Annotated in this window: 114 protein-coding genes, 1 rRNA gene and 1 riboswitch (1 of these 116 running past the window's edge); of the genes, 43 read left to right on the top strand and 72 right to left on the bottom strand. The window is 41.3% G+C overall.

The window, feature by feature from the left end; all coding sequences use genetic code 11:
• The 3 genes in view from barA to QL229_RS06840 are tightly spaced (at most 40 nt apart) and all read left to right on the top strand, a layout consistent with a single transcriptional unit that may run on beyond the window.
• Window positions 1-1,253 carry the end of a two-component sensor histidine kinase BarA gene (barA, locus tag QL229_RS06850; RefSeq protein ID WP_281546665.1) on the top strand. The gene continues 1,510 nt to the left of window position 1, outside the view, so the window shows 1,253 of its 2,763 coding nt (coding positions 1,511-2,763); the start codon falls outside the window, past its left edge; it ends in the stop codon at window positions 1,251-1,253.
• A gap of 40 nt (window positions 1,254-1,293) precedes the next feature.
• Window positions 1,294-1,770 (top strand): energy transducer TonB, encoded by a 477-nt coding sequence (locus QL229_RS06845; protein WP_281546637.1) that lies wholly within the window; start codon window positions 1,294-1,296, stop codon window positions 1,768-1,770.
• A 12-nt stretch (window positions 1,771-1,782) separates the two neighbouring features.
• Window positions 1,783-2,109 carry a hypothetical protein gene (locus QL229_RS06840; RefSeq protein WP_235382532.1) on the top strand — a complete coding sequence of 109 codons (327 nt, stop codon included), beginning with the start codon at window positions 1,783-1,785 and terminating at the stop codon, window positions 2,107-2,109.
• Between the two features lie 69 nt (window positions 2,110-2,178).
• Here the strand turns inward: QL229_RS06840 and pdxJ are convergent, their stop codons facing one another.
• The 10 genes from pdxJ to rpoE form a co-directional block, all read right to left on the bottom strand.
• Window positions 2,179-2,910 carry a pyridoxine 5'-phosphate synthase gene (pdxJ, locus tag QL229_RS06835; protein ID WP_054554340.1) on the bottom strand — a complete coding sequence of 244 codons (732 nt, stop codon included), beginning with the start codon at window positions 2,908-2,910 and terminating at the stop codon, window positions 2,179-2,181.
• Window positions 2,911-2,953: 43 nt separating this feature from the next.
• On the bottom strand, window positions 2,954-3,640 hold the full coding sequence (gene recO / locus QL229_RS06830) for a DNA repair protein RecO (RefSeq protein WP_135923793.1): 687 nt from the start codon (window positions 3,638-3,640) through the stop codon (window positions 2,954-2,956).
• Window positions 3,641-3,656: 16 nt separating this feature from the next.
• Entirely contained in the window at window positions 3,657-4,589 is a 933-nt protein-coding gene (gene era / locus QL229_RS06825; RefSeq protein ID WP_135923792.1) for a GTPase Era, read from the bottom strand.
• The gene (gene rnc / locus QL229_RS06820; RefSeq protein WP_135923791.1) at window positions 4,579-5,256 is read right to left on the bottom strand and encodes a ribonuclease III; all 678 of its coding nucleotides are present in this window, start codon (window positions 5,254-5,256) and stop codon (window positions 4,579-4,581) included. The genes era and rnc overlap by 11 nt, the downstream gene beginning before the upstream one ends.
• Window positions 5,257-5,258: 2 nt before the next feature.
• Window positions 5,259-6,194: a signal peptidase I gene (gene lepB, locus QL229_RS06815; RefSeq protein WP_135923790.1), complete on the bottom strand. Its 936-nt coding sequence runs from the start codon at window positions 6,192-6,194 to the stop codon at window positions 5,259-5,261.
• A gap of 26 nt (window positions 6,195-6,220) precedes the next feature.
• Window positions 6,221-8,008: a translation elongation factor 4 gene (gene lepA, locus QL229_RS06810; protein ID WP_135923789.1), complete on the bottom strand. Its 1,788-nt coding sequence runs from the start codon at window positions 8,006-8,008 to the stop codon at window positions 6,221-6,223.
• Window positions 8,009-8,077: 69 nt separating this feature from the next.
• A complete protein-coding gene (locus tag QL229_RS06805) occupies window positions 8,078-8,527 on the bottom strand; it encodes a SoxR reducing system RseC family protein (protein WP_135923788.1) in 450 nt (149 codons plus the stop codon).
• Between the two features lie 3 nt (window positions 8,528-8,530).
• The gene (locus tag QL229_RS06800) at window positions 8,531-9,484 is read right to left on the bottom strand and encodes a MucB/RseB C-terminal domain-containing protein (RefSeq protein WP_135923787.1); all 954 of its coding nucleotides are present in this window, start codon (window positions 9,482-9,484) and stop codon (window positions 8,531-8,533) included.
• A 4-nt stretch (window positions 9,485-9,488) separates the two neighbouring features.
• Window positions 9,489-10,115 carry an RseA family anti-sigma factor gene (locus QL229_RS06795; protein ID WP_281546636.1) on the bottom strand — a complete coding sequence of 209 codons (627 nt, stop codon included), beginning with the start codon at window positions 10,113-10,115 and terminating at the stop codon, window positions 9,489-9,491.
• A 1-nt stretch (window position 10,116) separates the two neighbouring features.
• Entirely contained in the window at window positions 10,117-10,698 is a 582-nt protein-coding gene (gene rpoE, locus QL229_RS06790; protein ID WP_036969086.1) for an RNA polymerase sigma factor RpoE, read from the bottom strand.
• Between the two features lie 404 nt (window positions 10,699-11,102).
• Here rpoE and nadB point away from each other — a divergent pair, with 404 nt between their 5' ends.
• Window positions 11,103-12,725: an L-aspartate oxidase gene (gene nadB / locus QL229_RS06785; RefSeq protein WP_135923785.1), complete on the top strand. Its 1,623-nt coding sequence runs from the start codon at window positions 11,103-11,105 to the stop codon at window positions 12,723-12,725.
• Here the strand turns inward: nadB and QL229_RS06780 are convergent.
• The gene (locus tag QL229_RS06780; RefSeq protein WP_281546635.1) at window positions 12,700-13,008 is read right to left on the bottom strand and encodes a hypothetical protein; all 309 of its coding nucleotides are present in this window, start codon (window positions 13,006-13,008) and stop codon (window positions 12,700-12,702) included. The genes nadB and QL229_RS06780 overlap by 26 nt on opposite strands.
• Before the next feature lie 91 nt (window positions 13,009-13,099).
• The gene (locus QL229_RS06775) at window positions 13,100-13,351 is read right to left on the bottom strand and encodes a succinate dehydrogenase assembly factor 2 (protein ID WP_135923783.1); all 252 of its coding nucleotides are present in this window, start codon (window positions 13,349-13,351) and stop codon (window positions 13,100-13,102) included.
• 120 nt (window positions 13,352-13,471) lie between these two features.
• On the opposite strand from QL229_RS06775, the gene ygfZ reads away from it, so the two are divergent.
• Together ygfZ and QL229_RS06765 are read left to right on the top strand one after the other, a co-directional pair.
• Window positions 13,472-14,383: a tRNA-modifying protein YgfZ gene (gene ygfZ / locus QL229_RS06770; RefSeq protein ID WP_135923782.1), complete on the top strand. Its 912-nt coding sequence runs from the start codon at window positions 13,472-13,474 to the stop codon at window positions 14,381-14,383.
• 12 nt (window positions 14,384-14,395) lie between these two features.
• Window positions 14,396-14,881: a peptidylprolyl isomerase gene (locus tag QL229_RS06765; protein ID WP_135923781.1), complete on the top strand. Its 486-nt coding sequence runs from the start codon at window positions 14,396-14,398 to the stop codon at window positions 14,879-14,881.
• A gap of 49 nt (window positions 14,882-14,930) precedes the next feature.
• Here QL229_RS06765 and QL229_RS06760 read toward each other — a convergent pair whose 3' ends face one another.
• The 5 genes from QL229_RS06760 to QL229_RS06740 all read right to left on the bottom strand — a co-directional run bounded on the left by QL229_RS06760 (window position 14,931) and on the right by QL229_RS06740 (window position 21,026).
• A complete protein-coding gene (locus QL229_RS06760; protein WP_235382529.1) occupies window positions 14,931-15,395 on the bottom strand; it encodes a hypothetical protein in 465 nt (154 codons plus the stop codon).
• A gap of 14 nt (window positions 15,396-15,409) precedes the next feature.
• On the bottom strand, window positions 15,410-16,195 hold the full coding sequence (locus QL229_RS06755; protein ID WP_135926247.1) for a DUF481 domain-containing protein: 786 nt from the start codon (window positions 16,193-16,195) through the stop codon (window positions 15,410-15,412).
• Window positions 16,196-16,263: 68 nt separating this feature from the next.
• Window positions 16,264-16,584 carry an HI1450 family dsDNA-mimic protein gene (locus QL229_RS06750; protein WP_135923779.1) on the bottom strand — a complete coding sequence of 107 codons (321 nt, stop codon included), beginning with the start codon at window positions 16,582-16,584 and terminating at the stop codon, window positions 16,264-16,266.
• Between the two features lie 119 nt (window positions 16,585-16,703).
• Window positions 16,704-19,817, bottom strand: a complete 3,114-nt coding sequence (locus QL229_RS06745) for a multidrug efflux RND transporter permease subunit (RefSeq protein ID WP_281546634.1) — start codon at window positions 19,815-19,817, stop codon at window positions 16,704-16,706.
• 9 nt (window positions 19,818-19,826) lie between these two features.
• On the bottom strand, window positions 19,827-21,026 hold the full coding sequence (locus QL229_RS06740; protein ID WP_281546633.1) for an efflux RND transporter periplasmic adaptor subunit: 1,200 nt from the start codon (window positions 21,024-21,026) through the stop codon (window positions 19,827-19,829).
• Between the two features lie 258 nt (window positions 21,027-21,284).
• On the opposite strand from QL229_RS06740, the gene QL229_RS06735 reads away from it, so the two are divergent.
• The 7 genes from QL229_RS06735 to QL229_RS06705 all read left to right on the top strand — a co-directional run bounded on the left by QL229_RS06735 (window position 21,285) and on the right by QL229_RS06705 (window position 27,462).
• Window positions 21,285-22,076 (top strand): crotonase/enoyl-CoA hydratase family protein, encoded by a 792-nt coding sequence (locus QL229_RS06735; protein ID WP_281546632.1) that lies wholly within the window; start codon window positions 21,285-21,287, stop codon window positions 22,074-22,076.
• 69 nt (window positions 22,077-22,145) lie between these two features.
• Window positions 22,146-22,499, top strand: a complete 354-nt coding sequence (locus QL229_RS06730; protein ID WP_235382526.1) for a CidA/LrgA family protein — start codon at window positions 22,146-22,148, stop codon at window positions 22,497-22,499.
• Entirely contained in the window at window positions 22,489-23,199 is a 711-nt protein-coding gene (locus QL229_RS06725) for an LrgB family protein (RefSeq protein ID WP_281546631.1), read from the top strand. Before QL229_RS06730 ends, QL229_RS06725 begins: the two co-directional genes overlap by 11 nt.
• 33 nt (window positions 23,200-23,232) lie before the next feature.
• The gene (locus tag QL229_RS06720) at window positions 23,233-24,072 is read left to right on the top strand and encodes a mechanosensitive ion channel family protein (RefSeq protein ID WP_135923774.1); all 840 of its coding nucleotides are present in this window, start codon (window positions 23,233-23,235) and stop codon (window positions 24,070-24,072) included.
• A 101-nt stretch (window positions 24,073-24,173) separates the two neighbouring features.
• Window positions 24,174-25,325 (top strand): PepSY-associated TM helix domain-containing protein, encoded by a 1,152-nt coding sequence (locus tag QL229_RS06715; protein WP_281546664.1) that lies wholly within the window; start codon window positions 24,174-24,176, stop codon window positions 25,323-25,325.
• Window positions 25,325-25,795, top strand: a complete 471-nt coding sequence (locus tag QL229_RS06710; RefSeq protein WP_281546630.1) for a hypothetical protein — start codon at window positions 25,325-25,327, stop codon at window positions 25,793-25,795. The genes QL229_RS06715 and QL229_RS06710 overlap by 1 nt, the downstream gene beginning before the upstream one ends.
• A gap of 254 nt (window positions 25,796-26,049) precedes the next feature.
• Window positions 26,050-27,462 (top strand): family 43 glycosylhydrolase, encoded by a 1,413-nt coding sequence (locus QL229_RS06705; protein WP_281546629.1) that lies wholly within the window; start codon window positions 26,050-26,052, stop codon window positions 27,460-27,462.
• Window positions 27,463-27,494: 32 nt separating this feature from the next.
• On the opposite strand, the gene QL229_RS06700 is transcribed toward QL229_RS06705, so the two are convergent.
• On the bottom strand, window positions 27,495-28,244 hold the full coding sequence (locus tag QL229_RS06700) for an RIO1 family regulatory kinase/ATPase (RefSeq protein WP_281546628.1): 750 nt from the start codon (window positions 28,242-28,244) through the stop codon (window positions 27,495-27,497).
• A gap of 86 nt (window positions 28,245-28,330) precedes the next feature.
• On the bottom strand, window positions 28,331-28,795 hold the full coding sequence (locus QL229_RS06695) for a MarR family transcriptional regulator (protein ID WP_281546627.1): 465 nt from the start codon (window positions 28,793-28,795) through the stop codon (window positions 28,331-28,333).
• A 127-nt stretch (window positions 28,796-28,922) separates the two neighbouring features.
• Here QL229_RS06695 and QL229_RS06690 point away from each other — a divergent pair, with 127 nt between their 5' ends.
• From QL229_RS06690 to QL229_RS06680, 3 genes are read left to right on the top strand one after another with little or no spacing between them, the layout of a single operon-like run.
• Window positions 28,923-30,074 carry a hypothetical protein gene (locus tag QL229_RS06690; RefSeq protein ID WP_281546626.1) on the top strand — a complete coding sequence of 384 codons (1,152 nt, stop codon included), beginning with the start codon at window positions 28,923-28,925 and terminating at the stop codon, window positions 30,072-30,074.
• 48 nt (window positions 30,075-30,122) lie between these two features.
• Complete coding sequence (locus tag QL229_RS06685; protein WP_281546625.1) at window positions 30,123-31,013, top strand: dienelactone hydrolase family protein; 891 nt, start codon at window positions 30,123-30,125, stop codon at window positions 31,011-31,013.
• A gap of 48 nt (window positions 31,014-31,061) precedes the next feature.
• Entirely contained in the window at window positions 31,062-31,277 is a 216-nt protein-coding gene (locus QL229_RS06680; protein WP_054562273.1) for a hypothetical protein, read from the top strand.
• 65 nt (window positions 31,278-31,342) lie between these two features.
• Here the strand turns inward: QL229_RS06680 and QL229_RS06675 are convergent, their stop codons facing one another.
• From QL229_RS06675 to QL229_RS06645, 7 genes are all read right to left on the bottom strand, one after another.
• Complete coding sequence (locus QL229_RS06675) at window positions 31,343-32,050, bottom strand: TorF family putative porin (RefSeq protein WP_135923766.1); 708 nt, start codon at window positions 32,048-32,050, stop codon at window positions 31,343-31,345.
• A gap of 11 nt (window positions 32,051-32,061) precedes the next feature.
• A complete protein-coding gene (locus QL229_RS06670; RefSeq protein ID WP_135923765.1) occupies window positions 32,062-33,279 on the bottom strand; it encodes a BCCT family transporter in 1,218 nt (405 codons plus the stop codon).
• A 129-nt stretch (window positions 33,280-33,408) separates the two neighbouring features.
• Window positions 33,409-35,079, bottom strand: a complete 1,671-nt coding sequence (gene betA, locus QL229_RS06665; protein ID WP_281546624.1) for a choline dehydrogenase — start codon at window positions 35,077-35,079, stop codon at window positions 33,409-33,411.
• Window positions 35,079-36,542 carry a betaine-aldehyde dehydrogenase gene (betB, locus tag QL229_RS06660; RefSeq protein WP_054554308.1) on the bottom strand — a complete coding sequence of 488 codons (1,464 nt, stop codon included), beginning with the start codon at window positions 36,540-36,542 and terminating at the stop codon, window positions 35,079-35,081. The genes betA and betB overlap by 1 nt, the downstream gene beginning before the upstream one ends.
• A gap of 1 nt (window position 36,543) precedes the next feature.
• Entirely contained in the window at window positions 36,544-37,134 is a 591-nt protein-coding gene (betI, locus tag QL229_RS06655) for a transcriptional regulator BetI (protein ID WP_199527253.1), read from the bottom strand.
• Window positions 37,135-37,416: 282 nt separating this feature from the next.
• A complete protein-coding gene (locus QL229_RS06650) occupies window positions 37,417-37,884 on the bottom strand; it encodes a nuclear transport factor 2 family protein (protein ID WP_281546623.1) in 468 nt (155 codons plus the stop codon).
• Between the two features lie 88 nt (window positions 37,885-37,972).
• The gene (locus QL229_RS06645) at window positions 37,973-39,154 is read right to left on the bottom strand and encodes an MFS transporter (protein WP_281546622.1); all 1,182 of its coding nucleotides are present in this window, start codon (window positions 39,152-39,154) and stop codon (window positions 37,973-37,975) included.
• Between the two features lie 110 nt (window positions 39,155-39,264).
• Here QL229_RS06645 and QL229_RS06640 point away from each other — a divergent pair, with 110 nt between their 5' ends.
• Entirely contained in the window at window positions 39,265-40,152 is an 888-nt protein-coding gene (locus tag QL229_RS06640) for a LysR substrate-binding domain-containing protein (RefSeq protein WP_281546621.1), read from the top strand.
• A gap of 99 nt (window positions 40,153-40,251) precedes the next feature.
• A complete protein-coding gene (locus tag QL229_RS06635) occupies window positions 40,252-41,343 on the top strand; it encodes an alkene reductase (RefSeq protein ID WP_281546620.1) in 1,092 nt (363 codons plus the stop codon).
• Window positions 41,344-41,347: 4 nt separating this feature from the next.
• Here the strand turns inward: QL229_RS06635 and QL229_RS06630 are convergent, their stop codons facing one another.
• Window positions 41,348-41,785 (bottom strand): acyltransferase, encoded by a 438-nt coding sequence (locus QL229_RS06630; RefSeq protein WP_281546619.1) that lies wholly within the window; start codon window positions 41,783-41,785, stop codon window positions 41,348-41,350.
• Between the two features lie 240 nt (window positions 41,786-42,025).
• Between QL229_RS06630 and QL229_RS06625 the strand changes: the two genes are divergently transcribed.
• Window positions 42,026-42,400 carry a type II toxin-antitoxin system RelE/ParE family toxin gene (locus tag QL229_RS06625; protein ID WP_281546618.1) on the top strand — a complete coding sequence of 125 codons (375 nt, stop codon included), beginning with the start codon at window positions 42,026-42,028 and terminating at the stop codon, window positions 42,398-42,400.
• A complete protein-coding gene (locus QL229_RS06620; RefSeq protein WP_281546617.1) occupies window positions 42,393-42,695 on the top strand; it encodes a DNA-binding transcriptional regulator in 303 nt (100 codons plus the stop codon). The genes QL229_RS06625 and QL229_RS06620 overlap by 8 nt, the downstream gene beginning before the upstream one ends.
• 45 nt (window positions 42,696-42,740) lie before the next feature.
• Here QL229_RS06620 and hrpB read toward each other — a convergent pair whose 3' ends face one another.
• The gene (hrpB, locus tag QL229_RS06615; protein WP_281546616.1) at window positions 42,741-45,161 is read right to left on the bottom strand and encodes an ATP-dependent helicase HrpB; all 2,421 of its coding nucleotides are present in this window, start codon (window positions 45,159-45,161) and stop codon (window positions 42,741-42,743) included.
• Window positions 45,162-45,408: 247 nt separating this feature from the next.
• Between hrpB and QL229_RS06610 the strand changes: the two genes are divergently transcribed.
• Window positions 45,409-45,606: a CsbD family protein gene (locus QL229_RS06610; RefSeq protein WP_135926245.1), complete on the top strand. Its 198-nt coding sequence runs from the start codon at window positions 45,409-45,411 to the stop codon at window positions 45,604-45,606.
• A gap of 40 nt (window positions 45,607-45,646) precedes the next feature.
• On the opposite strand, the gene QL229_RS06605 is transcribed toward QL229_RS06610, so the two are convergent.
• The 4 genes from QL229_RS06605 to metA all read right to left on the bottom strand — a co-directional run bounded on the left by QL229_RS06605 (window position 45,647) and on the right by metA (window position 51,497).
• The gene (locus QL229_RS06605; protein WP_281546615.1) at window positions 45,647-46,687 is read right to left on the bottom strand and encodes a GGDEF domain-containing protein; all 1,041 of its coding nucleotides are present in this window, start codon (window positions 46,685-46,687) and stop codon (window positions 45,647-45,649) included.
• A 165-nt stretch (window positions 46,688-46,852) separates the two neighbouring features.
• Window positions 46,853-49,483 carry a methionine synthase gene (metH, locus tag QL229_RS06600; RefSeq protein WP_138557291.1) on the bottom strand — a complete coding sequence of 877 codons (2,631 nt, stop codon included), beginning with the start codon at window positions 49,481-49,483 and terminating at the stop codon, window positions 46,853-46,855.
• A gap of 9 nt (window positions 49,484-49,492) precedes the next feature.
• Window positions 49,493-50,560 (bottom strand): homocysteine S-methyltransferase family protein, encoded by a 1,068-nt coding sequence (locus QL229_RS06595; protein WP_138557290.1) that lies wholly within the window; start codon window positions 50,558-50,560, stop codon window positions 49,493-49,495.
• Window positions 50,550-51,497, bottom strand: a complete 948-nt coding sequence (metA, locus tag QL229_RS06590) for a homoserine O-succinyltransferase (RefSeq protein WP_199527260.1) — start codon at window positions 51,495-51,497, stop codon at window positions 50,550-50,552. Before metA ends, QL229_RS06595 begins: the two co-directional genes overlap by 11 nt.
• Window positions 51,498-51,743: 246 nt before the next feature.
• Here metA and ettA point away from each other — a divergent pair, with 246 nt between their 5' ends.
• The 3 genes from ettA (at window position 51,744) to QL229_RS06575 (ending at window position 54,883) form a co-directional block, all read left to right on the top strand.
• Complete coding sequence (gene ettA, locus QL229_RS06585) at window positions 51,744-53,417, top strand: energy-dependent translational throttle protein EttA (RefSeq protein WP_135923751.1); 1,674 nt, start codon at window positions 51,744-51,746, stop codon at window positions 53,415-53,417.
• 138 nt (window positions 53,418-53,555) lie between these two features.
• Window positions 53,556-53,921 carry a PilZ domain-containing protein gene (locus QL229_RS06580; RefSeq protein WP_135923750.1) on the top strand — a complete coding sequence of 122 codons (366 nt, stop codon included), beginning with the start codon at window positions 53,556-53,558 and terminating at the stop codon, window positions 53,919-53,921.
• A 53-nt stretch (window positions 53,922-53,974) separates the two neighbouring features.
• On the top strand, window positions 53,975-54,883 hold the full coding sequence (locus tag QL229_RS06575) for a histone deacetylase (RefSeq protein ID WP_235403574.1): 909 nt from the start codon (window positions 53,975-53,977) through the stop codon (window positions 54,881-54,883).
• An 80-nt stretch (window positions 54,884-54,963) separates the two neighbouring features.
• Here the strand turns inward: QL229_RS06575 and cyoE are convergent, their stop codons facing one another.
• The 6 genes from cyoE to QL229_RS06545 all read right to left on the bottom strand — a co-directional run bounded on the left by cyoE (window position 54,964) and on the right by QL229_RS06545 (window position 60,543).
• A complete protein-coding gene (gene cyoE, locus QL229_RS06570) occupies window positions 54,964-55,848 on the bottom strand; it encodes a heme o synthase (RefSeq protein ID WP_054554292.1) in 885 nt (294 codons plus the stop codon).
• 142 nt (window positions 55,849-55,990) lie between these two features.
• Window positions 55,991-56,350, bottom strand: a complete 360-nt coding sequence (gene cyoD, locus QL229_RS06565) for a cytochrome o ubiquinol oxidase subunit IV (RefSeq protein ID WP_199527262.1) — start codon at window positions 56,348-56,350, stop codon at window positions 55,991-55,993.
• Window positions 56,350-56,985: a cytochrome o ubiquinol oxidase subunit III gene (gene cyoC / locus QL229_RS06560; protein WP_281546614.1), complete on the bottom strand. Its 636-nt coding sequence runs from the start codon at window positions 56,983-56,985 to the stop codon at window positions 56,350-56,352. The genes cyoD and cyoC overlap by 1 nt, the downstream gene beginning before the upstream one ends.
• Window positions 56,982-58,970, bottom strand: coding sequence for a cytochrome o ubiquinol oxidase subunit I (gene cyoB / locus QL229_RS06555; RefSeq protein ID WP_054554289.1), 1,989 nt, complete (start codon window positions 58,968-58,970; stop codon window positions 56,982-56,984). Before cyoB ends, cyoC begins: the two co-directional genes overlap by 4 nt.
• A 2-nt stretch (window positions 58,971-58,972) precedes the next feature.
• The gene (cyoA, locus tag QL229_RS06550) at window positions 58,973-59,887 is read right to left on the bottom strand and encodes a ubiquinol oxidase subunit II (protein WP_054562298.1); all 915 of its coding nucleotides are present in this window, start codon (window positions 59,885-59,887) and stop codon (window positions 58,973-58,975) included.
• 236 nt (window positions 59,888-60,123) lie between these two features.
• On the bottom strand, window positions 60,124-60,543 hold the full coding sequence (locus QL229_RS06545) for a hypothetical protein (protein ID WP_135923745.1): 420 nt from the start codon (window positions 60,541-60,543) through the stop codon (window positions 60,124-60,126).
• Window positions 60,544-60,958: 415 nt separating this feature from the next.
• Here QL229_RS06545 and QL229_RS06540 point away from each other — a divergent pair, with 415 nt between their 5' ends.
• On the top strand, window positions 60,959-62,314 hold the full coding sequence (locus QL229_RS06540; protein WP_281546613.1) for a M14 family zinc carboxypeptidase: 1,356 nt from the start codon (window positions 60,959-60,961) through the stop codon (window positions 62,312-62,314).
• Between the two features lie 214 nt (window positions 62,315-62,528).
• On the opposite strand, the gene QL229_RS06535 is transcribed toward QL229_RS06540, so the two are convergent.
• Window positions 62,529-63,506 (bottom strand): transposase, encoded by a 978-nt coding sequence (locus QL229_RS06535; protein WP_281546612.1) that lies wholly within the window; start codon window positions 63,504-63,506, stop codon window positions 62,529-62,531.
• 300 nt (window positions 63,507-63,806) lie between these two features.
• On the opposite strand from QL229_RS06535, the gene QL229_RS06530 reads away from it, so the two are divergent.
• Complete coding sequence (locus tag QL229_RS06530; protein ID WP_281546611.1) at window positions 63,807-65,150, top strand: alpha-L-fucosidase; 1,344 nt, start codon at window positions 63,807-63,809, stop codon at window positions 65,148-65,150.
• Window positions 65,151-65,267: 117 nt separating this feature from the next.
• Here the strand turns inward: QL229_RS06530 and nqrM are convergent, their stop codons facing one another.
• The 11 genes from nqrM to QL229_RS06475 all read right to left on the bottom strand — a co-directional run bounded on the left by nqrM (window position 65,268) and on the right by QL229_RS06475 (window position 75,512).
• Window positions 65,268-65,480 carry a (Na+)-NQR maturation NqrM gene (gene nqrM, locus QL229_RS06525; RefSeq protein ID WP_036966498.1) on the bottom strand — a complete coding sequence of 71 codons (213 nt, stop codon included), beginning with the start codon at window positions 65,478-65,480 and terminating at the stop codon, window positions 65,268-65,270.
• Window positions 65,481-65,821: 341 nt separating this feature from the next.
• On the bottom strand, window positions 65,822-66,853 hold the full coding sequence (locus tag QL229_RS06520) for an FAD:protein FMN transferase (RefSeq protein WP_281546610.1): 1,032 nt from the start codon (window positions 66,851-66,853) through the stop codon (window positions 65,822-65,824).
• Between the two features lie 113 nt (window positions 66,854-66,966).
• Window positions 66,967-68,193, bottom strand: a complete 1,227-nt coding sequence (gene nqrF / locus QL229_RS06515; RefSeq protein WP_135923740.1) for an NADH:ubiquinone reductase (Na(+)-transporting) subunit F — start codon at window positions 68,191-68,193, stop codon at window positions 66,967-66,969.
• Window positions 68,194-68,212: 19 nt separating this feature from the next.
• Entirely contained in the window at window positions 68,213-68,821 is a 609-nt protein-coding gene (gene nqrE, locus QL229_RS06510) for an NADH:ubiquinone reductase (Na(+)-transporting) subunit E (RefSeq protein WP_016708692.1), read from the bottom strand.
• 10 nt (window positions 68,822-68,831) lie between these two features.
• The gene (locus QL229_RS06505) at window positions 68,832-69,464 is read right to left on the bottom strand and encodes an NADH:ubiquinone reductase (Na(+)-transporting) subunit D (protein ID WP_054554281.1); all 633 of its coding nucleotides are present in this window, start codon (window positions 69,462-69,464) and stop codon (window positions 68,832-68,834) included.
• Window positions 69,464-70,216 carry a Na(+)-translocating NADH-quinone reductase subunit C gene (locus QL229_RS06500; RefSeq protein ID WP_135923739.1) on the bottom strand — a complete coding sequence of 251 codons (753 nt, stop codon included), beginning with the start codon at window positions 70,214-70,216 and terminating at the stop codon, window positions 69,464-69,466. Before QL229_RS06500 ends, QL229_RS06505 begins: the two co-directional genes overlap by 1 nt.
• Entirely contained in the window at window positions 70,209-71,411 is a 1,203-nt protein-coding gene (locus QL229_RS06495; RefSeq protein ID WP_135923738.1) for an NADH:ubiquinone reductase (Na(+)-transporting) subunit B, read from the bottom strand. The genes QL229_RS06500 and QL229_RS06495 overlap by 8 nt, the downstream gene beginning before the upstream one ends.
• A gap of 4 nt (window positions 71,412-71,415) precedes the next feature.
• Window positions 71,416-72,759, bottom strand: a complete 1,344-nt coding sequence (locus QL229_RS06490; RefSeq protein WP_135923737.1) for a Na(+)-translocating NADH-quinone reductase subunit A — start codon at window positions 72,757-72,759, stop codon at window positions 71,416-71,418.
• 349 nt (window positions 72,760-73,108) lie between these two features.
• Window positions 73,109-74,302 carry an enoyl-ACP reductase FabV gene (gene fabV, locus QL229_RS06485; protein ID WP_281546609.1) on the bottom strand — a complete coding sequence of 398 codons (1,194 nt, stop codon included), beginning with the start codon at window positions 74,300-74,302 and terminating at the stop codon, window positions 73,109-73,111.
• A gap of 237 nt (window positions 74,303-74,539) precedes the next feature.
• Complete coding sequence (locus QL229_RS06480; protein WP_135923735.1) at window positions 74,540-74,851, bottom strand: BolA/IbaG family iron-sulfur metabolism protein; 312 nt, start codon at window positions 74,849-74,851, stop codon at window positions 74,540-74,542.
• Window positions 74,852-74,924: 73 nt separating this feature from the next.
• Window positions 74,925-75,512, bottom strand: a complete 588-nt coding sequence (locus tag QL229_RS06475; RefSeq protein WP_281546608.1) for an alpha-ketoglutarate-dependent dioxygenase AlkB — start codon at window positions 75,510-75,512, stop codon at window positions 74,925-74,927.
• Window positions 75,513-75,554: 42 nt separating this feature from the next.
• Between QL229_RS06475 and QL229_RS06470 the strand changes: the two genes are divergently transcribed.
• Genes QL229_RS06470 through QL229_RS06455 form a run of 4 tightly spaced genes read left to right on the top strand, consistent with a single transcriptional unit; the run spans window position 75,555 to window position 79,291 of the window.
• Window positions 75,555-76,688, top strand: a complete 1,134-nt coding sequence (locus QL229_RS06470) for a methyltransferase (protein ID WP_199526190.1) — start codon at window positions 75,555-75,557, stop codon at window positions 76,686-76,688.
• Between the two features lie 13 nt (window positions 76,689-76,701).
• Complete coding sequence (locus tag QL229_RS06465) at window positions 76,702-77,253, top strand: YajG family lipoprotein (protein ID WP_138557280.1); 552 nt, start codon at window positions 76,702-76,704, stop codon at window positions 77,251-77,253.
• Window positions 77,254-77,255: 2 nt separating this feature from the next.
• Complete coding sequence (locus QL229_RS06460; RefSeq protein WP_135923732.1) at window positions 77,256-77,873, top strand: peptidylprolyl isomerase; 618 nt, start codon at window positions 77,256-77,258, stop codon at window positions 77,871-77,873.
• Window positions 77,874-77,911: 38 nt separating this feature from the next.
• Window positions 77,912-79,291: an MFS transporter gene (locus QL229_RS06455; RefSeq protein WP_199526176.1), complete on the top strand. Its 1,380-nt coding sequence runs from the start codon at window positions 77,912-77,914 to the stop codon at window positions 79,289-79,291.
• 117 nt (window positions 79,292-79,408) lie between these two features.
• On the opposite strand, the gene QL229_RS06450 is transcribed toward QL229_RS06455, so the two are convergent.
• From QL229_RS06450 to erpA, 3 genes are all read right to left on the bottom strand, one after another.
• On the bottom strand, window positions 79,409-79,648 hold the full coding sequence (locus QL229_RS06450; protein ID WP_054562310.1) for a helix-turn-helix transcriptional regulator: 240 nt from the start codon (window positions 79,646-79,648) through the stop codon (window positions 79,409-79,411).
• Between the two features lie 500 nt (window positions 79,649-80,148).
• A complete protein-coding gene (locus QL229_RS06445; protein WP_281546607.1) occupies window positions 80,149-80,298 on the bottom strand; it encodes a hypothetical protein in 150 nt (49 codons plus the stop codon).
• A gap of 352 nt (window positions 80,299-80,650) precedes the next feature.
• Window positions 80,651-80,989 carry an iron-sulfur cluster insertion protein ErpA gene (gene erpA / locus QL229_RS06440; protein WP_135923730.1) on the bottom strand — a complete coding sequence of 113 codons (339 nt, stop codon included), beginning with the start codon at window positions 80,987-80,989 and terminating at the stop codon, window positions 80,651-80,653.
• 234 nt (window positions 80,990-81,223) lie between these two features.
• Between erpA and QL229_RS06435 the strand changes: the two genes are divergently transcribed.
• From QL229_RS06435 to QL229_RS06410, 6 genes are all read left to right on the top strand, one after another.
• Complete coding sequence (locus QL229_RS06435; protein ID WP_281546606.1) at window positions 81,224-82,564, top strand: hypothetical protein; 1,341 nt, start codon at window positions 81,224-81,226, stop codon at window positions 82,562-82,564.
• An 88-nt stretch (window positions 82,565-82,652) separates the two neighbouring features.
• Window positions 82,653-84,335 (top strand): chloride channel protein, encoded by a 1,683-nt coding sequence (locus QL229_RS06430; protein WP_138557277.1) that lies wholly within the window; start codon window positions 82,653-82,655, stop codon window positions 84,333-84,335.
• 20 nt (window positions 84,336-84,355) lie between these two features.
• The gene (locus QL229_RS06425; protein WP_135923727.1) at window positions 84,356-84,790 is read left to right on the top strand and encodes a CopD family protein; all 435 of its coding nucleotides are present in this window, start codon (window positions 84,356-84,358) and stop codon (window positions 84,788-84,790) included.
• A 104-nt stretch (window positions 84,791-84,894) separates the two neighbouring features.
• Entirely contained in the window at window positions 84,895-85,911 is a 1,017-nt protein-coding gene (locus tag QL229_RS06420; RefSeq protein ID WP_138557276.1) for an aspartate carbamoyltransferase, read from the top strand.
• Between the two features lie 72 nt (window positions 85,912-85,983).
• Window positions 85,984-87,264, top strand: a complete 1,281-nt coding sequence (gene hemL, locus QL229_RS06415) for a glutamate-1-semialdehyde 2,1-aminomutase (protein ID WP_138557275.1) — start codon at window positions 85,984-85,986, stop codon at window positions 87,262-87,264.
• Window positions 87,265-87,765: 501 nt separating this feature from the next.
• Window positions 87,766-90,693 carry a TonB-dependent receptor gene (locus QL229_RS06410; RefSeq protein ID WP_135923725.1) on the top strand — a complete coding sequence of 976 codons (2,928 nt, stop codon included), beginning with the start codon at window positions 87,766-87,768 and terminating at the stop codon, window positions 90,691-90,693.
• Between the two features lie 402 nt (window positions 90,694-91,095).
• Here the strand turns inward: QL229_RS06410 and mrcB are convergent, their stop codons facing one another.
• The 5 genes from mrcB to QL229_RS06385 all read right to left on the bottom strand — a co-directional run bounded on the left by mrcB (window position 91,096) and on the right by QL229_RS06385 (window position 96,814).
• Window positions 91,096-93,420 carry a penicillin-binding protein 1B gene (gene mrcB / locus QL229_RS06405; protein ID WP_281546605.1) on the bottom strand — a complete coding sequence of 775 codons (2,325 nt, stop codon included), beginning with the start codon at window positions 93,418-93,420 and terminating at the stop codon, window positions 91,096-91,098.
• Window positions 93,421-93,503: 83 nt separating this feature from the next.
• Entirely contained in the window at window positions 93,504-93,665 is a 162-nt protein-coding gene (locus QL229_RS06400) for a YqaE/Pmp3 family membrane protein (RefSeq protein WP_135923723.1), read from the bottom strand.
• 160 nt (window positions 93,666-93,825) lie between these two features.
• Window positions 93,826-95,055, bottom strand: a complete 1,230-nt coding sequence (locus QL229_RS06395) for an ammonium transporter (RefSeq protein ID WP_135923722.1) — start codon at window positions 95,053-95,055, stop codon at window positions 93,826-93,828.
• Between the two features lie 9 nt (window positions 95,056-95,064).
• Complete coding sequence (locus QL229_RS06390; RefSeq protein WP_054554260.1) at window positions 95,065-95,403, bottom strand: P-II family nitrogen regulator; 339 nt, start codon at window positions 95,401-95,403, stop codon at window positions 95,065-95,067.
• A 181-nt stretch (window positions 95,404-95,584) separates the two neighbouring features.
• Window positions 95,585-96,814, bottom strand: a complete 1,230-nt coding sequence (locus QL229_RS06385; RefSeq protein ID WP_253038122.1) for a response regulator — start codon at window positions 96,812-96,814, stop codon at window positions 95,585-95,587.
• 244 nt (window positions 96,815-97,058) lie between these two features.
• On the opposite strand from QL229_RS06385, the gene QL229_RS06380 reads away from it, so the two are divergent.
• From QL229_RS06380 to serA, 5 genes are all read left to right on the top strand, one after another.
• Window positions 97,059-98,576, top strand: a complete 1,518-nt coding sequence (locus QL229_RS06380) for a carboxypeptidase (protein ID WP_135923720.1) — start codon at window positions 97,059-97,061, stop codon at window positions 98,574-98,576.
• 118 nt (window positions 98,577-98,694) lie between these two features.
• Window positions 98,695-99,246, top strand: coding sequence for a hypothetical protein (locus QL229_RS06375; protein WP_135923719.1), 552 nt, complete (start codon window positions 98,695-98,697; stop codon window positions 99,244-99,246).
• A gap of 13 nt (window positions 99,247-99,259) precedes the next feature.
• Window positions 99,260-99,856 carry a 5-formyltetrahydrofolate cyclo-ligase gene (locus QL229_RS06370; protein ID WP_235384140.1) on the top strand — a complete coding sequence of 199 codons (597 nt, stop codon included), beginning with the start codon at window positions 99,260-99,262 and terminating at the stop codon, window positions 99,854-99,856.
• A gap of 53 nt (window positions 99,857-99,909) precedes the next feature.
• Entirely contained in the window at window positions 99,910-100,563 is a 654-nt protein-coding gene (rpiA, locus tag QL229_RS06365; RefSeq protein ID WP_135923717.1) for a ribose-5-phosphate isomerase RpiA, read from the top strand.
• 14 nt (window positions 100,564-100,577) lie between these two features.
• Window positions 100,578-101,807 (top strand): phosphoglycerate dehydrogenase, encoded by a 1,230-nt coding sequence (gene serA / locus QL229_RS06360; protein WP_135923716.1) that lies wholly within the window; start codon window positions 100,578-100,580, stop codon window positions 101,805-101,807.
• Window positions 101,808-102,248: 441 nt separating this feature from the next.
• Here serA and QL229_RS06355 read toward each other — a convergent pair whose 3' ends face one another.
• Window positions 102,249-103,184 (bottom strand): mechanosensitive ion channel family protein, encoded by a 936-nt coding sequence (locus QL229_RS06355; RefSeq protein ID WP_281546604.1) that lies wholly within the window; start codon window positions 103,182-103,184, stop codon window positions 102,249-102,251.
• A gap of 128 nt (window positions 103,185-103,312) precedes the next feature.
• Complete coding sequence (gene yaaA / locus QL229_RS06350; protein ID WP_138557269.1) at window positions 103,313-104,092, bottom strand: peroxide stress protein YaaA; 780 nt, start codon at window positions 104,090-104,092, stop codon at window positions 103,313-103,315.
• 221 nt (window positions 104,093-104,313) lie between these two features.
• On the opposite strand from yaaA, the gene tal reads away from it, so the two are divergent.
• Window positions 104,314-105,264: a transaldolase gene (gene tal / locus QL229_RS06345; RefSeq protein WP_138557268.1), complete on the top strand. Its 951-nt coding sequence runs from the start codon at window positions 104,314-104,316 to the stop codon at window positions 105,262-105,264.
• Between the two features lie 186 nt (window positions 105,265-105,450).
• The gene (locus tag QL229_RS06340) at window positions 105,451-105,642 is read left to right on the top strand and encodes a DUF3545 family protein (protein WP_135923711.1); all 192 of its coding nucleotides are present in this window, start codon (window positions 105,451-105,453) and stop codon (window positions 105,640-105,642) included.
• A 36-nt stretch (window positions 105,643-105,678) separates the two neighbouring features.
• On the opposite strand, the gene ung is transcribed toward QL229_RS06340, so the two are convergent.
• The 12 genes from ung to rrf all read right to left on the bottom strand — a co-directional run bounded on the left by ung (window position 105,679) and on the right by rrf (window position 115,216).
• Window positions 105,679-106,353 (bottom strand): uracil-DNA glycosylase, encoded by a 675-nt coding sequence (ung, locus tag QL229_RS06335; protein ID WP_235384137.1) that lies wholly within the window; start codon window positions 106,351-106,353, stop codon window positions 105,679-105,681.
• Entirely contained in the window at window positions 106,350-107,207 is an 858-nt protein-coding gene (locus tag QL229_RS06330; protein WP_281546603.1) for a cobalamin-binding protein, read from the bottom strand. The genes ung and QL229_RS06330 overlap by 4 nt, the downstream gene beginning before the upstream one ends.
• Before the next feature lies 1 nt (window position 107,208).
• Complete coding sequence (gene cobO / locus QL229_RS06325) at window positions 107,209-107,808, bottom strand: cob(I)yrinic acid a,c-diamide adenosyltransferase (protein ID WP_281546602.1); 600 nt, start codon at window positions 107,806-107,808, stop codon at window positions 107,209-107,211.
• A 9-nt stretch (window positions 107,809-107,817) separates the two neighbouring features.
• Window positions 107,818-109,302, bottom strand: a complete 1,485-nt coding sequence (locus QL229_RS06320; RefSeq protein ID WP_281546663.1) for a cobyric acid synthase — start codon at window positions 109,300-109,302, stop codon at window positions 107,818-107,820.
• Window positions 109,302-109,829, bottom strand: coding sequence for a bifunctional adenosylcobinamide kinase/adenosylcobinamide-phosphate guanylyltransferase (cobU, locus tag QL229_RS06315; RefSeq protein ID WP_281546601.1), 528 nt, complete (start codon window positions 109,827-109,829; stop codon window positions 109,302-109,304). The genes QL229_RS06320 and cobU overlap by 1 nt, the downstream gene beginning before the upstream one ends.
• Window positions 109,826-110,632: an adenosylcobinamide-GDP ribazoletransferase gene (locus tag QL229_RS06310; RefSeq protein ID WP_235384133.1), complete on the bottom strand. Its 807-nt coding sequence runs from the start codon at window positions 110,630-110,632 to the stop codon at window positions 109,826-109,828. Before QL229_RS06310 ends, cobU begins: the two co-directional genes overlap by 4 nt.
• Window position 110,633: 1 nt before the next feature.
• Window positions 110,634-111,695, bottom strand: coding sequence for a nicotinate-nucleotide--dimethylbenzimidazole phosphoribosyltransferase (gene cobT, locus QL229_RS06305; protein WP_281546600.1), 1,062 nt, complete (start codon window positions 111,693-111,695; stop codon window positions 110,634-110,636).
• 3 nt (window positions 111,696-111,698) lie between these two features.
• The gene (locus tag QL229_RS06300; RefSeq protein WP_281546599.1) at window positions 111,699-112,688 is read right to left on the bottom strand and encodes an iron ABC transporter permease; all 990 of its coding nucleotides are present in this window, start codon (window positions 112,686-112,688) and stop codon (window positions 111,699-111,701) included.
• Window positions 112,681-113,511 (bottom strand): ABC transporter ATP-binding protein, encoded by an 831-nt coding sequence (locus QL229_RS06295; RefSeq protein ID WP_281546598.1) that lies wholly within the window; start codon window positions 113,509-113,511, stop codon window positions 112,681-112,683. The genes QL229_RS06300 and QL229_RS06295 overlap by 8 nt, the downstream gene beginning before the upstream one ends.
• An 80-nt stretch (window positions 113,512-113,591) precedes the next feature.
• Window positions 113,592-113,730, bottom strand: a riboswitch (cobalamin riboswitch).
• A gap of 12 nt (window positions 113,731-113,742) precedes the next feature.
• Window positions 113,743-114,360 carry a histidine phosphatase family protein gene (locus tag QL229_RS06290; protein WP_135923702.1) on the bottom strand — a complete coding sequence of 206 codons (618 nt, stop codon included), beginning with the start codon at window positions 114,358-114,360 and terminating at the stop codon, window positions 113,743-113,745.
• Between the two features lie 83 nt (window positions 114,361-114,443).
• Complete coding sequence (locus QL229_RS06285; RefSeq protein WP_281546597.1) at window positions 114,444-114,872, bottom strand: FKBP-type peptidyl-prolyl cis-trans isomerase; 429 nt, start codon at window positions 114,870-114,872, stop codon at window positions 114,444-114,446.
• A 229-nt stretch (window positions 114,873-115,101) separates the two neighbouring features.
• Window positions 115,102-115,216 (bottom strand): 5S ribosomal RNA (gene rrf, locus QL229_RS06280).
• Window positions 115,217-115,343: the final 127 nt, after the last annotated feature.

Here is a 115,343-nt window from a genome sequence, read left to right as displayed (position 1 = left end):
ATGGCACCTGCTTTACATTTAATGCGGTATTTAGGACACCAAGCAATATAATTACCAGCGACTTACCTACTCAATCCTTAATTAATAAACGCGTGCTTTATTTAGAGCCGCATGAACACTCTCATCAAGCAACATTGTCGTTATTGAATGAATGGCAAATGCGGGTGACTGCGTGCACAGATGAAGAAAGTTTCTTAAACGAGATCAATAAAGATTTCAGCTATGACATCTGTATTATTGGCCATACCGCCACAATAGATGATATGCAGCAGCTGAAAAGCTACGTGAAAGCAGTTCGCCCTGCGACTGATTATTTATATATTATGCTCAATACAGTGTCGCATAATATGCGTGAGGCATTTATCGGGAGTGGTGCTGATGCATGCCTTAGCAAGCCGCTTAATCACCGTAAACTGTGTGAAATATTGGCTGCACCTTATCGCCTTGACCACCCAGTACATAATATTGAACAGGGTGACGAAAAGCTTTTACCACTTAAAGTGTTGGTCGTTGACGACAATGACGCTAACTTAAAGCTTATTTGTACTCTTCTGGAAGAACAAATTGAGTTAATTGATACCGCCCATAATGGTTCTCAAGCCTACAGCTTAAGCAAAAGCCATAAATACGATTTAATATTTATGGATATTCAAATGCCAATCATGGATGGTATTACCGCTTGTAAACTTATTCGCGAATCATCACTCAATGAAGATACACCTATCATTGCAGTTACAGCGCACGCTTTGGCGGGTGAAAAAGAGCAACTGCTTAAAGATGGCTTTAAAGGTTACTTAACCAAGCCTATCGATGAAGATATGCTAAAACAAATCATCAGCGATCATAGCCCGCAATCACCTATTAATCGTGAGCGAAGTAAAGCAGCTGCCGTTCATTCGGAGCCACCATTTGAAAGCGCTCGTCTTGATTGGCAATTAGCACTACAACGCGCAGGCGGTAAAGAAGAACTAGCACTTGAAATGCTTAACATGCTATTACTGAGCGTGCCGGAGACCTTGCGCCTGCTCAATGAAGCTATAGAAAAAGAAGATTGCGAACATGTACTTAGCATTGTGCACAAGTTCCATGGCGCATGTTGTTATACCGGCGTACCAAAACTAAAATCACTTGCCGAAACTCTCGAAACAGCATTAAAAGGCGATTGCGATTTAAATTACATCGAGCCTGAACTGTTTGAGTTAATTGATGAGCTTAATAACTTGTTAAGCGATGCAGGTATGGTTGAGCAATAACGATAAAAAAACTCAATAAATTATATAAAGGAATATATTAATGAAAAACTATTTAATGCTAGCTAGCAGTTTGTTTGTATTTGGTTGCGCATCAACCGAAGAAAAACCAGTAAAATTAGAGTATGCGGATTTAGCTGTTAGCTATAATGAAATGGAGTCAGCAAAATGGCAACAGCTTGAACGCTTTCCTGCCAGATACCCAAAAAAAGCAGTTATCCAAGCAAAAGAAGGTTGCGCAACTATTGAGTATGTCATTACGCCACAAAATGAGATTAGAGATATTCAGGTAGTTGCCTCAACTAACTCTGTATTTGCCGACGCAGCAAAAGATGTAATCACTAATTGGCACTGGAATGAGCTGGCGAAAAATATTACTGATAAAGCGGTGAAAACCCAAACTCGCTTTGACTTTTGTTTTGACACACCTGAGCAATCTTGCAAAGAGCTAAAACCTAACTATTCATGCCCTAGTTCAGATATTATTTATTCCACGGGTACACGCATAGTGAAGTATTAAAGAGAGCTTGCTTTGTATTTTATCTTACTTATCGTCTTTAGTGCTGTTTCACTCACTTGGTTTTTCTTCCGCTATAAAAAACTAAGTATAGAAGCTAATAATTACGTAAAAACCAATTACACAGAGCAGTGGCAAACATACGAAAGCCAAGCCCGTTTGATGAAGGCAAAACCTAACTCGATGGTTTTTCATTCAGTTAAAAAAGGTGAATTGTCGGCCGTAGATGATGATGTTTTAAAAAGCTTTAAGAAAAAACATCAATATTTAGTGGCCCTACTCTGCCTATCGCCACTGTTATCATCCTACCTCTCAGAATTTATTGTTTACCTGAGTAAATAAAAAACGCGGCGGATATTATCTCCACCGCGTTCAGTATTCAAATTTGCTGGCTCTTATTAAAAGCGTCAGCTAAAGTCTTGCTTCAATCATTAAACGTTTCATATCGCTAACAGCTTTTTCTAAACCATCAATCGCTGCACGAGCAATAATTGCATGACCAATGTTTAACTCATAAATTTCTGGCATTGCCGCAATTGGTTTTACATTGTGATAATGAAGACCATGGCCGGCATTAACGATTAAACCTAGGCTATCAGCATATTGTACGCCGCTACGAATACGTTCAAGCTCAGTGTGAAGCTCTTCGTCATTCTCAGCATCAGCATAAGCACCTGTGTGAATTTCAACGTAAGGAGCATTACACGCTTTTGCAGCATCAAGTTGCGCGTTGTCGGCATCAATAAATAACGAAACCTTTATTCCTGCTGCTGTCAGCTTTTCTGTTGCAGCTTTTACTTTTTCAAAGTTACCTACAACATCAAGGCCACCTTCTGTGGTGAGTTCTTCACGTTTTTCAGGCACTAAACACACATAAGCAGGTTTCACTTCAAGGGCGATGTCGATCATTTCATCAGTGACTGCAATCTCAAGATTCATACGTGTTTGAATCGTTTTTGCCATCACATATACGTCACGATCTTGAATATGACGACGGTCTTCACGCAAATGAATGGTGATACCATCTGCACCAGCATGCTCTGCAACAGCAGCGGCATGCGCAGGATCTGGGTAACTCGTGCCACGCGCTTGGCGTAAAGTGGCAATGTGATCAACGTTTACACCAAGAAGAATATCTTTCATTTTTTTACCTGTTTAAAACAACGATTCAAGGCTGAGTATCAGCCTATTTAATAAATAACTCACGGCTTTTTAATGGCTTTTTACCAAGTAAAGGCTTGAGTAGGTATCGACTTAATTGCTTAGCCATATATAACACATCAGGGGCGCTAAAGTCATGAGCCGCTATGGCATTTAATTGCTTTCCTGAAAAGCCACTATGGGGGTCGTCATGCAACAAAAAACCGTATTCAGCAAAGTACTGATAATTTGCTGCATCGTTTATTTCATCCCCTTGCGCATCAACGCTAAAATCAACACCGTAACCTAGCATCTCTAGCAGTTGAAACTCATATGAGCGCAGCACCGCTTGCAGGCTTTTAGTGGTCGATAACTCGTGTAAATGCTGTTTATAAAGATGATAAACACTTTCCATCGGCTCGTTGATTGGTACGATACGATTGGTTAATTCGTTCAAATAAAAACCACAATATAACTGGGTGCCAGTTAACATACTTTGCCCGCCATGGGGCTCAAAACGAGTGATGTATTTTAAATCAGACTTACCGCTGTATTGTACAAGCAGAGATTGGAAAGGCTGCAGTTGAGCTTTATGTTTAGTGGCCTGGCGACCACTAATACGAGCCAACATTCTCAGTTGACCAACGCCTTCTACCAGCATATCAAGCATAACTTGCGAGTCACTAAAAGGACGTCGATGCAGCAAGTATGCTGTGTAGAATTCGCTATCCATGGCGTGTAAGCTTTACTTAGTCTTCACCATAGCCAAGGCTACGTAGCGCACGTTCATCGTCAGCCCAACCAGATTTGACTTTTACCCAAAGTTCTAAAAATACTTTGTTATCAAGCATTTCTTCAAGGTCTTTACGCGCTTCACGACCGATAACTTTTAGCTTTTCGCCCTTATTACCGATCACCATACGTTTTTGTGTTTCGCGCTCAACCAAGATAAGGCCATTGATTTGCCAAACACCATTATCGAGCCATTTAAACTGTTCTATTTCTACCGTGACAGAATAAGGTAACTCATCACCCATAAAACGCATCAGCTTTTCACGGATAACTTCTGCCGACATGAATCGCATAGAGCGATCTGTCACGTAGTCCTCAGGGAAATAAAACTCGCAAAGAGGAAGACGCTTAGTTACTTCAGCTTTGATTAGTTCAATATTTTTACCCTGCTTAGCAGAAACAGGAATAATACCAACAAAGTCAAACTTTTCGCCCAAGAACTGCATGTGTGGTAGCACTAGATCGCGATCTTTTACTTGGTCGATTTTATTCATTACCAATAACACCGGACGACCACTTTGGCGCACTTTGTTAAGTACCATCTCATCGTCTTCGTTCCAGTGTGTTCCTTCAACCACAAAAATGATCAGTTCTACATCACCAATTGAACTTGATGCTGCTCTGTTCATTAAACGGTTAATGGCACGCTTTTCTTCTACGTGTAAACCCGGAGTGTCGACGTACACAGCTTGGTATTTACCTTCGGTATGAATACCCATAATACGGTGACGTGTAGTTTGCGGTTTACGCGAAGTAATCGACACCTTTTGCTCAACAATGTAGTTAAGTAAGGTCGATTTGCCCACATTTGGACGGCCTACAATGGCAATCATCCCGCAGTGTGTATCTAACTCTGCAGGTGATTTAGAGATTAAATCATCAAGATTCATTTTTAAGTATCTTTAAGGCTTTTTCAGCGGCTTTTTGCTCTGCTTTACGACGCGAGCTACCCACTGAGATAATGCTATCCATCCCTTCAACAATACATTCAACCGTGAATGTTTGATTGTGCGCTTGGCCCTTTGTATCAATAACAGTGTAGCCTGGTAACGATAGTTTGCGCGCTTGTAAGTATTCTTGAAGTAATGTTTTCGGGTCTTTTTGGTTCAAACCTGGCGAAATTGCATCAAGGCGAGACTCATACCAGCTTAAAATAAGCTCTCCACATTGTTCAATGTTTGAGTCTAAGAACACCGCGCCAATAATCGCTTCAACAGCATCGGCAAGGGTTGATTCGCGGCGAAAACCGCCACTTTTCAATTCACCTGGGCCTAAGCGTAAGTAATCGCCCAAGCCAAATTCTAGGCCAAATTCAGCCAAGGTTTGTCCACGCACTAAGGTAGAGCGCATACGGCTTAAATCACCTTCACGTGCTTTTGGAAATTTATTATAAAGCGCATTAGCAATCACAAAACTCAAAATTGAATCGCCCAAAAACTCTAAGCGTTCATTATGTTGACCTTTATGACTGCGATGCGTCATTGCCTGCTCAAGCAACGCTTGATCAGTAAATGTATAACCTATTTTATTGTATAACTCTGTTACGTTTTTTTTCATCGTTACTGAATATTACCTAGGCGTTCAAAACGAACACCAGTTGGAACCCAGCTTGGTAAAAAGTCATCTGGGCCATTTTCAAATTCAAAACTCATCCATATAAAGACGGCTTTACCAACCAAGTTTTCTTTTGGTACAAAGCCCCAAAAGCGACTGTCTTGGCTATTATCACGGTTATCACCCATCATAAAATAATGATCGGCAGGAACCACCCACTCATCTGAGCGAGTACCCGGCTGCTGATAATAGCGGCCTTTCATTTCAGGCGCTTGCGGGTTAATCAAGATATTATGATTGACTGTGCTTAGACCTTCTTCTAAACGCACCAAATTCATTGAACCTTGTTTGAACTCATCGCTATTGAGGATTTCCATATCAATTTTATTGTATTCATTACACAGCAACTCACCCTGTTGCGTAGCACCTTCTTCACATTTTGGCTGAATATAAAGGTGCTTGTTGCGATATACAATTTTATCGCCAGGTAGACCTATTGCTCGTTTAATGTAATCAACACGCTCATCAAGTGGGTATTTAAATACAACAATATCACCACGCTCAGGCTCGTTTACATCAACTAGCTGACTGCGCCAAACTGGGTCTTTAATGCCATATGAGTACTTTTGAACAAGAATAAAGTCACCCACAAGTAAAGTTGGCATCATCGAACCAGATGGAATTTGAAACGGTTCAAAAATAAATGAGCGGAAGATGGTGATTGCCGCAATCATCGGAAAAATTGATTTAGCCGTTTCAGTAATACTTGGCTCAGGCGCAATTAATGCAGCGGTTTCTTCATCTAAATCACCACCTGCGGCATTTTGAGCAAGGGCAATTCGCTGTTGACGCTTCGGCGCAAACATAAAGTGGTCAATTAACCAAATTAAACCTGAGCCAAGTGTTAACAACACTAAGAAAATTGAAAAATAACCCGCCATGCATTAATTCCTATATCTACTTCTTATTATTTACCAACTTTAAGGATAGCTAAGAATGCATCTTGAGGAACTTCAACGTTACCTAATTGCTTCATTCGCTTTTTACCTTCTTTTTGCTTCTGTAGTAGCTTTTTCTTACGGCTCACGTCACCACCGTAACATTTTGCGATTACGTTTTTGCGTAATTGCTTAACTGTTGTACGTGCAATCACATGCTGACCAATCGCTGCTTGAATCGCAATATCAAACTGCTGACGTGGGATCAGATCTTTTAGCGCTTCCGCTAACTGGCGACCACGTGACTGCGCGATATCACGGTGCACAATAATAGCAAGTGCATCAACACGCTCACCATTAATTAGTACATCAACACGCACCATGTCTGAAGCTTGGAAATGCTTAAAGTTATAATCAAGTGATGCAAAACCACGACTTGTTGATTTTAACTTATCAAAGAAGTCCATTACTACTTCAGCCATCGGTAATTCGTACGTCACCGCAACTTGCTTACCATGGTAGCTCATTTTAGTTTGCATACCACGCTTTTCAACACAAAGTGTAATTACGTTACCCAAAAACTCTTGCGGAACTAAGATGTTAGCTTCAACAATTGGTTCACGGATTTCAATAATATTGTTTACCGGTGGTAGGTCAGACGGGTTATCTATTTGTTTAGTTCCGTCTTTTGTTTCTACTTCGTAGATTACTGTTGGCGCAGTAGTAATAAGATCAATGTCGTACTCTCGCTCAAGACGTTCTTGAATGATTTCCATGTGAAGCATACCCAAGAAACCACAACGGAAACCAAAACCAAGTGCTGTTGAGTTTTCTGGTTCGAAGAATAACGACGCATCGTTCAAGCTTAGTTTATCAAGCGCATCACGGAATGATTCATAATCATCTGATGAGATTGGGAACATACCAGCATAAACCTGCGGTTTAATGCGTTGGAAGCCAGGTAAACGCTCAGGAGCAGAATTACGTTGAAGCGTAATAGTATCACCAACTGGTGCACCGTGGATTTCTTTAATACCCGCAATAACAAAACCTACTTCACCGGTTTTTAAGATACCCGTGTTGGTTTGTTTTGGAGTGAAAATACCCACTTTATCTGCGATATGAACTTGCTCATTCGACATGATCTTAATTTTATCGCCAGAGCGTAATTCACCGTGTTTGATACGTACCAATGATACAACGCCTTGATATGGGTCAAACCATGAGTCAATGATTAGCGCTTGTAGTGGCTTATCTTTGTCGCCTACCGGTGGCGGAATATCTTTAACAATAACTTCTAATACTTCTTCAATACCAATACCTGTTTTAGCACTACATTGCACTGCATCTAGAGCATCGATACCGATAATATCTTCAATTTCTTCAGCTACACGAAGAGGGTCGGCTTGCGGTAAGTCGATTTTATTTAGAACTGGAATAACTTCTAAGTCCATTTCGATTGCTGTGTAGCAGTTTGCCAATGTTTGTGCTTCAACACCTTGGCCCGCATCTACAACCAATAATGCACCTTCACAGGCTGCAAGTGAACGCGATACTTCGTATGTAAAGTCAACGTGTCCTGGAGTATCGATGAAGTTTAACTGGTATGTTTCGCCGTCTTTAGCTTTATAATTTAGTGTTACACTTTGCGCTTTGATGGTAATACCACGCTCACGCTCAATGTCCATTGAGTCTAACACCTGCTGCTGCATTTCACGGTCTGTTAAACCACCACAAACTTGGATAAGACGGTCTGAGAGAGTCGATTTACCATGGTCAATATGGGCGATGATCGAAAAATTACGGATATGCTTCATAAACTGGATTCTAAACTTCTATATAAATGGACTAAGTGTATAAAGCGACAATTTTACATTTAATTGGCTTTAATCACCATCTATTTGAGTGAAAGGAATAGTAATTGGGTGAATTTTTATTACTTTTATATCGTGCTTGAGGCTCTTAACCCTTGATTTTGCTATTGCATAGCCCGTTAAGCCACCAATCACGGCTGCTAAAATTTGCCAGCCCTCAGGTAATGAAAAAGCGGCAAAAGCGATTAAAGCAAATCCCAAACTGAGTAAAAGTGGCAACATATACACAGCCATCGCATGTTTAACTAGATGACTATCATCAAGTGCCAAGGTCACTTTTTGACCGACTTTTAACTCAGAATCAAAGGTATAGGGGAAAGTTTTTTTGGCTGTTCCAAACAGTTTAGCGAATACTTGCGAGCCACATCGGCCATTACAGCCGGCACAGGCCTGTTTTTGCTCTGCTTCTAAGTTCGCTGTCGTGCCTTTAACCGACACGACAGTGAGTGTTTGTTCAATCATAATTTAAAGAGGTCGCGCTACCGACTCAGCTATAGCTTTGGCTGTCATAGCAGGAATATTACCAACAACCGATACATCAAAGCCACCGCCATTGTGAACATAAACCGTCGTTGCACCCGATGATAGTGCACCACTGGCTCGTTTGCCTGGTAAAGGTCTTTGAATAAACACAGATACTTCCACAAAACCATCAGAGTATAAGTAATAGTCTGTTAGTTCGTTATTTAAGTCTAATTTGTGGCGATCTGACTTTAACAATTTGAATCCATCTGGCAACCAGCCAATATTCCAATTATTGCCAGCACCTTCAGATGCATTTTCAATCTCAGTGGTTGGCATAGCAGCAGGAAAACTACGGTTTTGCATTTCAAGTAGCATTGGCGCTGGCTGCTCGGTCACACTTATGTGAGTTAACTGTAATTGCTCCAACATTTCGCCTTTATGATCAACATAAGCAGACTTAAGTAGAAGCGATGACTCGGTATCAATCCAAATCCAGTAGTTAAATTTATGCTCATCTTTTGATTCAATACGCACTAACTGCGCTGAGCGACCTGCAATACGTCCTTTACCACCTAGCACAAAATCATAATGTGCACTTACGCGTTCAATATCTTTAAAAAGTACTTCAGGAATAGGCCCGGCAATAGTGTCGGTTTTAATAGTATAAGGCTGTGAGTGAGGCTCAAAATAAGTAACTTGTCCGTTAACTCTTGCCATCTCAAGCCCTGCACCATTAAGCAAGCTCAAATGTTCAAGCTCGATATCACCTTGTTTAGCATGCAACCAACGATAAGGTTCCATGGTTTGGCCTTTAACGACGACAAAAGATGCATCAAAGTTGCGGGTATGAACGGCATCAGCCATATTAAGTAATAATGCTTTGGCGGGGTTTTCATCACTGGCAAAAGCCGGAGCCATTAATGCCAGTGACAAAATAAAAGTAAACACTTTCATTTAATTAGTTTTTTTCCTCTTCTGCGTTTTCTGCAGTTTGTGAACTTTCCAGAGAATAGGCAACACGTGCTTGACGCTGATGCTCAAGAACTAATGCCCCTATACGCTGCTGTTGTAATTCACGTAAACCTTGCTCTGCGTTTTCAAGTGCAGGCTGTTCTGATGAATAGCTAACAGGTGACGCAACCCCCGTTAAAGGTGTTGTTTGTAAAAGTGGAATGTCACTTTCTGGTGATTCGGTGTTCTGCGGCAATGTTTGTACGCCCACAATCGCAAACATAGCAACACTTGCAGCAATTGCCACTTGGGCAAATGGACGACGCCAATTAAATGCTACAACGTTATCTGTGCCTGTTGCCGCCACGATTTCTTCGCTTTTTGGTGCTGTTGTTTTATTCGCGAAATCAGCGAAAACAGGTTCTTGCTCAAGTGATTCTGCCACTGCGTCTGCAATGTCAAAATTAAAAGCGTTATTATTTGCCTCAGCACGCATTACGTCACCGATCATCGCGTAACGACCAAATGTTGCTACATCGTCGTTAGTGATCGCTTGATCAGTTAACTGCTGCTCGCCGTCAAGTAACGCGGACAACTGCTCATTATCCAACTTGTTAACGTCTGCTTTTGTCATACTAAGACTCACCTATTAATGGATTCAATTTATTATCAATCGCCTCACGGGCACGAAATATACGCGAGCGTACCGTTCCCACAGGGCAATCCATAACCACGGCTATTTCTTCATAGCTCATCCCTTCAATTTCACGAAGGGTTATCGCGGTCTTCAGATCTTCAGGCAAACTATCAATCGTATTAAAAATTACAGCACGTACTTCGTCACTTAATAACAGGTTTTCAGGTGATGCGTTAGAACGCATAGCATCTGCACTGTCATAAAATTCGGCTTCTTCAGCATCAACATCGTTTGCGGGGGGCTTTCGGCCCTGCGCAACCAAGTAATTTTTAGCACAATTTACGGCGATACGGTATAACCAAGTATAAAAGGCGCTATCACCTCTAAAGTTAGGTAGAGCTCGATACGCTTTAATAAACGCCTCTTGCGCGACATCAGCGACATCACCTTGGTTCGACACATAACGTGAAATCAAACCCGCAATTTTGTTCTGATATTTTCTAACTAATAGGTTGAAGGCGTTTTTATCTCCTTGCTGGACCCTTTTAACTAACGCTAAATCCAAATCCTGCTCGCTCATTCGAGCCGGTACTCCTCTGTTTGATTCTTGCTTGCTATTCATATACTCGCCATTGTTTACACAAACTCTGACTGCAGCATGAATATAAAAGTTCAGTTTAAAATGATTTTTTTATAAAATAGCATGCAAATAAATTGAGTCATACCGATCTTATTACACAATAAGTTCAAATACTGCTGTTAAATCAACGGGTACATAAGTTCACTGTGAATTAAATAAATTTAAACAAACAGCCTAAAGTAGACTGTTTATGTGACCTAAAACCTAATAAGATTGGTATAACATATTAAAATGACTAATAGTGTTACTGCAAATATGGTACATATACGTATACCACATAAAAAAATATTTGCTCAAACTTTTGGCACTACTAGCCGAGCATTGTAACCGCAAAGACCACAGACATGAACCAAAATAAACATCACATTACTGATGTCGCTATCATTGGCAGCGGCGCCGCTGGCCTTTCTCTTGCTTTATCTCTTGCTAACCATTGCAAGGTCACTGTACTAAGTAAAGGTGCACTGACTGAAGGGTCAACCTTATATGCACAAGGTGGCATTGCCGCGGTATTTGATAAAAAGAATGACAGCATTGAATCTCATGTTGAAGATACACTCGATGCGGGTGGTGGTTTATGTGACCGAGATGCGGTGCATTACACTGCAAGCAATGCTAAGACGTGTTTGAAATGGCTAATCGAACAAGGTGTGCCTTTTGATATGGAGTTTGACTCAAAAGGTAAAGAGCGCTTTCATTTAACTCGTGAGGGTGGCCACAGTCATCGCCGTATTTTACACGCTGCAGATGCCACTGGTCGCGCAGTGCAAACAACTTTAATTAGCCAAGTACAAGCCCATCAAAACATTACCTTGCTAGAAAACTATAATGCGATTGATTTAATCAGTGATAAGAGCCTAGGTAAAAAGGGCAAACATATTCATGGTTTATATGTATGGAACTGTGAAGAGAAAAAAGTCGAAACAATTTCAGCCAAATTCGTTGCACTTGCCACTGGTGGAGCCAGCAAAGTTTATCTATATACTTCTAATCCTGATGTATCAAGTGGCGATGGTATTGCCATGGCATGGCGTGCGGGGTGTCGGGTTGCCAATATGGAATTTAACCAATTCCACCCAACTAGCTTATATCACCCAGAGCTACAAAACTTTTTGATTACCGAAGCAATGCGTGGTGAAGGTGCATATTTAAAACGCCCCGATGGCACCCGTTTTATGAAAGATTTTGATGAGCGTGAAGAGCTTGCTCCTCGCGATATCGTGGCTCGTGCTATCGATTTTGAAATGAAGCGCCTTGGTGCGAACTGTGTCTATCTTGATATTAGCCACAAAGACAAAGACTTTATCATTGAGCACTTCCCTACCATCTATGCAAAATGTTTAAGTGTGGGCTTAGATATTACTAAAGAAGCCATTCCAGTAGTTCCGGCTGCACACTATACCTGTGGTGGTGTGATGACTGACTTTAATGGCCGCACAGATTTAGACAACCTTTATGCTGTTGGCGAAGTCGCTTACACAGGCTTACATGGTGCTAATCGCATGGCGAGTAACTCGTTACTTGAGTGTATTGTGTTTGCCCATGCCGCAGCGAAAGACATCTTAAGTAAAATCGATGCAAGCCCAGCCCTTGAAGCCCTCCCACTATGGGATGAAAGCCGCGTCACTAATTCAGATGAAGAAATCGTCATCACTCATAACTGGCATGAACTAAGATTATTTATGTGGGATTACGTGGGGATTGTACGCTCAACTAAACGCTTAGAGCGTGCCCTTCACCGTGTGGAGTTACTACAACAAGAAATTCACGACTACTACGCTAACTTCAGAGTGTCTAATAACTTATTAGAGCTTAGAAATCTCGTGCAAGTAGCTGAGCTGATAATTCGCAGTGCCCTTGAGCGTAAAGAAAGCCGTGGTTTACACTACACTATTGATTACCCAGAGCAAAACGACAATCCAACACCAACAATACTGACCCCTAAGTCGGTTGCTGCACTGCAATAACAGCACGTTTCAAACGCGAAAAATAAACGTCTTCTACACTGGCTGCTGAAATAATCAGCCAGTGTGACTGATAAAACCCCTCAAGCCTGAGCACTACGTAGTTTGCAAAGATATAACTTTTCGGACTTATCTCGCCTTGCAATTGAATGTTGTCACACACAAATCTTAACTGTGAGTATTCTAAAATAACTGTGCCGTTTTCAGGATGTGCTTGTTTTGCTTTTTTAAAACTAATAATTCCTGCAATCAGGCTAGATGAAATAGCAAATATTTGTGTAATCAAGGAGTGGGCGGTAAGAAAGAACGTGATAGCAAGAAAACAAAAAAAGACCACAAATGGTTTGTGGTCTAATTTATTATTTTTAACGACAAACCTATACACGAACTCGGTCTAAAATTAACGAGACCATAGTGTTTAGTTCTGGATCTTTACACTCTTCATGCCCCATGAACCATGCGAACAAATCAGGATCATCGCTCTCAAGTAAGCGTTGAAATACAGCTTGCTGCTCTTTGCTAAGTGAGTCAAACGCTTCTTCAACGAATGGCATGAATAAAACATCAAGTTCCAACATACCGCGACGGCATGCCCAACGAATACGTTCTTTACTGTGAATTTCAGTCATTTTAAACCTCGTACTTATTTGTCTGCAGTTTAACAAATTGCCATCGAATAAACAGCTATTTAAATTGCTACCCTAACTAAGTTATCATTACCTCTCATTCATATCGTAAAGAAGGTTTTTATGTCGACTGTTTACGCATGTCCTTTATCTTATTCGCTTATCAGCCTAACTGGCAAAGATAAGCTGTCTTACCTTCACGGACAAATTACACAAGATATCAATAAGCTCAACAAAGATAACTTTTTATGGGCTGGACACTGTAATGCCAAAGGCAAACTTTGGGGTGTGTTTAGACTTTTTGAGCATCAAGATAGCTACTACCTTGTGGGCACAAAACCTGAAGTTGAGCAGTCACTGGTAGAGTTAAAAAAATATGCGGTATTTTCCCAAGTAGACATTCAGCAAAGTGAAAAAGCGCTTATTGGCCTAATTGGTGATGACCTTAATAATACACTTAAATCACTCAACATTGAGTTTGATGAGGAACACAGTGCCGTTGACTTTGCTGGCGGTAAAGCATTAAAACTTGCTGATAACCGTGTTCTACTGATGGTCAATAACGACTTTTGTTTACCAGACGAAGTTACGGCCCTTGATGATGATGCACGTTGGCAACAAGCTGCAATTGCAGCTGGTGAGCCATCTTTAAATAGCGACGCCATTGGCGAGTACGTACCACAAATGGTGAACCTACAAGCACTAGGTGGTATCAGCTTTAGAAAAGGTTGTTATACAGGCCAAGAAACAGTCGCTCGCATGAAATATTTGGGCAAAAATAAACGCGCTATGTATATCGTTGCAGGCACAGCCGAAGGTCAACTTGATGAGCTTGAGCTCGAAACCAAGATGGGCGAGAATTGGCGTCGTGCAGGCAAGCTAATTAGCCAAAGTTATAATCAAGATACGCAAACATTAATGGGCCTTGTTGTGCTGCCAAACGACAATGAGGCAGGCCAAGTGTTGCGTGCTAAACACCTCCCTCAGGTTGAGCTATCAATTCAAGCTCTGCCTTACTCTCTCGAAGATGAATAAATAGGAAAGACTATGATCGTAGCAGCAAACAAAGTGGTAAAAATGCATTATTCAGTATTGGATAATAACAAAAACACTATCGACAACTCTTTCGATGGTGAACCACTGGTGTTTATCGTGGGCACTGGCTACCTAATTCCAGGCCTAGAGGATGCGCTACTAGGTAAAGAAGCTGGTGACACATTTAGCGTAACTGTAGAACCAGAGCAAGGCTATGGTGAACGTCATGATGACTTGATGCAAGCTGTGCCTAAGTCGATGTTCGAAGGAATGGAAATCGAAGTTGGTATGCAGTTTCGTGCGACAACTGATGCCGGTGATCAATCAGTAATGATCATCGAAATCCAAGATGAAGATGTGATTGTAGATGGTAACCACCCTCTTTCAGGCATCACTCTACATTTTGATGTTGAAGTACTTGAAGTACGCGATGCAACAGAAGAAGAGTTGGCACATGGTCATGTGCACGGTGAAGGCGGTTGTGGTCACAGCCACTAAACCATGACTATAAAAAAGCGCCATTGGCGCTTTTTTTATATCTCAGTGCTTATTCAGCTGTTTTCTGTGCATCCAGTGCAGGCTCTGGTTCAGCAATATGCTCTCTAAGCGCAGCAAGTAAACCTTCTTGGTCATTGGTCCCTAAGCGATACTTTGTACCGTCTTTCATAGCAAGCTCTACGGCACTGAATCCAGAGACGCTGTAAACCCACCCATCATGTGTAATGCGCAGGCCTATGCCATGTCGAAATGAGTTACTTACTGCCCGAACAGATTCAATCTCATCAAAAGTAACTGTTTTACCAAATACACCCGGACCGAATGCCCAGCTTACGTTTTTATCACTCACCTTGATGGTTAAACCATGAAACAAAAAGGCCACCAGCACTAAGATAGCACTAAACACCATGAGTGGAATATCTGCACCAATTAAATTCCATGCTAAGGCAATAAAGCCGCCAATCCAGCCTAAAATAACAAAAATAAAAATAGCGTACTGCTTATGTTGATACATACTGAGATATTCTCTTAAAAGCTATAAACAAAGGTCGCACTCAGCTCAGAATCGTACTTGAGCTTTTCTTCTTCCGGTTTTGAGTTATAGCGATACATATAAGTAAATTTGAGTGATACATCACCCATAATTTTGCTGATCAATGAGGTTTCTGATTTTAAACGAGAGTTTAATCCCGACAACGATTGTTCATAACTGACGTCTTGATTAAAGCGAGTGCGAGCAGAGACCGTACGCTCCCACTGCAATGCCATTCGAAGTAAGTAACCTGTTTTTGTTTCATCTTCTTCTGTGGCTGTCTCTTGATCTGCCACTGAGCGATACAAACCGGGTCCTACGTCAATATCCACCTTATTTTTACTACCTTGATAAATACGATTTCCGTATCCTGTCGCAACGGTGCTTTTAAACTCTAGACCACTAAATTTGTCTCGTTCGTAATCACTATAAATAAAGAATGATTCGTTTTTGACATTCAGCTTGTAGTTGCCTTGCCCAGATACAAAGATACGATCCGCAGACACTTCTTCAGTTCCGGTTTCATCGTTACGATCACGCTTATACAGGGTGTCGAGCTTAAATTGATTACGCCACTTTTCAAAGTCTTGATAAAGGTTACCTTTAAGTTTGAAGCTGGTTGAATCTGTATTACCACGACTTACCATAAAGCCAAACTCAATATCACCATAAAGCAACTCACCTTTATGAATTTTATGGATCTCTTCTTCTGATAATTGCCCGTATTCATGAAAGTCTTCAAACGGATCAACAGCAAAAGCCTGCCAACTACTAACGAGCATGGCGGCTAAGATAATTCGTTTTAGGGTATTAAAACAATTAAAAGTAGAGTCAAACATCAGCTGGCGCGTTATTCGCTATCTTTCCAAAGTATGTGGCAAAACGGAGCATCTTTATCTCGGCTAATTAAAATCTTGGCGAATAAAATATCTTGGTTTTCAAATTCAAGTCCAACTAAGACTTGTACAAACAGCTCAGGTTCAATTTCTAGTGCAACAAATTCTTGCCACTGCTCATCAGGCTCACCTTCTTCAATAAAACCTAACTCTTCTCTGTGTTCATTAAAGTCAGCAATATCCTGCTCATTCAAATTATCAGGTGCTAACTCTAAAAAGATATCATATGCCTGATGTGTTACTTCTTCTTCACTATATAAACGTGGACCTGCCATTGTTCAAACCCTCTGCGCATTCGGATTGCGTTAATCGGAATATGATAACAAACCTATTTTCTTTTTTGCCAAAAAAAAAGCCAGGTTACCCTGACTTTTTTGTTATTTTTTATCAATTATTAATCGTGAGCTGACTCACCCTTGATTTTTTCGCGCATAGATTGCACTAAAGTATAAAATAGCGGCACTAATAAAGTACCAAAAATTGTGGCGGCAAGCATACCAAACAACACTGTGATACCAAGTGAAATTCGGCTTCCTGCCCCTGCCCCACTGGCAAATACCAGCGGTAGTACACCAAGCACAAACGATAATGCCGTCATCAGTACTGCTCTAAAACGTAACTTGGCTGCATTTAATGCCGCTTCAAATATAGTTTTTCCTGCAGCCCGCTCTTCCATAGCAAATTCAACAATCAAGATGGCAGTTTTGGTTGAAAGACCAATTAGCAGCACTAACCCCACCTGTGCATAAATGTTGTTTTCCATACCAATTACGTACAGCGCAAGCATGGCACCAAATAGCGCCAACGGTACCGCAGCAATAACCGAGAAAGGAATTGTCCAACTTTCGTATTGCGCTACTAAGAATAAGTAAACAAATACCACTGCTAAGCCGAACAAAATCGGAGCCATGTTACCGGCTTCAATTTCTTGTTTCGATTGGCCTGCCCATTCGTATACATAGCCCGTTGGCAATTGTTCAGCCAACTCTTGCATTACTTTAATAGCATCACCACTTGCATAACCCGCCGCTGGTTGTCCGCTAATGCTTGCACTACGATATAAGTTAAAGTGCGTTAAACTTGTAGGGCCAAGAATTGGCTCAAGTTTAGCGAGTGTTGTGAGCGGCACCATGGCACCTTCATCATTTCGTACATAGTAATACTGCAAGTCTGTTGGGTTCTGTCTAAATTGGCTTTCTGCCTGCATGATCACTCGGTAAGTACGGCTAAATTGATTAAAGTCATTAATATATAATGAGCCTAATTGCGCTTGTAGCGTCAAGAAAATATCACTCAATGCGACCCCTTGTGCTTTCGCCTTATTACGGTCTACCTCTAATAAGTACTGTGGCACATTAGCCCTAAAGGTACTGTATACATTAGAAAGTTCTGGTCGCTGGTTTGCTTCATAAACAAGGCCATTTAACACTTGAGCAAGCTCTGCTGGCTCACGCCCTTCACTGTCTTGTAATCTAAACTCAAAGCCTGCACTAGTGCCAAGCCCGGGTATTGAAGGAGGGTTAAATGCCATGATTTGCGCATCTGGCATTGCCCAGAACTGTCCCATCAAGCGGGTTAAAACCGAACGTAAGCCAAGCTCCGGACTCGTTCTCTCTTCCCAATCTTTCAGTACCACGATACCCAAAGCGTTGTTTGAGCCTGCACCACCAAGTAATGAAAAACCAGACACCGCAATAAAATCGGTTGCAGCTGGTTCATTTTTCACAATATCGCCCAACTTGTGCATCACATCTTGGGTACGGGCACTTGCTGCAGCATCTGGAAGTTGCACATCTACAAACAAGAAGCCTTGATCTTCTGCTGGTACAAAGCCCGTAGGAACAGTTTTCACCAACCACCCAGCAGCTGCAAAAATAACCACGGCAAACAGTGCCATTCTTGCTGTACGTTTTAGGATAAAGTTAATAACTTTACTGTAACCATTGGTTGAGCGCGTAATGATGTTTTCAAATGGTGCTAACCATTTAATAGGCTTCATGGCTTTTTCATTAAGCAGTAATGCACATAATGCAGGACTCAGGGTTAATGCATTAACGGAGGAAATAAGCACTGCAAACGAAATCGTGACCGAAAATTGCTTATAAAGCTCACCCGTTATCCCTGGCATAAAACCAACAGGCACAAACACCGCAAGCAGCACTAAGGTCGTTGCTACTATTGGCCCTGATACTTGCTCCATCGCCTTTGTGACCGCTTCTTTTATTGGTAGCTTTTCTTCTTTTAGTATCCGCTCAACGTTTTCTATAACAATGATGGCATCATCAACAACAATACCTATTGCGAGTACCAAGCCAAATAAAGTGATCAGGTTAATGGAATAACCCATCATCATCATAAAAGCAAAAGTGCCCACTAAAGATACTGGAATAGCGACCGTTGGAATAAGCGTTGCGCGCCAGTTTTGTAAGAATAAAAAAACCACTAAAATAACCAAGCCAACAGCTTGAACCAGAGTAACCACCACTTCTTCGATTGAACGGTTAATAAATTCTGTGGTGTCATAAGGAATCGAATACTTCACACCATCGGGCAATTGTTTTGCAAGCTCTTCCATTCGTGCTTTAACATCGTTAGCTACTTGCGTCGCATTCGCTTCAGTCAATTGGTAAATTACAATAAACGCGGTGTCTTGCTGGTTTAATTTTGCGGTGGTGCTATAACTTGCCGCCCCCAGTTCAATGCGCGCAATATCGTTCAAGCGCACAAAGTTACCGTCTTTATTTGAGCGAATTATGGTTTGACCAAACTCTTCTGGGGTTTTTAAGCGCCCTCTTGCTTGAATCGAGTATTCAAATTGCTGACTAGGAGCCGATGGCGCAGCACCCAATTTACCTGCGGCTACAATAGTATTTTGTTCTTGCAATGCAGCCCGCACTTCAGCCACAGTTAAACCAAGCGAAGCCATACGATCTGGGCGTAACCACAAGCGCATTGAATAGGTTTGCTCCCCCATAACTTCAGCAGAAGCAACCCCGTTAATACGCCCTAACGGTTCAGTTAAGTAGTTAGTTGCGTAATTGCTCAAGAAGATTGCGTCAATATTTTCCTTATCAGAGTAAAGGTTAATACCGAGCAACATTGAACTAGACTTTTTCTTAACCGATACACCTTGGCGCTTCACTTCCTCAGGTAAACCTGACTCCGCCAGTGCAACTCGGTTTTGAACATTAACTTGAGCAATATCAGTATCTGTACCGACCTTGAAGTACACCGTAATATTCGCGGTGCCATTGTTCGATGAGGTGGATTCTATGTACATCATATCTTCAACCCCATTGACTTGCTCTTCAATGGGCCGCACAACAGACTCTTCAACGATCTGCGCACTTGCGCCTGGGTAGCTGGCAGATATCTGCACTTGTGGTGGTGTTATTTGCGGGTACATATTCACTGGCAATAATGACATTGAAATTAACCCCGCGATGGTAATAACAATCGATATTACCAAGGCAAACTTAGGACGAGATATAAATGTTTTACTGATCATATCCCACTCCTAAGAGTTAGCTTTGCTAGTGATGGTGCCCGTTGTCGGATCGACTTGCTTTTCTACCGGTTTAACCTCAGCGCCTTGACGCACTTTTTGTAAACCTTCAATAATGACTTTTTCACCAGCCTCTAAGCCTGACTCAACAACCCACATAGCATTAATGCGTCGACCTAATTGAACAATGCGCATAGCAACTTTGTTTTGATCATCAACAACAAGTACAAATTTCCCTTGTTGATTTTCCTGCACAGCGACTTGTGGGATCAGCGCTAATTCTTTTTTATTTGTGCTTTCAACAATTAAGGTTACAAATAAGCCTGGCATCACGATCCCCTCAGGGTTATCGAACGCAGCTCTTAGCTCTACAGTGCCGGTGTTTTGATTAATTTTTGTATCAGCAAAATCAAGCACACCTTTATTTGGGAATGTTGAATTGTTAGGAAGTTTAAGAGTTAAATCGATAGGTACATCTTGCGGGTTGCTCTCACTAGTTTGATGCTCTTGACGATAACTAATGTAGTCTCCCTCTTCCACCTGAAAACTAACATAGATAGGGTCAACATCTGTCAATTCAGCAAGCTCATTTGATGATGGGCCAACAATATTCCCTACATCGTAATTTACTTTACCAATGCGCCCTGTAAATGGAGCATGTATTTCGGTGTAGCTTAAATTTAATTCTGCTTTTTCAAGTTCAGCTTCAGTTGCCTTTACAGCTGCTGTTGCTTGTTCGAAATTAGTGGTTAATTTATCTAGATCAGACTGAGAGATAAACCCATCAGAGGCGACTTCTCGGCCGCGCTTTAAATCGCGTTCAGCTGAACTCGCTGCTGCAATTTTACTTTTTAGATCGGCTTTTACTTTAGCCACTGTCGAGCGGTATTCAGACGGGTCAATACGCAGCAGTAACTGGTCTTTCTCAACAGTAGATCCTTCATCGAAGTGTCGTTCTATTAACTCACCTTCTACACGAGCTCTAATTTTTACTTCTTGAAACGCTTCGGTTCGTGCTACAAATTCACGATAGTTGCCGATTTCTTTTGTAGAGACATTAAACACAGAAACAGCCGGAGGCGGCGTAGCTTGTTGTTTTGCTTTATCATCTGAACAGCCAAGCAATGTGGTTGTTAATGCTACAGAAATTGCAGCAAAAGCCAAAGAACGAGATGATTGTTTAGTTATGCGAGCTGTTTTGCGCATCAGCATATATATACTCCTTGTAGCGCGACTTAAAGCTAAGTCTAGTCGTGTCATGGGATTTTGCGAAAGTATCTAACTAATCACAAAATCAAACTAGCGATGAACTAGCATCTTTGTTTTAAAAATATACACCAATTTGTAACTAAATATATGACAAGGTTACCCATTTTTGGAAAATATAATGATTCCTTGCGACACATCAGCAATTCTTTACTTAGTTGTAATTAGCTCGTAAGCTCTAACAAACAGGTCAGAGGAGTTACCATGATAAAACTAGAAATAAAACAACAGGTCGCATGGGTAAGCCTTGCTCGTCCCGAGAAACAAAATGCACTCAGTTTTGCCATGTTTGTCGAACTTGCAAACGTAATCAAAAAAATTAAACGCGATCGCAGTTTACGCGCTGTGGTTATCTCTGGCGAAGGCGACCATTTTTGCTCTGGTCTTGATGTTGCTGCGGTGATGAAAAAGCCGAGTAATATCATCAAGCTGTTATTCAAGTGGTTACCAGGAAACCAAAACTTAGCGCAAAAAGTGGTGTTAGGGTGGCAAGACTTAAGTATTCCGGTGATTGCAAAAGTGACCGGACATTGCTTTGGTGGCGGTATGCAAATCGCACTCGGTGCTGATTACCGCATCGTCGATAAAAACGCTAAATTAGCGATTATGGAAGCGCGTTGGGGCCTGTGTCCTGATATGGGGGCAAACGTAGTACTTGCAGGCTTAATGAAGCGCGACCAAGCACTTTGGTTAGCAAGTCATGCAGAGCCTATATCAGCTGAAGACGCTAAAGAATATGGCTTGGTTACGCAACTGACTGATGATGTCGATAAACAAACCGATGCTGTCCTTGAAACCTTAATGGCCCGCTCGCCAGATACGCTTGCTGCAATTAAGCGAATTACTCAGCAAAGCTACCGCTCACAGCAGCGTAAAATCCTCGCTAAAGAAACCTGGAGTCAAATTCGCTTACTGATGAATCCTAATACCAAAAAGGCGATTGCGAAGGCAAAAGGTGCAGAGGATATCCAGTATAATAATGCCAAATCATGGTAAGCTAAAGTCGCATAGTACAACTGACAAGGGTATGATGTAGTTGTACTTTATTCGCAATTATTCACAATCATGAAATACCTTATCAGTAGTGCCATCATCCTTGCTTGTTTAGCCATTGCTAAATATTTAACGGCTTTGTTTGCAAGCACATTCCCTGCACCATTACTTGGCATGGTTTTATTACTCATTCTTCTTTTAACAGGCTTAGTTAAAGAGCAAGATTTAAAACCCTCAGCTACCCCATTACTGAACTTTATGCCGCTGTTTTTTATTCCTGCAGGCGTCGGTATTATTGAGCATTTAGGAGTTATTAACGAACACTGGTTACTCCTTCTTGCCGTGTTTATTATTGTTCCCCTGACGAGCATTATTCTCATTGGCTCACTATTCGCCTACTTTAAGGGGCGCGAAAATGACAGTTAGTTTATGGTGGTTCAGCATTCCTTTAACTGTTTGCCTTTTCTTGGTTTTACGTTTTTTGAACGCTAAAACGCAACATGCGATCAGCAAAGCTTTAACTAACCCAGTGTGCTGGGCAATCGTGTTAGTTTCTGCACTGTTAGTGGCACTAAAACTCCCATATGAGCCTTTTGCCAAGCACAGTAAAGTTTTAAGTTGGTTTTTAGAGCCTGCTATCGTAGCTTTAGCATTACCGCTTTATCAGCAATTTATACATGTCAAAAAAAACCTGTTATTGATTCTTATTAGTTGTAGCTTAGGTGTGATCAATGCAACAGTGGTTGCTTCATTTATTTGTTATTTATTCGATGCGCCTGCGCAGCTAAGCGCCTCACTCGCTAGTCTATCGGTCACTACGCCAATAACGTTACTTGTTACAGATGCTCTTGGTGGTATTCCCTCTTTGGCAGCAGCTATGGTGATATTCATTGGTGTGCTGGGAGCCATATTTGGTAATTTGATTTTCTCGCTGATAAATATCCGCAATGCGCAAGCAAAAGGTGTCGCAATCGGCACAGCTTGTCATGCAATAGGCACTGCATCATTAATTGTAGAGCAACCTAAAGCGGGGGCATTTGCCTCAGTGGCAATGGCATTAAGTGCACTACTGAGCGCTATAATAGTGCCGCTACTCTATCCTGTTATGCAATATGTTCTGGTATAGTCAGCATTAGCAGTAACCTTGTTAGGAAAACATATGATTGAGTCTGAAATACAACAAGTCGAGAAATACTACAATCTGATCATGGAATATTTGGTCACCTACAGCATGCAAATTTTAGGTGCCATATTAATTCTCTTCATTGGCTTATGGATAGCGCAAAAAGTGTCGAATATGGTTGCAGGTCTAATGCAACGTCACAATATCGATATTACACTGACTAACTTTGTCAGTAATGTCATCAAAGTATTACTGATCATCATGTTCTTGGTTATTGCCCTTGGCAAAATTGGCATTAGCGTAACCCCTTTTGTCGCAGCGATTGGTGCCGCATCATTAGGTGCTGGTTTGGCGCTACAAGGCATGCTGTCAAACTATGGTGCAGGACTTGCGATTATTGCAACAAGGCCTTTTGTTGTGGGTGATACTATCGAAGTAAAAGGTGTCAGTGGGCAAGTTAAAACCATTGAGCTTGGTCACACAATTCTAATAAACGAAGAAAAAGTCGAAATCACCATCCCTAACAAACATATTGTTGGTGAGATTTTACATAACTCGTTTAGCTATTCATTAGTTAAAGGTGAAATAGACATCGCTTATGATGCCAATGCTGATCTCGCTATTGAGCTTATCGAAAAAGTGTTAGACGAGCATGAGCTAGTTAGTGATGCTCCTCATGCACAAGTCGGTATTGAGCGCTTTGCCGACAGCGGTGTTACCTTGAGTTATCGTTATTGGGTGCCAACCACCAAAATTATTGAGACTAAATTAGCGGTCAACCGCAATGTATTTAAAGCAATTCAAGGGGCGGATATCGAAATACCATTCCCGCAACGAATTGTTACCCTCAATCAAAATAATGAAGAAGGCGCTTAATAGCGCCTTTTTTTCAGCTCGTCGACAGACATTGTGTTTACTTAAAAGACTGTAGTACAATTTGAATGATAACAATTACTATCATCAATTAACGTCGAGCTATTTTTACCATGAGTAAACGTCTTTGGTTCCAACTGCATGGTTGGTTTTCGCTTCCTTTATGGGTGCTATTTTGCTTTATTTGTGTCACAGGCACTGTGTCTGTGATAAGCCATGAGCTCACTTGGCTCACCAATAGTGAGGCACGTGCAAACAATCCTAACGACTTACCAGCATTGGGGGTTGATGAAGTTATTAATAGCGTTGAAAAAGCCTACCCAACCGCCGATGTGATGAGTGTGCTCACTTACGAGCCTTACCTGGTTAATGCGGTTATTTTCACTGATACCGATAAGCCATACGCGGTAGCCTACGTCAATCAATACACAGGTGAAGTACAAGCAGTTAATACAACAATATCGTTTATCGAGTTTATGCGTACCCTGCACGGCTGGCTGTTCTTCCCTTGGCAAGAAGGTTACAGCGTTGGGTACTACCTCGTCAGCGCCATGGCTTTTGTAATTTTAGGCGCACTAGTAACTGGTTTAGTGATTTATAAAAACTTTTGGCGTGCCTTTAGCCAGCCAAAACTGCGTTTTAACCAAGGCAAAAAAACCTTTCTAAAAGATTTACATACCCTAAGTGGCGTTTGGTCAATTTGGTTTATGGCAGTAATGGCACTCACTGGCTTGTGGTATTTAGTTCAAGCCATCATGTGGCATAACGAAATGGACATAGAAGAGCATGCACCGCTAGTGGCTGTGTCAACTTTACCTGCGGATAAACAAACACCGCCTACCGATTTAAAAGCGGCATTGGCTATTACCAAAGAAAAATACCCAGATTTCAAACCTAGCTATGTGATGCTGCCAGAGCATAACCGTGGCATGTTTAATATCATGGGCAGTGGCGATACTATTTTCTACGATAACTACGCCTACTCAACGTCAATCAATCCTTGGACTGGCGAAATTGCAGCAAGTAAAAGCCCAGAAACCATGTCGGGAATTCTTACCCTCTCGCATATCGCTGATCCACTGCATTACGGTAATATTGGCGGTCTGTGGACAAAAGTTATTTGGTTTATCTTTGGTTTGATTTTAACTGGTATGTCAATCACGGGCTTTATGATGTATGCCGCAAAATTAGTAAATAACAAACCTGTAAAAGCGCGCCAAGCTGCGCCAGTAAATAACGTTCAGGAGGCAAATTAATGGCTCGTTTACAAGCAACTTGGTGGCAACGTAAAAAGTATATTTTGCATGCTGTAGTACTGGCTTTACCTGTTTGGTTTATTTATCAATCATTGAACCCTCAGTTTCCTGCACTTTGGCAAGAGCAGCAAGCAGGCGAATTTAAAATCGCTCCAATGCCGCTAAATGAAGATGCTCCTTACTCACACCACAACGAATACGTTAAAGACTTCTTTATTGCTTTTAATCAAGGTGACATAAGCAATATTCGTCAGGCGTATTTAAATATTGGTCAGTCACCTTTGCCACTGGCAGAGTTTGCAAAAGATGAAGAAGGCATAATGCATGGCACCAATCACGGTCAGCATGCCCACGCGATAGCCCCTAAAACTATCTCAGCAGATGATAAACTGTGGATCACCATACAAACTTGGCAAGGCCAACTGCATACCCTCAAATGGGATATTCCCAGTCAGTTTATTACTCAATAACATCCGAAAAGCCACTGACTAAGTGGCTTTTTTGTATCTCAGCTAAACACTCAAATCCCTTCCTAAATAGTTAAAGGTAAAATTTTTGTTAATTTTATTACCGAAAAACTTTACAAAGGTAATAATATAATAAAGTATTATAAATAGTTTGCATTTACACCAATGCTCTTAATTGGGTTGTTAGCTGTAGATCAAAACTAATCAAAGGAGCAAAACACACAAGGAAAGCTCAATAACAATGATTTGGAGACACAATGATACTTTCAAAAAAAGCGCTCGCTGCGTTTAGCTTTGCAACAATACTGATACTTCCCAGTGCTTATGCGCTTGATAATGGCGTATATACAATTAAATCAAAGTACAGTGCTAAGTTTGTTGAAGTAGAAAGCGCGCAAACCAATGATGGTGCAAATGTTAGTCAGTGGGCTGACACTAACCACGACACCCAGCGCTGGTTAATTACCAATGTTGGTGGTAATAATTATTCAGTTATTAACCTGAACAGCGGTAAGGCCCTAGAAGTATATGAGTGGTCAACAGCCGACGGTGGCAATGTTGTACAGTACGAATATGCAAATCTCGCCAGCCAACACTGGCAAATAAATGATGAAGGAAGCGGCTATTACAGCTTTATCAATGATCACAGTGGTAAAGCGCTCGACTTATATGAATTTAATGGCAACGATGGCGCAAATATTAGCCAGTGGAGCTACAACGGCAGCGATGCGCAGCAATGGCAGCTAACCAAACTTGCCAATGTTGAATCAACCCCTTTTGATCCATCAACAACCAATGGCGCAGCAGATCACTGGCCACTGACTGGTAGTTTAGTCACCCATGATCCGACTATTGGCTATGAAAATGGCACCTGGTGGATTTTTCAAACTGGCCCAGGAATTTATGGTAAATACTCAAGTGATGGTGTGGCCTGGAATGATGCTTTACCTGTTTTTCCTAATGGACTTGCTTGGTGGGAGAACTATGTGCCTGATCATGATGGAATTGATGTCTGGGCGCCTGAATTAAAACGCTACAATAATCGTAGCTGGCTCTATTATGCCATTTCGACCTTTGGTTCCCGAGTCAGTGCTATCGGTTTAGCATCAGCCAGCAGTGTTGCTGCAGGCGATTGGCGTGATGATGGTTTAGTGATCAACACCACCAATAGCAATAATTACAACGCTATTGACCCCGATCTTGTGGTGGCAAAAGATGGTGCACCTTGGCTAACATTTGGCTCATGGAACTCGGGTATTAAACTAACACGTATCAACCCAATAACGATGAAACCATTTGGTCAAATTTACTCATTGGCAAGTCGTCCAGGTGGTATTGAAGCGCCCACGATTATCTATCGCCAAGGTTACTACTACTTATTTGTATCAATGGGTAAATGTTGTGAAGGCACTAACAGCACCTACCGCATTGCATACGGTCGTTCTACCGATATTCGCGGCCCTTACCTAGATAAAAATGGCAATAATCTGTTATCTGGTGGCGGTAGCATTCTTGATGCAGGTAATAATCAATGGGTAGGCCCGGGTGGGCAAGATATTCTAAATACCGATGTGATTGTTCGTCATGCCTATGATGCCGGTGATAATGGCAGACCAAAGCTTCTTATTAGTACTCTTAACTGGGATGCTAATGGTTGGCCTAAATACTAGTTCTCCCCACTAAGCGCGTGCAAACGCGCTTTTTAAAACCTTTCAAAAATACTACGAATAAAGTCAGAATTAAGAATCTGAGTCACAGCCCCACTACACCATAAATAAGCGCGTTGTAGCGGATATCCTTTAAAGATCCAACGCTTACGAACATGATTAAAGTCGTGTAAATAATCCGCCTTTGTTTGCGGTAACGAATCATTGGCTAGCTTCTGCCATGCTTTATAAACCCCACTCATATCGGCACCACGCATAAAACGCTGTAACCAGCGCGGAAACCGTGCAAAGCGAATCGCTGACTGAAAATCAATAATGTAAGGCTTGCCATCTGTCGAACAAATCACATTTCCCAAATTACGTAAATCGAGGTGCACCACGCCTCGGCGGTGCATTTTTGCTACTAAGCGCTCAAACTCTTTAAAGAACTCACCCGATAAATGCTGCTGTTGCATGACAAGCTGGCGAAGTGGCGTGCCTTCAATAAAATCATAAGCAATAGCAATTGATGACAAACGACAAAAGTTATCGACCACTCCATCTACGTCTTGCAGGCGTGCCAGCCCCTTGTACTCTTGATTGATAAAAAGCGGCGCGATGGTTTTTCTTACCCACCATGGGCTGTGCTGAAAGTCTTTAATAATTAAGTCAAATTGCGCGTCTTTATAACGATAAACAATGGCATTGGCAAAACGGCCTGTGTGAACAACCGACAAACCTTCTGGGTTAAATTGATGAGCTGGAAATTGAGCGTGAAGCTGTGCAAGCAAAGATGATTCGAACATAACAACCCGGACTTGTTAAAATTAAATGCCTAGGCAACTATATTATCAAAATGCGCTAACAGCGACAACGTACCGCTTATAGAAATTTATGCTTTTAAATTATGAATTGCTCTAAACAACAAGCTAGCAAGTTGCTTTTGCTCGTCATCAGAGAAGCCTGTGAGTGCTTTACGATAGATATCATTCACGGTTGGTAAAATTTCTGGATAGAGCTGTTGGCCTTTTTCAGTCAGGTATAAAAGAGTTGAACGGCGATCTTCAACTGACTGCTTTTTAGCAACTAAGCCCTTATCTTCTAAACGAGAAAGTAATCGACTCATGGCACCACGGTCATACACCATGTGCTCACACAGCTCAGCCAAGGTATTTACTTTGCCACGCGCAAGTAGCACAACCACTATGTATTGGGCCGACGTTAGCTCTTTATCCTCTAAAGCATCATCAAGATGAGTCACCAGGTTTGAACGCAAATAAGAGACTAAACGACCTAAGTCTTGCACTGGGTCTAAATCTTCAATACAGCACTGGCCAATTGATGCAGGTTCTTTCATATTTCCTCTAAAGCGATTAATAGCAATTCATAGACAGTTAATCGGCAAAATAATTCAATCCTATTAGATTGCTTCAATGGCTATGAATAGTGTAGCGTGAAGAAGCTTACTAACTGTCGGGGGCGTTATGCTAACTAAACAACATATTATCAAGTATTTATCTCTTACAATACTGCTACTTCTTTGTTGGCTAGAGCATTATAACCATTTCATCATGCGCTTTATCGACAACGCCCTTATGCAATCAACCCTAGTGTACGCATCATCTCGTACAGTTAATGCTGCTATATCGCTGTTGCAATCAGCCGAAGTGGGCATTGGTATTGCCAGTATTCAACCTGCACAATTACTCGACCCAGTAAATGACTTAGCAGAATACATGTCAGATGCCATGCGCCTCGCTATCGGCTCATTATTTTTACAACGCATTTTATACACTATTTCTTCGGGGGTTATTTTTAGCAGTGTATTTACTGTTTCGGTCGTCGCTTACTTTATTTGTGAATGGCGTAACTATTTACCTAACTTGCGCCATAAAATTATGGCGAGCCTTATTTTAATTCGTTTTTTAGTGCCAGCAGTGGTGCTGACAACAGGCCTTGTTAGCCAGATATTCTTAGATGAGCAAATAAACCAGCAAAGTGAAATCGTGAGCGAAAAAGTCGAGACAGTAAATAGCAGTGCAAATAATGCCTCTGCCCTATCAGCCAAGCTAAAGGCCGAGGTCGATAGTGAAAAACAAACCATCTTCGACAAGCTCTCTCTATTAAATGAGCAGCAGATTAAGAACCACCAGCAAGCGACAGAACTCAAAGTTAAGCTAACAGAGGTCGATACCCAAATAGAAGCGATTCAAGCTACCCGCAGTTTGTCTGAGCGACTGACCTTTACTGAGCTTGAACAAGCCAAGCCATTACTCGATAAAAAGCAGCAACTAACTGAGCAATTTAATGCGGTGCTAAACCAGCAAAGACAGCTAAACCAAAACAAAGACGCCTTAAACGAACAACTAGAAAACTTAAATGCATCACTCAATCAAGACCAATCGTCGCAGGTGAGTAAAATTATAGACACCGTTACCTCTGGCATTAGCAATATGGTAGCTGCCGTCGAAGACTTATTTATCGACTTTTTGAATATCTTGTCACTGCTGATTTTAAAGCTGCTAATAATGCCGTTGATTTTTTTATACTTATTCAACAAAGCCTTTAAGGCCATTTGGCAGCGCCGCTTTATGGATGTGGTAATACAAACAAAGCAACTGGCTGTTAATCGCTGATATTTCAGCTAAAGTTATAAACCTAACTCGTTTTTAAAGGATATAAGTATGACTGAGCAACGCCATAACCACATTCCCCAAGAAGCTTTCGATTGGTACGATGAATACGCCCATGGCTTAATGGACCGTCGCACCTTTATGAAAAAACTGGGGGGTTTAGCTGCCCTTGGCTACTCAATGGCAATGCTAAGTAGCGCTTTATTGCCAAACTATGCATTAGCTGAGCAAGTATCCTTTAATGACCCTGATATTAAAGCCAGCTATAAAACCTTTGATTCGTTTAAAGGTCACGGCGAAGGTAAAGGTTATTTAGTCAAACCCGCTAATTTAACGGGTAAGCACCCAATAGTGTTAGTGATCCACGAAAACAGAGGCTTAAACCCTTATATTAAAGATGTTGCTCGCCGCCTTGCCAAAGCTGGTTTTATTGCCTTTGCACCAGATGCATTACACCCTCTTGGTGGCTACCCCGGTAATGATGATGAAGGCCGCGCCATGCAGCGCTCTATGGATAAACAAAAAATCCAACAAGACTTTATAGCCGCAGCAGAATACATAAAAAAACACCCAAATAGTAACGGCAAACTTGGTGCGGTAGGCTTTTGCTTTGGTGGTTATATGGTTAACTACTTAGCAGCTGTTGATAGCAAATTAATTGATGCGGGCGTGCCTTATTACGGCACTCCGGCCGTTAAAGAGCTGAGACAAAATATCAAAGCTCCACTACTTGTACACTTAGCCGAGCTTGATAACCGCGTTAATGCAACTTGGCCTGAATACGAGAGCGATTTAAAAGCGCATCAAGTGCCTTACACTATGCACATGTATGAAAAAGCAAACCATGGCTTTCATAACGACTCTACCTCTCGTTATGATGAAAAACAGGCAGAGCTTTCATGGCAGCGCACATTGGCGTTTTTCAATGAGCAATTGATTTAAACAGAGCAATTTCATACACTCTCGAAAAAATTTTAGGCTAGAAAAGAGATGGAATCGCAAGTCAGTTATCGCTTTGACTCACAGCAAACCGCCAATCGGTTTTTAAACAAGCTTAAGCATTGGTCAGTGGCTAAAGTTACTGCGAGTCTTTGCCAAGGGGGTTATGGCGTAAAAATACGCTACGAAGTCGATACCAGTGGCTTTGATTACACTCTTGCAGAGCTTGATGATTTAGCGATGCAACACGAAGGCGAAGAGATTTAACTTTCAGATTCTAGGCATAAAAAAACGGCTAACCAAGGTTAGCCGTTTTTATATTAAAGCTGTGCTTACAAATCAAAGCTACGCGAAATAGACGCGACAATCCGCTCGTCTGCATACTCAGAATCAATACTGGTATTCTCACCTGCAATTTCAATATCAAACCCTGCATAGCTCGTTTGATACGCTAAACGATAATGCTTATATGACTTATCGCTGCCATCCCAGCTAAACTTATCGCCATCTAATGAATTAGATACATCAAAGCTGGCACGAATTGCATGGTTTGGCGCTACTTCAAATGTGTGCGCTAGCATGTAAATTAAATGGCCTGCACCAGTACCAAAATAGTCCCAAGTATACCAAAAATTAAGCTCTACTTGCCCAATGCTGCTGGCATAACCAAATTTCGAATACACCTCTGGGTAGTTGCCATCGCTTGAGTAATCTTCACCGTGGTAAGAGTAGTAAGCAATACCATAATCAACACTAAGGGCATCCGTTAACTCAGCATAGTTACCAAAATACGCATCCCATTCAATGTCAGTGCCATCGCCAAAATCTACATTTGAAGCCCACGTACCTACATACATACCTGAATCTGCAAAGGCATAATCTAAGCTGCCTTGAATCGCTGGGTCATTCATGGTTTGGCTGACACCATTGAAGGTGTAATCTGATGCCAATGTAACCGTAGTAGATAAGTCAGCCATGGCTGATGTCGATAGTAATGCCAATGGCAACGCTGCTGCTAATACTGTTTGTCTTGTTGTCATGTTGGTTTCCCTTAGCTAACTGTTTCTATTTTTGTGTAATCTAATTTATTGTCTTTTGGTGAACCTTCGATATTTTTCACTGTTTTTAACTTGCTGTAGCCAATAAAGGCAGCACAGCCGAAAAATAACGCAATAACTAGCGCGCCAACCCATTGGATCTGTAAAAAGTCGAACTTAAACAGCAGGGTTAATAACGAAAGCGCCACCACATTTAAGACAATATAATTAACCTTACCAAAACGTTTCACCGTTAAGTTTAGGTTATCTGTGTATAAACGGATCAAAGAATCAAGTGAGTTGATCACAAACACCACACCAACAAACACCATAGCGATGTTTTTCAAGCCTGCTGTTGCAATACCCGCTTCATGGTATTGATACAAAACACTAAACCAGATAGCGATTGGAATAGACGGGAAAATCAACATAGCCGCCAGCACTTGGTAAGTTTTTAAGCCACCCACAAAGCGCGAGGTAAATTGACCAATCATAATACTCCAAGCAAACCACCAAAACAGGTAGAAGGCATGGTAATCATTCAGTGGTAATACAAACTCATTGATGTTGCCAAAGTAACCACCGATCAACGTAAGGTTATCAACAAATGCTGATGTTTGTGCATCAGACCCAACAAAGGCACCGAACCACATAAATGTGATTAAAGCGATAAACAACCAAGTAGTCGAAATACTTAAAAAGCGTACATACTTAATGTCTGTGCTTGAATACACAGCAAAACAAATCGCTGCAAACACCATTAAGTAGAATGTCGGAATAATTGACTCGCCATCACCGAGCGACGGTAAATACCAAGGCAAATTCGACAGCAGTAAAAATGCAGTAAATGCGCATGTCCCAATAATAACAACGTTATTAATTAGTTTTACCAAAGCAATTTCAAAGAACTTTACTTTGGGTTCTATTACACAGAAATAAAAGCACGTAAGGAAATAAAATCCCCAGATCAAGAAGCCCCAAAAACCAAACTCGATGGCTAATGGATTGGCAAACGCATACTCTGGGCTTGCTTTTATGTCTGCATAACCTGCAAACTCTGTCAGTGGAAACATAATCAAGCCAACATCTAGGCCCGATGTAAATAAAATTGCAATGAACGTAAACGTTCTAACTGGTGTGACGCCAACACACCTAACCGTACCCCATTTAAATAAAATAACCGCAATTGCTAACAGGGTAAAAATGATGCCAGCACTAAGCCAAAAGGTCATAGTTACCCCCCCAAAATAAGTAATAATACTTCATTGTTTCTCCAGTTTTATTCCTCGCATTAACGCACCACAAACAACTCGTGATGCGCGCCACTGCAAGCCCCACAGCCGAAACTGCGGGTGGCCTTATTAGATCTCCGAACTACGCTGCGTTGATTGCCATTGTTTTTCCATGGCAACATCTGCAGTTGATGCCGATAACACAGGCTTACCTAAAATGTGGTCCGCCGCTTTTTCTGCCACCATAATGGTTGGCGCATTTAAATTACCGTTTGGAACGGTTGGGAAGATAGATGAATCCACAACCCGTAAACCTTCGATACCGTGCACTTGAGTTTGCGAGTTAACCACGGCCATCTCATCTTCACCCATCTTGCACGAACATGACGGATGGTAAGCACTCTCAACCGCTTGACGAACAAAAGCATCGATTTCTTCATCGCTTTGAACATCTTTACCTGGTTGAATTTCATCATCGCGGTACTCATCAAACGCACGCTGTTCAATAATCTCACGAGTTAGACGTACGCAAGCTCTAAAGCCTTCAATGTCATCTTTATGCTGTAAGTAGTTAAATTGGATCTTAGGCGCAACCTGTGGATCCGCCGACTTAATTGTCACCGCACCACGGCTTTTTGGTTTGTTATGCCCAACATGAACTTGGAAACCATGACCATCAAAGGCACTCTTACCGTCATAACGAATGGCTGCTGGTAAAAAGTGATACTGAATATCTGGCCATTCAACACCCGGTTTTGAGCGAATAAATGCACATGATTCAAAATGGTTAGTCGCCCCTAAACCTGAGCGATTTAATAACCAACGAGCACCAATTAGCCCTTTTGAAACAAGGCCTAATTTGCCGTTTAAAGTAATTGGTTGCTTACACTTATATTGGAAGTAAAACTCCAAGTGGTCTTGTAAGTTTTGGCCAACACCTGGTAAGTGATGTTTAACCTCAACACCCGCTTCGCTCAGGATGTCTTTATCACCAATACCTGATAATTGCAGAATATGCGGTGAACCAATTGGGCCCGCACTTAAAATAACGTCTTTTGCTGCAAATGCTTGCTGCTTAGAGCCTGATACTGAATACTCAACGCCCACGGCTTTTTTGCCTTCTAGCAAAACTTTTTCAGCTAAAGCACCGGTGACTAGCGTTAAGTTTTTACGTGACTTAACTGGGTCTAAAAACTCACGGCTAGCAGAGCTTCTTACGCCATCTTTAACTGTCATATGCATTGGCCCAAAACCTTCTTGCTGGGCTGCATTGTAGTCATCAGTTTGCGCATAACCTGCTTGTTGGCCCGCTTTGATAAAGGCTTTATAAAGCGGGTTAGCCATTTCATTACCGTTATTAACCCCTAATGGGCCGTTATCGCCACGGTAACTGTTACCACCTAAGTAGAATGATTCCGCACGTTTAAAGTACGGTAAACATGCTTGATAATCCCAACCATTAGCGCCGTGTTGCTGCCACTCATCAAAATCTTTGGCATGACCACGTACATAGACCATGCCATTAATCGATGATGAGCCACCTAACACCTTACCTCGTGGGCAGTGCATTTGACGGTTATCTAAATATGGCTCTGGCTCGGTATGAAATTGCCATGCATATTTGTCAGTATTCATTGGGATTGATAGCGCGGTAGGCATCTTTATAAAAATGCTTTTATCGCTACCACCCGTTTCAAGTAATAACACCTTATTCGAAGGGTCTGCTGATAGTCGGTTTGCCAACACGCAGCCTGCTGAGCCAGCACCGACTATGATGTAATCATAGTTCTGTGTACTCATTAAAATGGACTCTCTATATTGCTCATACCCACATAAATCGATTTAGTTTGGGTATAGTGATCTAAAGTTTCGATACCGTTTTCACGGCCAATACCTGATTGCTTGTAACCACCTACAGGCATTTCAGCAGGTGAATTACCATAGCTGTTTATCCAACAAATACCGGCTTGTAATTGATGGATCACGCGGTGTGCGCGCTGAATATCTTTAGTGAACACGCCTGCGGCTAAGCCTAGGTGGGTATCGTTTGCACGCTGAATAACGTCATCTTCATCATCAAACACCAACACACTCATTACTGGGCCAAAGATCTCTTCTTTAACTATGGTCATGTCGTCTTTACAGTCGACAAAAACGGTCGGCTCCACAAAGTAACCGTTTGGTGCAGATGCAGGTGACAATGCCTTACCGCCGGTTAGCAAGGTTGCGCCTTCTTGAATACCTTTATCGATATAGCCAAGTACAAGCTCTTGATGCTTTTTAGAGATAAGCGCCCCTAAATTCACCTCAGGATCCATTGGGTCGCCAGCAATAATATTTTGCTCAGTGCGTGTTTTCAGCTCATCAATAAACTGCTGATAAACATTTTTGTGCACATAAATGCGCGTACAGTTAGTGCAGATTTCACCTTGCGTATAAAAATTACCTAACATTGCCGCACTAACAGCTTGAGATACATCGGCATCATCAAATACTAATAACGGTGACTTACCGCCAAGCTCCATGGTCACATCTTTAAGTGAACCAGCAGCGCTTGCCATCACTTTTTTGCCTGTGCCCACTTCACCAGTGAACGACACTTTTTCAATATTTGGGTTTGCTGTTAACCATTGCCCTACTTCAGCAGCGCCTTGCACAACGTTAAATACGCCAGCAGGTACACCCGCTTCGATGAAAATCTCTGCAAGTTTAATTGCGCCAAGTGGTGTTTCTTCTGAAGGTTTGAAAATAACCGCATTACCCGCAGCCAGTGCCGGGCCTGATTTCCAACAAGCAATTTGCAGAGGGTAGTTCCATGCACCAATACCGGCACAAATACCAAGAGGCTCTTTACGTGTGTAGTAAAAGTCATTGCCAACCATTTGTTGCTGACCCACTTGTGCAGGCGCAAGACCAGCAAAATACTCAATTACATCGGCGCCAGTTTCAACATCAACACACTCAGCTTCTTGCCATGGCTTACCCGTATCAAGTACTTCAACTTTTGCCAGTTCATCATTACGTTCGCGTAAGATTGCCACGGCTTTTAATAAAATGCGGCTACGCTCAATTGGCGTCATTGCAGACCACGCTGCAAAGCCTTGTTTTGCGCTTTCGATTGCCGCGTTTTGAATAAACTCATCGGCGATTTCAACGTGATAAATTACTTCATCTGTTGCAGGGTTCTTTACTGCAAAAGTATCGCCAGTTTGATTTTTCAAAAAGTGGCCATTTATAAAATTTTCGTAAACAGGTGTGGTCATTTTAGGCTCCATACTGTTTTATCAGTGAACGAATGTAGTCTTTTACTAATTGCTCACAATGTTCGAATTGATCATGGTCTGACTTACTTAATACGGCTCTTAGCCATAAACCATCGATCATGGCTGCACTTAACTCAGCAGCTAAGTTGGCATCGCTATCGCTCATTAACTGTTTGAATGAGCTTAATAAATTACTAAATAAACGTTTACTATTTACGTTTTGTAAGCGATGCAACTGGGCGTCGTGCATTGAATGCGCCCAAAAGCTCAACCAAGTTTTGGTGTTATTGCTTTGCTGCTGAATGCGCGAAAAGTTTGCTTCAACGATAAACATTAATCGTTGCTCTGGGCTAGTGTGCGGCGTTACTTGATTCATCAGAGCTTGCTTTAAACTCGTCAATAAATAACGCACAGTGGCTTCAATTAAGCCCTGCTTGCCACCAAAATAATGACTGATAATGCCAGACGATAAGCCTGCCTTTTTACTAATGCTATTTATGGTGGTGCCTTGCAAACCAAGCTCTGCAACCGACTCTATTGTGGCGTCAATTAACTGCTGACGACGAACAGGTTCCATTCCAACTTTCGGCATAATTTTTTATTGATTGAACGTTCAATTAAAATAAAGGTTAAGGTAATCAGCATGGCAATTCAAGGTTGACAAATTGTAAACAGCCGCAAAGCTACACTCGTAAATTAAGCTAACCCACTGTTCTTACGTTTATTATTTGATATATAAAAAAGTTTTAAATTTATTCAAAATGAAGCCTAAAAAGTATTAATTTAGGCTGAAATGCGGAAAAAATAGAAAATTTATTGCGGGGGTATTTTTAATAAAAAAGCGCTTATAAAAGCGCTCGTGTTAAAGCAAAGTTCATTCGTGGTATTTACGAATAACCGCTATTTTGCCATCTTCTATTTCGAGCACATCCATAATGGTTTGCGTGTATTCAATTTCTTGCTGGTTTTGCGGGTGTATACCTTTAGCATGATGGGTATAACGTAAGGCAATGGCAGAATTATTAAAAATAAAGGTATCGAGTAAATTTGCTTGGTATTCAGTGTGCGCACCAAGGTAAAAAGTCATACCTTTACGCATCATCGCTTTGCCATCTGGCTCTCTAGAATCATCTGTTTGATAAGGTAAGTGTTGATTTGCTACATCGTCAGTTAATAAAGCTAAAAAGGCTTCTAACTCTTTGTTGGTGGCATTCGGTGCTTGTGTTGCAACCATGGTATTAAAGTACTGCTGTGCTAATGCTGTAAGCTCTGGGTTAACTTGCTTTGCTTGGCTGCTAAATGTGCTAAACAAACAAATAGCCAGAAAATAAAGGTGCTTCATCGTTATTCCTTGTGGTTTTAGTTATTGACTAATTATCAAACTACGCACCTAAAATAACGACAAAGCCCCGAACTATCAATATTTTAGTTTAAGCTGTTTGTGGCTTTAGGGTCTCGCGTTTATCTAAATAACCGCTGTAACGTGTTGCAATTAACGCAGCTAAACTGATGATAGCGCCAATCCAAGCTGTGTCTTGCAATGAGTAGTTTTCAACGACAACGCCACCTAACACTGAGCCTAGCGCAATCCCGATATTAAACGCTGCAATGTTTAACCCTGATGCCACATCGACGGCATTGGGGGTGAACTTTTCGGCAAGTTTAACCACATAGACTTGCAGCCCAGGCACATTACCAAACGCAAATGCCCCCCATACAAGTATGGTCAGTACCGCAGCCACTTTAGATTGCATGGTAAAGGTCAGCACTAACAGCACAATACTCAAAGCACTAAAGATAATGGTCAGCGCACTAATGGGGCCTTTTTTATCGGCTAACTTACCGCCATAAATATTACCAACAGCAACCGATACCCCATATACCAGCATGATTAAGCTAATAGTGGCTGATGCAAAACCAGTTTGCTGCTCTAAAATAGGCGCTAAATAGGTAAAGGCAGTAAATGTGCCGCCATAACCAAGTATGGTCATCAAGTACACGAGTAAAAGCCTAGGCTGCACCATTACTTTTAGCTGCTCACTCAAAGTTGCCGGTTTACTCTGCTTTAAGTTGCTCGGAATTAAAAACGCGCTACCAACAAGTGCAATTAAGCCCAGTAAAGACACTACTAAAAAGGTCGCTCGCCAACCAAAGTGCTGACCAATCCAAGTCCCTAATGGCACACCGGTTACTAATGTAACCGTTAAACCGGTAAACATAATCGCAATGGCACTAGCTTCTTTATCTTTACTAACAAGCCCAGTAGCGATCGTTGAACCAATTGAGAAAAACACCCCATGGGCAAGACCAGTTAGAATCCTTGCTGTGATCAAACTGCCATAACTAGGTGCTTGCCAAGCCAGTAAATTACCGATTACAAATAGGCTCATTAAGCTAAGTAATACATGTTTTCGATTCCAGCGTCCGGTAAGCGCGGTTAATACTGGCGCCCCCACCGCAACACCCAAAGCATACAAGCTTACAAGTAGCCCGGCACTCGGTAACGAAACCGCTAAATCATCAGCAATAGTTGGCACTAAGCCGACAATCACAAACTCAGTGGTGCCTATGGCAAACGCACTGAGAGTCAACGCTAGTAATGCTATTGGCATCACAAATCCTCTATTTAATTTTGAAAGTGCGGCTATTGTGGCTAAAATTAAATTTGCAAAAAATAGCAGTAGTGACAAAATACTTTTGTCAAAAATGAAAAGGTAAAGCCATGAGCGTGATCTCCAACACCCAAGATTTAGAAGCATTTATTAGCGTGGTTGATACCGGTGGTTTCTCAAGCGCAGCCAATGCTCTCGATGAGCAAGTTGCAAAAATATCACGGGCGGTAACTCGGCTCGAAAAATCATTAAACGTTACCTTATTCAACCGCACCACAAGGCGCATTGAGCTAACCGAAGAAGGTCAGTTATTTTTAGGCTATGCTAGAGAAGCACTGAGTCAGCTCGCACAAGGCGAAGAGGCCTTAAAGCTTCTGCACTGCGCCCCATCAGGAAAATTAAGAGTCGATGCTGCAAGTCCTTTTGTGTTTCATCAATTAGCGCCACATTTAAAAGCCTTTAACCAAACTTATCCTGATATAAAACTTGAGATCACCAGCCACGACAACATTATCGATTTGCTTGAGCATAAAACCGATATTGCTATTCGTATTGGCGAGCTTGCTGACTCAAACTTGCATGCGCGCACTTTGGGAGTTAGCAAACTACAGCTCGTTGCCAGCCCTGATTATTTAAAAGCGGCACCGCCATTAAATGAGCTAACCGACTTAGCCTCGCACCAGCTTATTGGTTTTACCGATGCGCCGCATTTAAACCACTGGCCGCTAACCACGCCGTTAGACCTGAAATTTTCAATCAGTGCATCAAGTGGTGAAACTGTGCGTCAGCTTTGTATTCAAGGTCATGGCATTACCTTGTTGTCGGAATTTATGATCCACGAAGATTTAAAAGCAGGCCGTTTAGTAAAAGTGCTCGAAGGCGAAGTACTAAGCCCTAATCGCCGCGAAAAAGTACATGCGGTGTATTATCAAAACAGCGGTGTGTCATCACGAGTATTAGCGTTTTTAGACTTTATAGCACCCAGGTTAACGCTGTAGTTTTTTGCATTTTTAACAAAAGTGTTTTGTGATTACTGGCATTAATTTCATAAATAATTTTCGTTATGCTGAAAGCATATTCGCTTTCAAGGAGCCGTAATGAACAAATTATTCGAAACCGTACAACTTGCCGGTCATACATTAAAAAACCGCATTGTTATGCCACCAATGACTCGCTCTCGCTCATCACAACCGGGAGATATCGCCAATGAGTTAATGGCCGACTACTATGCACAACGAGCCAGCGCCGGCTTAATCATTAGCGAAGGCACACAAATATCAGCCCTAGGTAAGGGCTATGCTTGGACACCAGGTATTTACACTGCCGAGCAAATTGCTGGCTGGAAAAAAGTAACCGACAAAGTTCATCAAGCTGGTGGCATTATGTTTGCTCAGCTTTGGCATGTTGGCCGCGTATCTCACCCAAGTAACACAGGTGGCGAGCAACCAATTGCGCCATCAGCTATTGCAGCTAAAGACGTTAAAGTTTTTATTGATGAAGATAACAAACCCGACTTTGTTGCCACAGCTCAGCCACGCGCAATGAGCCATGACGATATCAAACAGGTTATAAACGAATACCGACAAGCTGCCCGTAATGCAGTTGATGCAGGGTTTGATGGTATTGAACTTCACGCTGCTAATGGTTACTTAATTAATCAATTTATTGATTCAGAGTCGAACCAACGCACCGATGAATACGGCGGCAGTTTAGAAAACCGCTTACGCTTTTTACAACAAGTGACACAAGCGGTATGTGATGAAATTGGCGCTGAGCGTGTTGGCGTACGCCTTGCTCCACTCACAACCCTTAATGGTACGGTCGATGATAACCCGTTCGAAACCTATATTGGCGCAGCAAAAGTACTCAATGAACTCAACGTTGCTTATTTGCACATTGCTGAAGCTGATTGGGATGATGCGCCTTTAATGGAGCAAAGTTTTAAGCAAGCGCTACGTGAAAACTATGCTGGATTAATGATTTATGCGGGCAAATACACTGGCGATAAAGCAGAGCAAGCATTAGCCGCAGGCTGGGCTGATTTAATTGGTTTTGGTCGCCCGTTTGTTGCCAACCCAGATCTGCCAGCGCGCATTGAACAAGGCATTGAACTGGCTCAGCATGATCCAGATACCCTATTTGGAGGCGGTGCTAAAGGCTACACTGACTACCCCTTAGCAACGCAATAACGCACTAAAAAAGGTGGCTCGTCAACCAATAGCTCAATACAATAAAGCTGATGTTGGCGAGCGCTCTTAACCACCATGGAGCAGAGCTAAACTGTATTTGGCTGTACTTGCTTACTAATACCAACACGCCCATCACAGTAAACCAAGGAGTAAAAAAGAATATTGGCTTTAACTTCACTAAACTGACTGCTAAATCGTGCAGCGCACCGCTTACAGCAAAGGTCACAACAACAGCACACCAAACCGGCATAATGTCATTGCAAGGCTTCATCACATAACGAGATAGATAATAGCTCCACACCGGATTCCAATATCGCCAAAATAGATAAAACGAGCTAGCACCTAGAGAACGTGTCAGCATATTGCGCAGCGAATCTTTATGACCAAGGGGCACGCCTGTGCGTTTTTTAACGTATTGAGCAAGGGTAATAGCTGCAGACACCGACTTTCTCTTTTTTTACTAATGACTAATTCAGACTACTAAACAACCAACAAAAGAGAAACCAAAACAAGGCTTGAAATTGTAACGGTTTATTTTATTCGTATTGGTTTTGCGCAGATAGATAGCTGGTAATCACCCATTACTTCTGCTATCAACATTAGAGGGACACCAATGAAAACCTCATTATCATTGATTGGCTACTGAGTGAAACATTGAAAGTGTACCCTAACGGAGTATACTATGATTTATAAAACAAAGGATTTTGTTTCGCGCACGAAAAAAGAAAGCCTGTCTGATGCTGATTTAATAAACGCTTGCAGAGAGATGTCAGCAGGCCTTTACGATGCAGACCTAGGTGGTAATGTCTATAAAAAGCGCGTAGCCATGGGCAGTAAAGGAAAAAGAGCTGGTTATAGAACTATTGTCGGGGCTGTAATTGGTGATAAATATTTCTTTCTTTACGCGTTTGCTAAAAACGTTAGGGCTAATATAAATGCTAGAGAAAAGTTAGCATTAAAAGAGTTAGCAAAAGAGTTTATTCGTTTTTCCCAAAGTGAACTTGAGCAACTAGTCGATGATGGCGAACTTTTAATTGTAGGTGATGATCATGAGTAACATATTAAAGTCAGTTCACAAAACAGCGAGTGGATTAAAAAAGTCTGGAGTTATAGACAAAACGACTATGCGTAAATTTGACGCATTGTGCCTTACAAATGTTCATGAATTTACCCCCGAACAAGTTCGTAATTTAAGACTGAAGTACAACCTCTCTCAACCGGTCTTTGCTCAATACTTAAATGTCAGTGACAAGTTAGTTAAAAAATGGGAGCAAGGTGATAGCTCACCAAGAGGAGCAGCATTGAAAATGCTCACTCTGGCAGAGCAAAAAGGGCTGGAAGCAATCGCTTAAGACCAACCCAAAGTACTGCAAACTTAATCACTTACTTCATTAAAATCACATCTTACTTTTTACTTTATTAGTCGCTTGACTAGTTGCGGGGTCGTCTGGCCAAAAATGTTTTGGATAACGCCCTTTCATTTCTTTTTGCACATCGCGGTAACTCGTTTGCCAAAAGTTAGCTAAGTCTTGGGTTAGCTGCAGCGGTCGCCGCGCTGGTGATAATAGCTCCATTAATAATGGCAGTTTACCTTGAGCCAGCAAAGGCGTGCTGGTCATGCCATACACTTCTTGCATGCGCACACTGAGCTTTGCTGGGCCATCGAGCTGATAGGTCACTTTTACATTTGAACCACTTGGCACAGTTAATCGTAAGGGCAGGTGTTCATTCAATAGGCTTTGCTGCTGCCAATCAAAACAGCTTTTGATCGCTTCGTTGTAATTGAACTTTTTTAATTGCTCAAGGTTTTTAATATCATCCAAATAAGGTGCAAGCCATTGGTTATCGGCAATTAATTCATCATGATTTAAAAGTGGGAATGATTCTGGTAACAGCTTACTTGCCAAGATCATTCGAATAAGTAACTGCTCACTGTCAGGCTGATCATTAAATAGCGAAAAGCCCTGCTTACTAAATAAATTTAACCACGCTTTAGTGCGCTCGCTCTTATCTAGGGGGTGTTTACTTGGCTGACTCGCTATGGTGATAGCACCGAGCTTAAGCTCATCTTGATGGACAAATCGCCCTGCTTTTTCATCGTATTCGCAGCGAGTTTGCTCAGTAAATAAATGCGAAAGCTCATCTTCAAGCTCACTTGGCATAAAGGCAACAGCAGCAAAAACACGGTTTCCCTTGTGGCCGCCCATATGCGCAATGGCAATATAATCATCGTTATGCCAAAACTCCTCGCTTAAGTCGGCGCCCGCACCGTTGGCAAGTAAATAACCATTCCCGCGCTTTTTGGCTAGGCGGTCAGGAAAAGCAAGCGCCACCAGCAGCGACAAGTACTCTGTTTTAAGCTCATTAACCGGCTTGAGTTGCAAGCGTGATAGCCAATAATTTAATTGCTGCTTAAATACTGGGTGAGGTTTGCTGTGCTGGCTATGCAATGCCAAATTAAGATCAGCTGGCATACTAATTCGGCTTTCAAGCAGTGCCGTTAAATACCCCGCTAATACATAAATACCAGGCATGCGCTGCTCTAGTTGCTTTGCCTTAATGAGCATATGCGAGAGGCGAATATCGGCTCCATAGCTCAGCATTTGGCTGCCAAGCGAAGTAAGCTTTTCATTTTCATCAATGGCTTCGAGCATTTTCAAAAGTGCCGTTGCCTGTTTAACCTGCTGGCTACTTGGTGGATCGAGCAAGCTAAGCTCAGCAAGTGATGCCCCCCACTGCTTTGCCTCTAATAACAACTGACTAATATCACTGGTCAGAATTTCTGGCGCATCATGGCTGTTGCGGCGCTCAAAGGTTTGCTTAGAGCCTAACCGATACACAACCCCCGGCTCAATGCGCCCAGCACGACCAGCGCGCTGTATGGCTGAAGAACGAGAGATACTTTGCGTAACAAGCTCTGTCACACCCGTTTTTAAATTAAAACTGGCAGCACGACGTTTACCGCTATCAACCACAATGCGTATTCCTTCAATGGTCAAACTGGTTTCAGCCACATTGGTGGTTAATACCACTTTACGTTTGCCATTTTTAGCAGGCGCAATAGCAGCTTGTTGCTCATTTTTATTTTGCTCACCATACAAGCTAAATATCTCAACATTATCACCTAAATCGTTTAGAGACTGCTGAACCCGAATGATTTCACGCTGCCCTGGTAAGAATACTAAAGCACTGCCCGTTTGCTCACTAAGCGCCTGTTTTATAACTGCAGGTATGTCATCGAGCCAGCGGCTTTCGTCTTTAAGTGGAATGTAAACTTCATCAATGGGGTAGCTTCGCCCTTGTGATGAGATGATAGGACAGCTAAAAAACTCACTGTAACGATCGCCGTCTAAGGTTGCCGACATCAGTAAGATTTTTAAATCATCGCGAAGTGCCGCCTGTGTTTCGAGGGCAAATGCCAAAGCCGTATCTGCGGCAATTGAGCGCTCGTGAAACTCATCAAAAATAAGTAAGTCTACATCACTAAGCTCTGGGTCATTTTGCAACATACGCGTCAGCATGCCTTCAGTGACAATTTCGAGTTTAGTTGTAGAACTAACTTTTGATTCGCCACGAATACGTAAGCCGACACTGTCGCCAACTTTTTCATTTTGCTGACTTGCCAAGTACTGAGCAATATTGCGTGCGGCGAGTCGTCTTGGCTCTAACATAACAATGCGTTTAAAGTGCCCTTCGCGCATTAAGGTAAGAGGTAGCCATGTTGATTTACCCGCTCCCGGTGGCGCTTGCAATAAGGCCATAGGGTTACTCTGTAATGTTGTTAACAGGGATTGATAAATATCTTCAACTGGCAGCACGTTAGGTATCTCTTACTTTCTTTTCGCGCATTGTATCAAAAAATTACAGGCAGGGATGAGTAGCCTTAAATTGCATGAAATAATTACACGCTTCAACCTTTAAACAGGTACAAATTGCAATTAGATAACTCCACCACATAACACAAAAAATTAAAAATTAACAATATCAATTAGTTACTTATAAGGTTGGAGTGGCATAACGATTGCTTTTACTAACACGAATGTTTAACAAAGTAAGGAGATTATGATGAACAGCGATCGTTTAGAAGGTAATTGGAAAGAACTTAAAGGTAAAGCGCAACGTAAATGGGGCGAACTTACTGATGGTGATTTAGATGTGATTGAGGGTAGCCGTAAAGAGCTTGTTGGTAAAATCCAGCAAAAATACGGTAAATCGAAAGAAGAAGCTGAGCGTGAAGTCAGCGACTTTGAAAAAAGCCATTAATTTGAGCAATAAATAAAGCCGCTAATTGCGGCTTTATTTATCAAGCAGGCTCGTGCTTTGCTAAATCAGCTTCAGCAACCGTTTGATTTTTACCTTGCGATTTAGCACGGTAAAGTCGCTTATCAGCAATGTTTAAGCAATGATCAACACTCTCATCTGGCACGCGTTGGTATAAGCCAATACTTAAGGTGACATGAAAACGATGCTGACCGCTAGTGAATGGCTTTTCAGCGAGCTTTTTATGAATGTTGTCTGCAACTTGGTAGGCCCGTTGTTCATTCCCCGCAGGAATAACAATTAAAAACTCTTCGCCGCCCCAACGGGAAATGACATCTTCTTCTGTGCACACTTTATTAAATACATCAGCGAAAAATATTAGCACCTCATCGCCTACTTGATGACCATAGGTGTCGTTGATTTGTTTAAAGTTATCAACATCCATCAGCAAGAACACTGCCCCTTCGCCAAAGCGTTTATCTTGTAAGCACTCAGTTGCAAAGCGACGATTTACAAGTTCAGTCATTGCATCATAGCGAGCAAGCTTTTGATTAATTTTAAGTTGCTTCATTAACTCTAAACTGTATTTGTTGCGGTAATATTCGTAGAAGCCACCCAAAATACATAAAATAGAGAAGCACAGCATGACCCGCGTTGGAAAGTAATGACTTGAATAACTGTAATAACCAAATTGATCGGTAAAATAGAAAAGCACTGAGATAATAATGGCAAGCAGGATAAGATCGAACGCTCCGCGCTTTAAGCCACGAATAAAAAATGTTACTGGGGATACAATAAATAGCCATAACGGCCCTGTGCCATTACTGCCACCCGAGACAGTTAAGAAGCACATCATTGCATAAAGTGCGTACAGCATGAGTACTGAAATAAATTGATCACGCCCCTTTATTAAAAAAGGCAAAGCAAAAATAACAACGCCAACAATTAATAAATAACTTAATGCGATGTAGCCATCTTGATAACTTGTGACCGACATCAACAAAGAGGTCACTGCACCAATAAATGCAAATACGCGTAAGAATCGCGCTTTATCTCTCTCGCTTGCATTCACAGTATCAATCACAATTTCACCTTAGATTCCTTGCTCAACCTCAATAACTTTAACACAAATATTTAAATTAGAAGGAATTTGCCAGTACTAAAGCAATTAAAAAGAAAAAAGTATGAAAAAAATGGACATAAAAAAACGAGCCATTTGAGGCTCGTTTTTAATTTAAACTAAAGGTTATTATTCTGGCTCATAGCCCAAATTAGGCGACAACCAACGCTCAGCTTCAGCAAGTGTCATGTTGGTACGCTTAGCGTAATCTTCAACCTGATCTTTTTGAATTTGCGCCACTGCGTAGTATTTCGCTTCAGGGTGAGAGAAATACCAACCAGAAACTGCAGCACCCGGCCACATTGCGTATGAGCTGGTTAGTTTCATGCCAATACGCTGTTCGGTATCAAGTAACTGCCAGATTTTCTTCTTCTCGGTATGCTCAGGACAAGCAGGATAACCTGGCGCTGGGCGAATACCTTGGTAGTTTTCACGAATAAGTTCATCATTCGATAGATTTTCATCTACCGCATAGCCCCAATATTCTTTACGCACTTGTTCATGCAAATATTCAGCAAACGCTTCTGCTAAACGGTCAGCAACGGCTTTAACCATGATCTTATTGTAATCATCTTGCTTAGCATCGAAGGCATCGGCAAGGTCATCCTCTTCAAGACCACCAGTTACCGCAAAAGCACCAAAGTAATCTGGGGTGCCTTTTGGCGCGATATAATCGGCTAAGCAGTAGTTAGCAAAGTCGTTTTTTTCAGTTTGCTGACGTAAATGACACGATGTAGTTAAAAGCGTTGTACGCGACTCATCAGTGTAAATCTCAATGTCATCCCCTACTCGGTTTGCTGGGAATAAACCAATTACACCAAGAGGTTGTAGCGCACCTGATTGCTCAAGTTCATCAAGCATTGCATTGGCATCAGCAAATAAGCTTTTTGCTTGTTCGCCGACTATTTCATCTTCAAGAATACGTGGGTACTTACCTGCAATTGACCACGTCATGAAATAAGGTGTCCAGTCGATGTACTGTCTTAACGTCGCAATCGAAACATCTTTAAACTCTGTGACACCTAGCTTTTTCGGCACAGGTGGTGTGTAGTTGTCCCAATCAAGTTTTACAGCGTTGTCGCGAGCACGCTGTAAAGTAACGGGTTTTGAGCGCGGCTTTTTACGTGCTTGTTGTTCACGTACTTTTTCATACTCAGTCTTGGTTTTCTCTAAAAATGCTGGCTTTAACTCTTTAGACAGTAAATTAGAAACCACACCCACAGCACGGCTGGCGTTATTTACGTAAACCACACCTTTATCATACTGAGGTTCAATTTTAACCGCGGTATGCGCTTTAGAGGTTGTTGCACCACCAATCAGTAGCGGTAATTCAAAACCACGACGGGTCATTTCTTTGGCAACATGCACCATTTCATCAAGGGATGGGGTAATAAGCCCTGATAAACCAATAATGTCGGCTTTTTCGTCAATGGCGGTTTGCAAAATTTTCTCTGCAGGCACCATCACACCAAGGTCGATAACCTCGTAGTTATTACATTGCAGTACCACGCCTACGATATTTTTACCAATGTCGTGTACGTCGCCCTTAACGGTTGCCATAACCACTTTACCATTGGTTGCGCCCTCTTCTTTTTCTGCTTCAATGAAAGGATCAAGATAGGCAACGGCGCGTTTCATTACACGAGCAGATTTAACAACCTGAGGTAAGAACATTTTACCTGCACCGAATAAGTCGCCTACTACGTTCATGCCGTCCATCAGCGGGCCTTCAATCACTTCGATAGGCTTAGCTTTGCTCTTACGGCACTCTTCAGTATCTTCGTCAATATACTCGGTAATGCCTTTTACTAGCGCATGTTCAAGGCGCTTTTCAACAGGCCAAGTACGCCACTCTAAATCTTCTACTTTCTCTGCTTGCGCCATACCTGAGTATTTTGGTGCAAGTTCAACAAGTCGCTCACCAGCACCTGGGTCGGTATTGAGGATCACATCTTCTACAGCTTTTCGCAGCTCTTCGGGGATATCGTCGTAAACCGCTAATTGACCAGCATTTACAATGCCCATATCCATACCCGCTTTAATCGCGTGGTATAAAAACACTGAGTGAATAGCTTCACGCACTGGGTTGTTGCCGCGGAACGAGAACGACACATTCGATACACCACCCGACACTTTACAATGCGGTAAGCCTTGCTTGATTCGACGTGTACCTTCGATAAACTCAACAGCGTAGTTATCGTGCTCTTCAATGCCCGTTGCGACAGCAAAAATGTTCGGGTCAAAAATAATGTCTTCTGGTGGAAAGCCAATATCATCAACGAGTATTTTGTAGCTACGCTGACAAATCTCGAACTTACGATCAGCAGTTTCGGCTTGTCCTTTTTCATCAAACGCCATAACAACCGCAGCAGCGCCAAAGCGCTTAATTAGCTTAGCTTGGCGGATGAATGGCTCTTCACCTTCTTTAAGTGAAATTGAGTTAACAATGGCTTTGCCTTGAATACACTTTAAGCCAGCTTCAATCACATCCCATTTCGATGAGTCGACCATGATAGGTACTTTTGAGATATCAGGCTCTGAGGCAATTAAGTTTAAAAATTTTACCATCGCCGCTTTTGAGTCCAACATGGCTTCATCCATGTTGATATCAATCACTTGCGCGCCATTTTCTACTTGTTCACGGGCAACATCGAGAGCGGTCTCGTAATCTTCTTCCATGATCAAGCGCTTAAACTTAGCCGAGCCAGTTACATTGGTACGCTCACCGACGTTAGTAAATACAGCAATTTGGTCAGTCATGTCGGTTTCCTAGTTTAAGTTGCACGCTTCAAGGCCCGATAAGCGCATACGCACTTCAAGCTCTGGCAGTTGGCGAGGCTTAACACCACTCAGGCCTTTCGCAAACGCCTTAATATGAGCCGGTGTGGTGCCACAACAACCACCTACAATATTAATAAAGCCAGATTTGCCCCAATCGATAATTTCTTTAGCCATTTCAGGGGCTTCTAAATCATATTCACCAAACTCATTCGGTAAACCTGCATTTGGATGCACCGAGGTAAAGGTTTCACAAACGCGCGATAGCTCTTCAACATACTGGCGCAGTAAGTCTGGGCCAAGGGCGCAGTTGAGGCCAATTGAGAGCGGTTTAATATGGCGAATAGAGTTATAAAATGCTTCGGTGGTTTGTCCTGATAAAGTACGACCAGAGGCATCGGTAATGGTGCCTGAGATCATCACAGGCAAACTACGACCAGCTTGCTCGAAAGCTTCTTCTACGGCAAACGAAGCGGCTTTTGCATTAAGCGTATCAAAGATGGTTTCAATCAAAATAAGGTCTGCGCCACCTTCCATCAGTGCCAGTGTCGACTCAACATACGCAGCCACCAGCTTATCAAAATTGATATTGCGATAACCTGGGTCATTTACATCTGGTGAAATAGAGCAGGTTTTTGACGTTGGCCCAAGCACCCCCGCTACATAACGCGGTTTACTTGGATCTTTTGCTTCAAACTCATCACATACGCCGCGCGCAAGTTTCGCTGATTCGAGGTTGATTTCGCGACTAAGACTCGCCATATCATAATCTTCCATCGAAATAGTCGTGGCATTAAAGGTATTGGTTTCGATGATATCGGCACCGGCTTCTAAGTAAGCACGGTGAATATCAGCAATGATCTTTGGCTGAGTCAGGCTTAATAAGTCATTATTGCCTTTAATAAGTACATGCCAGTCTTTAAAGCGCTCACCGCGATAGTCTTGCTCTTCTAATTTATGTTCTTGGATCATGGTGCCCATCGCGCCATCGAGGATTAAAATTCGCTGTTTCAGCGCCTCGGTCAATTGTTCGCGTTTATTCACTGCATTACTCGGCATAGTTGTTAGTCCTTACGTCTTGGCTAACTAAGTTAATATCATACGGTGTAGTTTGGTACACATAATAGTTTAACCAATTAGAAAACAATAAAAAGGCATGACTTTGCCATGTTTTCGATGGTTCGTTATCAGGGTTATCATCTGGGAAATAATTTTCTGGTTTAGGTGCGTCTGCAGACTTCTCGCTATCACGCAGGTACTCTTCTTTTAAGGTATGCGCATCGTACTCTGGATGACCTGTAATATACACTTGGCTGCCAGACTTATTCTTAATTAAATAGGCACCAACTCGCTCAGAACCAGCTAACACCACCAAATCATCACAGGCAGTTATCTTATCAATATCAATATGACCATAGCGAGAGTGTGGCACTAAAAAGGTATCATCAAAGCCACGGGTGAGTGCTGCGTGGTCAAAATAGCTTTTGTGGGTAAATACACCACTTAACTTATTTGGTTTAAGTTCACGCTTAAGACCATAGTGGTGATAAAGCCCCGCATGGGCCGCCCAACACGAAAACAGCGTAGAGGTAACATGCAGCTCAGCCCAGTCTAAAATCACTTTAAGTTCATCCCAATAGACAACATCGTCATACTCTAAATGTGCAAGCGGCGCACCTGTGATGATCATAGCATCGTAGTTATTGTCTTTTACCTCAGAAAAATAACGATAAAACGTATCTAAGTGCTGCTCAGAGTTACTACTGCTGCGGTGGGTATCTAAGCGCAACAGCTCAACATTAACTTGCAGCGGTGAGTTAGCTAGTAAGCGAATAAACTGCACCTCGGTTTCTACTTTGTTTGGCATTAAGTTTAAGATGGCCAAACGCATTGGGCGAATCTCTTGCGTTTTCGCACGGCTTTTTGGCATTACAAACACGTTTTCCTGACGTAACTTTGCAATAGCTGGCAATTCATCTTTTACTGTAATGGGCATAGCGGGCTCCGAGCATACATATTAGAGTGCTAATTATGAACGGATAGTTAGAAATTTCAACCTCTAGATGTTTAGATGTCCAAATGAAGTGATATTTCTGAGTGGTCATTAATTAAAATGTACGACTCTTTGAGTAAATAACACCTTGATATTAAGCCTATCATAAACGCTGAATTCTGTATTTTGAGGTAGTTTGGGTATACAATACTTGCTGTTAATTTTTATTATAAATTGAAGGCTTCTTTCATGGTGTTACCAGACAAGTTTATATTCTCGATGAGTCGAGTATCTAAGGTTGTGCCACCTAAGCGCACTATCTTAAAAGATATTTCTTTACACTTTTTCCCAGGCGCAAAAATTGGTGTGCTAGGTCTAAACGGTGCAGGTAAATCGACGTTACTGCGCATTATGGCCGGTGTTGACCAAGACTTTGAAGGTGAAGCTCGCCCTCAACCAGGCACTAAAATCGGTTACTTACCGCAAGAACCGCAGCTAGACGAGAACAAAACAGTTCGCGAAACAGTAGAAGAAGCGGTAAGCGAAGTTAAAAATGCATTAAATCGTCTAGATGAAGTATACAACGAGTATGCAATGGACGGTGCTGACTTCGATGCGCTTGCTAAAGAGCAAGGCGAATTAGAAGCTATCATCCAAGCACACGATGGTCACAATATTGATAACGTGTTAGAGCGTGCAGCTGATGCATTACGCCTACCACCTTGGGATGCAAAAATTGAACACCTTTCGGGTGGTGAGCGTCGCCGAGTTGCGATCTGTCGTTTACTACTTGAAAAACCAGATATGCTTATTCTTGACGAACCAACCAACCACTTAGACGCTGAGTCAGTTGCTTGGTTAGAACGCTTCTTACACGACTACGAAGGTACTGTGGTTGCTGTAACCCACGACCGTTACTTCTTAGATAACGTAGCAGGTTGGATTTTAGAGCTTGACCGTGGTGAAGGTATTCCTTGGGAAGGTAACTACTCATCGTGGCTTGAGCAAAAAGATTTACGTTTACAACAAGAACAGAAATCTGAAAAAGCACGTCAAAAATCAATCGCACAAGAACTTGAATGGGTTCGTTCAAACCCGAAAGGCCGTCAAGCTAAGTCTAAAGCACGTATGGCACAGTTCTCAGAGCTTCAACAAAATGATTACCAAAAGCGTAACGAAACGAATGAGCTATTCATTCCACCGGGTCCACGCTTAGGTGACCAAGTTATCGAAGTGAAAGGCCTGAAGAAGAGCTTTGGCGACCGCGTATTAATTGATGACTTAAACTTTGCAATGCCTAAAGGCGCTATCGTAGGTATTATCGGTGCCAATGGTGCAGGTAAATCAACGCTTTTCAAAATGCTAAGCGGTGAAGAAAAGCCTGATAGCGGTGAGATCATTGTTGGTGAAACAGTAGAGCTTGCAACTGTTGATCAGTTCCGTGGCAACATGGACGAGAGCAACACTGTTTTCCAAGAAATCTCAAACGGCCAAGACGTATTGAAAATTGGTAACTTTGAATTCCCAAGCCGTGCCTATGTTGGCCGCTTTAACTTCAAAGGTAACGACCAACAAAAATTCGTTAAAGACCTATCAGGTGGTGAGCGCAACCGTTTACACCTAGCTAAGCTGTTAAAAGCTGGTGGTAACGTATTACTTCTGGATGAGCCAACCAATGACCTAGACGTTGAAACACTACGTGCACTTGAGAACGCTATTTTAGAGTTCCCTGGCTGTGTAATGTGTATCTCGCATGACCGTTGGTTCCTTGACCGTATTGCTACACATATTCTTGATTACCGTGACGAAGGCCAAATTAACTTCTTCGATGGTAACTACACAGAATACGAAGAGTGGTTGAAGAAAACCTTAGGCGCCGAAGCGGCACAACCTAAGCGTATCAAATACAAAAAAATTGGCTAATTAGCTGATATTATAAAAGCCCCAGTTTAGGGGCTTTTCTATAACTATTAACTTTCATCAGTAATTATCAGCTGTTTTCTCTCATTCATTTCATATTGAACTATACTGTTTAGGCTAAAAAGTATGGAGAATAGAGACATGAATGAACGCAGAGAGTTTTCTAGGGTGCTATTTTCTTGCCCGGCTGTCCTTCATATAGAAGGTAACGACTATCACTGTCAGTTACTCGATTTATCATTACAAGGTGCACTTATCACTAAAAGTGATTCATTTTTAATACCTATCCATTCTAAAGCCGATTTAATTTTCACCCTACCCGAATCAAGTATTGAGATAAAAATGCAAGTTGAACTGTGTCATGTTGAACATCAGCATGCTGGGCTTCGCTGCGAACATATTGATATAGATAGTATTAGCCACCTTAAGCGACTAATTGAGCTAAACCTAGGTGATGAAGCTCTATTGCATCGAGAACTAGCGCATTTAATTCACGCTCCAGAGTAAACATCTGCTCAGAAATTCGCTATGCTGTAGCAAATTCAGCTATCCAATGAGCTATGCAGTTAAATCCCCATTTACCTTTGGTTTATCATCCTAATTATTCGTTTAGCTTCGATCCAAACCACCGCTTTGTAATGAGTAAGTTTGCTTATTTATATGAGCATGTGCAAAACCTTGGATTAATAAATGACAACCTAACTCAGCCGATGCTTGGCACGCCTGAGCCCCTTGAGTTAGTACATTGTGAAAACTACATCCACGACCTTTGGCATAATCGTTTAGATGAAAAAGCGATGCGCCGCATAGGCTTACCTTGGTCAAAAGAGTTAATGGCACGTACCTTTACCGCCCCACTTGGCACCTTACAAACAGCACGCTTAGCGCTGAAACATGGCATCGCTTGTCACTTAGCCGGTGGCACTCATCATGCGCATACTGATTTTGGCTCAGGTTATTGCATGGTAAACGACCTAGCGTTCACCAGTGAAACCCTGATAAAAAGTGGTGAAGTGACCAATATACTTATTTTTGACTTAGACGTTCATCAAGGTGATGGCACCGCAGCAATGCTCGCACATCAACCTTATGCTTATACCTGTTCGATTCACTGTGAAAAGAATTTTCCGTTTCGAAAATCGGCCAGCGATTTAGATATTGGTTTAGCACCCAATGTCGCTGATAGTGAATACCTAGGCGTTGTTGACGATACTCTGAGTTATTTATTAAACACCCTTAACCCAGATTTAGTGCTTTATGATGCAGGTGTTGATGTGTGGCAGCAAGATGGCTTAGGAAAACTTGATATAAGCTGGCAAGGGATAGCGCAACGGGACCATTTAGTCCTCAAGCGTTGCCTTGAGCACAATGTACCTGTCGCAACCGTAATTGGTGGTGGCTATGATAAAGACCATCGTCGTTTAGCGGCTCGTCATGGCATAGTAGTTGAGCAAGCTGCTCGTTTTTAATATCAGCAATGAAAAAAGGCCCGGGGAGAAAAAACCGGGCCTTTGCTACTGTAACATTGGGATATGTTAGCAACTTTCTTCTAAGTTAAAACAAGTAGCTGTGGAGCTACCGAATGGTAATCTAAAGCCATAGCAATGCTCAAAACCGTGATATTTACAATTGAAAAAGCAAACACTTGGCGCGCCCAGCCGCTAACATCAATATTGCGACGATAGCCACGAAGCGCCATTAGCAACCACCAAAAACTCGTTGTACAAGCTACAGCCATAAAGGCTAAACCTGTATAACCACTAATGGTTAATAACATCACAACCAACGCATACACGGCGATATATAAAACAATGTGATGCTTTGCCTTCTCGATCCCCTGCGCTACTGGTAACACAGGAATTCTGGCCGCTTGGTAGTCGTTATAACGAAAGATTGCAATTGCATATGAATGAGGCATTTGCCATAAACTAAACATGACCAATAAAATCACAGCACCAGCATCAAACTGCCCAGTTACGGCACAATACCCTACTACAGGTGGTACTGCGCCAGATAAACTTCCGACAAAGGTGCCGTACACAGAACGACGTTTCATATATAAGCTGTACACACCGACGTAAATGACGTAACCAAAAGTAGCAAATAAGAGTGCCACTACGTTGGTATACACAGCTAATAAACCGAAACCAATAACACCAAGCACGATGCCATGTGCCATAGCCGCCTTTGCTGACATTTCGCCAGTTACTGTGACGCGTTTGCGAGTGCGCGCCATGGCAACATCAATATCACGATCAATCACGTTATTGATCGCGCATCCTGATGCCACTACTAAAGATAACCCTAGCAAGGTTGCGATCATTAACCATGGGTCAATATCACCGCGAGAGGCTAGCAAGAATCCCCCCGCGACAGAGATCAAATTGCCCATGATAATGCCAGGTTTAGTGACATTTAAATAACGTCGAAACACTTCCTCGACTCCTCTAATTTTCAGCACAAACGCAATATTACGAAAGAAACTAGCTAGTAACAGACTGTAAGAACTGGAGACACAACCTCAAACTAACCAGCTCCTTTCGTAAATCTTTTTACCAATTACAAAGTAACTGTTATTAGTACATCATCATGGCGTTCGATTCGTAGATGATCCACACCGACAAACCAACCACCATCACGATAATTAAAGCACTAAAGATAAACGACAATGAACTTGCCTTGCCGTCTTCTGTTTTGAAGTTTAGGTGTAAGAAATATTTCAAATGCACCCAAATTTGCACAATCGCCATGCTCACGATGCACCATGCAGTGGTCGTTTTAGAAAACGAACCACCCATCACAGCCCAAAATGGAATAGCCGTTAAAACCACTGACAATACAAAACCAATTAAATAGTCTTTAACGCTGCCATGTGATTGCTCATTATGTGCATGAACTTCTAAGTTATTAATTACATGTGATTCACTGTGACTCATTACATTGCTCCCATTAAATAAACAACGGTAAATACACAGATCCACACCACATCTAAGAAGTGCCAGAATAGGCTTAAACAACTTAGGCGTGTCACTGTTTGTGGGTTTAAACCACGGCGCACAACTTCAATCATCAGGACAGTCATCCAAATAAGACCAGCTGTAACGTGAAGACCATGTAAGCCCACTAAAGAGAAGAACGATGTTAAAAAGGCACTTTGCTGAGGGCCATTACCGTGCGCAATTAGGTGATGGAATTCGTACACTTCCATACCAATAAACACTGCACCAAAGGCAAAAGTAACCAGCAACCAAGTTAACGTAGCCGCCTTTTTCTGCCCGTGAGCAGAGATCATCGCGAAACCAAAAGTGATACTACTGAGTAGTAGTGCTGCCGTTTCAACCGCAACAAAATCAAGTTCAAAAATGTCTTTACCCGACACACCGCCAGCAGTATTCATGAACAATACTGCATAGGTTGCAAAGAATGATGCAAACAACAGGCAGTCAGTCATAAGGTAAAGCCAGAAACCAAATACGGTGTTACCACCTGTATCGTGGTGCTCATGGTCATGTGCATCAACATGACCTTGTGCGCCGTTTAAGGTGTCGAGTCCTGCAGAAATGCTACTCATGCATTCACCTCCTTCGTAGCGGCTGTATTGTGAGCCGTTTCTAGTTCAACAATTTCATCTGGTTGGACGTAGTAATCAACATCGCTGGTGTAACAACGTTTAATGAACACCACGATAGCACCCAGTAAACCAAAGGCCGCAAGCCACCAAATGTGCCAGATCATGGCAAAACAGAAGGTTGTTAAAGCTGCGCTCATTAATACACCTGCCGATGTATTTTTTGGCATATGAATCGGGCTATAAGAAGCTTCTTGCTTGTAAGCTAAGCCTTTTTCTTTCATGTCTGTCCACGCATCGATGTCATCAACATGTGGGATTTTCGCAAAGTTGTAGTATTGCGGAGGTGAAGCAGATGCCCACTCAAGAGTATGACCATTCCACGGATCACCTGTTGTATCATCAAGTTGCTCGCGGTTCTTGAAGCTCACTACAAGTTGCACAACTTGGAACAAAATACCGAACATAATGATTACCGCACCGCCAGCTGCAATGTATAACCAAATGTTCCAATCAGGGTTGTTAGTGTGGTTTAAGCGACGTGTCATACCTAAGAAACCAAGTACGTATAACGGCATAAATGCCACGAAGAAACCAATTAACCAACACCAGAAAGATCTTCTGCCCCAGCTCTCGTCAAGTTTGAAGCCCATTGCTTTAGGGAACCAAAACGCAAAACCAGCTAAATAACCAAATACCGCACCACCAATGATGGTGTTATGGAAGTGAGCGATTAAGAATAAGCTGTTATGTAATACGTAGTCAGCACCTGGAATCGCAAGCAACACACCCGTCATACCACCGATAGTGAACGTCACCATGAAACCTAAAGTCCAAAGGACAGGCACAGTAATACGTAAACGACCACGATACATAGTGAATAACCAGTTAAACAACTTAACCCCGGTCGGTACCGCGATAACCATGGTCATAACACCAAAGAAGGCATTAACGTTAGCGCTTGAGCCCATCGTAAAGAAGTGGTGAAGCCAAACGATGAAACCTAAAATTGAAATTGCACCACTTGCGTAAACCATCGACTTATAACCAAACAGGCGTTTACCAGCAAACGTTGAGATAACTTCTGAGAAAATACCAAACGCAGGTAAGATCAGAATGTAAACTTCAGGGTGACCCCATGCCCAGAATAAGTTGATATACATCATCGCATTACCACCTAATTCATTCGTGAAGAAGTGGAAATCGAGATAACGATCAAGCGTCAGCATTGCCAGTACAGCAGTTAAAATTGGGAACGATGCTGCAATTAAGATATTTGCCCACGTACATGCCCAAGTAAAAATAGGCATTTTCATTAATGTCATGCCTGGTGCACGCATTTTAAATACAGTCGCTAAGAAGTTTACTGATGTTAATAAGGTACCCAAGCCGGATATCTGCAAGGCCCATATATAATAGTCGACCCCAACACCCGGACTGAATGACAACTCTGACAACGGTGGATACGCAACCCAACCTGTTTTAGCAAACTCACCGAAGAATAATGAGATATTGATTAGGATTGCACCGCCAGCAGTTAACCAAAAGCTAAGGTTATTTAAGAATGGGAATGCAACATCACGGGCACCAATTTGCAGCGGTAAAATGATGTTCATTAAACCAATCATAAACGGCATCGCCATAAAGATGATCATGATCACCCCGTGCGCCGTAAAGATTTGGTCATAGTGTTCTGGTGGTAAGTAACCACTTGCACCGCCGGTAGCCATTGCTAATTGCAGTCGCATCATAATGGCATCCGCGAAACCACGGAAAAGCATGATAAGCGCAAGAATGATGTACATCACACCTAAACGCTTATGGTCAATTGAGGTGATCCAGTCGTGCCAAATCACGCCCCACTTTTTATATTTTGTTACTAAGCCTGCCACTAACAGACCTAAGACAGCAACAACCGTCATGGTAACCATGATAATTGGTTCATGAAACGGGATTGCGTCTAATGTTAATTTACCTAACAACGACATGATTATTCCTCGTCCTCGCTGTGCTTTTTATGAGCAGAGTGCTCTGGCATAGCGTGTTGCATTGCACCGTGAGAGCCATGCGCTTGCATATATTTCATTACGATTGAATGGAACATATCTTTATCTACGCTGGCATAGTATTTAACTGGGTCGTATTCACTTGGTTTTGCAAGTTCAACATAGCTTTGCTTAGTCAGTGCAGAGCCGGTATTTTTTACTTTGTTTACCCAAGCATCAAAATCAGCTTCAGTTGCTGTTGCAATGGCATCGAACTTCATTCCTGTGAAACCTGCACCACTGTAGTTAGCAGAGAAACCTTTGAAGGTACCTGGCTCATCAGCGATTAAGTGAAGCTTTGTTTCCATGCCTGCCATTGAATAAATTTGGCTACCAAGCTGTGGAATAAAAAACGAGTTCATGGTGCTTTCTGAGGTGATCTTGTACTGCACTGGCACATTGGCAGGAAAAACAAGCTCATTCACTGTGGCGATGCCTTGCTCTGGATAAATGAATAACCATTTCCAGTTCAAAGATACAACCTCAACAGTAAGGTGCTTACCTTTACCCTCAAGTGGTTTATATGGGTCAAGTTGTTGCGTTGACTGCCATGTGATCACACCTAAAATTGCAACGATAATGATAGGTATGGTCCAAACTACAGCTTCAATCTTATTAGAATGCGCCCACTTTGGAGCGTAAATTTCTTGATCTCGTCCATCACGGTATTTCCATGCAAAATAAATTGTCATGGCAATAACTGGAATTACAACGATCAGCATTAACACCGTAGCTACGATAATTAAATACTTCTCGTCGACACCAATTTGACCTTTTGGATCGAGTACCCCGCCTTTACAGCCAGACAAGGCCAGCACTAAAGACGCTAGAGCAATATTACAAAGGTTTCGAATTGACAAAGGAATATCCTACAACCTAAAAGTTAACACTTGTCGAAATAAGAACACGACGCTTTTCTGCAACAGATGCTACAGATATCCCTCGGCTGACTAACGAGCACGACAAATCGGCACGCTAAAAAGTGAGGGAGTTTAGGTTGGCTGACTGAAATTTGGGCGTAAAAAACCCACTAGGTGCTTAGTAAAGACAACTTAGAAAACGACTAAAATGGCTGAACTTAAGCAACAAAGCTTATTTACAGACAACCACTTACACGAGGAGGAGCACGACAGCCATGAGCGCTGTGTACTACTAAAGACTTTATCGTTTCACGCGCAGCGAAGGCCGCTTTACGTAAAATGACACCTGCACGACGCGCAGGGAAGAAATGGAAGACCAACCAGCATAAACCAATAAGTAATTGGCAAGATACCACAGGGTAAGCTAAAAAACTCAACACATTAAGCAACGGTGTTTCGTATAAAGCACCTTCGCTTAATAAGCTTCTTAGCCCTTGAGCATCTTCGACTGTGCCGTTGATTAGCATGGCTGAATTAATCAGCAACAAGGCTAAAACTGACATTAGCTCTTTACCAGCAAAAAACGCACGCGCAGCCAATTGCAATCTAGCTAAGCTAGACTGTTTGACACCTTGTGACTGACTAATTGCTCGCAAAACTCACGCCTTTTTATCGCTTTTACTGCATTTTGGGTAAGCGGCTTACCCTATTTTTAAATGCGGTAACATGATCTTCATCAATAAAGTTTCAGTAATTACTGAAATTTCGATGTGGAGTATAACAAAGTCAACAGACGGTACAAGTAGAAATTAACAGCACAAGGTTAAGTGTTGTTTAGCTAATTGCTAATGAGCTGTAAAAAAAGCACTTTATCAAAGCTAAGTAGTTAAAATTAAAAGTGTATTTTATATAGCAAAAAGCAATGAATAAAAAGAAAATGGCATATAAACAAGGATTAAAAACACACTTACTCAGTAGCAATCAAAGCTTTAATACTGAACAAGGATTAGCCAAACCAGTTTAAATATAATATTCTACAAATCATCAAAACAAAGAATAAAAGAGATAATTATGCGTCAACATGCACTCGCCGCAACCCTTTTAACATTAAGTACCAGTACACTCGCAAATACGATTGAAGACACCGTAGCGAGCGGCTTGAACAAACCTGCTATTTACTACGCCGATATAGAACCTTACTTAAAAAGCGCAGCAAAGCACCCAAGCGTTACACTAAAACAAATCGGCACCTCATTCCAAGGACAGGCACTTAATTCTCTTAAAATCGGCAACGGCCCAATCAAAGTGATGATGTGGAGCCAAATGCACGGCGACGAAAACACAGCAACTGCCGCGCTAATGGACTTTTTAAGCTTTATAACTGCCGATGAAAATGCAAAGTGGCTTACTAGCTGGCAGCAGAAAATAACCCTTCTCATCATTCCCATGGTTAATCCAGATGGCGCTGCAATGCAAACTCGTCATAATGCTCAAGGTATTGATTTAAATCGTGATGCTAAAGCTCTTCGCACAAAAGAGGGGCAAATACTCATGGCTGTTGCAAATGAATTTAAACCTGACTTTGGCTTTAATTTACATGATCAAAATGCATATTACGGTGCAGGTAAAATGGGTAAACAAGCCACTATTTCAGTGCTAGCACCCGCCTATAATGAAGCAAGAGAAGTAAATAAAAGTCGTGGAGAGGCTATGCAGTTTATTGCCCATTTAGCCAAATCGGTTGAAACAATGATCCCAGGGCACTTAGGCAAGTACAACGACAGTTACTCTTATCGCAGTTTTGGAGATACTTTTTCAGAAAAAGGTATCCGAACTATATTAATTGAATCAGGCGCTTACCCAAACGATCCAAATCGCCAAATAGCACGTAAGGTTAACCGTGTTTTATATAAAAAGGCTATTGATTCAATAACTTCGGGAGAGTGGATAACCGCTAAAATAACCCAGTACCACGCTATTCCATTTAATGCTAAAGACAATTGGGTAGACTTACTAATAGACGATGTAACAGTAAAGAGTGAACTAGGTAATTACCAGATAGATATTGCAGTCAATAACAAAGGACAGTCACCCATAATTAAAGAATTGGGTGATATAAGTAGTATCCGCCAAGGTTACACAAGTTTAGATGCAAGCAGCCTAAGCTTTAAAGCAGGAAAAGGCTTTGTCTTAAATAAATCGTTAACGCTAACAAAAAGTAATTACAAAGAGCTTTTAAAACAAGGCTATAGTTGTTTCTCTGGCGATATTGGTACACTAGAAAACTCATCAAAATGGCCTGTTTATGCCTGCAAAAGTGTATTTACATCAATACCATCGCTCCATGCCCCTGCTGCTTTTTTGTTACAAGCTAACGGTATAAATAAGTACGCAGTTTTAGGCACTGAATTAATTAATTTAGAATAAGCACACTTTAAAAAAGACAGGCACTCTTAAAGTGCCTGCTGAATCTTCAAATACTTTGGGCTTTTTAACCTAGAGTACTTGTTTCGTAGCTAACCTACCCTATTAGCTTATTTCACTAATAAAAGTCATGATGAAAGACTTAGGTTTATAAAAATGGAAAGCACAAGTTAGCTGCAAGAATTTGCAAAAAGTTACAAATTATTGAAATTAAAAATTAGCTAGCAAGTAATAGCTTACAATTTGCTAGGTTACTTCGTCGCTTACGAGCAGTTTTACTGCAATAATTTTCAACAGCAGCTACTCGACCTGCAGCTCCATGAAATAAGTTTTCAAACTGAGTTGTTAACGTTAACCAGTTTTCCGGTTCGAAATTCAGCCTTTTAAGGATAGAAGGTAAATGATGTTTTATATATCCGGGCTTATCCGTACCAATACAACGCCCAGTTTGCTCCACAAGCAACAGGTATGACTTTAACTCAAAAGGTATTCCCTTTGATTTATACTTGTTCATTCCACCAACAAAACGAGCAAGTAGCTTAGGCTGCTTTGATTCCTTCACGCTTTGGCATCGTTTTTTAATACTAGTATAATCAGATTGCTCTGGGGTGCTCGCAGCTTTTGCACGAACGGGGTTTAAATCAACATAGGCCATACATGCTAAAAGCGCTGATTCATCAAGTAATGCTTGGCTCTTAAAACGCCCTTCCCAAAAGTGCCCTGTACACTCATCTTCTTTATTTGCACGTCTGGCAATATACTCATTAAGCATTCGTATAAACCAACTAATGCTCGAAAGGCGCGCTCTGTATTCTGCAACCTCTCTACTTAAGAAGACTTGTTGGCCGTCACTTAACGGCTCACCATGAAGAAATTTTTGACCTAAAGGCGTCATTTTACTGAGCTTATACCAGCGTAAAAGAATAGCCTTATCAGATAACCTATTTGCTTTTTTATCATCAACATAAAGCACTACATGAGTATGATTACTCATTACGGCATAAGCACACACATCAATACAAAATACCTTTGCGAGAACAAGCAGGCGCTCTTCGACCCATCCTCGGCGGTGTTCATATGATTTACCTGTGAGGGCATCTTCTCCGCATAGAAAGGCGCGTCTAACACAACGGGATACACAGTGATAATACTTAGTATTCGACAAACAGATTTGCCGCTTCCTTGCTAAAGCCATCGTCCACTCCTTGAACTGATAATTTGAAATGCATTAGCTGTAACTAAAGTGTAGACAAAATCTTTTTTGCCGCAAGAATAAGTTAATAGATAAAAGTGACTGTCCGTGTAAAAGAGTTTTTTTGCCGCAAGAATAAGTTAATAGATAAAAGTGACTGTCCGTGTAAAAGAGTTTTACTTTTAACGTCGTAATCCTATGCTTTTGCATATATAAAACCTTCGAATATGCATAATTGCTTTACTTTTCGCTAAATGATTTCCTGCTACCTTTAAGTAAAGAACCTAGTTTATGAGGTATACAGTGAATAAATTAAATTGCTTGCTGATATTAGTACTGCTTGTATTTTCAAGTGTAGGGTATGCTGGAACTGGTCTCGCAATTGATCCTAGTAAAGCCCAAGCGTACACCCCCGCCCCTGAAAATTTAAAAGCTCGAGAACGTTTTCAAGATAATAAGTTTGGCATCTTTTTACACTGGGGACTGTACAGTCAGCTTGGTGGTGTAGGAAGCCCCTATGGAGCCGAGTGGATCATGGAAGATTTACGTATTTCAGGCCCTAAGTATCAGCGTTTGGCTGAGTTTTTTAACCCAACTGGTTTCGATGCAGAACAGTGGGTTAAGGCGTTTAAAGATGCTGGAGCAAAGTATATTGTTATTACTTCAAAGCATCATGATGGGTTTGCTATGTACGATAGTAAAGTATCTAATTTTGATATAGTAGATAGTACACCTTATAAAAAAGACCCTATAAAAGAGCTAGCTAATTCAGCTCATAAACATGGTTTACAACTTTTCTTTTACTACTCTCAGCTTGATTGGCATCACCCAGATTACTACCCATGGGGCCGAACAGGCCATTACACTAAGCGAGAAAAAAGTGGTGACTGGGAAAAATACCTGCAATTTCAAGATGCACAACTAAAAGAGCTTTTAACTCAATATGGGCCCATTGGTGGTATTTGGTTTGATGGTTGGTGGGACCAAGAAGACTCTAACAATTGGGATAACTGGCAACTACAACGCACTTATAAAATGATCCATGAATTACAACCAGCAACCTTAATCGTAAATAACCATCACAGATTTACTGTTCCGGGAGAGGATTATCAGGGCTTTGAACAACAGCTGCCTACTAATCAAGAACGATTAGGTGAATTACCTTTAGAAATGGCACAAACAATGAACGGTAGCTGGGGGTTCAGTTTAACTGATGATAATTACAAGACGACTAAAGAGCTCGTACAAACCTTAGTAAGTGCCGCAGGAAGAAACTCTAATTATTTACTAAATACTGGGCCTATGCCTAACGGCAAAATCCAACCAGAAAACCTAAAAACTTTTGCAGAAATCGGCCAGTGGCTCAAGGTGTTCGGTAAAAGTATATACGGTACTCGAGGTGGCCCTATTTCCCCGCAAAACTGGGGAGTTAGTACCCATAATGATGAGAGTATTTTTATTCATATTCTTAACTGGCAAGCTGATACATTAAGCATTGAGCTTGCAACTCCCATCAAGTATGCAACTAATTTAAGAACCTCAAAACCAGTTAACTTTAAACAATTTGAGGGCGCAATTACTTTAGAAGATTTGCAGTTTGATAATGAAGAATACGTTCAAGTCATCGAGTTAAAGTTAAATGATTAACTTCTTAAAAGCTAAGGCTTAAAATCAAATATGACTGTCTAAGTAAAATATATTTAACAGTGACTGTCCTTGTAAAATTTAAGCATTAAAAAAGCGCCTCAAGGCGCTTTTTTGTGGTTAAAGAATTTGATTCTCTTTCCAAGCTTGTTCTTTAGCCATGCGCTTTTTACGCTTGTCACATGGGTCGTCGCAGTCGCAAGCTTTGTCGATACCAACAGCGCCTAGGCCACCACAACTACTGGCCATAGATTTCTTTTGCACAATCATGCCGACAGCCATCGCTGCCACAATTAAAATAAGTAGACCAAATGTAAGAAGAAAAAGTGACATTGCTTTGCCCCTATCGTCAGCAATTAAATCAAGCCCAACCTGTTGGGCTGTATGTATTATATACCCAAACCACCTCAAGGTGCGAGTTTCAGTTGGAATTAAAAGCGATTTAGGCAAGGCATTGATTGCAAGCAATAGTGGTTCTATTGTTAAAATCAATAACGCAGTATAAATCGCTTTTAAACCAACCCTTTGGGCGCTTCACAGGCGCTTAGTCTCATCGTTGTTACTTCTTAAAAGGGACTGCCATTGTTGCAAAGTAACGCCTTGATATTAAACACCTGTGAAACGCTGAATTCTGCATCTTGAGATGGCTTGGGTATGCACTGCTTCTTGCCCTGCTACAAATAAGGTTTAAATGCAGGGCTTGAATAAGTTACTAAGCCATTGTCTGACTTACCAATTAAATACACTGGCAAATCATGTTCTTCAGCATATTTTTGCGCGCGATCCATGCCCATTACTGTAAGCGCTGTGGCTAGGCCATCTGCAGTCATTGCTGATGGGTGCAACACTGTAACTGATACTAAGTCATGACGACTAGGCATACCTGTTACAGGATCAATTAGATGGCTATATGTGACACCATCCATTTCGTAAAAAATTCGGTAATCACCTGATGTCGCAATTCCATTGGTACCTGGCTCAATCACTTTATGTACTTTACGCACGCCTGGCTCAGCATCAGGCTGTTCAATTGCAATTTTCCACGTGATGTTGTCAGGCTTAATACCCGATACACGAAGCTCACCACCAATCTCAACCATATAATTTGTCAGACCATGGCTTTCTATCACTTCAGCGACTTTATCAATACCATAGCCTTTGGCTGTAGCGGAAAACGATAGCTCTAAACCATCTATTGTTTTCATCAAACCTGCATCAGTAAGTTCGAGCTTATCAACACCAATCTTGGCAACCATTGCAGCCAATGCTTCATCACTTGGGCGTTTAGTTGGCTTTTTATCTGGGCCAAAACCCCACAAGTCAATAAGTGGCCCCATAGTGACATCTAACGTTTTTGTTGATTCGCCAAGGCGGATTGATTCAGCTACCACGTTTCTAAAATCAGCGCTAATTGGCATCACCTGCCCTGCTGGTAACTGGTTAAACTGGTTAATTTCTGAATCTGGAATGTAAGTCGACATAGATTGATTTACATCTTTAAGCACTTGCTTAATTTCAGGGTGTAAATCAATGCCTGCAATTTTTGAAGACTCAGCGTACACCTTTATGTGATAGGTGGTACCCATTGTCTTACCTTCAAAATAAAGCTCTTCGACCTTATCTGCTTGGCTGCAACCAGCCATGAGTAAAGTAATAGTTAGTAGAAAAAAGGCCATCAAACCTTGGCGATAAAACACTCTATTCATAGCATTCACCTTTTGGATACCACGCAATGTAGGTATAGAAATAAAAAAGCCTCGTAACACTGTGTGCTACGAGGCCTGTATTCTAACCAAAACTTATTGTTTTGTGTATGGTGTTAGCCACCGAAGTCATCTAATAAGATGTTTTCGTCTTCTACACCAAGATCTTTTAGCATGTTGATAACAGCCGCGTTCATCATTGGAGGACCACACATGTAGAACTCACAATCTTCAGGCGCTTCATGATCTTTCAAGTAGTTTTCATAAAGTACGTTATGGATGAAGCCTGTGTAACCTTCCCAGTTATCTTCTGGTTGTGGATCAGACAGTGCTGTGTGCCATACGAAGTTATCGTTTTCTGCAGCTAAGCCATCAAAATCTTCTACGTAGAACATTTCACGCTTAGAACGTGCACCATACCAGAAACTCATCTTACGCTTAGATTTTAAACGCTTAAGTTGGTCAAAGATATGTGAACGCATTGGTGCCATACCTGCACCACCACCTACGAATACCATTTCTGCATCAGTGTCTTTCGCGAAGAACTCACCGAATGGACCAGAAATAGTCACTTTATCACCTGCTTTAAGTGACCAAATGTACGAAGACATTTTACCACATGGAAGGCTTAGGTCTCTTGGCGGCGGCGTAGCGATACGCACGTTAAGCATGATGATGCCTTCTTCTTCTGGGTAGTTAGCCATTGAGTATGCACGAATTGTTTCTTCGTCTACTTTAGACTCCAGATCGAAGAAACCGAAGTGGTTCCAGTCGCCACGATACTCTTCAGGAATATCGAAGTCAGCATATTTAACGTGGTGCGCTGGTGCTTCAATTTGAATATAACCACCTGCACGGAATGGTACAGACTCACCATCAGGAATTTGTAGTTTAAGTTCCTTGATGAATGTCGCTTTGTTATCGTTAGAGATAACCGTACAATCCCACTTTTTAACACCGAAAATTGACTCTTCAAGTTCAATTTCCATGTCGTTTTTAACATTTACCTGACACGCTAAACGGCAGCCTTCACGAGCTTCACCTTTAGAGATGTGATCAAGTTCTGTTGGTAAGATATCACCGCCACCTTCTTTGATGTGTACACGACACTGACCACAAGAGCCACCGCCACCACACGCAGATGAAACGAAGATACCTGAATCAGCTAGCGCGCCTAATAGCTTGCTACCTGCTGATGTTGTAATAGCTTTTTCTGGGTCGCCATTAATACCGATGGTGATATCGCCGCTTGCTACTAATTTAGATTTAGCACCAATGATAACTAAAACTAAAATAACAACGATAGCGATGAAAACACCAACGCCTAAGAAAATCTCATTCATGATTTATCCTCGCTACCTATTAAAGTGAAATACCAGAGAATGACATAAAGCCAAGACCCATAAGACCAACAGTGATGAAAGTAATACCTAAACCACGTAAGCCATCAGGAACGTCTGAGTACTTCATTTTTTCACGGATACCAGCAAGTAAAGTAATTGCTAGTGCCCAGCCCACACCTGAACCGATACCATAAACAACAGACTCGCCGAAGTTATAGTTACGCTCAACCATGAAAGATACCGCACCGAAGATTGCACAGTTAACTGTGATCAGTGGTAAGAAGATACCTAACGCGTTGTAAAGTGCAGGGAAGAACTTATCTAATGCCATTTCAAGAATTTGTACAAGTGCTGCAATAACACCGATGAAAGTCAAGAAACGTAAGAAGCTAAGGTCTGCTTCTGGGTAGCCAAGCCACTCTAATGCACCTGGTGCAAGAACAGCGTGATAAACCAAGTTATTTACTGGTACTGAGATACCTAGTACCACGATAACTGCCACACCTAGGCCGATTGACGTTGTTACTTTCTTTGATACAGCAAGGAAAGTACACATACCTAGGAAGAAGGCTAAAGCTAAGTTTTCAATGAAAACTGCTTTTACAAATAAACTAATATAATGTTCCACTGCTCGCCCCTTACGCTTTTGCTTCTACTTGGTCTTTCTTGAAGGTACGAAGTACCCAAATAAATAAACCAATAATGAAGAATGCACTCGGTGGTAAAATCAATAGACCCATTGGTTGATACCAGCCACCGTTTTGTACTAGTGGGATAATATCAACACCGAATAGTGAACCTTTACCGAATAACTCACGGATGAAACCAACAGTTAATAGCACTACTGAGTAGCCTAAACCGTTACCGATACCGTCTAGGAAAGACATTAGCGGTGGTGACTTCATTGCGTATGCTTCAGCACGACCCATTACGATACAGTTTGTAATGATTAGACCAACGAATACAGAAAGCTCTTTTGCTGTTGCATAAGAGAAAGCTTGTAGTACTTGGTCAACAACGATTACAAGTGATGCAATGATCGTCATTTGCACGATGATACGTACAGATGATGGGATATGGTTACGAATTGACGAAATAAACAAGCTAGAGAATGCAGTTACTAGCGTCAATGCGATTGACATGATAAGTGCATTTTTTAAGCTTGAAGTAACCGCTAGTGCAGAACAAATACCAAGTACTTGTAGTGCGATCGGGTTATTTGCGAATACCGGACCAAATAGGACCGACTTCATTTCTTTAGTATCAGCCATTATTTCAACGCTCCTTCACGTACTTTCGCAAGGAAAGGACCAAAACCGTTTTCGCCAGTCCAAAAGTCAACTGTGTGATCAACACCGTTTGAAGTTAATGTTGCACCAGAAAGACCATCAATTTGATGTTCGTTCTTTGCACCGCTCTTCATGATATTGATTGGTAACTCTTTACCTTGCCATTTAGCAGTCCATTGTGGATTTTGAATTTCACCACCCAGACCTGGCGTTTCGTTGTGCTTGAAGAAATTGATGTTCTTAACAGTTTCACCATCGCTTTCAAGCGCTAAGAAGCCATACATAACACCCCAAAGGCCGTAACCTTGGATAGGTAGAATGATTGCATCAACTGAATCGTCTGGTTTTTTCGAGATATAAACAGGTGAATTTTTTGTCATACGCTGAATACCAGCGATGTCTTTAATCCCTTCTGCTTTTAACGCAAAGCTACGTGCTTGGTCAAACTTAGTTTTCTCGAAATCGAATGAGTTAGGATCAACACCTTCAACAAATTCACCAGTGTTCATATCTACTACACGTGCTTCGATTCTAGAATTGAACGTATCAGATACAGAACCTGACACTTCAATATCAGCCGCAGCTAAGATATTACGTTGGATATCTTGTGTTTTGTTAGCTTGCTGTAAAGGACGAAGCTGAACTGAAGCAAACGATACGATGATTGCACACACTAAACATAGTGCAACAACAACGGTTAGCGTTTTGCCGATTGATTCGTTATTACTAGACATTACGTGCCAACCTCCGCTTGATATTAGCTTGCACTACAAAGTGATCGAATAATGGTGCAAATAAGTTAGCAAATAAGATTGCTAGCATCATACCTTCTGGGAATGCCGGGTTAACAACACGGATCATTACAACCATAAAGCCGATTAACGCACCGTAAGCGAACTTACCTTTGTCAGTGAATGATGCAGATACTGGGTCTGTTGCCATGAAGAACATACCAAATGCAAAACCACCAAGAACTAAGTGCCAGTGCCAAGGCATAGCAAATACTGCGTTAGTTTCTGAACCAATTGTATTCAGTAAGAATGACGTTGCAACCATACCTAGGAATACACCTAGTACGATACGCCATGAAGCGATACGCACGTAAATTAGGAATAAACCACCGATTAATAGTGCTAGTGTTGACGTTTCACCTACAGAACCTTGAATGAAACCGTAGAACGCATTCCACCATAGTTCCATGTTGCTGTAATCAAGTGAACCAACCACTGCTTGACCAAGCATAGTTGCACCAGAGAATGAATCTACTGCAGTCCATACTGTGTCACCTGAAATTTGCGCTGGGTATGCGAAGAATAAGAACGCACGACCGGCAAGAGCAGGGTTAAGGAAGTTACGACCTGTACCACCAAAGATTTCTTTAGCGATTACAACACCAAACGTAATACCTAGTGCAACTTGCCATAAAGGAATCGTTGCAGGTAGGATTAGTGCGAATAGTACAGATGTTACGAAGAAACCTTCATTTACTTCGTGCTTACGCACTGAAGCAAATAACACTTCCCAGAAACCACCCACAGCAAACGTTACTGCGTATATTGGTAGGAAGAAACAGGCACCGTAAAACATTTTCGCGCCCCAACCAGATTCAGCAGTTAACTCACCACCGAATAATTGGAACAGACCAACTTGCCATGTATTTGCTAGTTCAAAACCTTGTGCTAAAGCACCTGCGGCCTGATGACCGATGTTGAACATACCAAAGAACATTGCAGGGAACGTTGCCATCCACACTAAAATCATCATACGTTTTAGGTCGATGTTATCGCGAACGTGTGTTTTGCCTTTATTTACGTAACCAGGCGTATAAAAAATAGTCGCTGCAGCTTCGTAAAGCGCATACCATTTTTCGTGTTTACCACCCGGTTCAAAATGCGGCTCAATATCTTCTAGAAATTTCTTTAAACCCATCTCTCTAGCCTTCCTTCTCGATCGTAGTCAAGCAATCGCGTAGGATTGAACCATACTCGTATTTACCTGGACAAACGAAGGTACATAATGCTAAATCTTCTTCATCAAGCTCTAGCGCACCTAACGAAATTGCACCATCAAGATCACGTGCGATTAGATCACGTAATAATAGTGTAGGTAGGATGTCTAAAGGCATAACACGCTCATAGCTACCAATTGGAACCATGGCACGCTTCGAACCACCTGTTGAAGTCGTCATGTTAAATAGACGGCTTGGTGTTAGGTGAGATAAGAAGGTACGTGTTACTGAGAACTTATTAGCACCTGGTGCAATCCAACCGAATAGCTCTTTTTCGCGACCTTCAAGTAATACAGATACTTGAACATGGTAACGACCTAAGAACGCATGTGGACCTTGAGAAATAGCACCTGACAACACTGAACCAGAAATCACACGGTTATCACCGTCTTCTAATTCGCCAGCAACTAAATCATCTAAAGATGCGCCAAGCTGAGTTCTAACTAAGCGTGGGTTTTTAACACGAGGACCAGCAAGAGAAACAACACGGTCTGTGAAGATTTCACCTGTCAGGAACAAATTACCAAACGCGATTACGTCTTGGTAACCTAAGTGCCAAACCTGCTTGCTAGCAGAAACTGGGTCTAAGTGATGAATGTGTGTACCAACAAGGCCAGCCGGATGTTTGCCACCAAACTCATGTACTTCTACTTGAGGGATTGATGAACTAGGCACTTGGCTACCAGCTTGTTTACAAACAAATACTTTGCCGTCAGTTAAACGAGATACCACAGCTAAACCAGCTTCAAATGCTTGAGTGTTTTCAGCAATGATCACTGCAGGATCTGCAGCTAGCGGGTTAGTGTCGATAGCCGTTACAAAGATAGAGCTCGGATTTGCATCCAAAGCAGCTACTTTGCTGAATGGGCGAGCACGTAGTGCTGTCCATTGACCTGACTGAACCAGTACTTCTTTCACTTTTTCACGGTCTAAGCTCGAAAGCTCATCGGCCTTGAAAGAGTCAAAGGTGATTTGCTCACTGCCATTAACTTCAATAACAACAGATTGCAGCACACGTTTAGCACCACGATTAATTTCTTTTACTACCCCAGAAGCTGGTGCAGTAAATAAGACGCCTGGGTTCTTTTTGTCTTCAAAAAGTACCTGGCCTTTTTTGACTTGGTCATCCACGCGAACATGCATGGTTGGACGCATACCAATATATTCTTCACCTAGCACAGCTACACGTTTGACGGCAGAACCATCATGAATAACTTGCTGAGGTGCGCCCTCTATCGGTAAATCCAGACCTTTTTTTATGTTGATCATACGCACTTGCATTACATTAACGGAAAGAAACTGAAAAATCGTACCAACCACGTCGCCTTTTGATATGCTCAGGTTAAATTCTAAATATCAAAGAATAGCCTGTTTAACACCCCAAACAAGCAACGCAGTAAACTCCTCACATATATTACCCGAATTTTAACATCAATCAGGGTGACTATGCGAGAGCAAATATGAAATTTATACGACAGATGTGATTATTTAGACTACAAAAACCATTTGAATAAAATTCAATATAGACCAAAGTGCTATTGATGCAGATTTATTTTCATCCACAAACATAAAAAGTCGCTTAAAAAAGCGACTTTTCAAAATAAAGTTTGTTTATCGATTAATCGATAAGCTGCGAAATCGCAACATCAGGATTCACATCTTGCTCGTAATCTACACTGTCGATACCAAAACCGAATAAACGTAAAAATTCGTTGTGGTAACCCACGTAATCCGTTAATTCGTCAATCGTATCTGTATCTACAGTATCCCAAACATGTTGTACACGAGCTTGAACATCATCTTCTAACTCTTTGTAGTTTTGGAATAAGTGACCACCGTCATCAAAACGTGGCGTCTCACTGTAAAGGTTTTCAGTAAATAACGCGTGAATTTGCTCTATTGTGCCTTCGTATGTACCGTCTGCTTTCATTACTTTGAATAAAGCAGAAATATATAAAGGCATAATTGGAATTGCCGAGCTTGCTTGTGTTACAACTGCATTTAATGAAGACACATACGCTTCACCATTTAAGTCTTTCGTAGACTCTTTGATTGCTTGCGTTGCACGGTCAAGATCTTCTTTGGCTTTACCGATTGTCGCATGACCGTAAATTGGCCAGGTTAATTCTTTACCAATATATGTGTAGGCAGTCGTTTTGAAGTTATCAGCAAGAACATCCGCTTCTTTTAATGCGTCAATCCACATTTCCCAATCTTCACCGCCCATAACTTTAATTGTATTGTCGATGTCTTCTTGGCTTGCTGCTTCAACCGTTACTTCATCAATCACACGCTTTGAAGTGTTTAGATTCTTCGTTGTGATATCAGAACCAATTGGCTTAAGCGTTGACGAGTAAGTTTCGCCCGTATTTGGATCGGTACGACGAGGAGACGCAAGGCTGTAGATAACTAAATCAATCTTACCTAGTTCAGCTTTGATTGTATCAATTGCTTTTTGCTTAATTTCGTTAGAAAACGCATCGCCATTGATATTCTTAGACCACAAACCTGCTTCTTCAGCTGCCGCTTGAAATGCTGCAGTATTATACCAACCTGCAGAGCCTGTTTTACGCTCACTACCTTCTTTTTCAAAGAAAATACCTAACGTTTTCGCACCGCCACCAAACGCAGCAGTAATACGCGAGGCTAGGCCGTACCCAGTAGACGCACCAATAACGAGTACATTCTTTGGTGCGTTGCTCAGTGGTCCTTGCGCTTTCACATAGTTAATTTGTTCTTGTACATGCTCAGCACAGCCTACCGGGTGTGCGTTAGTGCAAATAAATCCACGAATTTTAGGCTTAATGACCATTGATCATCCTATATCTATCACAATAAAAATTAGCGCTAGTTTAAAGGCTAATAGTTAAAATACAGGTCTGATCAGTATAAAACTGTTCAGACCCACTGAAATCTTTCTGGGGTAAGCACCCATTTAGAGTGACTGTCCACTTAACTTTGGGTGACTGTCCTACTAATTTAGTCGCTTAACTTTGGGTGACTGTCCTACTAATTTAGTCGCTTAACTTTGGGTGACTGTCCTGCTAATTTAGTCGAACTTTGAGCCGCCTAAGCATTTAGGTGATTCAGGTGCCTGTCCTTGTTGTTCACTAAACTCTTCAGGAGTAAATGTGTGGATCGCTAATGCATGAATGTGGTTTGCTAATTCATCTTTTAATAGCTCATTAATTTGACGATGTCGGGCAAGTAAGCGTTTACCTGCAAACTCTTCACTCACAACCACCACTTTAAAATGCGATTCTGTTCCACGGCTATGCATATGGCTTTCATTGACAACATTCAGGTGTTTACATTCGATACCCGCAGCGAGCTTTTCCTCAATTTGTTGTTGCATTGACATGTGTCATAGACCTTTAATTGCAAAATAATTGGCCGTTACTATATCAAGGGCGTAGCTCATTTTACCAATGATTTTATCGTATTGAGCGAAAGGTAAGATTAATTCGAGGATGTTTTAACCTTTGTTGTTTGGGCAAGCAATGCTGGTAATCACGCTGACTATGGCCATTCATAATTAAGCAGCTACCACTTTGTAAAATAAGATCGTGTTGCACATTAGTGTGTTTATGCTTTATTTTGAATTTCCGCTCAGCCCCCAGAGATATTGATGCAATAGTCGGCTGCTGACCGAGCTCTTTTTCATCATCGCTGTGCCAGCCCATACAATCTTGACCATCACGGTATAAATTTACCAATAATGCATTAAAAGGTATCTGCAATTGCGCTGTTAAACGTTTACGCATGGCATCAAGCACCGCTGGCCAAGGTTCAACAATTAGCTGGGACCCTGAATAGCTATAATTAACATTCGGATCAGCAATAAAGCACTGCAAACGGGGGATCACATGACTTTTTCCATAAACTTTAATAGAAGGCTGCTGCCAATTAAGATGTTGCTGTAGGTAATAAAATAAATCGAGACTTTTTTGCGCACTTAAAGCCTTCGCTTGATAAGAAAACCCCTCAGGTAAATGATTAGGGTTGGCGTTTGGCTGTTGCATGTTAGAATTTACCTATACTTAAATACTTATCGTAAAATCATGATGACCACCCAAGCACAGCTCGGTGATAACACCTATACCCTAGAACGTTTTCCTTTAGATCAAAAAAATCGCAGTCTTCAAGCCTGGGATTCTGGTGATGAATACCTTGTCAATTATGTACAAGAACATCATCCTGACGCAAATTCAGTGCTCATTTTGAATGACAGCTTTGGCGCACTTGCTTGCGCATTCAGTTCATTAACAGTTTATTCAGTTAACGATTCGTATATTGGTCATCAAGCAACACGTTACAATTTAAAAGCCAATGAGTTAACGATTGATTCAGTTAAGCAGCTTCATTCATTACAAGCTTTACCAAGCCAGGTTGATTTAGTGATCTTAAAAGTGCCCCGTAATTTAGGCTATTTACAGCATCAGCTTGCAGCTATTAGCGCAGCTCTTCCTAAAGACATTGCAGTTATTGCCGCAGGTAAGACCAAAGATATCCATAATTCAACAATTAAAGCCTTTAATCAGTATATTGGTGATACCTCAACCAGCTTAGCAGTTAAAAAGTCTCGCTTAGTAATCAGTAAAACCAGTGGCTTTGATAAAAAAGCCCCCTTCCCTGTAAGTTGGCCACTTGAAGGCAGTGAATTTGAAATTCAAAACCATGCGAATGTATTTTCTAGAGATTCGTTAGACATTGGCGCACGTTTTTTCTTTAACTATTTACCACAAACTAGCAAAGCTCGTCGTATTATTGATTTAGGCTGTGGCAACGGCGTAGTTGGCTTGATGACTTTAAAACGCTGCCCTAAAGCCCATGTCACTTTTGTTGACGAATCGTATATGGCCGTTGAATCAGCAAAACTAAATGTTACCCACAATCTACCTGAACAACTTGAGCAATGTGAGTTTATACAAAACGATTGCTTAACCGATTTTGAACCTGACAGTGCTGATCTTGTTTTATGTAACCCACCGTTTCACCAAGCACAAGCTGTGACTGATCACATCGCTTGGCAAATGTTTAAACAAGCCAAACATACTCTTAAACAAGGTGGTGAATTAAGGATTATCGGTAATCGCCACCTCGACTACCATGAAAAACTAAAGCGCATGTTCGGCAATTGCAAACTATTAGGTTCTAACAAAAAGTTTGTCGTACTTAGTGCAACTAAAAATCATTGATGGAGCAATCTAGATGAGAAAGTTACTTTCTTTATGTGCATTATTAGCGCTTGCTGGGTGTAGTAATCAGCCTAATCAGCTAATTTTAAACCCTGTTTATCAAAGTGGTAAAATCACCCATATAGATAGCAACGTAAGTACCAGTGTTATTGATTTAAGAGGTGATAATGTCACTCTAAAAATCATTGAATCCGGTAAAGTGAAGACTTTAGCCAGCCCAGGAATAGCAGATTCGCTCAAGAGTACCCTCGATAGCGCATTGAGTAGAAATGGAGCCAATATTTCTAACCTTGCAACAACTCGCTTTGAAGTTGACATTCATAAACTACAAGCCGTCGTAACTGAAAAACTGATGACACACACAAGTGTTGCCAGTATTGAGTTAGGTGTCCGTGTGATCAGAAATAACAGCAACTTTAGTAAGGTGTATCGAGGTGGTGCTAATTTAGAAGGGCCTTTAAGTCATGACCGTGCGAAAATTGAAAGTCAGCTTAATAAGTTGACTGAACAATTAATTACCCGCATTGTATCTGACCCAGAATTAATCGCTTATTTAGAGGGGTAACTATGAAGCGCATTCTCTTACTCAGTTTTATTTTATTATTTGCTCACAGTTCATTTGCAGCAACTGAAGGTAAGTTTATTCAAAAAGACAATATGTTTCCACGTGTTGAAATTGTCACGACACTTGGCAGCATCGTGGTTGAAATGGACCGCTCTCGTGCGCCGATTACCGTGAATAACTTTTTAACCTACGTTGCTGATGGCAGTTACCAAGGCAGTGTTTTTCACCGTGTAGAACGCGACGACGATAACGAACGCGATTTTGTGATCCAAGGCGGGGGTTATGACAAAGACTACGATGGCTTGCACGAATACGACCCTATTTTTAACGAAAGTGGTAATGGCTTAAAAAATGATATGTACAGTATCGCTATGGCGTACCAAGACCGTAAGCCGCACTCAGGCACGCGCCAATTCTTTTTTAACATGGACGACAATGACCATTTAAACCCGGGCCGCGATTGGGGCTTTGCCGTATTTGGTATGGTTATGGATGGCTATGAAACTCTTGATAAAATTATGCGTACAGAAACCGCATACAACGAAAAAATTGGTTACAGCTTTGTACCAAAAACACCTATCGTTATTTTAAACGTTAAAGTGCTTGACGCTAATCAATAATAATTAGGGGCTTCTTAGCCCCATCAATTGGCAATACTATGACAAACCCTCTTTCAATTTCAGAGTACTTTTCGTATTTCAAAGACAAACGTTTAATCAACATTTTTATCTTTGGTATCAGCAGTGGCTTTCCATGGGTGTTGATTGGCTCTGTTTTGTCGGCATGGTTAAAAGATGAGGGCCTAAGCCGAAGTATGATCGGCTTATTTGGTATAGTTTTCGGTGCTTACAGTATTAACTTTTTATGGTCTCCATTAGTTGACCGCGTCAAGTTACCATTCTTATTCAATTGGCTTGGTCAGCGCCGCAGCTGGATTTTATTGTGCCAGTCAGTCATTTTTATTGGCACCTTTGCACTTGCAGGTTTAGATATTAAAGCTAACCTCTGGTTTGCAGCGGCAATTTGTTTAGTCATTGCTATTGCATCTGCGACCCAAGATATTGCTATTGATGCATTTCGTATTGATACCTTAGCCGAGAATGAAAGCCATAAAGCTACCGCTGCAGCAGCGATGGCAACATCAGGTTGGTGGAGTGGCTATGCTTTACTTGGTGCCTTGCCTTTTTATTTAGCTGACATTCCATCAATTGACTGGCCTGAAGTTTATTTTTTCTTATCTGTTGTCATGTTATTACTGATGAGCAGTGTTTTTTGGGCAAAAGAGCCTGATTCTAACCGCGAACTTGTGCAAGCTGAACTTGAACGCACTTACCAACAAAAGTTAGCTGGTGCCAAACAAAGCAAACTGACAAAAATAATCGCATGGCTTGCTGTAACTGTTATTGATCCATTCAAAACCTTCTTTGCACGTAATGGTGTTAAAACAGCACTCGCATTATTAGCTTTTATTTTCTTATTTAAAATTGGTGAAGCCTTTTTAGGACGAATGTCTATTGTGTTCTATAAAGAAGTAGGCTTTTCGAATAGTGACATTGCCACCTTCTCGAAAGTGGGCACTGCAGTGCTTACCATCGCTTTCACATTCTTAGGGAGTCTATTTAATCAACGCTATGGCATTGTAAAGGGCTTGTTTATTAGTGGTATTGCGATGGCTGCTTCAAACTTAGCTTTTGCTTGGATTGCTATTGCGGGCCCTAAATTGAGTCTGTATGCATTTGCCATTATCGTTGATGGCTTTACCCAAGCATGGTCTCTCGTTGCTATGGTGGCATTTATATCTATGCTCTGCGACAGAGCATTTAGTGCAACGCACTACGCGCTTCTTGCCTCGTTAGGAAATTTAGGTAGAACTTTGCTTTCAAGTTACAGCGGCGTTGTAATTGATGATTGGTTAGATGGTAACTGGGCCATGTTTTTTGTGCTAACAGCACTTATGGTTATTCCATCATTGGTATTTTTGTTCTTAATTCGCCATAAGCTTTATGCGTTAGAAAACAACTACCACAAAAATAATTAACAAAATAAAAACGTATGTAAATAAAGTGTAGTTATTACAATAGCGGGGCTTAAATAGTGCATCCATGCACTATTCATACTATATGCTAGAAGTTAAAAACTTCTGGGTAGTCAACAATTATGCGTCTTTTAATAAGTTAAGACCTTCGTATGGGTCAACTTCTAGCGCATCACAATAACGCATAAACTCAATAACATCTAAACGACGCTCTTGGTTTTCAATTTTACCAATAAAAGAGTGAGGCGTACCTAACACTTGTGCAAGACTGCGCATTGTGTGACCTTTCTCATGGCGCTTCGTCTTAAGCCATTTCGTTAATTTTGAGTTTTCTTCAGAAGAAACTGTTTTACCCATCATAAAATACATCTCCTACTAGATGATTTAAATTAAAAATTTAGAGTGAAATTTTGCCCGTCTCACTCCTGAACACATTATATACTAATAACTTATGCTTTGGATGAATAATTATACAAATGTCCTTCTTTTAGGAATGGACCGCATAGTTAAACAAACTTAATTGTAGCTAAAATTAAAGCATGTGCTCTATTGCCAGTTGTTAACTGTACCAAAAAATTAATCAATTGAAACCTTATCACACTTAAATTATCGCTTTATAAACTGTAAATTTATGCTTAAAGTGTATGTAAATACTGAAAAAGGTTAAGAAATGTTTCGTATATTATTTTTGTTGCCAATTGTACTCTGTGTAGCGTGGTACCTGTTTCTTAGACACAATCGTGTACCAATTAAGCAGGGAAAAAAAGGGTTTGTATATATATTAATCGCCTCTGTATTTGTTTTGGGCTTTTTTTTACTGATGATTAAAGTGACTCAACACTAGAGTCACTTATTATTAATCAAGGCGCAACGAAGTTACCTAAACGAGCTAACGATTTCGTTTTCTTAGCACTAATAAGCAAGGAGAACTGTGTCGTATGGTCTCGAATACCAATCTGCCAATTACTGCAATAACCTATTGCAGCAACGACGTTTACTGACTGAACCACAACACAATCCCCTTATATAGATGCATGCCTAGAACCTCAAAATGAACCTATTCCTTTTATAAGTTCTTACTCAACAACCAAGCTTTCAAACTCAGCCCTTAACTTTGGCAATGCGATCTGAACAGGTTGATTGATGTGTATTTTCAGCTAGCTGCTGATTACTTGGTATTACCCGAAAGCAACTAAATTACCGTTACGATAAAACTGCTAACAACTAAGGTTTCTATTCTTTTGTTATTCTTAAACTCAGAAGCTAAAACTTACTTCTGCTGATGCGTGAGTGCATTAATGAAGGGATTAAGAGAGTATGAACAATAAAAAAGCCACATCAAGTGGCTTTTTCAAAAAATTTTTAAACGCTAAAGCTAGCTCCGCAACCACAAGTTGTTGTTGCGTTAGGGTTGTTAACGAAGAAACGTGCGCCCTCTAACCCTTCAGTATAATCTACCGTACCATCGACTAAGTATTGAATACTCATCGGGTCGACCACTAAGGTAACACCGTTTTTTTCAATCTCTAAATCGCCAGGGTTGGCTTTTTCATCAAAAGTAAAACCGTACTGAAACCCAGAACAACCACCACCTGTTACATAAACACGTAGCTTTAGATCCGGATTCTCTTCTTCTTCGATTAACTGTTTAACACGAACAGCTGCTGCATCGCTGAACTTAATTGGCAACTCATCAGACATACCGAGACCCTCAAAACCTATAATGTGGCGATTATCTAATACCCGAGTGTTTTAATCAAGTATCTCAAGGGAGCAATATCCGTACTTAATAACAGCACGGGTAGGCTATACACTTTAAACTCATCATCTTAGATAATAGGATTGCCCGCGTTTTAGCTAAAAAGACCAATAAAAATACAAAAAGGTTGTAATTTAGGCGTATAATTACTGAACGATCAATGATGATATTGTTTTATGCGAACCTATTTGTTGCCACTCATCCTATTAGTGCTGGGTATGTCGGGTAGTGTCACTGCTGCTGATAATGAAACATGGAAAATTACATCTTTAGAAGTTCCTCCCTATGCCAGCAGTAAAATGGCAAATGGCGGTAATGCGATTGCTTCATTGAGAAACACACTTGCAAAACAAGGAATTGAGCTTAATGTTGAATACTTACCATGGCAAGATGCAATCGAAAAGGCCGAACAACCGGGGTATCTAGGTTACTACCCAGCTTGGCTCTCGGAAATAAAACCAGGCTTTATCGCTTCTCCTACTATTTTTAACTCACAACTTGCTGTGTTAACAAATCAACAGAATGAACAAGCATTTGATAATTTAGAAAAGCTCTTTAGTGATAATAAAGTGGCTGTAGTCGACTCTTATGTCTATCCTGGATATATTGAGAACATAATTCAAGCTTATGATGACAGCATCATTCGAGTCGCCACCGATGAGCAGTTATTCATCTTATTAACGACTAATCAGGTTAAGTTTGTCATTTCTGCTCCTGAGATTTTAGGTTATTTTGCTATTGAAAAGGGGTTACCTCAACCGAAAATAGTCAGACAATTTACAGATTTCCCACTCGTTATTGGTATTAAAAATACACCAGAGAATCAAAGCAAACTAGCTCAACTACAGAGCTTATTTGATGACAATTCACAATTGACAACACACTATATAAAACCCAAAAAGTTATTATTTACCTATATAGATATCCCTCATATAGCGCCATTCAAACAGTTTATGGAAACTGTTTATGATGAATTAAATATCAAAACTCAACTTCAAGCCGTGCCCTCACGCAGAGGAGTGCTATTACTTAATGCTGGGATAGTCGATGGGGATATAGTTCGTTCAAAAAGCAACCTAAGTAAGTTCGATGATATTATCGTCGTTGAACCAAGCTTAGGTACCGTAAATATTGTCTTAATATGTCGTAAATCTGAAACATGTAACCGTACTAACTTAGACGATAAAAACATTAGTATTATGAGCTCGATGGGAGACCTTGAATTGCTCAAGGAGTTTAATATTCAAGCGCGTGTAATTCTAAATGAAGATTTAAACCATATATTAAGAATGCTAAAGAAAGGCCGAGTTGACAATGTGCTCTACCCTGCACTTGAAATTGATATTCATAACTTGCGAAAAGAATTTGAAGTTGTTGTACTAAGACAAATGACAGTCAATACTGTTGTACATAAAAAACATACTGGGCTCGTCCCCGAACTATCTCATGCAATTAAAGCACATTTACCTTCTCTAACGGATCAGCTGAATAGTAACCGTACCGATAACCTTCATTGAGTAAATTACTTATTAATTTCAAAATCACAAGGACTTAGTGAATTTGATTTGCTAAACTGCGGCTCAAAAGTGCTGTGAGGAAATATGCATGTGGCTTGAAAGACTAAGACGTCGTTTAGCAAAGCCTAAAACATCTGTGCAGTTGTGCTTACTTGGTGTAAGTGCAGGGTTAATTGCGGCAGTTTTAATCATTCTTTTTCGCCTCACTATCATGTTTTTCCAGAGTTTATTTCTTGAGAAACCTGATGACTTCTCAACACTACCCACTCTTGAACGAGTTCTTCTTCCGGTCAGTGCCGCCTTATTAATTGCTCTATTTGCAGCTCTAACTGGCTTTAAGCATTATCGCCTTGGCATTCCATTTGTAATACACCGCATTAAAAAACATTATGGTCATATGCCGCTTTACAACACGGTGAACCAATTTGTCGGTGGAGCATTAGCCCTGATAAGTGGTTTTTCGGTAGGTCGAGAAGGCCCTTCGGTACATATGGGTGCAACGGGCGCCAGTTTACTGGCCGATAAATTACACCTTCCACACAATGCAATGCGTACCCTAACAGGGTGTGGTGTTGCAGCCGGTATCGCCGCCTCATTTAACACCCCGCTTGCAGCCGTTATTTTCGTAATGGAGGTGGTGCTTAGAGAATATAAAGTGCATATTTTCGTGCCCATCATGCTCGCTGCGGTAACCGGCGCATTAGCGACTCAATTTGTATTTGGTGACGCTTCTGAGCTTGCACTTATTACTATGAATCCATTGAGTGGTTGGCATTACCCATTTTTAATCATCTTTGGTATGGCACTTGGTGCTGTTGCTTATGCATTTAACCAAAACTTGATGCTTATAATCCGCACCTTTAAACCGTTAAGCATGTTCCCTCGCCTATTACTAGCAGGTTTAATCGCAGGCTTAATTGCTTATATGGTTCCCCATGCAATGGGCTCAGGTATGAGTGCAATCACTATTGCCATTGAGTCACCAGATGATGTGCAGTTTTTAACTACCATCTTGATTGCCAAATTACTCGCCACCTTATTTGCTATTGGCTTGGGTATTCCTGGCGGGATCATCGGTCCTGTAATTGGGCTTGGGGTATTAATGGGCACTTTAATGGCTTTTTTTGCTCAGTTTATTAGCCCAGGAGTTGATATTACTGGTACCTACAGCATGCTTGGCATGGCAGGATTATTGGCAGCAACATTACACGCACCACTTGCTGCACTCACTACGGTTATGGAGTTAACCTCAAGTCCAGAGATTATTGTGCCAGCCATGTTGGTGATTTCAACGGCTTATGTCACGGCGTTGCAGTTTTTTGGTAACCGCTCTATTTTTATGCAGCAACTTGATTTCCAAGGGCTTGAGTATCAAATATCGCCAGCCACCGAAGCGTTACAAAAAGTCGGAGTAATGGCTGAAATGGATGAACAATTCAAGTTACTTTACAGTGATGACAAACAGCAAATCAAAGAATCGCTTGATGCCCTTGATAGCCAAACGCCGCTTATTGTGCATGATGAAGAAAACGGCTATCGTCTTGCTGAATATGATTTAAGTCTAATGTCTGATCAAAATAGTAATATCAAATACGTCAACCTTTCTGGACTAAGTAGCCAAGCAACGTTAGCCGATGCCTTTGATTTACTGAAAGATAAACGCAGCGGTGCGGTGTATATATACAACCTACTTGATAACCAACAAATTATGGGTCTTTTGCGTTGGGATCAAATCAGGCATATCCTTACCATACGCAACAGTTTGTTATAACAATTAAAATGGATACTTAAATGACTGCGCTATTAGTTTATAAAACGTTTCATGTGTTCTTTATGATCGCTTGGTTTGCCGGTATTTTTTACCTGCCTCGGCTATTCGTTTACCACGCAATGAGTGAAGAAAAAGCCTGTAACTCAATGCTAAAAGTAATGGAGCGACGTTTACTTTATTTCGTTACGCCCTTTGCCGTATTAACACTCGTGTTTGGCGTATTAACGATTTTTGAATATGGTCGTGATTGGTTTAGATACAGCATGTGGCTGCACTACAAACTGGTATTAGTGATTATTCTTTATATCTATCATGGCTACTGCTTTAAATTACTGGCTGATTTTAAGCATGATCGCAATAAACGTAGCGATCGCTTTTACCGTATTTTTAATGAAGTTCCGGTACTCATCCTTTTAGCTATAGTGGCACTGGCAATTATTAAACCTAACTTATAATTTGCTGCTGTGTACGCTAAAAATTTGCTATAGTACTGCGCAAATTTATGCGGCCTCCCATACCGAGTGCCAGCGCCCTATAAATGTGATTAGGAACAAACCCCATGCTAAGTTTCCAAGGTGAAAATATCCTGTCGGTCAATCAGCTTGATCGAGATTGTATTGAACGTATTTTTGCAGTTGCTAAGAAAATGGAGCCTTATGCTAAAAAGCAAAAGCGCACCAATGTTTTAGAGGGCGCAATTTTAGCGAACTTGTTCTTTGAACCAAGCACACGTACTCGCGTAAGTTTTGGTACCGCATTTAACTTACTAGGTGGCTTAGTCCGCGAAACAACAGGCATGCAAAGCTCTGCGCTAGCAAAAGGTGAATCGTTATATGACACCGCTCGTGTTATCTCTGCGTATGCAGATGCAGTCGCAATGCGCCACCCTGATGCAGGCTCCGTTGCTGAGTTTGCCACTGGGTGTGATGTACCAGTAATCAATGGCGGTGACGGCCCAAATGAGCACCCAACTCAAGCCCTACTTGACTTACTAACGATTGAACGTGAACTTGGCCGTTTTAACCAAAGTATCGACGGTATGCACATTGCCCTAGTGGGTGATTTAAAATACGGCCGTACTGTGCACTCTTTATCTAAGTTACTGTGTCATTATAAAGACGTTAAGTTCTCTATGGTGGCACCTGATGGCTTACAAATGCCAGACTACATTTTAGATGCTGTTGATAACGCCGGTCATAAAATTCAACTAGTAGATAAAATGGAAGGCAACTTAGCGGCTGATATTGTATATCAAACCCGCATTCAAGAAGAGCGCTTCCCTTCACAAGAAGAAGCGAACAAATACCGTGGTGGTTTTCGTATCAGCCAAGCAATTTACAATGCACACTGTAAACCAAACTCAGTACTGATGCACCCACTGCCTCGTGATAGCCGTTTAGAAGCAAACGAGCTTGATAACGATTTAAATAGCAACGACAACCTAGCAATTTTCCGCCAAGTTCAAAATGGCGTGTTAATCCGCATGGCGTTGTTTGCTCTAACCTTAGATGTTGCCGACAAAGTTGAGCAATATGAAGTCGACGTGCCTTGGTTTAGCCGTAAACGTAATAGTTAACTCGCTTCGTTTTGGGCTCTTTGAGCCCTTACAAACCAACTCATTTAACGTGACAACCCAATAGGACTATTCATGACAATTAGCCAAGATCTTTTTAATCGCGCGCAAGAATCAATCCCAGGCGGTGTAAACTCACCAGTTCGTGCCTTCAATGGCGTTGGCGGTACTCCTTTATTCATCACTAAAGCAGAAGGTCCTTTTACCTTTGATGCTGATGGTAACCGTTATATCGATTACGTTGGTTCATGGGGACCAATGATCATGGGTCATAACCACCCTGCTATTAAACAAGCGGTATTAGAAGCCGTTGAAAATGGCTTAAGCTATGGTGCACCAACCGAAACTGAAATCTTAATGGCCGAGAAAGTAAAAGAGCTGGTACCATCAATCGAAAAAGTACGCATGGTAAGCTCAGGTACTGAAGCAACCATGAGTGCAATTCGTTTAGCGCGTGGCTTCACTGGCCGTGACAAAATCTTAAAGTTTGAAGGCTGTTACCACGGTCATGCAGACTCACTACTAGTAAAAGCAGGCTCAGGCGCGCTGACTATGGGTGTACCAAACTCACCAGGTATTCCTGAAGACTTCGCTAAGCACACATTAACGGTGTCGTTTAACAACCTTGATGAAGTAAAAGCCATTTTCGCAAAATACGCTGACGAAATCGCTTGTATCATCGTTGAGCCAGTTGCTGGCAACATGAACTGTATTCCACCTGTACCAGGCTTCTTAGAAGGTTTACGTGAGGTGTGTGATGAATACAAATCTGTGCTTATTTTTGATGAAGTAATGACAGGTTTCCGTGTTGCTTTAGGTGGCGCACAAGCTTACTACAATATCAAACCAGACCTTACTTGCTTAGGTAAAGTAATAGGTGGCGGTATGCCAGTGGGTGCATTTGGTGGTAAGAAAGAAATTATGGATTACATCGCACCTGTCGGCCCTGTTTATCAAGCGGGTACATTATCAGGTAACCCAATTGCCATGGCAGCAGGCTTAAAATCGCTTGAATTATTATGCGCTGAAGGTCTACACGATGAACTAGAAGCTAAAAGTAAAGCAATTTGTGAAGGCTTTGAAGCCGCTGCGAAAAAAGCAGGCATTGCACTTACAACAAACTACGCAGGTGGAATGTACGGCTTCTTCTTTACTGATAAAGAAAAAGTAACTAGCTATCAACAAGCGACTGAGTGTGATTTAGAGCGTTTTAAAAAGTTCTTCCACTTAATGCTTGAAGAAGGCGTTTACCTAGCTCCTTCTGCTTTCGAAGCTGGCTTTGTGTGTGCTGAGCACTCTGAAAAAGAGATCAACGACACCATTGCAGCCGCAGAGCGCGCATTCGCGAAGCTTTAATCTAAAAAATAAAATAGGTCACTTTAATCGGTGGCCTATACTTCCAAACGTTTACCCCCTCAGAAAATAATAGATCAGATTATTTTCGAAAATTTAAAACCAAAAATATTATAATTAAAACATCATTTATACAAACCAAATGATTTTTTCCTGCATTTATATTTTAAAATGTAACGAAAACGACATAAAATTCCCAACAAACTGTTTTATAAGAATTAAAAGTAGAATTAAAATTTACTTAACGCAATTACATCAAGTTACATCTGTGTATTTTTTGTATAAACAAGCAAAAAATATCAACTTTAGATCGTTCCAAGGCGTTTTTTTGTAAGTTTATCGTATTTGTAATATAAAAAATTGATCTGTATGTCCCTAATGTGTTACCAATTTGTTTCACGCTTTATTTAATGGTTAAAACTCCAAATAAATAAAAAACAAAGCGTGATAGTTATTAACAAACAATAACAAATCAAAAATCTAAAATTTCACAGGGAAAGCTCAATGAAAAACAACTTTTCAAAAACATTTAAGCGTTCATTCACAGCTGCAGCTGTTGCTATGACCTTAAGTGCAGCAATGCCTGCTATGGCTGACAATGTTAATGGTGCAATCAAAGGTAACATCATTACTCAGTCTGGTGTTTCTTTAGCTGGTGCAACAATCACCATTACCGATAAGTCAAAAGGTTATGAAAAAACTCTCATTGCAGATGCAAATGGCCAGTTTAATCTTAACCAAGTACCTGTTGGTAAATATAATGTAACAGTGTCACAAGCTGGTTTTGAAAAAGCACAGATTAACGATGTAATTATCGGTGTTGGTAAAACTGCACTACTCGAGATTCCATTGGTTGAAGGTAATATAGAACGTATTGCAGTTGTTGGTGGCGCAGTTCGTGCTGTTGACGTTTCGGTTACGGAATCATCATTGAACATTAGTTCAGAAGAACTTGAATTATTACCGGTTGCTCGTTCATTAACATCAGTTGCTTTACTAGCCCCTGGTGCAACTGAAGGTGATAGTCGCTTTGGTGATCAAGCATCATTCGGTGGCTCATCTGTCGCAGAAAACGCATATTACGTAAATGGTCTTAATATGACTAACTTCCGTAACGGTTTAGGTGGCGCAACCATTCCATTCTCAGCATATGATAGCTTCCAAATTAAGACTGGTGGTTATTCGTCTGAGTTTGGTCGAACAACTGGTGGCCTAATCTCTGCAGTAACAAAATCAGGTACGAATGACTTTCACTTTGGTGTTGAGTCAATTTACTCTCCTGATTCATTAAGAGAACAAGCACCAAATTCAGTTTACTTACAAAATGATCGTTGTGAGGCTGCTGATGGTCACTGTATTGGTGATTTATTTGTTAACAACCAAGATGACTATGTAAACTCATTTGAAACAAATATTTATGCTTCAGGTGCACTAATTGAAGATACGCTTTTCTTCTACGGAATTTATACATTCCGTGATATCGAAGAAGAGTACGGTAACGCTTCTCAAACCTCTCTAACAAAAGAAAAAGATGATGACCCTTACTATCTAGCGCGTATTGACTGGAACATTAATGATGATCATCAATTAATGCTTTGGGGTTTTAGCGATGAACGCACATACTCAGAAAGCACAATCGAAGATCCTAATGGCGTTGGTAACTACACAGTAGATGGCGGTACAGCTTATCACAAACGCGGTGGTGAAAGTTTTGCAGTACGTTATACAGGTAACCTAACTGATGACTTAAGCATGTCTGCTATGTATGGTGAAGTTAAATTCTCAGAAACTGATTATTCTGACTTTGATGACTGCCCTACTGGCTATGACGCAGACTTAGGTGTTGATACTACCTGTTATGTAAACTTCACTGTAGGCGCCAATGAAGATAAGCGCGAGCAATTGCGCGTTGACTTTGATTGGTACTTAAATGATGAGCATACATTAAGATTTGGTTATGACTCAGAAACCAATACATCAGATGCAACTACGATTAACTCTGGTGGTATTTACTACTACTACAGAACATACGAAGAAGGTGCTCGCCTTCCAAACGGTTATATTCTTCCAGAAGAAATGAAAACAACTCGCGTACGTAACTATAAGAATGGTGGTGCATTTGAAGTTGAAAACTGGGCGATTTATATCGAAGATCAATGGGCTGTTACAGATAACTTAACGTTAACTTTAGGTCTACGTAATGACAGTTTCACAAACTACAATGCTGATGGTGATGAATTTGTATCTATTGATAACCAAATTGCGCCAAGATTAGGTGCATCTTGGGATATCAATGGTGACGGTGACAGTAAATTATTTATTACCGCAGGTCGATATTACTTACCTGTTGCTGCAAATACGAACATTCGCCTTGCAGGTGCCGAAACTTATATCCACACTTGGTATGAGTATGAGGGTCTTAATGCTGACGGTACTCCTGTAGGTTTGAGCAATCAATTAGGTGATATCGCAATTTCAAATGGTGGTGACGGAACTGCAAAACCTTCAAACACCCTAGCAGATAAAGACCTTGAGCCTATGTATAATGATGAAATCATTGTAGGTTATCAAGCAGCGATTAATGATGACTGGTCTTGGAGCATCAAAGGTACATACCGCACACTAGGCAATCAAATAGATGATGGCTCATACATCTTTAGAGATGAAAATGGTGAATATCTTGGTGAAAACTGGTTCTTATTCAACCCAGGTAATGGCGCAACATTTAATTTTGACTTAGATGGTGACGGTGTAACTGAAGAGTATAGTTTCACAGCTGAAGAGCTAGGTTATCCTGAAGCTAAACGTCGTTACGCTGCCGTTGACCTTTCAATTGAGAAAAGTTGGGATGAGGTTTGGTCTTTAAAAGCACTATACACTTGGTCACATAACTACGGTAACACAGAAGGTTTTGTTAAATCTGATAATGGTCAAGATGATGCTGGTTTAACACAAGACTGGGATTACCCTTATCTTATGGATGGTGCTAACGGTAACTTACCAGCAGACCGTCGTCACAATATTAAAGTTTACGGTGCATACGCAGTTACTGAAAACTTCTTAGTAGGCGCAAATCTAAATGTTGCTTCTGGTCGTCCTTGGACAGCATTAGGTGCGGGCTATACACCAAACCCAGACTTATATGATTATGGCGATACTTATTATGTTGGTGATAAACGCTACCCTCGCGGCAGCATGGGAACAACTCCCTGGACAGCGCGATTAGATCTTAACTTTACGTACAACCTGCATTTTAATGACCAAAAAGTACGCTTCGCATTAGATATTTTCAATGTATTTGATGCAGCTACAGCAACTCGTTATGACGAAGTTGCTGAAATAGCGGCTGGTGATGACAGTGCAACATTTGGTTTAGCGGAAAGTTATCAATCTCCTCGTCGAGTCCAACTATCTGCTTCTTATGACTTTTAATTTCGATTAAATTAGTAAGATAAGCAACGATTCTAAAAGCCTCATTATGAGGCTTTTATTTTTTAATATTTACAACTAGTAGTGCTGCAATAATTAGTCGATATTTATCTGAAGTAAATCAAGCAACCTTATAAAATACAAATGAAAGCATGAGGAAGGAGCAAGACTTCAAAATAAAATCATACTAATGGTAGGTTAATAGCTGTCACAGCATCAATGTCTGATTTAGGCATACAAGAATAACTAATTATTCTACAAGTCATCCAATAAAGTACTGCAATTCAAACTCTATAAACGTCAGTTCGCTTGCCAGAAACACTGAAGGAAGTGCATTCATGGCAATCTACAACATACAAAATTTAGCTCAATTATACATTGAGCTAAATAGTTTCAGGGCCAAGTTTAACGCTGACAATTAGGCCTTGGCTCAAACTCGCTGGCACGAATGGGGAGCTGTACAACCTTGCCGCATCCAGGAGGCGCTTGCAGGCCGGTTTCTTCGTTAATAAAGGCCCAACGAATAGAAGCTGGGCGTGTATCAGCTATAGCTTCAGGATTGAGTGGTTTAAGGTAGCGAATATAGGCTTCTAGTGCACCAACACTGCCTGTTAAACCAGTGCTCTTGTTATCGTCGCGACCAATCCATGCAACAGTAACTGTGTTTTGGTCAAAACCTGCAAACCAACTATCGCGCAAGTCATTACTGGTGCCTGTTTTACCAGCAAGCTGAATTGATGGAAAGTGGGCATTTAAACGCTTTGCTGTACCGTCTTTGGTCACTCGTTTCATTGCGTATTTGGTCATGTAGATTGATGCATCGTCAAAGCGTTTTTGTGAGGTGACATCATGTTTATAAAGCACTTTACCTACTGAGTCTGTCAGTGCTGAAATAGACGTTAACTCGCGGTACTGACCATCTGCAGCAAGCGTTGTATAAAGCTGCGCGACTTCAAAGCTAGAAAGCTCAAGTGCACCTAAAAGTAATGATGGATATTGATCAATACGCCCATCTACACCTAAACGCTTCAAGGTATCAGCCACTTTATCCACACCAACATCAAGACCCGTGTTAACCGCAGGAATATTTATACTGTTACTAAATGCTTTGTATAGTGGCATTGGTCCGCGGAACTGCTTATCAAAGTTCTCTGGTTGCCATACTTTGCCCTGTTCGTTAGTCACTTGCAGCGGTGAGTCATCCACTAAAGTGGCAACATTAAACTGACCACTTTCAAATGCCGTTAAATAAACTGCTGGCTTAACTAATGAGCCAATATTACGTTTGGTATCTAGTACACGGTTAAAGCCAAAATAACGTACATCACGGCCTGCAACTAGCGCCGACACTCCACCTTTTTCAACATTAACAGAGATCATCGCTGCCTCAAGCTCTTCTGTTTTAGGGCGTCTTTCAAGATACGGCAAGCTTGCTTCAATCGACTCTTCCATAGCCGTTTGCTTTTGTAAGTCAAAATAGGTAAAGACACGTACTCCGGCATCTAACACTTGCTGATCTGGTAGTAGGCGCTTTAATTCTCGGTTAACTAATTCTAAGTAACCCGGATACGACTTTTGCAGGCTGTCTTTCATTGGTGCAATATCAATAGGACGCTTTAATGCCGCGCGATATTCACGTGTATCAATAAGCTTGTTTTCAACCATTAATCGCAGCACTAAATCACGGCGCTCCATTGCGCGCTCACTATAACGGCGCGGATTGTAATACGATGGCCCTTTTACCATAGCAACTAACAACGCAATTTGGTCGTATTCAAGTTCATCCACAGGTTTTGAGAAATAAAACTCAGCGGCTAGGCCCATACCATGAACACCTTGATTGTAAGACTGACCTAAATACACTTCATTGAGGTAGGCCTCTAAAATTTCATCTTTGCTGTAGCGGTAATCTAGAATTAAGGCAATTAGCGCCTCATTAAATTTACGTACCAAAGAGCGCTCACGAGTTAAGTAGATATTTTTTGCTAACTGCTGAGTTAAAGTACTGCCGCCCTGTACGGTACGCCCTGCTTTGATATTGCTATACAAAGCACGCATAATTGACCACACCGATACGCCGTGATGGTCATAGAAATTACGGTCTTCAACCACCAGCAAGGTGTCTTTTAGCATTGGCGGAAATTTATCAAGCGGTACAAACTCACGATCTTGCTTTGAGTCATTGCCGATACGTGCAATTTGTACTGGCTCTAACCGTGCGCTATTCAAACGGCGACCAAATTTATCTTTAATTGTTGCTAACTTTTGTCCCGAAAAACGCAGCTCAATAACATGTGCATCTTCAAGGCCGTCATAAAATTCAAATTCACGGCGATACACTTTAATGCTGTTAGCAGATTTAACATACTGACCTGTTCGGCTGAGTTTATTTACTGAAGAGTAATTTAAGCGGTTTAACTCCCAAATAACTTCTTGCTGGGATAAATATTGTCCAGGATAAAAACTCATTGCACGCGCATAGACTTGGGCTGGTAACTGCCACTTATTCCCCTCAAATTGGCGGGTAATTTTGGCATCAAGGTAAATAAGGTACAGTGTCATAGCAATGACAACTGCTAAAGAAAGCTTCCAAAATATTGACCAAAGCTTTCTTAGAATCCCCGCTTTAGTAGCATTTTTAGGTGAATTTTTACGCTTAGAAGAAGAGCGTGAAGATGCCGCTTTAGTTTTTGATGACGACTTTTTTGCAGGTGTTTTTTTATCAGCCATTGAGTTCGCTATTGATCAGTTAATTTTACAGGACAAGCTAGGCAATATTAACACCTGTAAAATTAACAGTCACTTAAACTCGGTTAGCGTGTGCACAACCATAGCGAGTGAATTACGGCAGGAATAAAAAAGATAAAACATAAAATAATGTTAATGATTAAATCTTTACCTGCTCCCGCTTTTAAAAATACCGCAACAGGCGGTAAAAATAGCGAGATAATAATAAGCAACAGTTTGTTATCCATAATTTTTCCTTGTTAGATTGGAACCTTAAGCATAGCTAATAATTGACTAAATCGCCTATCAGAAAAGACTTATTTAATTGCAAAAAAGCCCTACCTAAGTAGAGCTTTGATTTGAACACACAATGATTTGTTTTTGTGCGTGTAAAAACACGCACAAAGATTAGTTACTGCGAACTGATACAAACTCAGGGTACGCATCAATACCACAGTCATGTTGATCCATACCGTTCAGTTCTTCTTCTTCGGTAACGCGGATACCCATAGTATTTTTTAGAATTGCCCATACGATTGATGACGCGATGAACACAAATCCTAAGATACATACTAAGCCAATCAACTGATTAACGAAGGTTGCATCTGAGTTTGAAAGTGGTACTAACATAATACCTAAAGCACCACATACACCGTGTACAGAGATAGCACCTACAGGGTCATCGATTTTAGCTTTATCAAGTGCAACGATGCTAAATACAACCAAAGAACCACCAAGAAGACCCAGTAAACAAGCAAGTAATGGAGTTGGTGATGCAGGCTCAGCTGTAATAGTTACCAGACCAGCTAATGCACCATTAAGCACCATAGTTAGATCGGCTTTGCCCCAAAGTACTTTACACACCATAAGTGCAGCAATTGCACCACACGCAGCGGCAGCGTTAGTATTAACGAAGATTTTACCTACTGCTGTTGCATTTTCAGCGTCAGAGATAAGCAGTTGTGAACCACCGTTGAAGCCAAACCAACCCATCCAAAGGATTAATGTACCTAGTGTTGCTAACGGTAGGTTAGAACCAGGAATTGGGTAGATTTCACCGTTTTTGCCATATTTACCTTTACGAGCACCTAGGAAAAGCACACCTGCAAGAGCGGCTGCTGCACCTGCGCCATGAACAATTGCAGAACCAGCAAAGTCAACAAAGCCCATCTCAGATAAGAAGCCTGCGCCCCAAGTCCAGTAACCTTCGATTGGGTAAATGAAACCAGTTAAAACAACAGTGAAAATTAAGAATGCCCATAACTTCATACGCTCAGCAACCGCACCAGATACGATTGACATAGCCGTTGCTACGAACACAACTTGGAAGAAGAAATCAGACTCTAAAGAGTGATCTGCATCAGCAGCTTGAGTGCCAATTAATGCACCAAATGAAGGGATAAAACCACCTTCTGCGTTATCAACATACATGATGTTGTAACCCACTAATAAAAACATAGTGCAGGCAATAGAGAATAGTGCTACGTTTTTGGTTAGTATTTCTGTTGTATTTTTTGCACGCACTAAACCTGCTTCTAGCATAGCGAAACCAGCCGCCATCCACATTACTAAAACACCCGACATCAAAAAGTAAAATGTGTCGAGCGAGAACTTCAACTCTACAATCGTGTTTTCCATAATTCCCCCTTAAATTGCTTCTTCATCAAGTTCGCCTGTACGAATACGGACGATTTGGTCTAGGTCGTAAACAAAAATTTTGCCGTCACCAATTTTGCCTGTTGAAGCAATTTTTGTGATGGTTTCAACAACGCGTTGACAATTTTCGCTACGAGTTGCAATTTCAAGTTTGATTTTTGGAATAAAATCGACTTGGTATTCAGCTCCACGATATAGTTCAGTGTGACCACGTTGACGGCCAAAGCCTTTAACGTCGACAACTGTCATCCCCTCAATGCCTAAATCAGCCAGTGCTTCACGCACATCATCAAGTTTGAATGGCTTTATTATTGCACTAATCATTTTCATAGTGGCCCCCTTCGGACGCTTATTGTTATCCTGTTGGTGTATGTAATCCAACCTTTGTGCCACTATTTTTTATTATTAATATTCAATGATTTATATTTTAATATTGGTTTTTAAACAAAAAAAATGCACCCATATGGTGCATTTTCTTAACAATTAACCTGAGCTGGTGCAATTTACTCAATTATTGAATAACTAAGCAATTTCGCTGTTGTTGCTTGGCTTGATATAGCGCTTTATCTGCAATACGCATAGCAGCTGTTAACGACACTTTTTGAAATGGAGTCATACCAATACTCATGGTCAATGAATAAGGCTCACCATTAATAGAAAAGGCATGGCTGGCTAACTGCTCTCTGAATATATTTAATCGCTGCTCTGCCTTTTTTAGATCCATATTATTGAGCACAACTGCAAACTCTTCACCACCAATACGTGCCACGGTAAAATCATCAAACTTTGCTTTTAAGAATGATGCGACTTGCTTAAGCGCCTGATCACCCGCTTCGTGACCAAATTGATCATTAACATTCTTGAAGTAATCAATATCAAGCAAGGCTAAAACATTCTCTTGTTCAACATTCTTTAATATTTTTTCGGCGTATTGATAAAAATAGCGTCTATTGTGTAAGCCTGTTAAATGGTCGCGATATGCACTTTCTTTAATATCGGCTATTAGAGCGAGTTGTTCCATGGTTTGCATAACACGGCAATGAAACTCTTCATTCATAAATGGCTTTGTTAAAAAGTCATTAGCGCCGTATTTAATAAAGCGCGCCGATAAACCATGCTTACCAGCCCCCGACAAACCAATAATGGCTAAGTCATCGCGGCCGCGGAAATTACGCACCGCTTTAACCAACTCAAAACCATCCATTGTTGGCATTGCATAGTCAGTAAGTAACAATTTAATTTCTGGGTCGTCTTTGAGCATTTGCAACGCTTGCTCACCGTCTTGGGCATCACTCACTGCAAATAATTGCTTTTCGAGCATTTGCTTCATTAAAGTGCGGCTCAATACTGAGTCATCGGCCACCAGCGCTTTGCTACCATCGTTTCTGAGTAATTGTGCAACTAACTTTATTGCGTAATGGTACGAATCACGATTATCTTTAACGACATAATCAACCACACCAAGCTCTAACATTTGTTGGCGGATGTACTCATCAATTTTAGAGGTCAAGACAACGGTCGGAATATTCTTTGAAAGCGTGTACTTAGCCACTTCACCATTCATTGCATCTGGCAAGGTTAAATCGACCAATGCTAAAGTATAATCGTGTTCAGCAATTAAATTTATCCCTTCTTTTAGGGACCACGCAAAGTCGACAGCGACATCGAGATAGTGAGCAGCCAAGTGACGTAACACTTGCTGCACCACCTTACTGTCTTCAACAACTAACACTCTTTGCATTATAACTTCTCTTTTCTAAGCGCACGTGCACAGATTATAAACACGCTAAATATACGCCATTTTTCAATCTAGCTAAATAATTAAGCAAATTATCTTTAGTAAAAAAAAGGATTTTTTTGTTATTTGCTCATGATTTTCGGTTAATTTCCACTTCAACAGCGAATATTGGTCACTAGTCTCATTAGTTTGTCATCGAGTTAGCTTTAATTTTTAATAGCTATAAATCGAATAATAAGGAATCAACATGAAACTAGTTAGTTTTATTGGCTTATCGGTAACAGCACTGACACTGACCTTTAGCACTCCTAGCTTTGCAGATAACGCACGTCGCATTGATGTCGACAGCAAAGTAGTCACAGAGCATAAAGCACGCATTAACGGCGAGCGCTTTTCATATACCGCCGCCACTGGTACGCAACCCGTTTGGGATGAGCAAGGCAATGCCGTTGCAACGTTGCAATATACTTATTATACCCGTGACAAAGTAGACGATAGAACAAAACGCCCTCTGGTATTTTCGTTCAACGGTGGCCCAGGTTCTGCATCAGTGTGGATGCACCTTGCTTATACTGGACCACGTGTATTAAAAATTGATGACGAAGGCTACCCTGTTCAACCTTATGGCGTAAAAGATAACCCTTATTCAATTTTAGACGTAGCAGATATTGTTTATATCAACCCGGTTAATACCGGCTATTCACGTGTACTTGAAAACGAAAAGGGTGAGCTGCCAAGTAAATCAGATCAACAAAAAATGTTTTTTGGTGTTAACGCTGACATCAAATACTTAGCAGAGTGGCTAAATACCTTTGTTTCTCGCAACGAGCGCTGGCGCTCACCTAAGTTTTTAATTGGTGAGAGCTATGGTACAACACGTGTATCAGGTCTTGCGCACGAATTACAAAACCGCCAATGGATGTATATCAACGGCGTTATTTTAGTTTCACCAACTGAGATTGGTATTAAACGTGAAGGCCCGGTAGAAGCAGCTAACCGCCTACCTTACTTTGCAGCAACAGCTTGGTACCACAAAGCCCTCAGCGCAGATTTACAAGCAAAAGACTTAGACGAGTTACTTCCTGAAGTAGAACAGTTCACCGTGAATAAGTTCTTACCAGCAATTGCTAAAGGTGGCTTTTTACCTGCAGATGAAAAGCGTGCAATTATCAAACAAGCAGCAAAATACGCAGGCTTATCTGAGAAGTTTGTTGAGCAAAACAACCTTGATATTCCAACTAATTTCTTTTGGAAAGAATTATTACGTGACCGCGGTCAAACTGTTGGTCGTTTAGACTCTCGTTATCTAGGTATTGATAAACGTGATGCTGGTGAGTCACCAGATTACTGGGCTGAGCTTACCTCATGGTTACACTCATTCACGCCAGCAATTAACTATTACCTACGTGAAGAGCTTAACTACAAAACAGATATCAAATATAACCTATTTGGTAATGTTCACCCGTGGGATCGCAGCGGCAACAATACCGGCGAAAACTTACGTTTAGCAATGGCGCAAAACCCTTACTTAAATGTAATGATTCAATCAGGTTACTATGATGGTGCAACTAACTACTTTGATGCTAAGTACACAATGTGGCAATTAGACCCAAGTGGTAAAATGAAAGATCGCCTAAGCTTTAAGGGTTATCGCAGCGGACACATGATGTATTTACGTCATGCAGATCTTGAGTCTTCAAATAATGATCTACGCGAGTTTATCCTTAACTCGTTGCCAGCTGAAGGCAAAGCAGCAAAATACTAAATAAATATTTTGTTCATTTATAAAGAAAAAGCCCGTTTTGTACGGGCTTTTGTTTATCCATTGATCTATTTAGGTTTATACTTTTGTTATCTACATTAAGGATTAGGATAACTAAAAGATGGCAGACAAATTTCGTGTGATGTTTGCAGGACTTGAGGCTGGTATTGATCAAACACATGCCACAGAGCAACTAGCTAGCAAGCTTAAAACCAGCACAAACAAAGTAGCTGGATTTTTCGAGCATAAGCCAATATTCGCTCCTTGCGAGCAAGAAAAGGCTCTTAAGCAAGCGAAGCTATTAGCCAGTGTAGGTATAAAAGCAAAGCTACAACCTCTTAGCCAATCGCAATCCACTAGCAGCCTAGATGCAAAGCAACGTGATGAACGTATATTTGATGCGCTTGATTACATCACTAGTAGTTTGATCCGCCTAGAAGAAAAGCTCGATGACTTAGAACAACGTTTACCTGATGTTGAAAAGAGCAGTAATAGCGATCAAGATGAAAGCTGGCAAGATGATGAGCTTCTACTTGATGAAGAACTCGCTGAACCTGTAAAAAAACGCTCAAATACCCTACTCTACTCTTTGATTGCGATGGTGATTGTTTTATTGATCATTCTTGGTATTGTGGAGTTATTCCCTGAGCTTTTCTCTTTCTTAGAAAGTTGATGTATATATTGACATGAGCAACACACGAACAGAAATTAGACAATCCATCCGAAAAAAGCGTAATTCACTGACCGAAGAGCAGCAAAAAAATGCAGCAATTACGCTTAAAATGAAATTTACTCAACACATAAAATCATTAGAAACTCCTCAAAAAGCGCGTATAGGCATCTATTTTAGCAATGATGGAGAACTTGACACATCATTGTTAATTAAAGATTTATGGCAAAAAAAACACTCTTTATACCTACCTATTATCCATCCCTTCAACGGTACAACTTTATACTTTCAGAGGTATGAAGAAAATTCACCCATGACTGTTAATCGCTATGGTATCTTGGAGCCCAAGTTGAATTGCAGTCAAATATGTCCTTTAGACAAGCTTGATATTTTACTTATGCCATTAGTGGCATTTGACGATCAAGGTAACCGTTTAGGAATGGGCGGTGGGTTTTATGACAAAACGTTGGCTCGGTATTACCAAGAAAATTGGCAAAAACCGATATTAATCGGTCTTGCGCATCAATGTCAGCATGTAGCTGCATTACCTATTGAATCGTGGGATGTACCGTTAAAACACATTATAACCCCAGAGAAAATCTACCAATGGTAAGCAAACTCTTTGTATACTATAGGCCTCTCTGATAGCTAACTGAGCACATAATTATGACGCAAGATGAATTAAAAAAAGCCGCTGCCTGGGCAGCACTCGAGTTTGTAAATGAAAACACCATTGTTGGTGTAGGTACAGGCTCTACAGTGAATCATTTTATTGATGCACTTGGTACTGTAAAAGACACCATTGTTGGTGCAGTTTCAAGCTCTGAAGCTTCTACTGAAAAGTTAAAAGCACTCGGTATTGAAGTGTTTGAGTTAAACGACGTATCAAGCCTTGATGTGTATGTTGATGGCGCTGACGAAATCAATCCACATAACGAAATGATCAAAGGCGGTGGTGCTGCGCTAACACGCGAGAAAATCGTTTCAGCGGTAGCAAAACAATTTGTTTGTATTGTTGATGAATCAAAAGAAGTTGCAACATTAGGCGCATTTCCACTTCCAGTTGAAGTGATCCCAATGGCACGCAGTTATGTAGCCCGCGAGCTTGTAAAACTAGGTGGAGATCCAGTTTACCGTGAAGGTGTTGTAACTGATAACGGCAACGTCATTTTAGATGTGCACAATTTAGACATCAGCAATGCCAAAGAATTAGAGCTAACAATCAACCAGATTGTTGGTGTAGTAACTAACGGCTTATTTGCCCATCGCGGTGCAGATAAAGTCATTATCGGCACCAAAAATGGGCCGCAAATAAAGTAAATAGGAATGAGGATATGAGTAAGGTATCGTTAGCAAAAGACAAAATTAAAATTCTCTTGCTGGAAGGCGTGCACCAAAGTGCTGTAGAAACGCTTAAACGTAATGGCTACAGTAATATTGATTACGTAAAAACTTCCTTACCTGAAGACGAGCTCATCGAGCGCATTAAAGATGTGCACTTTGTAGGCCTTCGTTCTCGCACTCATATTAGTGAAGCGGTATTAGAAGCAGCAGAAAAGCTAGTCGCTATCGGCTGCTTCTGTATCGGTACTAACCAAGTCGACCTGCAAGGTGCCCGTGAGCGTGGTATTGCGGTATTTAACGCACCATTCTCAAACACTCGTTCTGTTGCAGAATTAGTACTTGGTGAAATCTTATTATTACTTCGTGGTATTCCACAGCGTAATGCCCTAGCACACCGTGGCGGTTGGTTAAAATCAGCCAACGGTTCATTTGAAGCGCGTGGTAAAACCTTAGGTATTATTGGTTACGGTCACATTGGTACACAGCTAGGTATCATGGCAGAAAATATCGGTATGAACGTTGAGTTTTACGATATTGAAGACAAACTAACACTCGGTAACGCAACGCAAGTTCATAACCTAACTCAGTTATTACAGCGTGCTGATGTTATTAGCTTACACGTACCAGAAACACCGCAAACGAAGAACCTAATTGGAATGGCAGAGCTTGAAGTAATGAAGCAAGGCGCTATTCTAATTAACGCTTCTCGCGGAACAGTTGTTGATATTGATGCACTGGCTGAATCACTTCGTGAAAACAAGCTAAGCGGTGCTGCAATCGATGTATTCCCTGTAGAACCTAAGTCAAATGATGAAGAGTTTGTATCACCGTTACGCGAGTTCGATAACGTGATTTTGACACCACACATTGGTGGTTCAACACAAGAAGCACAAGAAAATATCGGTATTGAAGTAGCGGGCAAACTTGCTAAATACTCAGATAATGGTTCAACCATTACTGCAGTTAACTTCCCTGAAGTATCACTGCCAGAACTTGCAAACCGCAGCCGTTTATTACACGTACACCACAACCGCCCAGGTGTTCTAACGCAAATTAACCAAGCGTTTGCACAGCACGGTATCAACATCGCAGCCCAGTACTTACAAACTGACGAAGCGATTGGTTACGTAGTAATTGATGTCGATACAGACCAATCAGAAGTCGCTCTTAAAGAGCTAAGTGCTGTTGAAGGTACAATCAGAGCACGTATCCTTCACTAATCATTGGCATATCGAAAAAAAGCGCAAACAGTTAAACTGCTTGCGCTTTTTTTGTAGGACAAAACTTCAAGCACGTAAGTTGGTTTGAGCACAGCGAAACCCAACACGGGAACCGAGCTTTAAGCCGTAAATTTTAAGCTCTAAGTTAGAATAGCTAATCGTAGGCGTGAAATTTATTTCGCGCGAATTTACGCTCCTAACGTCCTTTATATTATTTAACAGGTTCAGGTTATTTATGTTAATTCTCAGATATCGACATAATGCATCACTATGCTCAAATCAGCCTCGGCTTGAATATTAAGTTTATAATTTCCCATCCTTACTCGCTTCTTCCTTTAAACTAGCTAACATTTGACTTGGTGATTGATCTGAGAGTCCTCTTTTCTCTCCTTCTCAGAACCACACTTCCCTGTGTAAATCACGCCGATGAGTCAGTAAATTTTACTCATCGGTTTGCGGTTTTTCAGTGTCTTTATTCTGCTGTTTTTCGCTTATCATGGCGTTTAATTTCTCACCGCCTTTGATGCCAAAATCTAACGTGCGAATTGGGAATGGGATGGTTATGTCAGCTTCGCTTAGGGCGTTTCTAACTGCCACAACAGCCTTGTGGCGTACTGTCATGAAATCCGCTTCGCCGGGGTATTTAATCCAAAACCAAACTAGTAAGTTAACGCTACTATCACCAAAGCTTTCGGCGTAAACAGCGGTTTCTTCTTGCTTAATTACAAAATCAAACTCATTGATTTTTTTAACAATCACCTCTGCGGCTTGCTCGGGGTCATCGGCATACGAAATACCCACAGGCACTTCGATACGACGCACACCTAAGGTACTGTAGTTACTGAGTATGTTCCTAAATAAAATCTTGTTAGGGACTAAGATAAGTTGCCCATAAAAGTTCTCAATGAGGGTGTTTCTAAGGTTAATCGCCCGTACAGTACCAAACACGCTTTCGGTGCGAATAACATCGCCAGTTTTAAATGGCTTGCGAATACCCATAGCAATACCCGCTATAAGGTTCTCTGTCATGTCCTGAAAGGCAAAACCAATCGCAAGACCAACAATACCAGCACCAGCAAGTAAAGAGGTGACTGTGCCTCTAAGTCCCAAGAAATCAAGGGCTACAAATAAGCCTACGCATAGCACAATAACCTTTGCTATCGATGACATTAAGTCCGCTATTTGCGAAGACTCTAATGAGCGACGTAATAGCTTTCTGAGCATTGAACCAACAAGACGCGCCAGCAATGAAAATACAATGGTGATAACTACTGCGACAATAAAGTTTGGAATATGGCTTATGATGATATCAATCCAGCCACCGAGTTTTTCTTCTATTAGCTTTTCAGCTTCACTTACTGTCGGAATTTTTAACATTTTTATACCTTGATGAATTAATTACTCAACAGGGTATTTGCAAGATAAGCGCCATTTCTAATTGGGTGTATTAAAACCATAAAAAAAGCCGTGCTAAGCACGGCTTCTCTAATTCATTTTGCTAAAAATTAGTTCTGCTCTTCGCGTAAGAAAACAGGCTCTAATTCTTTTGCTGTTGCATCGCTACTAAAGTAATAACCTGCAACGGTGAAATCTTTTAAATCACTCAATTGGGTAATTTTATTTTCAATGATGTAACGCGCCATCATGCCGCGGGCTTTTTTCGCATAAAAGCTGATCACTTTATATTGGCCGTTTTTACAGTCTTTAAAATGCGGCGTAATGATTTGCGCATTTAACGCTTTTTTATCAACTGCTTTAAAATACTCGTTCGAAGCAAGGTTTACTAAATACTTACTATCTTGCTCAGCAAGTACCGTATTAAGCTTTTCGGCGATGACACTGCCCCAAAACTGATACAAGTTTTTACCACGTGGGTTTTCAAGTTTAGTACCCATCTCAAGACGGTAAGGCTGCATTAAATCTAACGGCTTCAGCACACCGTAAAGGCCAGACAAGATACGTAAGTGTGACTGCGCGTAATCGAGGTCTGAACTGGTTAATGATTGTGCATCTAAACCACCGTACACATCGCCATTAAAAGCCAACACGGCTTGTTTTGCGTTATCTTGCGTGAATGGCTGCGACCACTCGGCGAATCGTGCTGCGTTTAAACCAGCTAATTTATCGCTGATTTTCATTAGGCTACCAATTTGCGCTGGTGTTAAATCACGGCAAACTGACATTAACTCTTCGCTATGCTCGAGTAATTCAGGTTGAGTGAATTTATCGGTCGTGGCTGGGGTTTCGTAATCTAAATTCTTTGCAGGTGAAATAACAGTGATCATACTTAGCTATTGACTTGTAATTTATTTGATGTCAATTTCAACATTAATTGAATCAAAATGCACGTTTTGTTTCGTCCTGCCTTTATCCGCTGCTCTTTCATACATAATGTTCTAGTTTTCTATATTAAGGACATTTGACCTATTAAACACTGTCATAGTGTTGCAGCATAAAGGTGGCTATAATGGATATTCTTTTAACTTGCTTGGAATGAGGAAAGCAAATGACTTCAGCACTACAAAGGCTTAAACAGCATTCATCTATTGTTGCAGATACAGGTGATATCGAAGCTATCAAAAAGCACCAACCAGAAGATGCGACAACTAATCCGTCTTTACTTTTAAAAGCCAGTGAAATTGAAGCGTACAAGCCTTATTTAGATAAAGCGTGGCAATATGCCAAAGAAACCGAGCAAGATGCAGCTAAACAACTTGAGCTAGCTTGTGATTACTTTGCTGTTTTAATTGGTAAAGAAATCAGTGAAATTGTTCCAGGTTATATCTCAACAGAAGTAGATGCGCGTTTATCATTTGATACGCAAGCGACAATCGATAAAGCCCACACTTTATTGAGCCTGTACGAAAAAGAAGGTGTGAGCAAAGATAAAATCCTGATCAAAGTTGCATCAACGTGGGAAGGCATCAAAGCCGCTGAGCAATTAGAGAAAGAAGGCACTAAGTGTAACTTAACGCTGTTATTCTCTGAAGCACAAGCTCGCGCATGTGCCGATGCTAACGTATTTTTAATTTCACCATTCGTTGGCCGTATCCTAGACTGGCATGTTGCTAACGGTATGGAAAAGCCAACTGATCCACTGAACGATCCTGGTGTGCAATCGGTTCGTAGTATCTACGAATTCTACAAACGTCACGATTACAAAACAGTGGTAATGGGCGCAAGCTTCCGTAATACAGGCGAAATCATCGCGCTTACAGGTTGTGATAAGTTAACCATTAGCCCTGCACTTTTAGAAGAGCTAGGCCAACTAACTGATGCACAAGAATACCTGCTAGATAACAACTTTACTGTTGAAGAAAAACCAGCACCACTGACTGAAAGCCAGTTCCGTTGGTTACATAACCAAGATGCAATGGCAACAGAAAAGCTCGCTGAAGGTATTCGCTCGTTCGCAGAAGCACAAATTGAATTAGAAGCTCGTTTTAAAGCAATGTAATTCAAATTACAGCATTTTTTAAAACGCCACCGCCCGGTGGCGTTTTTGTTTCTGAAATAACTAATTCCTTGATCTATTCATCTATCAATCACAGTTCTGTAACATTATCGTCACTTTTTTGTTCTATTTTTACCTTGCCTATGGTATACGTATTTCCGAGGTTCAAAAAATAAATGGGAGAAGTTCATGGATAGCCTAGACGATATTTTAGAAATATTAGAAGGTCCTGGTAAAACAAAAAAGACCTCCACAAAAAATAAAAAAAGAAAATGGCGCGAAATCGAAGCGTTAAAAGATAAACACAGATTACGTAAAGAACTAAAGGAGCTTGATTACTTTACTGACAGTATTGACATAGACGAATTAGATTTTTTGTAAAATAAAGGCCCTTATTATGGGCCTTTTACGTTTCTGTTATAAAATTTGTGGTAATGACCAATTGATCGGTTTTTTGTTTTGATCAATAAGTATTTGGTTTGTCTTAGAAAAGTGCTGACAACCAAAAAAACCTCGATGAGCAGAAAGCGGTGACGGATGCGGACCTTGGATCACATGATGACGCGAGGTATCAATATGTTTACCTTTTTTCTGTGCATGCGCGCCCCATAAAATAAACACCACACCTTCACAGTGTTGATTAATAAGCGCAATCACTGCATCGGTAAATTGCTCCCAGCCAAGCTGCTTATGAGAATGAGCCTGCCCTTGTTCAACAGTAAGTACGGTATTAAGTAAAAACACTCCTTGCTCTGCCCAACTTTGCAAGTAACCATGGTGGGGTATTTCAAACCCATCAATATCTGTGGCTAGTTCCTTGTATATATTCTTTAATGATGGCGGTAGCTTTTTAACCTGCGGCAATACCGAAAAACACAAACCATGGGCTTGGCCTTCTCCGTGATAAGGGTCTTGCCCTAAAATAACCACTTTGACTTCGCTCAGTGGTGTGGCATCAAAAGCTGAGAATACCTGCTCATCTTTTGGATAAACGGTCACACCTGCTGCGCGTCTATCAGCTACATATTGCAAGGTTTCTTGCATGTAGGGTTTAGCAAGCTCGGTATCTAGAAATGTTTGCCAATCGATCATTTTGAAGCCTGTATTTGCTGACGAGAAATGTCTATTTTACCACACATATCACTTAAACCATCTAGCATACGGGTTGTAAAACGATGCAATAGATCTGCATTCACACTAATAAACTGGTTATGCTGCACTGCCGGCAGTTCAGGCCATTGACGCCAGTCTATCTTCGGTTGCGGCTTTTTAGATTTTTCGTCTGGAATAATAATCGCCTCAGGTTTAGCAACCAATACATTTTCAATACTAATACGCGGGTAATCAGTATCGCTATTAGCAAACACATTCTCAGCATGGCAAATAGTTAAAAGCTGATTGATCCAGGTATTTCCACCAATTGTCATCATCGGCTCTGGCCATAATTGATAAAAAACAGGCACGGCTTTTTTACCTTGCTGAGAGGCACGAATTGCATTGAGTTTAGCTACAAACTCATTGGCCACCTTATCTGCCTTAGTTTGTAAATGCGTAAGCGTGCCGAGCTTACGTAATTCATCAGCAACATTATCAACTTGATCCGGATTACTATAAGCAACAGGAATGCCTAGCTTTTCGATATAAGCGAGGTCATCAGCTTTATTTCCTGTCTTCCACGCTAAAACAAGATCTGGCTTAAGTGACAGTAACTTTTCCATATTGACGCCGTAATACCCACCAACACGTTCAATATCATTCGCTTGTGCTGGGTAATCAGCAAAATCAACCGTACCAACGATACGATCGCCAGCACCTATCGCAAACAGGTTTTCAACAATGTGCGGTGCTAAAGCAACAATACGCTGTGGCTCTTTAATTTCATGAGCGTGTGCAAGTGCGGGTAAATTTAATAAAAAACCTAAGAGTGCAAACTTGATGGTTTTCATGTTAATAATCGAACCCTTTTTGCGCTTTAATGCCAGTATCAAAAGCATGTTTTACATTTCTAACTTCACTGACTGTGTCAGCCAAGTCGGTCAATTTTCGGTGTGCACCACGTCCTGTAATGATCACCGATTGCATGGCTGGTCGAGAGCTTACTGCCTCTAGTACTTCGTCTAAGTCAATATAGCCGTAGGTGATCATATAGGTTATTTCGTCTAGCATAACGAGGTTAATCGACTCATCCTTGAGCATTCTTTTCGCTTCTTGCCATGTCACTTGGGCAGCTGCGGTGTCTGACTCTTTGTTTTGTGTTTCCCAGGTAAAACCGGTGTTCATAATAACAAATTCAACCCCTGCTTTTTCGAGTAGGTTACGCTCACCGCACTCCCAAGTCCCTTTAATAAACTGACACACAGCTGCTTTCATTCCGTGACCAACAGCACGTGCGACAGTACCAAATCCAGAGGTAGATTTGCCCTTACCATTACCAGTAATGACCTGAAAAATACCTTGCTCTTTTTGCGCAGCAGCAATACGTTCATCGACTTTTTCTTTTACTTTTTGCTGGCGCTGTTGGTGCTTATCTTGATTCTGTTCGCTCATTGTTGTTCCTTATGACTCTAAGTTGAAGTTCTCATAAATATTGATGATTTGTTCAATATCGAGATTCTCTGCTACCACATTGGCTAAACGGCTTAACTGCTGTTCACGGTTTAAGTTAATATCAATCGGCTGTATTTGGCTATTTGGTGCAAGCCAAGTTGTTAGCTCAGCTCCCCCCTCTGGCGTATCGAACAAGCCATGTAAGTAAGTACCTGCGATTTGGTTATCATCACTAATAAAGCCATCCACTTTAAATCCACTTGGGTGATTATTAAAACTCAAGAATGGCTTTTCAAGTGCGGGCCCTTGGCTTATACCAGCGTGAATTTCATAGCCTGAAATTGTTTTACCACTACGATTTAAATGAAGCATGCCAGTGACTTGGCTTAATACTTTTTGCTGCCCTAACTGCGTTTCAAAGTCAGCAAGCCCTAGCCCTTCTGCGCTGCCTAAATTGGATTCAACAGCATGTGGATCAGCAAGATAGTTGCCTAACATCTGCAGCCCACCACATACTCCGAGCACTTTACCGCCATAGCGTAAATGACGTTTTATTTGTGTGTGCCAACCTTCATTTTTTAAAAACGCTAAGTCGCTAAGGACATTTTTACTGCCCGGAATAATAATCAGATCAACACTTGGAATAGTCTGGGTATGACGTACATACTGTAAATCGATTTCTGGTTGTAATCGCAGTGCATCAAAGTCAGTGTGATTACTAATATGAGGTAGCAATAGCACTGCTATGCGCAATTGTGGTTTATCTACCTGATTGCTTATAGCAACGGCATCTTCAGCATCTAGTGCTAAGTCATGTAAATAAGGTAACACCCCAAGCACTGGCTTATTGGTGTATTGCTCTAACCAATCAAGACCGCCTTGCAATAACGCAATATCACCCCGAAAACGGTTAATCACAAAGCCTTTAACGCGCGCTTGCTCTGAGTCAGACAATAACGCTAATGTCCCAACTAAATGGGCAAACACCCCGCCTTTGTCGATATCGGCGATAATGATCACCGGGCAATCTACCGCCTCAGCATAGCCCATATTGGCAATGTCGTTTTCGCGCAGGTTTATTTCTGCAGGGCTCCCTGCACCTTCAACAACCAGTAATTCAAAACGTTCACTTAAACGCTGCTGCGAAGTAAGAACCGCATCCATCGCCACTTTTTTGTAGTCGTGATAACTGTCCGCTTCCATATTCGAAAGCGCTTTACCATGAACGATTACCTGCTCCCCAGTATCACTGTTAGGTTTTAATAAGATAGGGTTAAAATCGACTTCTGCGGGCACTTTTGCCGCTACAGCTTGCAAAGCTTGTGCTCGGCCTATCTCGCCACCATCTGCTGTTACGGCGCTATTTAACGCCATATTTTGTGGCTTAAAAGGTGCAACCTTTATGCCTCGCTCAGCAAAGATCCGACAAAGTGCTGCAACAAGGGTACTTTTGCCTGCATCTGAAGTTGTGCCTTGCACCATTATTGTTTTCATCATTGTTCTCTTTTCAAAGTTTGTGCAAGACCTGCAATCACAAACTCAACACGTGCAACTTGCTGTGCTAAGGCTTGATGCAACCAACCTGAATGATCAACAAACTGACGGCTTAATTCACCGAGCGGCACAATGCCATGACCCACTTCATTGCTGACAAAAATCACCTCACCAGACAATTGCGATAGCACATCGAGTAAGGCCGCTTTTTGCTCAAGCCAAAATGCTTCACCCTGCTGGCATAAGCAATTACTCAACCACAAGGTTAAACAGTCCACTAAAATACAGTTTTCAGCTTGGCTATACTGTCGTAATGTTTTAGCCAAATGCAAAGGCTCTTCAATAAGTTGCCAATGCTTAGCGCGCTCTGCTTGATGCCTATTAATTCGGGCTGTCATTTCTTCATCACCCGCATTTGCTGTAGCAATGTAGATAAGTGGCTTGTCTGAATTTATTGCCAGCTGCTCAGCAAAACGGCTTTTACCGCTGCGAGCACCGCCTAAAATTAAGGTGTGTGATTGGCTCATAACATACTCACTAGACATAAGTAGGTAACAAGCTCAGATACTTGCTGGGCAGCACCTAAGCAATCGCCGGTATAGCCAGATAACTGCTTTTCAAACCAGCGCTTCAATAGTAAACGAGTAACAAAAAGCACACTGACGAGTATTAATAATTGCCCTAGAGTGAAGCCAAAAAACAACCATGCTATTGCTAACACAGCAAAGCCAGTTGCTAACAGTATTTGATAACTTTGCGTACTTAAATACATCGCAATTGGTTTTACTTTAGATGTGGCGTCCTGACTTACATAGTCCATATCTGCAATTAAACTTGTTGCTACAACCCGGCTTAAGCTTTGTCCTAAAACAAGAGCAATAATCAGAGTACTGGTTGCCTCGCTAAGTGCGACAAGTGTTTGGTACTTAACTAATAAAGCCATCACAAGCGCCGCAGCACCATAGGTGCCTAAGCGACTATCTTTCATAATGTTGAGCTTATCTGCAACTTGCCAACCGCCACCAAAGCCATCCCAGACATCAGCAAGCCCATCTTCATGAAATGCCCCTGTGATTACCAAGCTAAACGCCATAACTAACGCAACTGCAATGGCTGGGGGGAATAACCAACTTAGCAGCAAAAAGCTTAACGCTAAAAGTGCGCCTAATAATACTCCGACCAATGCAAAATAGCGGCTGGCCTGATTGAGCGCCTTATTCGATACTGCAAAGTTTAATTTAACGGGTATACGCGTTAAAAAGCTGAGCGCCAGTAAAAATAACTGAAGCTGACTTGGAGTCGTGTTTGAAGTGTGTTGTTCCGTGCTCATATCAAACTACTTGCTCAACATTAGCATCGACAAAACTTGCCATGTCATTATAAAACGCCAAAGATGCTTGCAGTAAAGGTAAGGCAAGTGCAGCACCTGTGCCCTCTCCTAAACGTAAATCTAGCTGTAATAAAGGTGATGCGTGCATGGCATTAAGCATTGTTTTGTGCCCTTGCTCATCAGAGGCATGGGCAAATAACATGTAATCGCGAGCGTTTGCATTAATGCGAGTTGCAACAAGCGCTGCTGCAGTGCAAATAAAGCCATCCACGATCACCGCCATGCCGAGCTCCGCAGCAGCTAAAATGGCACCGGTGATCTGAACAATTTCAAAACCACCTAATGCAGCGAGTGTCATTAGTGGGTCGCTAAAATGAGCTTGATGCAATTGGAGGGCTTGCTCCACAACCTTGATTTTTTTAGTAACAACCTCGTCACTCACACCTGTGCCTTTACCAACACATTGGTTGGCAGGTAAGGACAACAAAGCAGCCATTAATGCCGCAGCACTTGTAGTATTACCAATACCCATCTCTCCAAACGCAATAGTATTGCTGCCTTGCTCATAGAGTGAATGAACTCGCTGCTTTGCTAATTCAAACCCTTTTTCAACGTGACTACGAGACATGGCCATTTCAGTATTCAGTGGGGCAGTGATTTCACCTAAACGCTGGTTATGCACACTTTTATCATGTGCTGTAGTGAGTGTTCCGGCATCGACAACTTCGAGCTGCCAACCAAGCTGGCGACAAAATACATTGATTGCAGCGCCTCCAGCTGCAAAGTTTGCCACCATTTGTGATGTAACAGTGCTAGGAGCAATTGACACACCTTGACTTGCCACACCATGATCGCCTGCAAAAACAACCAGAGAAGGCTTTGAAATAACTGGTTTAAAGGCAAGTAGCGCCTGCTCACTATCAAGCTGCTTTGAAAAAATAAGCGTTAATTGTTTAGCACAACTCTCAAGCTTACCTAAGGCACCAAGCGGCTTCGTTTTAAGGTCTATCTTTTGTTGTATTACAGCTGAAAACTGCTGGTTAATTGGCATGATATTAAACATTAGCTACCTGCTCTGTTTACGAAAATAAAGTAAGAATAAAAAGAACACGCTGCCGATAGCTGCAGTGATCACACCAACGGGTAATTCTTGGTTATTCAATAAGGTTCGGCATAACACATCTACCCACACCATAAAAATGCCACCGACCAAGGACGTCATGACTAAGTTATGACTGCTGCCTTGCGGCGAAAAGTAGCGCACAATATGCGGGATCATCAGACCTACAAAACCAACGCCTCCACACAGAGCAACAAGCACCGCTGTAATTAATGAACTTAGCAGCAGCATCATGATCCGAAAGCGTTGAACATGAATCCCCAAAGTCGCAGCACTTTCATCGCCAAGTAGCATTGCATTAAGCTGACGACGAAATGCAATCATCAAAGTCATACAGGCAATAATAACGGTAAACGGCAGCCAAAGAGTGCCCCACTGCGCCCGAGAAAAACTGCCCATTGTCCAAAATAAAATAGCTGTAATTGCTTGAGGATCACTAAAATAAAGCAGCAGGCTAGTCAGAGCGCTAAATAAGAAGGATAAAGCAACGCCGGCAAGTAACATGGCTTCAACTTGACCAACATGGCGACGCCCTGCAATAGCAATAAGCAACAGCATAGAAAGTAAGCTTCCGGCAAATGCAGCAACTGACATACTAAAGCCAAAACTCACACCAGTAAGGGCTATAAAGCACACCACACCAAATGAAGCCCCTGAAGAGATACCAAACAAGTAAGGATCAGCAAGCGGGTTTCGGGTTACGGTTTGCAAAATTAATCCCGCAAGAGCAAGTCCAGAACCTGCTAAAAATGCCAGCACCGTTCTTGGCATGCGTAACTGCCAAATAATCCGCTGCACGAATTCATCACCGCCTTGGCTAAACAGGCCATTAAGTACATCACTCAATGGTGTGTTTGCAGCACCAAAGCTCAGAGCGAAAAAACAACTAATAAGCCCAACAACAACACAGATACTTAAACGCATTGCATCAGTCATTTTGATGCTCCTGTGTCTGATAGCCATAAAAATAAGTTATATGCGGGATAAACTTATCGGTGTTTGATTGCGGATGAGCAGACACTGCAGCGCAGACACCAAATACATCGCTCAACAGCTGCTCAGTAAGCACCGCTTTTGGTTGCCCCTGACAAACCAATTGCCCTTCGTCAATTACCAGTAATTCATCACACAAACTCGCTGCGAGATTTAAGTCATGAAAAGAGGCAAGCACAGTCACATCGAGGGACTTTGCTAATTCCATTATTTGAATTTGGTATTTAACATCAAGGTGACTGGTAGGCTCATCCATGATCAAAAGCTTAGGTTGCTGTACGATAGAGCGTGCAATGAGTGCTCTTTGCTTTTCACCACCAGAGAGTGAATCGAATGCTTGCTCACTATGATGAGACAAACCAACCTGCTCAATCGCTTGATATATTCGCTGCTTATCATTGATAGACGTGCCGCTGAAAAGTCGCTTATGAGGTGTTAACCCTAAACTCACCACGTCGAACAGAGACAAATTAAACTGCGATGGAGACTCTTGTAAAACTACAGCAACCTGCTTTGCAAACTCATCAGCATTGATTTGCCAGATATCTTCACCGTTTAGCAACACAGCCCCTTGTTGAGGTTTCAAGTAACGATAAAGACAACGCAGTAAGCTTGATTTACCTGCACCATTAGGGCCAAGTAAACCTATAAACTGCCCAGCTTTTAACTCAAGGCTAATTGATTTAAGTATTGTTTTATTCGCAATACCCCAACTTAAATCAGAGACTGATATTAATGGCGCAGAGCCGTGGCTAGTTTGTTGCAAGCTTGTTCTCTCTTGGCGAGCAACCACAACGCACAAGAAAGCACTGATAAGTACCAGAAAATGACGTGAGTTTACCCGCTCGATGATTAATTGTTAGTGCTAAGTATCTGGCTGACCATACTTATGATGGATTACAGTTGCGGGAACAGCTGGAGAATTTCACTCCATTCCATAGCATATGTGTATTATGGCGGGCTAAGTAAATAATTCAATGAATATCACTCTAGATGGCTAAAAAACAATTTTTGGCCAAGTTTTTCCTTGTTCATCTATATATACATCGAGTGTAACAAGTCCCGCATAAGGGAGGTGGAAAACATTTAAATGCGTGGCTGACTGTTTTGGCATCTGGCAAACAATAGCAAGAATTTGTTTAATCACACCAGCGTGGCTGATTACCAATGACTGAGTATGTTTAGTTTCACTCAATGAGTTTAAAAACGTTTGCCACCAAGCTTCTACCCTTGCGTAAAAGTCAGCCATTGATTCACCATTGGGTACTTTTACCTGCCAAGGATGCTGCCAAAAATCACCGATATGAGGTTTACTGGTTTGCTGCCAAAGCTGCTGATAGTCTTGGCCATCCCAATCACCAAAATTAAACTCTTTCAGCGCATTGAAATACTGAACATTCAATGTGTGTTGATTTGCTAAAAAATCAGCATAGACTGAGCAACGCTTTAGCGGTGAGCTATAAATAGCATTTAAATTCAACAGTTCAGCAGAGGCTTGGCGCATTTGTTCAAGACCATGCTTTGATAAGTCAACATCGATTTGCCCAGAAAGAATACCCGGTGTGGCAATTTCGCCATGGCGAAGAAAATAAACTCGTGAAGTAAATGCGTCCATAATGTTCCTCAGTAACCAGTAGTGAACGTTAACGCGTTTCAAATACTCTGTCGAGTTATGCTAAAGGACTTATGCTAAAAGAATTAAGCTAAACGCATCAACCGAACGTCAAAATGCAGCACTGCGTTCGCACCAATTTTTCCGCCGTTACCTTTTTTACCCCAAGCAAGCTCTGGGGGGATCACAAATTCATAGCGAGAGCCGATATTCATTAATAACAAACCTTCTCGTAACCCTTCTATAGCTTCTGATAAAGCAAACACCTCTGGCATACCCGCTTTATAACTGTCGGCAATCACATTGCCATCAGCAAGCATAATACGTTGATTAATGACCACTGTATCGAACTCTGTTACGCGATCCCCTGCAACATCATCAATCACTTTATACATTAAACCCGATGGGCATAGATGCGTATCAGGATGAGATGAGAACTTAGCGATGAATGCTTCACTATTTTTACGATTTAACCCTGAAGAACCTTTTGACTTGGTTGTTTTCTTACGAGACACAGTAAACCCTAATTGTATTACAAATATAAAACGCTTTATCGCATAACAACGCAAGGGAAGCAAGGGGCACTGTGGTTTGTAGTGAGTTAGCGAGAGTAAAGTTAGAAAGAGGAAAGTTTTAAAGCTCTGGCGTAGATTGGGTAGAGCGCAGCGAAACCCAACACAGAGAGCTATCAGCTTAAACGCAAAAAAGCCCGACTCTTTCGAATCGGGCTTTCTTTAATTTGGAGCCTGGCGATGTCCTACTTTCACATGGCAAATGCCACACTATCATCGGCGCTGTTTCGTTTCACTACTGAGTTCGGCATGGGGTCAGGTGGGTCCAAAACGCTATTGTCACCAAGCAAATTCTGTTCAATTTTCTTATTATTTTTAATTTAAAGTCTTGCGACTGAATTTGGAGCCTGGCGATGTCCTACTTTCACATGGCAAATGCCACACTATCATCGGCGCTGTTTCGTTTCACTACTG

It is taken from the genome of Pseudoalteromonas sp. PAR1 (assembly GCF_947311895.1).
GTDB lineage: Bacteria > Pseudomonadota > Gammaproteobacteria > Enterobacterales > Alteromonadaceae > Pseudoalteromonas > Pseudoalteromonas lipolytica_C.
This window is presented reverse-complemented; position numbering and strand designations above follow the sequence as displayed.

Coding starts and splice junctions, on each gene's coding strand:
- QL229_RS06745 (WP_281546634.1), bottom strand. CDS start 19,817: ATGATCAGTAAAACATTTATATCTCGTCCTAAGTTTGCCTTGGTAATA.
- QL229_RS06720 (WP_135923774.1), top strand. CDS start 23,233: ATGATTGAGTCTGAAATACAACAAGTCGAGAAATACTACAATCTGATC.
- nqrM (WP_036966498.1), bottom strand. CDS start 65,480: ATGTCACTTTTTCTTCTTACATTTGGTCTACTTATTTTAATTGTGGCA.
- QL229_RS06385 (WP_253038122.1), bottom strand. CDS start 96,814: ATGCAAAGAGTGTTAGTTGTTGAAGACAGTAAGGTGGTGCAGCAAGTG.
- ygfZ (WP_135923782.1), top strand. CDS start 13,472: ATGTCGACTGTTTACGCATGTCCTTTATCTTATTCGCTTATCAGCCTA.
- QL229_RS06580 (WP_135923750.1), top strand. CDS start 53,556: ATGAATGAACGCAGAGAGTTTTCTAGGGTGCTATTTTCTTGCCCGGCT.
- nqrF (WP_135923740.1), bottom strand. CDS start 68,193: ATGAATGAGATTTTCTTAGGCGTTGGTGTTTTCATCGCTATCGTTGTT.
- cyoB (WP_054554289.1), bottom strand. CDS start 58,970: ATGTCGTTGTTAGGTAAATTAACATTAGACGCAATCCCGTTTCATGAA.
- betI (WP_199527253.1), bottom strand. CDS start 37,134: ATGCCGAAAGTTGGAATGGAACCTGTTCGTCGTCAGCAGTTAATTGAC.
- QL229_RS06465 (WP_138557280.1), top strand. CDS start 76,702: ATGAGAAAGTTACTTTCTTTATGTGCATTATTAGCGCTTGCTGGGTGT.
- QL229_RS06370 (WP_235384140.1), top strand. CDS start 99,260: ATGAGCAACACACGAACAGAAATTAGACAATCCATCCGAAAAAAGCGT.
- QL229_RS06380 (WP_135923720.1), top strand. CDS start 97,059: ATGAAACTAGTTAGTTTTATTGGCTTATCGGTAACAGCACTGACACTG.
- QL229_RS06300 (WP_281546599.1), bottom strand. CDS start 112,688: ATGACTGATGCAATGCGTTTAAGTATCTGTGTTGTTGTTGGGCTTATT.
- QL229_RS06765 (WP_135923781.1), top strand. CDS start 14,396: ATGATCGTAGCAGCAAACAAAGTGGTAAAAATGCATTATTCAGTATTG.
- betB (WP_054554308.1), bottom strand. CDS start 36,542: ATGACCACACCTGTTTACGAAAATTTTATAAATGGCCACTTTTTGAAA.
- QL229_RS06490 (WP_135923737.1), bottom strand. CDS start 72,759: ATGATCAACATAAAAAAAGGTCTGGATTTACCGATAGAGGGCGCACCT.
- metA (WP_199527260.1), bottom strand. CDS start 51,497: ATGCCCATTACAGTAAAAGATGAATTGCCAGCTATTGCAAAGTTACGT.
- QL229_RS06390 (WP_054554260.1), bottom strand. CDS start 95,403: ATGAAAATGATTAGTGCAATAATAAAGCCATTCAAACTTGATGATGTG.
- QL229_RS06775 (WP_135923783.1), bottom strand. CDS start 13,351: ATGACTGAAATTCACAGTAAAGAACGTATTCGTTGGGCATGCCGTCGC.
- QL229_RS06710 (WP_281546630.1), top strand. CDS start 25,325: ATGGCTCGTTTACAAGCAACTTGGTGGCAACGTAAAAAGTATATTTTG.
- QL229_RS06500 (WP_135923739.1), bottom strand. CDS start 70,216: ATGTCTAGTAATAACGAATCAATCGGCAAAACGCTAACCGTTGTTGTT.
- ung (WP_235384137.1), bottom strand. CDS start 106,353: ATGATCGATTGGCAAACATTTCTAGATACCGAGCTTGCTAAACCCTAC.
- QL229_RS06450 (WP_054562310.1), bottom strand. CDS start 79,648: ATGATGGGTAAAACAGTTTCTTCTGAAGAAAACTCAAAATTAACGAAA.
- cobO (WP_281546602.1), bottom strand. CDS start 107,808: ATGAGCGAACAGAATCAAGATAAGCACCAACAGCGCCAGCAAAAAGTA.
- QL229_RS06430 (WP_138557277.1), top strand. CDS start 82,653: ATGTGGCTTGAAAGACTAAGACGTCGTTTAGCAAAGCCTAAAACATCT.
- yaaA (WP_138557269.1), bottom strand. CDS start 104,092: ATGATCACTGTTATTTCACCTGCAAAGAATTTAGATTACGAAACCCCA.
- QL229_RS06575 (WP_235403574.1), top strand. CDS start 53,975: ATGCAGTTAAATCCCCATTTACCTTTGGTTTATCATCCTAATTATTCG.
- fabV (WP_281546609.1), bottom strand. CDS start 74,302: ATGGTCATTAAGCCTAAAATTCGTGGATTTATTTGCACTAACGCACAC.
- lepA (WP_135923789.1), bottom strand. CDS start 8,008: ATGAAGCATATCCGTAATTTTTCGATCATCGCCCATATTGACCATGGT.
- QL229_RS06725 (WP_281546631.1), top strand. CDS start 22,489: ATGACAGTTAGTTTATGGTGGTTCAGCATTCCTTTAACTGTTTGCCTT.
- QL229_RS06400 (WP_135923723.1), bottom strand. CDS start 93,665: ATGGATAACAAACTGTTGCTTATTATTATCTCGCTATTTTTACCGCCT.
- QL229_RS06635 (WP_281546620.1), top strand. CDS start 40,252: ATGAACAAATTATTCGAAACCGTACAACTTGCCGGTCATACATTAAAA.
- QL229_RS06685 (WP_281546625.1), top strand. CDS start 30,123: ATGACTGAGCAACGCCATAACCACATTCCCCAAGAAGCTTTCGATTGG.
- metH (WP_138557291.1), bottom strand. CDS start 49,483: ATGACTGACCAAATTGCTGTATTTACTAACGTCGGTGAGCGTACCAAT.
- QL229_RS06680 (WP_054562273.1), top strand. CDS start 31,062: ATGGAATCGCAAGTCAGTTATCGCTTTGACTCACAGCAAACCGCCAAT.
- rpiA (WP_135923717.1), top strand. CDS start 99,910: ATGACGCAAGATGAATTAAAAAAAGCCGCTGCCTGGGCAGCACTCGAG.
- QL229_RS06750 (WP_135923779.1), bottom strand. CDS start 16,584: ATGGCAGGTCCACGTTTATATAGTGAAGAAGAAGTAACACATCAGGCA.
- QL229_RS06395 (WP_135923722.1), bottom strand. CDS start 95,055: ATGGAAAACACGATTGTAGAGTTGAAGTTCTCGCTCGACACATTTTAC.
- tal (WP_138557268.1), top strand. CDS start 104,314: ATGACTTCAGCACTACAAAGGCTTAAACAGCATTCATCTATTGTTGCA.
- QL229_RS06695 (WP_281546627.1), bottom strand. CDS start 28,795: ATGAAAGAACCTGCATCAATTGGCCAGTGCTGTATTGAAGATTTAGAC.
- QL229_RS06610 (WP_135926245.1), top strand. CDS start 45,409: ATGAACAGCGATCGTTTAGAAGGTAATTGGAAAGAACTTAAAGGTAAA.
- QL229_RS06645 (WP_281546622.1), bottom strand. CDS start 39,154: ATGCCAATAGCATTACTAGCGTTGACTCTCAGTGCGTTTGCCATAGGC.
- QL229_RS06410 (WP_135923725.1), top strand. CDS start 87,766: ATGAAAAACAACTTTTCAAAAACATTTAAGCGTTCATTCACAGCTGCA.
- QL229_RS06740 (WP_281546633.1), bottom strand. CDS start 21,026: ATGCTGATGCGCAAAACAGCTCGCATAACTAAACAATCATCTCGTTCT.
- recO (WP_135923793.1), bottom strand. CDS start 3,640: ATGGATAGCGAATTCTACACAGCATACTTGCTGCATCGACGTCCTTTT.
- QL229_RS06800 (WP_135923787.1), bottom strand. CDS start 9,484: ATGAAAGTGTTTACTTTTATTTTGTCACTGGCATTAATGGCTCCGGCT.
- serA (WP_135923716.1), top strand. CDS start 100,578: ATGAGTAAGGTATCGTTAGCAAAAGACAAAATTAAAATTCTCTTGCTG.
- QL229_RS06460 (WP_135923732.1), top strand. CDS start 77,256: ATGAAGCGCATTCTCTTACTCAGTTTTATTTTATTATTTGCTCACAGT.
- QL229_RS06475 (WP_281546608.1), bottom strand. CDS start 75,512: ATGCAACAGCCAAACGCCAACCCTAATCATTTACCTGAGGGGTTTTCT.
- hemL (WP_138557275.1), top strand. CDS start 85,984: ATGACAATTAGCCAAGATCTTTTTAATCGCGCGCAAGAATCAATCCCA.
- QL229_RS06735 (WP_281546632.1), top strand. CDS start 21,285: ATGATAAAACTAGAAATAAAACAACAGGTCGCATGGGTAAGCCTTGCT.
- QL229_RS06845 (WP_281546637.1), top strand. CDS start 1,294: ATGAAAAACTATTTAATGCTAGCTAGCAGTTTGTTTGTATTTGGTTGC.
- QL229_RS06505 (WP_054554281.1), bottom strand. CDS start 69,464: ATGGCTGATACTAAAGAAATGAAGTCGGTCCTATTTGGTCCGGTATTC.
- mrcB (WP_281546605.1), bottom strand. CDS start 93,420: ATGGCTGATAAAAAAACACCTGCAAAAAAGTCGTCATCAAAAACTAAA.
- cobT (WP_281546600.1), bottom strand. CDS start 111,695: ATGTTTAATATCATGCCAATTAACCAGCAGTTTTCAGCTGTAATACAA.
- cyoC (WP_281546614.1), bottom strand. CDS start 56,985: ATGAGTAGCATTTCTGCAGGACTCGACACCTTAAACGGCGCACAAGGT.
- QL229_RS06320 (WP_281546663.1), bottom strand. CDS start 109,302: ATGAAAACAATAATGGTGCAAGGCACAACTTCAGATGCAGGCAAAAGT.
- rnc (WP_135923791.1), bottom strand. CDS start 5,256: ATGAAAAAAAACGTAACAGAGTTATACAATAAAATAGGTTATACATTT.
- pdxJ (WP_054554340.1), bottom strand. CDS start 2,910: ATGAAAGATATTCTTCTTGGTGTAAACGTTGATCACATTGCCACTTTA.
- QL229_RS06760 (WP_235382529.1), bottom strand. CDS start 15,395: ATGTATCAACATAAGCAGTACGCTATTTTTATTTTTGTTATTTTAGGC.
- QL229_RS06700 (WP_281546628.1), bottom strand. CDS start 28,244: ATGTTCGAATCATCTTTGCTTGCACAGCTTCACGCTCAATTTCCAGCT.
- QL229_RS06470 (WP_199526190.1), top strand. CDS start 75,555: ATGACCACCCAAGCACAGCTCGGTGATAACACCTATACCCTAGAACGT.
- QL229_RS06520 (WP_281546610.1), bottom strand. CDS start 66,853: ATGAATAGAGTGTTTTATCGCCAAGGTTTGATGGCCTTTTTTCTACTA.
- ettA (WP_135923751.1), top strand. CDS start 51,744: ATGGTGTTACCAGACAAGTTTATATTCTCGATGAGTCGAGTATCTAAG.
- QL229_RS06420 (WP_138557276.1), top strand. CDS start 84,895: ATGCTAAGTTTCCAAGGTGAAAATATCCTGTCGGTCAATCAGCTTGAT.
- QL229_RS06310 (WP_235384133.1), bottom strand. CDS start 110,632: ATGAGCACGGAACAACACACTTCAAACACGACTCCAAGTCAGCTTCAG.
- QL229_RS06755 (WP_135926247.1), bottom strand. CDS start 16,195: ATGCTCGTTAGTAGTTGGCAGGCTTTTGCTGTTGATCCGTTTGAAGAC.
- cobU (WP_281546601.1), bottom strand. CDS start 109,829: ATGAGCCAATCACACACCTTAATTTTAGGCGGTGCTCGCAGCGGTAAA.
- QL229_RS06425 (WP_135923727.1), top strand. CDS start 84,356: ATGACTGCGCTATTAGTTTATAAAACGTTTCATGTGTTCTTTATGATC.
- QL229_RS06675 (WP_135923766.1), bottom strand. CDS start 32,050: ATGACAACAAGACAAACAGTATTAGCAGCAGCGTTGCCATTGGCATTA.
- QL229_RS06330 (WP_281546603.1), bottom strand. CDS start 107,207: ATGAAAACCATCAAGTTTGCACTCTTAGGTTTTTTATTAAATTTACCC.
- QL229_RS06495 (WP_135923738.1), bottom strand. CDS start 71,411: ATGGGTTTAAAGAAATTTCTAGAAGATATTGAGCCGCATTTTGAACCG.
- QL229_RS06705 (WP_281546629.1), top strand. CDS start 26,050: ATGATACTTTCAAAAAAAGCGCTCGCTGCGTTTAGCTTTGCAACAATA.
- QL229_RS06620 (WP_281546617.1), top strand. CDS start 42,393: ATGAGTAACATATTAAAGTCAGTTCACAAAACAGCGAGTGGATTAAAA.
- QL229_RS06290 (WP_135923702.1), bottom strand. CDS start 114,360: ATGGACGCATTTACTTCACGAGTTTATTTTCTTCGCCATGGCGAAATT.
- QL229_RS06805 (WP_135923788.1), bottom strand. CDS start 8,527: ATGATTGAACAAACACTCACTGTCGTGTCGGTTAAAGGCACGACAGCG.
- cyoD (WP_199527262.1), bottom strand. CDS start 56,350: ATGAGTCACAGTGAATCACATGTAATTAATAACTTAGAAGTTCATGCA.
- QL229_RS06595 (WP_138557290.1), bottom strand. CDS start 50,560: ATGCCGAGTAATGCAGTGAATAAACGCGAACAATTGACCGAGGCGCTG.
- QL229_RS06690 (WP_281546626.1), top strand. CDS start 28,923: ATGCTAACTAAACAACATATTATCAAGTATTTATCTCTTACAATACTG.
- QL229_RS06535 (WP_281546612.1), bottom strand. CDS start 63,506: ATGGCTTTAGCAAGGAAGCGGCAAATCTGTTTGTCGAATACTAAGTAT.
- QL229_RS06455 (WP_199526176.1), top strand. CDS start 77,912: ATGACAAACCCTCTTTCAATTTCAGAGTACTTTTCGTATTTCAAAGAC.
- QL229_RS06375 (WP_135923719.1), top strand. CDS start 98,695: ATGGCAGACAAATTTCGTGTGATGTTTGCAGGACTTGAGGCTGGTATT.
- QL229_RS06340 (WP_135923711.1), top strand. CDS start 105,451: ATGGATAGCCTAGACGATATTTTAGAAATATTAGAAGGTCCTGGTAAA.
- QL229_RS06730 (WP_235382526.1), top strand. CDS start 22,146: ATGAAATACCTTATCAGTAGTGCCATCATCCTTGCTTGTTTAGCCATT.
- lepB (WP_135923790.1), bottom strand. CDS start 6,194: ATGGCGGGTTATTTTTCAATTTTCTTAGTGTTGTTAACACTTGGCTCA.
- QL229_RS06625 (WP_281546618.1), top strand. CDS start 42,026: ATGATTTATAAAACAAAGGATTTTGTTTCGCGCACGAAAAAAGAAAGC.
- betA (WP_281546624.1), bottom strand. CDS start 35,079: ATGAGTACACAGAACTATGATTACATCATAGTCGGTGCTGGCTCAGCA.
- erpA (WP_135923730.1), bottom strand. CDS start 80,989: ATGTCTGATGAGTTGCCAATTAAGTTCAGCGATGCAGCAGCTGTTCGT.
- QL229_RS06540 (WP_281546613.1), top strand. CDS start 60,959: ATGCGTCAACATGCACTCGCCGCAACCCTTTTAACATTAAGTACCAGT.
- QL229_RS06435 (WP_281546606.1), top strand. CDS start 81,224: ATGCGAACCTATTTGTTGCCACTCATCCTATTAGTGCTGGGTATGTCG.
- era (WP_135923792.1), bottom strand. CDS start 4,589: ATGAATCTTGATGATTTAATCTCTAAATCACCTGCAGAGTTAGATACA.
- nadB (WP_135923785.1), top strand. CDS start 11,103: ATGAACCAAAATAAACATCACATTACTGATGTCGCTATCATTGGCAGC.
- QL229_RS06650 (WP_281546623.1), bottom strand. CDS start 37,884: ATGAAGCACCTTTATTTTCTGGCTATTTGTTTGTTTAGCACATTTAGC.
- QL229_RS06795 (WP_281546636.1), bottom strand. CDS start 10,115: ATGACAAAAGCAGACGTTAACAAGTTGGATAATGAGCAGTTGTCCGCG.
- QL229_RS06480 (WP_135923735.1), bottom strand. CDS start 74,851: ATGTCAATGCAACAACAAATTGAGGAAAAGCTCGCTGCGGGTATCGAA.
- QL229_RS06670 (WP_135923765.1), bottom strand. CDS start 33,279: ATGACCTTTTGGCTTAGTGCTGGCATCATTTTTACCCTGTTAGCAATT.
- QL229_RS06355 (WP_281546604.1), bottom strand. CDS start 103,184: ATGTTAAAAATTCCGACAGTAAGTGAAGCTGAAAAGCTAATAGAAGAA.
- rpoE (WP_036969086.1), bottom strand. CDS start 10,698: ATGAGCGAGCAGGATTTGGATTTAGCGTTAGTTAAAAGGGTCCAGCAA.
- QL229_RS06640 (WP_281546621.1), top strand. CDS start 39,265: ATGAGCGTGATCTCCAACACCCAAGATTTAGAAGCATTTATTAGCGTG.